We start from the raw sequence: 114795 nt of genomic DNA on the forward strand, positions 1-114795 counted from the left end.
TGCTGGCATGCATGGTGGTCGGACCGAACTTCGGTCCAGAGGCGGCCTTGTTATTGCTGTTTTGCAGCGTACCGCTGGTGTTCTCCGGGCTGGCCCTGATTCACGGGCTGGTGGCGCAGAAGCGCCTGGCCAGGTTCTGGCTGGTGGGGTTGTACGTCACGCTGATGCTGTTCATGCAGCTGATCTATCCGTTACTCGTGGTTTTGGCCATTGTCGACGGCCTGATTGATTTTCGCGGTCGTCTGGCGCCGAAAGACGCCGATAACGCGAACGGTGAAGGTTAAAAGTTAGAGGATTTTCACATGCAACTGATCCTTCTGGAAAAAGTCGCCAACCTGGGCAACCTGGGCGACAAAGTGAACGTTAAGGCCGGCTACGGTCGTAACTACCTGCTGCCATACGGCAAAGCCACCGCTGCAACCGCTGCCAACCTGGCTGCGTTTGAAGAGCGTCGTGCTGAGCTGGAAAAAGCAGCAGCAGACAAAAAAGCTTCGGCCGAAACTCGCGCTGCCCAACTGGCTGAGCTGGAAGTGACTATCACTGCCACCGCCGGTGACGAAGGCAAGCTGTTCGGTTCGATCGGCACCCACGACATCGCTGACGCACTGACCGCCTCTGGCGTTGAAGTTGCGAAAAGCGAAGTTCGTCTGCCGAACGGCACCATCCGCAACGTAGGTGAATTCGACGTAGCCGTGCACCTGCACGCTGAAGTTGAAGCCACTGTACGCGTTGTCGTGGTAGCAGCTTAAGTCGCACCTAACTGACTGGCACCTCGCGTGCCAGGCGGTTAACATCGGGCACGATCCTGTTTACAGGTCGTGCCTTTTGTTTTTTACACACCCCCTAATTCCAAGTGGCCATGAACGATATTTCAGCTCCTGAGCAATACGATCTGCAAACCGCTGCCCTGAAGGTGCCGCCGCATTCCATCGAGGCCGAACAGGCCGTGCTCGGTGGCTTGATGCTGGACAACAACGCCTGGGAACGCGTGCTGGATCAAGTCTCGGACGGTGATTTCTATCGTCATGACCATCGCCTGATCTTCCGCGCCATCGCCAAGCTGGCCGACCAGAACTCACCGATCGACGTGGTGACCCTGGCCGAGCAGCTGGACAAGGAAGGCCAGACCTCCCAGGTCGGCGGCCTGGGCTACCTCGGTGAGCTGGCCAAAAACACGCCGTCCGTCGCCAACATCAAGGCGTATGCCCAGATCGTTCGCGAGCGCGCCACCTTGCGCCAGTTGATCGGCATCAGCACCGAAATCGCCGACAGCGCCTTCAACCCCGAAGGTCGCAGCGCCGCCGAGATCCTTGACGAGGCCGAGCGCCAGATCTTCCAGATCGCCGAAGCCCGGCCGAAAACCGGCGGCCCGGTCAGCGTCAACGACCTGCTGACCAAGGCCATCGACCGCATCGATACGTTGTTCAACACCGACAACGCCATCACCGGCATCTCCACCGGCTACACTGACCTCGACGAGAAGACCAGCGGCCTGCAGCCGTCCGACCTGATCATCGTCGCCGGCCGTCCATCCATGGGTAAAACCACCTTTGCGATGAACCTGGTGGAAAACGCCGTGTTGCGCAGTGACAAGACCGTGCTGGTGTACTCCCTGGAGATGCCAGGCGAATCGCTGATCATGCGGATGCTCTCGTCCCTGGGCCGTATCGACCAGACCAAAGTGCGCGCCGGTCGCCTGGAAGACGACGATTGGCCGCGCCTGACCTCGGCGGTCAACCTGCTCAACGACCGCAAGCTGTTCATCGATGACACCGCCGGCATCAGCCCGTCGGAGATGCGCGCGCGTACCCGTCGCCTGGTGCGTGAACATGGCGATATCGCCCTGATCATGATCGACTACCTGCAACTGATGCAGATCCCGGGTTCCAGCGGCGACAACCGGACCAACGAGATTTCCGAGATCTCCCGGTCCTTGAAAGCCCTGGCCAAGGAATTCAACTGCCCGGTGGTGGCGCTGTCGCAGCTCAACCGTTCCCTGGAACAACGCCCCAACAAGCGCCCGGTGAACTCCGACTTGCGTGAATCCGGAGCGATCGAGCAGGATGCCGACGTGATCATGTTCGTCTACCGCGACGAGGTGTATCACCCGGAGACCGAGCACAAAGGCATTGCCGAAATCATCATCGGCAAGCAGCGGAACGGCCCGATCGGCTTTATCCGCCTGGCGTTCATCGGCAAATACACGCGTTTCGAGAACCTTGCGCCGGGCAGTTACAACTTCGACGACGACGAATAATCCTTCTGTTCAATTCCTACTGTTATCGTCGGAATTGGTCAAAATTTGTGCTATATTCCGCGCCCGCGATTTTTCATCTCAACACCGGTCACCGTCATGCAAACAGCCAAGCCGTTATTTGACTATCCCAAGTACTGGGCCGAATGTTTCGGTCCTGCGCCATTCCTGCCGATGAGCAGGGAGGAGATGGATCAGCTTGGCTGGGATTCCTGCGACATCATCATCGTCACCGGTGATGCCTACGTTGACCATCCGTCGTTCGGCATGGCGATCATCGGCCGGCTGCTGGAGTCCCAGGGCTTCCGCGTCGGGATCATTGCCCAGCCGAACTGGCAGTCCAAAGACGACTTCATGAAGCTCGGCGAGCCGAACCTGTTCTTCGGCGTCGCGGCCGGCAACATGGACTCGATGATCAACCGCTACACCGCTGACAAGAAAATCCGCTCCGACGACGCCTACACCCCTGGCGGCATGGCCGGCAAACGCCCGGACCGCGCGAGCCTGGTGTACAGCCAGCGGTGCAAGGAAGCCTACAAGAACGTGCCGATCGTGCTCGGTGGCATCGAAGCGTCCCTGCGCCGCATCGCCCACTACGACTACTGGCAGGACCGGGTGCGCAATTCGATCCTGATCGACGCCACCGCCGACATCCTGCTGTACGGCAACGCCGAGCGGGCCATCGTCGAAGTGGCCCAGCGCCTGTCGTGGGGCCACAAGATCGAAGACATCACCGATGTGCGCGGCACCGCGTTCATTCGCCGTGATACGCCCGAAGGCTGGTATGAGGTGGACTCCACCCGTATCGACCGTCCGGGCAAGGTCGACAAGATCATCAACCCATACGTGAATACCCAGGACACCCAGGCCTGCGCCATCGAGCAGGAAAAGGGGCCGGTTGAAGACCCGCAGGAAGCCAAGGTCGTGCAGATCCTGGCCAGCCCGCGCATGACCCGTGAGAAGACCGTGATCCGCCTGCCATCGGTGGAAAAAGTCCGTGGCGACGCGGTGCTTTATGCCCACGCCAACCGCGTGTTGCACCTGGAAACCAACCCAGGCAATGCCCGGGCCCTGGTGCAGAAACACGGCGAAGTGGACGTGTGGTTCAACCCGCCGCCCATTCCGATGACTACCGAAGAAATGGACTACGTGTTTGGCATGCCTTACGCACGTGTCCCGCACCCGGCGTATGGCAAGGAAAAAATCCCGGCCTACGACATGATCCGTTTCTCGGTGAACATCATGCGTGGCTGCTTCGGCGGCTGTACCTTCTGCTCGATCACCGAGCACGAAGGCCGCATCATCCAGAACCGTTCCGAAGAGTCGATCATTCGCGAGATCGAAGAAATCCGCGACAAGGTCCCGGGTTTCACCGGCGTGATTTCCGACCTCGGCGGCCCGACCGCGAACATGTACCGCATCGCCTGCAAGAGCCCGGAAATCGAATCCGCGTGCCGCAAGCCGTCGTGCGTGTTCCCCGGCATCTGCCCGAACCTGAACACCGACCACTCGTCGCTGATCCAGTTGTATCGCAGCGCCCGTGCGTTGCCGGGTGTGAAGAAGATCCTGATCGCCTCCGGCCTGCGCTACGACCTGGCCGTTGAGTCGCCGGAGTATGTGAAGGAACTGGTCACCCACCACGTCGGTGGTTACCTGAAGATCGCCCCGGAACACACCGAGGAAGGTCCGCTCAACCAGATGATGAAACCGGGCATCGGCAGCTATGACAAGTTCAAGCGCATGTTCGAGAAGTACACCAAGGAAGCGGGCAAGGAGCAGTACCTGATCCCGTACTTCATCGCCGCCCACCCCGGCACCACCGATGAAGACATGATGAACCTGGCCCTGTGGCTCAAGGGCAACGGTTTCCGCGCCGACCAGGTGCAGGCGTTCTACCCGTCGCCGATGGCCACCGCCACCGCGATGTACCACTCGGGCAAGAACCCGCTGCGCAAGGTCACCTACAAGAGCGACGCGGTGACCATCGTCAAGAGCGAAGAACAGCGCCGTCTGCACAAGGCGTTCCTGCGCTACCACGACCCGAAAGGCTGGCCGATGCTGCGCGAAGCACTGATCCGCATGGGCCGCGCCGACCTGATCGGGCCGGGCAAGGATCAACTGATCCCGTTGCACCAGCCGGCCACCGACAGCTACCAGAGCGCGCGTCGCAAGAACTCGACGCCGGCCGGCAGCCACAAGGTTGCCAAGGAAACCACCACCAGGATTCTCACCCAGCACACCGGCCTGCCGCCCCGTGGCAGCGACGGCAGCAACCCGTGGGACAAGCGCGAGCAAGCCAAGGCCGCGGCCATGGCGCGCAACAAGCAGGCCGCCAAGGAACGCGCTGATGCGGCCAAGGGCAAGGGCGGCAAGCCAGCCCGCAAGCCGGTGGTACCGCGTTGATCGTTGCCTGAATATGCCAAACGCCAGCCTCGTGCTGGCGTTTTGCTTTCTAGCCGGTGGGGAGTCTGTTTGTTAAGGTGGCGGCCATTAAATCGCTATCGGGAGCAAGCCGAATCGTCGCACCGGCCCTCCCACATTTTGAATGTATTCACACTTCAAATGTGGGAGGGGGCTTGCCCCCGATGGCGTCAGTCCAGTCCCCAACTTTTCAAGGAAGAACACCCCCATGAGCAACCCCCTGCTCAACATCGGCATGGACTCCAACCGCTCGCAGTTCATGGCGCGCCAGCGCATCGAGAGTGAAGTCGACCTGCCTCGGCTGTTTGCCATCATCGACGCCGACCCCGGCATCGTCGGCGCGGGCGTGGTGTATATCGACGCTGACTTCAACGTCGTGACTCTGCGCGAGTTCAAGCCGATCTGCAGCATTCGACCCAAGCGCATCATTGTGCGCGAGGCGCAGAAATACATCGCCCCGGCGCAGTTTGCCGACCAAGTGCTGAACAACCCGCGCGAGTCGCGACTGGTGAGTGAAGCCTTCAACACCACGTTGTCCTGCGGCGGCGCGGTCATTGGCTGGCTGGTGGTGTTGAGCGGCACTATCGCTATCCCGTTCACCGCCGGCGCCAGCACGGTCGTGACGGCCATCGGCTACACCGCCGCCTCGGCCAGCACCGTGTCGTGCCTGGTCGGTGGGTTCCGCACGCGCAACGAAATCGTCAACCCGTCGATGAATGATTACCTGGATAACGAAGAGTGGTACCAGACGGCGACCAAAGTCCTCGACGGTGCCGCCTTGGTCGGCGTGGGCGCCTCGGCGCTGACGACAGTCAAGCTGGTCAACGTCACTCGTGCTGCCACGGGTAAAAGCCTGCGTCAGGTGCTCAAAGGCCTGAACGGGCAGGAGCGGGAGAAACTCACCAAAGAGCTGCTGAAAGTGGCCGACCCGCAAATGTCGAACAAGATGCGCAAGCTGCTGCAACTGAGCGGCGAGTTGCCCAAACGCTTTACGCCGACCCAGCTCAAGCACGCCACCTATGTCCAATTGGGCGATGCCTTCAGTGCGGGGCTGAGCGTCTGGGGCTTGAAGCGTTCGGATAACTACAAACAGGCCAAGACCTTCGCGATTGGCTTGTACGAAGAGGCCGAGTGATGAGTGGTGTTCCTTCGCTTAAACCGTTTTTGCTGGAGCATTTTCCCGCATTCATCGGCGTGATTCTCGCTGGTTGCCTCGGCGGTTCGGCGGCGATTTCCCTGGCGGCCAGCACCTATTTTTCCGACGTGCCCATGGCAACCAATGCCACTGTGTCGTGGTTTGTGGTGATAGCCGCCGCGCTGTTCGTGGCCAACAGCAACTTCCTGGTGGTGCGCGGCCGAGCCTGGGCCGTGTGGGCGATGGTGGCGTTTTTTACGGTGTGCCTGTTGGTCGTGCTGCCGACACTGCTCTACCGGCCGCACTGGTTTATCTATGGTGAAAGCCTGTTCTGGCCATTGCTGGGGTTGTTGCTGATCAACAGCAAGGGCTATCGGTCGATGGTCAAGAAGTTGGTTGAAGTGCGGCGGTTGCGGGAGGCGGCCAAGGCGGGGCTGTAGCCTCGGCACGTGGTTTCAGATTTTGACGTTCTGGCGAATGTTCCAGCCGTATTTGACGGCGCCGCCGTCCTTGCCGCCGTCGGATTTCTGCGGCTGGTAGCTGACTTCGACCGTGGCGAAGTTCAGGGCTATCACCTCAGTCAGCACATCGCTGCTGGTCACCGCGTCGGTTTGGTAGGACGTGACCATCACTTCCTTCAGCGTGATCACCAGATACTCCACGGCATTGCTGCCACCGGCCTTGCGCACCACCAACCGTGCCTCCGGGTAATGCTTGCCGGTGGAGCAGGCCATCATCAGGTTGGGTGAAGACTTGTCCATGACCTTGGAGACAGACAGGTTTTCAATATTGACCTTGCCGGCACCGCCGCCGCTGCCGGTATGCATCGAACCGGTCTGGGACATGCCCCAGCCCCATCGGCTGATCTCGATTTCGTCGCGATGGGTCTGGTCTTTGGACTCGCCCTTGATGTCCCCCAGCTTCAAAAACATATCAGTTGCCATTGTCACTCCCTGTTTTGGTGTGCGCCGGTAGTGGCGCGGGGCGTACTTTTTCTTATTCGGGATATGGCTTACAAGGGGCGGCATCACGATCAGGAAGTGCCTGTCCGGATAAAGCGAAGCTTCTGACATTTTTCGGGGATAGGCAGTCTTTACCCTCTGCGCTCTTGTGAACCTCAGGAGTAAAGGGATGACTTCCAGCGTATTCAGAGACAGTTTCCTCAGTCCCAATTACATGACGCGGCAGCGGCTGGAAAGCAGTATTGATCTGCGCAAGTTATTTGCGGCGATTGATGCTGATCCGGCCATCGTCGGTGCCGGCGTGGTGTACATCGACGCGCAGCTACGGATGGTTGTACTGCGTGAATTTCAGCCGATTTGCAGTATCGCGCCGAAGAATGTGATTTTGCGCGAGGCGCCCAGCTATGTCGGGCGGGTGGAGTTCGCTCGGCAACTGGCGAATGAACCGCGAGACTCGCAGGTGGCGTTTGAGGCGGTGAATACAGCTTTGGCGTGTACTTCTGCGGTAATCAGTTGGATCGTGGTACTGAGTGGATCGGCGCTCAGTCCGTTCAGCTTTGGGGTTACTGGGGTGGTAGCTGCGATAAGCTTTACATCAGCAACAGCCAGTTCAATTCAGTGCTTAGTTGGCGGCCAGAGGACTCGCAACGAAATTATTGACCCGGCTCTTAACGATGCTCTGGATAGCGAACCATGGTATCAGGCTGTGACGATTGGTTTGGACGCTGTTTCGCTACTGGGCGCTAGTGTCTCGGCACTGGCAACTATACGACTGGTTAATGCGACAAGAAAATCTACCGGAAAAACTTTGCCGCAGGTGTTGAAAGGACTGAGTCGTCAAGAGCGAGCAAAGTTGACCCAGGAGTTGTTGAGTATTCGGCACCCGGAAATGACCCGGAAAATGATCAGGTTGAAGCAACTCGCTGGAAAAATGCCAAAGCGTTTTACGCCCGCAGAAGTAAAACAGGGCACTGTTTTGCAGATTCAAGACGCTCTAGGTGCTGCCTTAGGGGTTGCTAGCAGTTCGATGTCTGGGAATATTCGCACTGTCGCGGTCGGAATTTATGAGGAGATGACCGAGTGATATTGCTGCTGCCCCTTCGCCCTTTTCTCAAGCGTTATTTACCCGTGTTTCTCGGGGGGATTTTTTCAAGCATTTTTGCTGGATCTTCCGTAGTGGTGGTAGTGCAAAATTACTATCTCAAAGCCATTTCTTTAGCTATTTCGGCACAAGTAGCGTGGTGGGCATGTGTCGTTCTGGCATGCGCCTTGAGTCTTAGCAACATTATGATTGTCCGTGGGCGACGAGACTGGGTGTGGGTCATGGTTGTCTATTTTGGAGCCTGCCTGGTTACCGCTCTTCCGGCCATTCGTTATTCCCCTCATCTGTTCATCTATGCCGAAAGTTTGTTTTGGCCATTGCTTGGTCTGCTGATTCTCAACAGCAAGCGTCATCGTGAGATGCGTGGGAAGCTTGTTGAACTTCGTTTTAGGCGAAAACGGATACGGAAAATTGCTGACAGGCTACAAAAAAGGTGATTTTGCTTTGATTAATTGGGAGCGTAGCCTCATTCCCGACAACTTACTGTTCGGGAACATCCGGATCGTCGCGGTTGGGCTGTATGAGGATATATCAGAGTGAGACTTCTCGGACGGAAACCTCTCATACCGGTGCGCCCTTTTCTTTTTCGCTACTTTCCCGTGTTTATCGGCGTAATTTTAGCGGGCATCTTCGGCAGTTCTTCTGTTGTTGTGCTGGTGGAAAACTATTATTTACCATCGTTATCGAACGCTGCTGCTGAAAGTGCATGCGTGCTCTTGGCCTGGTTTATCACCCACTGCAATTTCATGATCGCCTACGGGCGACCTAAGTGGGTCTGGGGCATGTATGGCCTTTTCATCGCCTGCCTGTTGGTCGCTGTGCCAGGTTTTCATTTTTCACCGAACCCATTCATTTACGCGGAATGCTTCTTTTGGCCGGTACTCGGCCTGCTGCTGCTTCGCAGCAAACGCCACCGGGAACTGCGTGCCAAATGCGTAGAACTTCGCCATATGCGCGGGAAGGTAAGGGTGGCCATTGAAAAGCGGCGCAAACACGAGCGCGCAATAATCAGAATAAAGAAATCGAGGTAATTCCCCACCCCGCCCCCAAAACCGATACCGCTCCACCCACTCCCCGCCACATATATGTGCAGCTCGTGCACCATTGCACCAACGTTGGCGCCGTTTTGGTGCTGTACTGCACCGGGTCTTACGATAAAGCGCAATGACTGCCGCTCTGGCATAAGTCTTGCGCGCGTTGTGTCCATGCCCTGGCTTGCAGGAGGCCGCCGTGTCGATTCATGTCGCGTTGCACCACGTTACGCATTACCGCTACGACCGCGCTGTCGAACTCGGCCCACAGATCGTGCGTTTGCGCCCGGCGGCCCATAGCCGCACGCGGATTTTGTCCTACGCACTGAAAGTGCTGCCCGAGCAGCATTTCATCAATTGGCAGCAGGACCCTCAGGGTAATTACCTGGCGCGCCTGGTGTTCCCGGAAAAGACTGACGAACTGCGTATCGAAGTCGACCTAGTCGCCGAGATGGCGGTGTTCAACCCGTTCGACTTTTTCCTTGAACCCTACGCGGAAAAAATCCCGTTTTGCTACGCCGCCGACGAGCAGCGCGAGCTGGCGCCGTACCTGGAAACCTTGCCGCTGACGCCGAGGTTCGCCGCTTACCTGGCGGGTATCGACCGCACGCCGCTGCCGGCCGTGGATTTCCTGGTGGGCCTCAACCAACGCCTGGCCGCCGATATCGGTTACCTGATCCGCATGGAACCCGGCGTGCAGACCCCGGAGTTCACCCTGGAAAATGCCTCCGGCTCGTGCCGCGATTCGGCTTGGCTGCTGGTGCAATTGCTGCGCAACCTGGGGCTGGCGGCGCGGTTTGTGTCCGGCTATCTGATCCAGCTCACCGCCGACGTCAAAGCCCTCGATGGCCCCTCCGGCACCGAGGTGGACTTCACCGACCTGCACGCCTGGTGCGAAGTGTATTTGCCCGGCGCCGGCTGGATCGGCCTGGATGCCACCTCCGGGTTGTTCGCCGGTGAAGGCCATATTCCGTTGGCCTGTAGTCCCGATCCATCGTCTGCCGCGCCGATCAGTGGCCTGGTGGAGCCGTGCGAGTGCGAATTCACCCACGAGATGTCGGTAGAGCGCATCTGGGAAGCGCCACGGGTAACCAAGCCCTACACCGAAGAACAGTGGTTGGCGATCCAGGCCCTGGGGCGGCAGATCGATGGCGACCTGCTGGCGGACGACGTGCGCCTGACCATGGGCGGCGAACCGACCTTCGTCTCCATCGACGACCCCGACGGCGCCGAGTGGAACACCGCTGCCCTGGGGCCGGACAAGCGTCGCCTGTCGGCCGAGCTGTTCCAGCGCATGCGCAAGCACTACGCGCCCAAGGGCCTGGTGCATTTCGGCCAGGGCAAGTGGTACCCCGGCGAGCAACTGCCGCGCTGGTCGCTCAACTGTTACTGGCGCCGCGATGGCGAGCCGATTTGGCACAACAGCGCGCTGATCGCCGATGAGCAACAGGACTACGGCGCCGACGGCGTGCTGGCCGAGCGTTTCCTGGGCAGTGTTGCCGAGCGCCTGAAGTTGCCGGCGCGCTTTGTGTTTCCGGCCTTTGAAGACAACTTCTACTACCTGTGGCGCGAAGGCGCGCTGCCGCAAAACGTCACCGCCCTCGACCCGCGCCTGAGCGATGAACTGGAACGCGAGCGTCTGCGCAAAGTGTTCAGCCAGGGCCTGGACAAGGTCATCGGCCAAGTGCTGCCGCTGGCGCGCACCGCTGCCAATGACCGCTGGCAGAGTGGGCGCTGGTACCTGCGCGACAATCACTGCCGACTGGTGCCGGGGGATTCGCCGCTGGGTTATCGCCTGCCGCTGGCCTCGCAGCCCTGGGTGACGGCGGCAGAGTACCCGTTTGTCCACCCGACCGACCCCAACCAGGACTTGCCCGAGCTGCCGAGCACGGCGCAATTGCAACGCCATGGCGAAGCGGCGCCGAGCGCCGAGCGCCTGCCGAAGATCGACGAGTCCGCCGACTGGCTGACCCGCACCGCGCTGTGCGCCGAAGCGCGCGAAGGCCGCCTGTATCTGTTCATGCCGCCGCTGGAGCGCGTCGAGGACTACCTGGAGCTGGTGGCCGCCATCGAAGCCACCGCCGAAGAACTGCACTGCCCGGTGCTGCTGGAGGGCTACGAGCCGCCGGCGGATTACCGTCTGAGCAACTTCCGGGTCACGCCCGACCCGGGTGTGATCGAGGTCAACGTGCAGCCGTCCGCCACCTGGGACGAGCTGGTAGAACGCACCGAATTCCTCTACGAAGAGGCGCGACAAACCCGCCTGACCACCGAAAAGTTCATGATCGACGGGCGCCACACTGGCACCGGTGGCGGTAACCACTTCGTGCTGGGCGGCGCGACACCCAAGGACTCACCGTTCCTGCGGCGTCCCGATCTGCTGCGCAGTTTGATCAGCTACTGGCACAACCATCCGTCGTTGTCCTACCTGTTTTCCGGCTTGTTCATCGGCCCGACGTCCCAGGCGCCCCGGGTCGATGAAGCGCGTAACGATGCGCTGTATGAGCTGGAAATCGCCTTCGCGCAAATGCCCGCACCAGGCGAAGAGTGCCCGCCGTGGTTGGTCGACCGCCTGCTGCGCAATCTGCTGATTGACGTGACGGGCAACACCCACCGCGCCGAATTCTGTATCGATAAGCTCTACTCGCCCGATGGCGCCACCGGGCGCCTGGGCCTGCTGGAGTTGCGCGCCTTTGAAATGCCACCCCATGCGCGCATGAGCCTGACCCAGCAACTGCTGCTGCGCGCGCTGGTGGCGCGCTTCTGGCGCGAACCCTATGCGCCCCCGAAACTGGCGCGCTGGGGCACTGAGCTGCATGACCGTTTCCTGTTGCCGCACTTCATCGAGCAGGATTTTGCCGACGTGATCGTCGAACTCAACGCCGCCGGCTACCCGCTGCGCGCCGAATGGTTTGCCGCGCACCTGGAATTCCGCTTTCCCAAAGTCGGCGACTACGCCGTCAGCGGTATCGAGCTGGAACTGCGCCAGGCCCTGGAACCCTGGCATGTGCTGGGCGAGGAGGGCGCGGTGGGCGGCACGGTGCGTTATGTGGATTCGTCCCTGGAGCGCCTGCAGGTGAAATTGAGCGGGCTGCCACCGCAACGCTATTTGCTCACCTGCAACGGCATCCCGGTGCCGCTTCAAGCGACCGGGCGCATCGGCGAGTTCGTCGCCGGCGTGCGGTATCGCGCCTGGCAACCGGCCAACTGCTTGCAGCCGACCATCGCGGTCCATGCGCCGTTGGTGTTCGACCTGCTGGACACCTGGATGCAGCGCTCCCTGGGCGGTTGCCAGTATCATGTGGCGCATCCGGGCGGGCGTAACTACGACAGTCTGCCGGTGAATGCCAATGAAGCCGAGAGCCGGCGCATGGCGCGATTTTTCCGCCTGGGGCATACCCCGGGCAAGCTCCCTGTGCCGACCGTCGTGATCAATGACGAATTGCCGATGACTTTGGATTTGCGACGTTTCCCCAATAAAAATGACTGAATGCAAGCCAAAATGTGGGAGGGCGCTTGCTCCCGATTGCGGTAAATCAGCCGATACATGAGTTGACTGACCCACCGCAATCGGGAGCAAGCCCCCTCCCACAAAGGATTTGCAGTGTTTGTTAGGTTAATCTGAGCCCCCTTGCCCCTGCCGAGCGTTCCATGTCCGACTTGCTCGACCGTTACCCGCTGACCGCGGGCACTTATCACGAACTGCTGGACGACAGTGGCGCGGTACGTGCCCATTGGCGGCGCCTGCTCGACCATCTGCAACGCAGCACCCCCGCGCAACTGGCCCAGCGCCAGGCGTTGCTGACCCGGCAGATCCAGGAAAACGGCGTGACCTACAATGTCTACGCCGACCCCAAGGGCGCTGATCGCCCGTGGGAACTGGACCTGCTGCCCCATGTGCTGGCGGCCGATGAATGGCAGCACCTGTCGGCCGGCATCGCCCAGCGTGCGCGGCTGCTCAACGCGGTACTGGCGGACCTCTACGGCCCGCAACGCTTGATCAAGGAAGGCCTGCTGCCGGCCGAACTGGTGTTCGGGCATAACAATTTTCTGTGGCCGTGCCAGGGCATCCAGCCGCCCGACGGTACGTTCCTGCACCTGTACGCCGTCGATCTGGCGCGCACCCCGGATGGCCGCTGGTGGGTCACTGCCGACCGCACCCAGGCCCCTTCGGGCGCCGGTTATGCGCTGGAAAACCGCACCATCGTGTCCCGCGCCTTTCCGGATCTGTACCGCGACCTGCAGGTGCAGCACCTCACCGGTTTCTTCCGCACCCTGCAGGAAACCCTGGCGCGCCAGGCGCCCAGCGATAGTCAGCCGCCGTTGATCGTGCTGCTCACGCCTGGGCGTTTCAACGAAAGCTATTTCGAACACCTGTACCTCGCCCGTCAGCTCGGCTACCCGCTGGTGGAAGGCGGCGACCTCACGGCGCGCGACAGCACGGTGTTCCTGAAAACCCTCAGTGGCCTGCGTCGGGTACACGCGATCATGCGCCGTCTCGACGACGACTTCTGCGACCCCCTCGAACTGCGCACCGACTCGGCCCTCGGCGTGCCCGGCCTGCTCGACGCCGCGCGCCAAGGCAACGTGCTGGTGGCCAATGCCCTGGGCAGCGGTGTACTGGAATCCCCCGGCCTGCTGGGCTTTCTGCCGAAGATCAACGAATTTTTGTTTGGCGAAGAACTGCTCCTGCCGTCCATTGCGACGTGGTGGTGCGGCGAAGCGCCGGTGCTTGCCGAAGCCCTGGAGAAACTGCCCGAGCTGCTGATCAAGCCGGCATTTCCGTCACAGAGCTTCAACCCGGTCTTCGGCCGTGACTTGAACGACGCACAACGCGAGGCCCTGGCCGAGCGCATGCGCGCGCGGCCTTACGCGTATGTCGCCCAGGAGCTGGCGCAGCTGTCCCAGGCGCCGGTGTGGCACACCGTCGAAGACCACCTGCAACACCGCGCCATCGGCATGCGCGTCTACGCCGTGGCCAGCGCCGACGGTTACCGGGTATTGCCCGGCGGCCTGACCCGCGTGGCTGCCGAGGCCGATGCCGAGGTGGTGTCGATGCAACGCGGCGGCGCGAGCAAGGACACCTGGGTGCTCGGCGAACGCGCCGCCGGCGGCGAGCAGTGGCGCGCGCAGCGGCCGATAGGCGCCCATGACCTGGTGCGCCGCGACCCTTATCTGCCGTCGCGGGTGGTGGAAAACCTGTTTTGGTTTGGCCGTTATTGTGAACGCTGCGATAACAGCGCGCGCTGGCTGCGCATCGTGTTGGCGCGCTATGTCGACGGCGACGATCCGCTGGCGTTGCAAGCGGCGGTCGAACTGGGCGAAAACCTGCGCCTGTTGCCGGAGGAGGGCGAGTTGCCCGAACGCCTGCTCGCGGCCTTGCTTGGCGACGACTGGCCGTCGAGCCTGCGCGCCAACCTGCAGCGCTTGCAGTGGGCGGCGTCCCAGGTGCGCGGCAAGTTGTCCCGAGAGAATTGGCAGGCCCTGGTGGAGCTGCAACGCGAAGCCCTGGAGCTGGAAAGCGAAAGCCCCGACTTTGGCGAGTTGCTGGACTTCCTCAACCGCCTGGTGATGTCCCTGGCGGCGTTGTCCGGGTTTGCCCTGGACGACATGACCCGCGACGAAGGCTGGCGCTTTCTGATGATGGGCCGGCGCATCGAGCGCCTGCAGTTTCTCAGCAGCAGCCTCGCGGCGTTCCTGCGCGGCGTGGCGGTGTTCGATCAGGCCGGGCTGGAATGGTTGCTGGAACTGGGCAACAGCAGCATCACCTACCGCTCGCGCTACCTGGCGGTGCCGCAACTGATTCCGGTGCTCGACCTGTTGCTGCTGGATGAGCAGAACCCCCACGCCGTGTTGTTCCAGTTGAAGCTGGTGAGCCGCACCTTGCGTCGTCTCAACGATGATTTCGCGGTGCCCCGGGAAACCGGCCTGGCGCCGTTGGTCGAGCGCCTCGCGCGGTTCGACCTGGGTTGCCTGGAGAACCCGCTGTTTGGCGAGGCCAGCGTGCGTGCCGCGCTGGACGGCCTGGCCGACCTGCTGCAAGCGGTCGCCGATGAGAGTGGGCAAGTGTCGGATCGCCTGGCCTTGCGCCATTTTGCCCATGTGGATGATGTCAGCCAACAAACGGTGTCGGTGTGATGAGCGCGCGCTATCAGATTTTTCACGATACCCATTACCACTACGACAGCCCGGTGTCCCTGGCCCAGCAGTTGGCGCATCTGTGGCCACGGCCATGTGCCTGGCAGCGCTGTACCTCGCAGCAACTGGATATCAGCCCGTTGCCGTCCTCGCGCCGCGATGAGCTGGACGTGTTCGGCAACCCGATCACCCGCCTGGCGTTCGAGCGGCCCCATGATGAGTTGTTGGTGAATGCCGCGCTGACTGTGGAAGTGCTGGCGCGGCCGCTGCTGGATTTCCAACAGTCGCCGGCCTGGGACCAGACTCGCGACAGCCTGACCTACAGCAGCCAGCCGCTGTCATCGGCGTTGATCGAAGCCTGTCGCTTTCGCTTCGAATCGCCCTACGTGCATCTGAAGAAAACCTTCGTCGAGTTCTCCGAAAGCTGTTTCCCGCCCGGGCGTCCGCTGTTGCTGGGCGCTCAGGCCCTGATGGAAAAAATCTTCGGCGAATTCACCTTCGATGCCGAAGCCACCCAGGTCGCCACGCCGCTGGTGGAGGTGCTGGAGCGCCGTCGCGGGGTGTGCCAGGACTTCGCTCACCTGATGCTCGCCTGCCTGCGCTCACGGGGCCTGGCGGCGCGCTATATCAGCGGCTACCTGCTGACCCAGCCGCCGCCCGGCCAGCCACGGCTGATCGGCGCCGATGCGTCCCATGCGTGGATTTCGGTGTACTGCCCGATGTCGGGCTGGGTGGATTTTGATCCGACCAACAATGTGCAGCCGGCACTGGAACACATCACCCTGGCCTGGGGCCGGGATTTCTCCGATGTTTCGCCGTTGCGTGGGGTGATTCTGGGGGGAGGCAGCCATGACCCGGAAGTGCGGGTGACGGTGATGCCGCTCTTGTAGGAGCGAGCTTGCTCGCGAAAAAACCGAGGGCGCCGCGTTGAACCAGGCACCCCGCGTTATCGTTAACGCACTTCGCAAGCACGCTCGCTCCTACAGTGATGCTTACTCGGCCGGGTCTTTCGGTGTCTCGGTGTCATCGGTTGCCACTTCGCCTTCCGCATCCGGGTTCAGTGCGCCGGTCTCTTCGTCTGCAGCGGCTTTCTTGCGTTGCAGCTTTTCCTCTTTCTTCTGTTCCTTGGCCAAGTCTCTTTGACGTTTGGCGAAGGAGTAATTAGGTTTGGCCATGGGCGATCCTCTAGGGTCGAAGGTGAGGGTGGGCGGCGCGCAGCTGCCTTGGGTCGCTATGGTAGCAGCTTAGCGGCGCGCTTGGCCTTCACTTACCGCAGGCGTATGCGGCCAACAGACCGCTGAACAGATGATTGAGGTGCATGGTCCGGACTCCAGTGGGTGATGGACCGATCATAGGCGGGGCGTGACACTTTGGCTGGTTGATTGTATCGATAAGTCTGATAGCCTAAAGTTGTATACAATTTGTTGATTCAGGTCATAAGACTTTCTGCCTGTCTCGGGCACCCTTGTCGCACTATGCGTTGTTTAAACCCTGCCTTGGAGAATCACATGTTTGCCAAACTCGTTGCTGTTTCCCTGCTGACTCTGGCAAGTGGCCAGTTGCTTGCTGCAGAGTGCAAGGTCACCGTCGACTCTACCGACCAGATGTCCTACAACACCAAGGAAATCGTGATCGACAAGAGCTGCAAGACTTTCACCGTCGAGTTGACTCACTCCGGCAGCTTGCCGAAAAACGTCATGGGCCATAACTGGGTGCTGACCAGCGCAGCCGACATGCAACCGGTCGCGACCGATGGGATGGCTGCCGGCCTCGACAAGAACTACCTGAAAGACGGCGACGAGCGCATCATCGCCCACACCAAAGTCATTGGCGCTGGCGAGAAAGACGCGGTGACCTTCGATGTGTCCAAGCTGAAAGCGGGCACTGACTATGCGTTCTTCTGCTCGTTCCCAGGCCACATCTCGATGATGAAAGGCACTGTGGTCGTCAAGTAAGACCGCATTATCGTTCATCGGGGGCAAGCCCCCTCCCACATTCGACCGCATTCTCATATGGGAACTCGGTCAACTGTGGGAGGGGGCTTGCCCCCGATGGCTACCTCACAATCAATACAAAACTATCTGGTTCACCTCACGGCGCAAACGGCATGACCCGCTTGTGCTCGGTCTTGCGATACGTCTCGCAAATGATCCTGAACGCTTCTTCCCGCACCGGCTCGCCGTGCAGGAACGCATCGATCTCGGCATAGGTCACGCCATGTGACGCCTCGTCCGGCTTGCCCGGCGAGAGGTCTTCCAGGTCGGCGGTCGGGATTTTCTCCACCAGCGACTCCGGCGCACCGAAGTGCCGCGCAATCGATCGCACCTGGTTCTTCACCAGCCCGCTCAACGGTGCCAGATCGCAGGCGCCATCACCGAATTTGGTGAAAAAGCCCATCACCGCTTCCGCCGCATGGTCGGTGCCGATCACCAGGCCGCTGGCCGCGCCGGCGATGGTGTACTGCGCGACCATCCGCATGCGCGCCTTGGTGTTGCCCAGCACGAAATCGCGGGACACCGCCGCCTTGCCTTCAAATGCCGCCACTTCATTGGCCAGGGATTTCACCGCTGGGCCGATGTTTACGGTGTGGCGCTCATCCGGCTCGATAAAGTCCACCGCGGCCTGGGCGTCGATTTCATCGAACTGGGTTTCGTAGGGCAGGCGCACCGCGATAAAACGATAGGCCTCGTCGCCGGTGCTGGAGCGCAGCTCCTGCATGGCGCGTTGGGCGAGCAGGCCTGCGGTCAGGGAGTCGACGCCACCGCTGATGCCCAACACCAATGTCTTGAGCCCTGAATTGCGCAGGCAGTCCTGGATAAAGGTCACGCGCCGGGCGATTTCGGCCTCAAGGGCGGCCTGGTCTTTGAACGGCGCTTGAACCTTGAGCTGCTGCGCAATCTCACGCTGTACGGCTTGCATGATTCACTCCTTGCTGGAAAGGGCAGGTACTTTGAAAACATGTCGCAAATAGGCGACGAAATTCGGGTCCGTGCAGTGGGTCTTGCCCGCTTCATCGGAGATCTTCGCGACGGGCTGGCCATTGCAGGCCGTCATTTTAAGCACAATGCTCATCGGTTCCACACCTGGAATATCGCAGGTCAGGTTGGTGCCGATGCCAAAGCTCACATTGATCCGACCACGCAGCGCCCGGAATATCTCCAGGGCCTTGGGCAGCGACAGGCTGTCGGAGAACACCAGGGTCTTGCTCATCGGCTCGATGCCCAGCTTGTGATAGTGGGCGATGGCTTTTTCCGCCCACAGCACCGGGTCACCGGAATCGTGGCGCAGGCCGTCGAACAGCTTGGCGAAGTACAAGTCGAAGTCGCTGAGGAAGGCGTCGGTGGTGATGCAATCGGTCAGGGCGATACCCAGCAGGCCGCGGTATTCGCGGACCCAGCAGTCGAGGGCGGCGATCTGGCTGTCGATCAGGCGCGGGCCGAGTTGCTGGTGGGCCATGATCCATTCATGGGCCATGGTGCCCAGCGGTTTCATATCGAACTCGCGAGCCAGGTGGACGTTGCTGGTGCCGACAAACCGGCCGGGGAAGTCGTGCTTGAGCACGCTCACCACTTCTTCCTGCACGCGGTAGGAGAAGCGTCGGCGAGTGCCGAAGTCCGCCACCTGCAGCTCGGCGAGCTCGTCGCTGCTGGCGTTTGCGATCAGCCAGTCGAACTTGCGGTACAACTGCTCGCGGGCCTGTTCGAGGACCACGGTCTGATAGCGGTAGCGGTTGCGCACTTCGCTGATGATGGCGAGCATCGGCACTTCAAACAGGATCACATGCAGCCACGGCCCGCGCAGGCGGATAAACAGCTCGCCGTTTTCGATGCCGGTGTGGACATAGCGCAGGTTGAAGCGGAACAAGCCGAGAAAGCGCAAAAAATCCGGCTTCATGAAGCTGATGCGCTCCAGGAAACTCAGTTGGTCGGCGCTCAGGCTCAACTCGGCGAGGCGCTCGAACTGGTAACGGATCTCCGCCAGGTATGGGCGCAGGTCTTCACTGTTGCGGCAACGAAACTCCCATTCAACTTCCACATTGGGGTAGTTGTGCAGCACCGCCTGCATCATGGTCAGCTTGTAGAAGTCGGTGTCGAGCAGGTTCTGCACGATGCGATCGGCAAACACACTCTCGCTCATAACGGGAATCTCCAGACAGGACGGCGATGGGCGCCGGCCTTTACGCACAAGAAAGGAAGGGGGCTAGTGGCGCATAGACCTGTGGGGTTTTGCCAGTGATTTTTTCAGTGAGGCCACTGGCCCTATCGGGGGCAAGCCCCCTCCCACAGGTTGGAATGCGTTTCAAATGTGGGAGGGGGCTTGCCCCCGATAGCGGTATTCCAGGCACTAAATAACCTGCTCCATCATCCACTTCACAAACTCCCGCACCTTGGGCACCTCCGCCGAATGCTCGGGGTACGCCAGGTAATACGCATCCTGGCTCGGCATTGCATGCTGCCAAGGGATCACCAGCTTGCCATCGGCCAGTTCCTCCTCCACCAGGAAGCGCGGTAGCAACGCCACGCCACAGCCCACCTGCGCCGCCCGAATGCACATATAGAACGTGTCGAAACGCGGCCCGTGATAGCTGTGCTCGGTGTGAAACCCCTGGTCGGCGAACCAGTCATGCCAGCCCTGGGGGCGCGAGGCGTTTTGCAGCAGCACCAGGTTGCTCAGTTGCGTGGGGTCGGTGAAGGCTTGTGCGGGCAGGCTTTCCGGGGCGCACACCGGGATCAGTTCTTCACTGAACAGTTTCAGGCTCTCGGTGCCGGGGCGTGAGCCTTGGCCGAAGTAGAACGCCATGTCGGCCTTGCCTTGCAGCAACTCGTCCGGTTCCTGTTCGTTGCACAGGTCCAGGTGGATTTGCGGATGACGCAAGCGCCAGCCCTTGAGGCGCGGCACCAGCCAGCGTGCGCCGAAGGTGTAGGGCGTAGACACGCGTAATACTTCGGTCTCGCCACCGTAGGAGCGCAGGTAATGGGTGGACATCTCCACCTGGGTGAGGATTTTGCGCACTTCCACCAAATACAAATCGCCCGCCGGGGTCATCTGCAAGCGTCGGCGTACCCGGCGAAACAGCAGGTGCTGCAGCAGTTCTTCCAGTTGCGCCACCTGTTTGCTCACCGCGCTTTGCGTGAGGTTCAGCTCCTCGGCGGCGCGGGTGAAGCTCAGGTGGCGGGTGGCGGCTTCGAAACACTGCAGGGCAGTGATCGAGGGCAAATGTCTTTTGTTCAGCACGGCATGCCTCTTTTTATGCTTTGCATGAATAAACGGAATGATATCTCGCCTAATCGTCGTTTGTTGGCAAGTCTTGGGCCAGCTACAAATAAGCCCTGGATCGCCGTGCGGGCCGCGGCGCAATTTTTTCTGTATAGATTGAAGGAGTCACCCATGGTTGCCGCATTGCTTGATCGTCTCGGGGTAAACCCGGCGCTGTACCAAGCGGGGAAACAACCCGTGCATTCGCCGATCGATGGCAGCCGTATCGGCAGTGTGAACTGGGAAGGCGCCGCCGAGGTGGAGCAACAGGTCAGTCGCGCCGAGCATGCATTCGAGGCCTGGCGCAAGGTGCCGGCACCGCGTCGCGGCGAGTTGGTGCGCCAGTTCGGCGACGTGTTGCGCGAATACAAGGCCGACCTGGGCGAGCTGGTCTCCTGGGAAGCCGGCAAGATCACTCAGGAAGGCCTGGGTGAAGTGCAGGAAATGATCGACATCTGCGACTTCGCCGTCGGCCTGTCGCGCCAACTGTATGGCTTGACCATCGCCTCCGAGCGCCCCGGCCACCACATGCGTGAAACCTGGCACCCGCTGGGCGTGGTCGGTGTGATCAGCGCGTTCAACTTCCCGGTGGCCGTGTGGGCGTGGAACACCACCCTGGCCCTGGTGTGCGGCAACGCCGTGATCTGGAAGCCGTCGGAAAAGACCCCGCTCACCGCCCTGGCCTGCCAGGCGCTGTTCGAGCGCGTGCTGAAAAAATTCAACGATGCGCCGCAATACCTGAGCCAGGTGATCATCGGTGGCCGCGATGCCGGTGCCGCGTTGGTGGATGACCCGCGTGTCGCACTGATCAGCGCCACCGGCAGTACGCGCATGGGCCGTGAAGTGGCGCCGAAAGTCGCCGCGCGCTTTGCCCGCAGCATCCTCGAGCTGGGCGGCAACAACGCGATGATCCTCGGCCCAAGCGCCGACCTGGACATGGCGGTGCGCGCCATCCTGTTCAGCGCCGTCGGCACCGCCGGGCAGCGTTGCACCACGCTGCGCCGGCTGATCGCCCATGAGTCGGTCAAGGAAGAAATCGTCACGCGCCTCAAGGCCGCCTATTCCAAGGTACGCATCGGCCACCCGCTGGAAGGCAACCTGATCGGCCCGCTGATCGACAAGCACGGCTTCGACGCGATGCAGGATGCGCTGGAGCAGGCCCTGAGCGAAGGCGGCAAGGTGTTCGGCGGCAAGCGCCAACTGGAAGACAAATTCCCGAATGCCTATTACGTGTCGCCGGCGATTGTGGAAATGCCGGAGCAAAGCGACGTGGTCTGCACTGAGACCTTCGCACCGATCCTGTACGTGGTCGGCTACAGCGACTTCGCCGAAGCCCTGCGCCTGAACAACGCCGTGCCGCAAGGCCTGTCGTCATGCATCTTCACCACCGATGTGCGCGAAGCCGAGCAGTTCATGTCGGCGGTGGGCAGCGACTGCGGCATTGCCAACGTCAACATCGGCCCGAGCGGCGCGGAAATCGGCGGCGCGTTTGGCGGTGAGAAAGAGACGGGCGGCGGGCGTGAGTCGGGCTCGGATGCGTGGCGCGGGTACATGCGTCGCCAGACCAATACCGTGAACTACTCGCTGGAACTGCCGCTGGCCCAGGGCATTACCTTCGACTGATTACCTTAAGTCGAAGTGCGGTCAAAATGTGGGAGGGGGCTTGCCCCCGATGGCGGTGTGTCAGTCAACAGATGTCCAGCTGATCCACTGCCATCGGGAGCAAGCCCCTCCCACAGTTGAGCTATATGCAGTTCGGAATAGATGTTTGTTAGGTCTCATCGGAGTCTGGCAATGGCACTACGCGAAACATGTTTGTGGGAACAACTCACCCCTGGCCGGCCGGATCGCGCTGCGCTCAAGGGCGAAGTGAAGGTGGATGTGTGCGTGATCGGCGCCGGGATTACCGGTTTGTCGGCGGCCATTCACTTGCTGGAACAAGGCAAGACTGTCGCCGTGCTGGAAGCCCATCGCACCGGCCATGGCGGCTCGGGACGCAATGTCGGGCTGGTCAACGCCGGCTTGTGGATTCCGCCGGACGAGATCGAAGCCGGTTTCGGCGAGGCGGTGGGCAGCCAGCTCAACCGCATGCTGGGCGCGGCGCCGTCGCTGGTGTTCAGCCTGGTCGACAAATACAACATCGATTGCCAATTGCGCCGCGAGGGCACTTTGCACATGGCGCACAACGCCCGGGGCGAGGCGGATTTGCGCAGTCGTGAAGAACAATGGAAGCGCCGCGGCGCGCCGGTCGAACTGCTCACCGGTTCGGCCTGCGAGCAAGCCACCGGCACTCAAAAGATCTCCGCCGCACTGCTGGATAGACGTGCCGGCACCTTGAACCCGATGGCCTACACCAGCGGCCTGGCCAATGCGGCCGTGGGGTTGGGCGGGCAGCTTTTCGACCATTCCCCTGTTGCGCGCCTGGAACGCCAAGGTGCGGAGTGGTCGGTGCAGACCGCGAACGGTGCGGTGCAGGCTGCACAAGTGGTGATCGCCTCGAATGCCTACACCGAAGGCGAATGGACCGAACTGCGGCGCAATTTCTTCCCAGGCTATTACTACCAGGTCGCCTCCGCACCGCTGACCGACGACGCGGCCCAGCGAATCCTTCCCGGCGGCCAGGGTTCGTGGGACACGCGCCAGGTGCTCAGCAGCATCCGCCGCGACGCCGATGGCCGCCTGTTGCTCGGCAGCCTGGGCAACGGCAACCAGAAACCGGCGTGGTTTCTCAAGGCGTGGGCCGATCGAGTGCAGCAGCACTACTTCCCGTACCTCAAATCGGTGCAGTGGGAATGCACCTGGACCGGCTGCATCGCGTTCACCCCGGACCACTTGATGCGCTTGTTCGAACCCGCGCCCGGCCTGGTGGCCGTGACCGGCTACAACGGCCGCGGCGTGACCACCGGCAGCGTGGTCGGTAAGGCCTTTGCCGACTACTTGTGTCACCAGAATCCCCAGGCCCTGCCGATTCCGTTTGCGCCGATGCAACCGCTGGCCGGGGTGGGCCTGCGCAGTTGCCTGTATGAAGCCGGATTCTCGCTGTATCACGCCGGCCAATGCTTGCGGATCGTGATCTGATCAGCGAAATAGCCTTCAGAAGCCGGCACGTTCTTCGCCGACGACTAATCTGTATTGGTGCAAGTTGTAGCAATCACGCACTGTAAATGTGCAGTTCCGTTACGTGCATTGTTACAGCTGTAGGAAGTGTCGTTTGGCGGTCTGGTTGCAGGTGCGACCCATGGAGGTTGTACTTTTTTGATCCATGGGTTGCACCTATTGAAGTTGGCGGGTTGCACGTCCCGACGAGCGGAGCCGAAACACCTGCAATAACAATGACACCGTGTCTTTTTGAAGAATAAAAACGTAATGGCACGCGGCTTGCTCTGGGCTTTCAGTGAAAGTTTTAGTTGAAGGTTTGCAGTGAATACTTAGTGCCAATAAACAAAAACCTCGGAGCACCACTCATGTCCCAGACGTTTTACAAGAAAGGTTTTCTGGCCCTCGCCGTTGCAGCGGCGCTGGGTGTTTCTACGTTTGTTCAAGCTGATGTGAAGATTGGCGTAGCGGGGCCGATGACGGGCGCCAACGCCGCTTTCGGTGAGCAGTACATGAAGGGCGCCCAGGCGGCAGCCGATGTCATCAACAAGGCTGGCGGCATCAACGGTGAGCAGATCAAGCTGGTCGCCGGCGACGATGCCTGTGAACCCAAGCAGGCCGTGGCCGTGGCCAACCGCCTGGCCGACCAGGACAAAGTGATCGGCGTGGTCGGGCACTTCTGCTCGTCCAACACCATCCCGGCGTCCGAGGTCTACGACGAAGCCGGCATCATCGCCATCACCCCAGGCTCGACCAACCCGCAGGTCACCGAACGCGGCCTGGGCGCCATGTTCCGTATGTGCGGGCGTGACGACCAGCAAGGCATCGTGGCCGGCGACTACATCGTCGACGTGCTCAAGGGCAAGAAAGTCGCGGTCATCAACGACAAGGACACCTACGGCAAAGGCCTGGCCGACGCCACCGCTGCCCAGTTGACCAAGCGCGGCGTGAAACCGGTGCTGGAAGAAGGCCTGACCCGGGGCGAGAAAGATTTCAGCGCCCTGGTCACCAAAATCCGCTCCCTGGGCGCCGACGTCGTGTACTTCGGCGGCCTGCACCCGGAGGCCGGTCCGCTGGTTCGCCAGATTCGTGAAGCGGGCCTCAAGGACGTGAAATTCATGTCCGACGACGGCATCGTGACCGACGAACTGGTCGCGACCGCTGGCGGTGCGCAGTACGTGGACGGCGTGTACATGACCTTCGGCGCTGACCCGCGTCTGCTGCCGGACAGCAAGGCAGTGGTTGAAGAGTTCCGTAAAAACGGCACCGAGCCAGAAGGCTACACCCTGTATGCCTACGCGTCGGTCCAGGCCCTGGCTGCTGGCTTCAACGGTGCCAAGTCCAACAAGGGTGAAGACGCCGCCAAGTGGCTCAAGGCTCACCCGGTAAAAACCGTGATGGGTGAAAAAGCCTGGGATGCCAAGGGCGACCTGAAAGTCTCCGACTACGTGGTTTACCAGTGGGACAAAGACGGCAAATACCACCAGCTGGAAAAGCAGAAGTAAGGCTGAGTGCCACAGACCTAATGTGGGAGGGGGCTTGCCCCCGATGACGGTGTACAGCCACCCGATGTATAGCTGACCCTCCGCAATCGGGGGCAAGCCCCCTCCCACAGGGGGACTGGGTTGTTATTGAGATCTGTTTTTTCCTCCAGAAGCGCCGCACACCTACCGGTGTGCAGGTGCTCACCGCGTGAGATTGCGTTATGGATGGTATTTTCCTGCAGCAACTGGTCAACGGTCTGACCCTCGGGTCGGTCTATGGCCTGATCGCCATCGGCTACACAATGGTCTATGGCATCATTGGCATGATCAACTTCGCCCATGGCGAGGTTTATATGATTTCCGCTTACCTCGCGGCGATCAGTCTGGCACTGCTGGCTTATTTCGGCATCGAATCCTTCCCGCTGCTCATTCTCGGCACCCTGGTCTTCACCGTGGTCGTTACCGGCGTTTACGGTTGGGTCATCGAACGGGTCGCCTACAAACCGCTGCGCAACTCCACCCGACTGGCACCGCTGATCAGCGCCATCGGTATCTCCCTGATCCTGCAGAACTACGCACAGATCGCCCAGGGCGCCAAGCAACAAGGCATTCCGACCCTGCTGGCCGGCGCCTGGCGCGTCGATATCGGCAGCGGTTTCGTCCAGTTGACGTACACCAAGGTCTTCATCCTGGTCGCTGCCTTCGCCGGCATGGCCTTGCTGACCTACATCATCAAGTACACCAAGCTCGGCCGCATGTGCCGCGCTACCCAGCAAGACCGCAAGATGGCCTCGATCCTCGGCATCAACACCGACCGCGTGATTTCCTACGTGTTTGTCATCGGTGCCGCCATGGCGGCCCTGGCCGGCGTGTTGATCACCCTCAACTACGGCACGTTCGACTTCTACGCCGGCTTCATCATCGGCATCAAGGCCTTCACCGCGGCGGTACTCGGCGGCATCGGTTCCCTGCCTGGGGCGATGCTGGGCGGGATCATCCTCGGTATTTCGGAGTCGCTGTTCTCGGGGTTGATCAACTCTGACTACAAAGACGTGTTCAGTTTCTCCCTGCTGGTGGTGATTCTGATTTTCCGTCCCCAGGGCCTGCTTGGTCGCCCACTCGTGGCTAAGGTATAAACATGTCTGCTGCCAAATCGATTGATATCAAAAAAAGTGTGGTCGATACGATCCTCGCCGGGCTGATTGCGTTGATCGTGTTCGGTCCGATCGTCGGCGTGGTGCTCGACGGCTACAGCTTCAACCTGCAACCTGCGCGCGTGGCGATCCTGGTCGCCATCGTGATGGCCGGCCGCTTTGCCCTCAGCCTGTTCCTGCAAACGCCCAAGGGCGTGAAGATTCTGCAGGGCTTCGAGAGCAGCGGTTCGGGCGTCCACGTGCTGGCGCCGGACTACAAGTCGCGGCTGCGCTGGATCATCCCGGCGCTGATCGTGATCGCCATCGTGTTCCCGATCTTCGCCAACAAGTACCTGCTCACCGTGGTGATCCTCGGGCTGATCTACGTACTGCTCGGCCTGGGCCTGAACATCGTGGTCGGCCTGGCCGGCTTGCTCGACCTGGGTTACGTGGCGTTCTACGCCATCGGCGCCTACGGCCTCGCGCTGGGGTATCAATACCTCGGCCTGGGTTTCTGGACGGTGCTGCCGCTGGCGGCCATCGCGGCGGCGCTGGCGGGGTGCATACTCGGCTTCCCGGTGTTGCGCATGCACGGCGACTACCTGGCGATCGTGACCTTGGGGTTTGGTGAAATCATCCGCCTGGTGCTGAACAACTGGCTGTCGTTCACCGGCGGGCCAAACGGCATGCCGGTGCCTTCGCCGACGTTCCTCGGTCTGGAATTCGGGCGCAAAGCGAAGGACGGCGGGATTCCGTTCCATGAGTTCTTCGGCCTCGATTACAACCCCAACATCAAGTTCATGTTCATCTACATCGTGCTGTTCCTGGTGGTGCTGGCCGTGCTGTACATCAAGCATCGCCTGACCCGCATGCCGGTCGGCCGCGCCTGGGAAGCCTTGCGCGAAGATGAAATCGCCTGCCGCTCCATGGGCCTGAACCACGTGCTGGTCAAGCTCTCGGCGTTCACCATCGGCGCCTCCACGGCCGGTCTGGCCGGGGTGTTCTTCGCCAGTTACCAGGGCTTCGTCAACCCGTCGTCGTTCACCTTCTTCGAGTCGGCGCTGATCCTGGCCATCGTGGTGTTGGGCGGCATGGGCTCGACGGTGGGCGTGGTGATCGCGGCGTTCGTGTTGACCGTCGCGCCGGAACTGCTGCGCAGCTTCTCCGAGTACCGCGTGCTGCTGTTTGGCGTGTTGATGGTGGTGATGATGATCTGGCGGCCACGCGGCCTGATCCGGATCAGCCGTACCGGTGTGACCCCACGTAAAGGAGTGGCGCCATGAGCAAGGAAGTCATCCTGTCTGTGGAACATCTGATGATGCACTTCGGTGGCATCAAGGCCTTGAGCGACGTGAGCCTCAAGGTCGAACGCAACTCGATCTTCGCCCTGATCGGCCCCAACGGCGCCGGCAAGACCACGGTGTTCAACTGCCTCACCGGCTTCTACAAAGCCAGTGGCGGCAAGATCGAACTCAACGTGCGCGGCCAGCAGACCAACGTGATCCAACTGCTCGGCGAGCGTTTCGAGGCCATCGACTTCGTGTCGCCGAAAAGCTTCTTCAGCCGCGTGTACTACAAGATGTTCGGCGGCACCCACCTGGTGAACCGCGCCGGCCTGGCGCGGACCTTCCAGAACATTCGCCTGTTCAAGGAAATGTCGGTGCTGGAAAACCTGCTGGTCGCCCAGCACATGTGGGTCAACCGCAACCTGCTCGCGGGCATCCTCAACACCAAGGGCTACCGCAAGGCTGAAAGCGACGCCCTCGACCACGCCTTCTACTGGCTGGAAGTGGTCGACCTGGTGGACTGCGCCAACCGCCTGGCCGGCGAGCTTTCCTACGGCCAACAGCGCCGCCTGGAAATCGCCCGCGCCATGTGTACCCGGCCGCAGATCATCTGCCTCGACGAACCGGCTGCGGGCCTCAACCCCCAGGAAACCGAAGCCCTCAGCGCGATGATTCGCCTGCTGCGCGACGAACACGACCTCACAGTGGTGCTGATCGAACACGACATGGGCATGGTGATGAGTATTTCCGACCACATCGTGGTGCTCGACCACGGCAACGTGATCGCCGAAGGCGGGCCGGATGCGATCCGCAACGACCCGAAAGTGATCGCGGCCTACCTGGGCGCGGATGAAGAGGAGCTTGTATGAACGGGCCTATCCTCGAAATGAAGGACCTGGACGTGTTCTACGGCCCGATCCAGGCGCTGAAGAAAGTCTCGCTGCACATCAACGAAGGCGAAACGGTCAGCCTGATCGGCTCCAACGGCGCGGGGAAATCCACGCTGCTGATGTCGATCTTCGGCCAGCCACGGGCGGAGTCGGGGCAGATCCTCTACAACGGCGTCGACATCACCCACAAGTCGTCCCACTACATCGCGTCCAACGGCATTGCGCAGTCGCCGGAAGGGCGGCGGGTGTTCCCCGACATGACCGTCGAGGAAAACCTGCTGATGGGCACCATCCCCATCGGCGACAAGTTCGCCCAGGAAGATATGCAGCGCATGTTCGAGCTGTTCCCACGGCTCAAAGAGCGGCGTAACCAACGGGCGATGACCATGTCCGGTGGCGAGCAGCAAATGCTCGCCATCGCCCGCGCATTGATGAGCCGGCCCAAGTTGTTGCTGCTCGACGAACCGAGCCTGGGCCTGGCGCCGATTGTGGTGAAGCAGATCTTTTCCACCCTGCGCGAACTGGCGGCCACCGGGATGACCATCTTCCTGGTGGAGCAGAACGCCAACCATGCGCTGCGTCTGTCAGACCGGGCGTATGTGATGGTCAACGGCGAGATTCGCCTGACAGGCACCGGCAAGGAACTGCTGGTGAACGAGGAAGTGCGCAACGCCTACCTCGGTGGCCATTGATCTAGACAACGACGCATAAACCTTGTGGGAGGGGGCTTGCCCCCGATGGCGGTGTATCAGTCAGAACACCTGATACTGACCCACCGCCATCGGGGGCAAGCCCCCTCCCACATTTGTTTTTGTGGTGTTCACAAGTGCGATCCCAAATTGTGGAAAACAAATCCGGCCACCTCCCAAAGCGCGACATATAGCCGCCGCAAATCGCTGTTTTGTCACAGTTTTGACTTGTCCCCATCCGCTGTGGAACCGGCTGTGGGTAACGTGGGAGTAGCTGGCTGAAAGCCTTTGATTACGTGGCCTGCAGCGTGATGGTTGTTTTTTGATCAGTGGCTTTTTGGCGACCTGCCGAGGGGTTTGTCAACCTGTTTAAAGACACAGGTATATGACCGGATTATGTCTGTCCAGCCTGTGGATAAGTCTGTGGTTAAACTCTGGAAAGACGTCCGCAGAGGCCGGAATGACTGGCCTGGAGCCATCGTTCGGTTTTTCCTCTCGTGCATGGGCCTACATACCGCCTCGTCCAGGTCAAGCAAAAAACTTTGCAAAACCGCCTGAAAGCCTTGTACACAGCGGCTCTGGGCTTTTTGCACTTGCCCCCAAAGACTGTGGGCGCAATTGTGGATAACCTGCGCGCATATGGCTGCAGGCCACGGTGTGTAAGGCTTTGCGTGGTTTGGTTGAAAACTGATCAGGCGCGCATGGCGTGATGTGCGTAGCGGTTGCCGCGACGACGGCGTAAGGGCATTCTGCTGGCTTATTTTTTCCCGATGTCTGCAAGGAGAACACCATGTCCAACACGCTGTTTATTACTGGCGCAACTTCAGGTTTTGGCGAAGCCTGCGCCCGTCGGTTTGCCGAAGCTGGCTGGAAACTGGTGCTCACCGGTCGTCGTGCCGAGCGTCTGAACGCGCTGGTCGAAGAGCTTTCCAAGCAGACCGAAGTACACGGCCTGGTGGTGGACGTGCGTGACCGCCAAGGCATGGAAGCGGCGATTGCCGGCCTGCCGCCCGCGTTCGCCAAGCTGCGCGGGCTGATCAACAACGCCGGCCTGGCCGTGGGCACCGATCCCGCGCCCAAGTGCAACCTCGACGACTGGGAAACCATGGTCGACACCAACATCAAGGGCCTGCTGACCACCACCCACCTGCTGTTGCCGCGCCTGATCGCCTATGGCCGCGGTGCCGGGATCATCAACCTGGGCTCCATCGCCGGCAGCTACCCGTACCCGGGGAGCCACGTGTATGGCGGCTCCAAAGCGTTCGTGAAGCAATTCTCGCTGAACCTGCGCTGCGACCTGCAAGGCACCGGCGTGCGTGTGACCAACATCGAGCCAGGGCTGTGTGAAAGCGAGTTCTCCCTGGTGCGTTTCGGCGGCGACCAGGCGCGTTACGACGCCACCTACGCCGGCGCCGAGCCGATCCAGCCGCAGGACATCGCCGACACCATCTTCTGGGTGCTGAACACCCCGGCGCACGTCAACATCAACCGCCTTGAGCTGATGCCGGTGAGCCAGAGCTGGGCCGGGTTTGCGATTGAGCGTGGGGCCAAGTAAGGCGTTAGACCGAGTCGCCTGCATCGGGGGCAAGCCCCCTCCCACATTTGAATGGGTTCACACATCAAAATCTGTGAACCCAATTCAGTGTGGGAGGGGGCTTGCCCCCGATGAGTCCCTGAAGGTCAGCCGAGAACCTTGACCAACCCCTGATAACAGGTCGCCAGATGATACGGCGTGGTCGACGGCATATCCCGTCGGCTCACGCTGCCCTGGGCATCCAGGCATTCATTCCAGCCCTTGGCATGCAGGAAGTGCTGCTGCAACGCGAGCAACTGGCGCTGCAGCACGGCTTCGCTGCCCGGCCGCAAGGTCAGTGCGCGCAGATATTCCGCCTGGGCCCAGATGCGTTGGGTGCCGTCGCGCACGCTGCCGTCCAGGGCGAGCATGCCGCTGACCGCGCCGGTCCGGTTATCCACACCCGTTTGCTCGGCATAGGCGAAGGCCCGCGCCAGCGAAGCATGCAGCGGCGTGCCGCGCAGCACGTCGGAAGACTCAAGCAAGAAGAACCACTCGAACTGGTGCCCCGGCTCAAACCAGTTATCCACAGCGCCCAGCGGTTTTTCCATCATCACGCCGTGCTGGCGCTCGATGAAACGCTGCTGCATGGCCGTCGCCAGGGCCAGCAATGCGGTTTGCACCGCGGCGTCTTCACGCACCGCCAGGGTGGCGAGGAAGCCTTCCGCCAGGTGCATCAGCGGGTTTTGCAATGGGCCGGACTTGAGGGACGACCAATTACGCTCCAGCACCGCCTCGTACAGGCCATCGCCGCTGGCGAAACGTTGGGCGACCACTTCCAGCGCCGCATTCAACACCGACTCCACCAGCGGTTCGCGCACCTTGGCCCAGTAATGGGCGCAGGCGAAAATGATGAACGCGTGGGTGTACAGATCCTTGCGCTTGTCCAGCGGCTGGCCGGCGGGGTCGATGCTGTAGAACCAGCCGCCGTGCTCGGCGTCGTGGAAATGCCGTTGCAACGAGCGGAACAACACGGCGGCGCGTTCTTCGGCAAAGGCTGCGCCGGGTTCGCCGATCAGGCTGGCGAACAGGTACAACTGCCGGGCACAGGCCATGGCGCGGTAGCGTTGCGGCGGCAACGGCCGGTGGTCGGCGTCCAGCGCCTCGTAGGGCAGCGCCAGCTCGGCGTTCCAGCCCGGGCCCTGCCAGAGCGGCACGATCAGGTCATGGAAGTGCGTGAGCACGGCATTCAAGGAAGACTGAAGGGCGGAGCTTGGAGCGATGGGCATCGGCTGGCGTCGTCACGGCAGGGGTGTAGGCGCGCATGGTAGCAGGCTTGGGAACGGTGGTGTCTGCGCCACAGCTATCGGGGGCAAGCCCCCTCCCACATTCGACCGAGTTCCAACTTTGGAATGCAAGCGAATGTGGGAGGGGCGGTGCGACGATTCGACTTGCCCCCGATGAGGCGCTTAATCGCGCCGCAAATCAGCCAGCCAGCAACCAAACCCCGGTCGCCGCCGAAGCCGCCCCGGCAACCCGCACCAACGGCGCCGCCGCAGTCGGCAGCCAGCGCACCACGGCATAACCGGCAGCGTGCAATACAGCGGTGGCGCCGACAAATCCGGCGGCATACGCCCAAGGGCTGGACATGTCCGGCAGCTCCAAGCCATGGGCCACGCCGTGGAACAGCGCGAACAAGGCCGTCGCCCCCAGCGCCACGAACAACGGCGGGCGCACTGCCAGCGCCACCGCCAGGCCCAGGGCCAGCACCGACGCAGCAATCCCGCTTTCCAGCGCCGGCAACGCCAGGCCTTCAAAGCCCAACAGGCCGCCGAGCAACAGGGTGGCCACGAAGGTGCAGGGCAGCGCCCAACGCGCCGCGCCTTTTTGCTGGGCGGCCCACAAGCCGACCGCCAGCATGGCCAGCAAATGGTCGAGACCGCCCAATGGATGGCTGATACCCGCCATCAGGCCGTTGTCGCCGTGACCCGGGTGGGCGAAGGCCAAGGCGGGTGCGAGCAGCAGGGCGGCGGCAGCGAAGAGTTTTTTCAGGCGCATGGACAGGTTCCTTATGGGGTGATCAGGCCGCAGTCAGCAGGCCCTGGCGTTCGATGAAGGCGACGATCTCATCCAGGCCGACGCCGGTTTTCTGGTTGCTGAACACAAAGGGTTTACCGTTGCGCATGCGTTGGGTGTCGCTGTTCATCAGTTCCAGCGAGGCACCGACCAAGGGCGCCAGGTCGATCTTGTTGATCACCAGCAGGTCGGATTTGCAGATGCCGGGGCCGCCCTTGCGCGGCAGTTTATCGCCGGCGGACACATCGATCACATAGATGGTCAGGTCCGACAGTTCCGGGCTGAACGTCGCCGACAGGTTATCGCCGCCCGACTCCACCAGGATCAGGTCCAGGCCGGGAAAGCGCCGGTTGAGTTGGTCCACCGCTTCCAGGTTGATCGAGGCGTCTTCACGGATCGCCGTGTGCGGGCAGCCGCCGGTCTCCACACCGATAATGCGCTCGGGCGCCAGGGCCTGGTTGCGCACCAGGAAGTCGGCATCTTCGCGGGTATAGATGTCGTTGGTGACCACCGCCAGGTTGTAGCGATCGCGCAAGGCCAGGCACAGGGCCAGGGTCAGGGCGGTCTTGCCGGAGCCCACCGGGCCGCCGATGCCGACACGCAGAGGTTGTGTGTTCATGTGCTTCTCCTAGGAACGGAACAGGCGGCTGTACTGGCGCTCGTGGGCCATGCACGCCAGGGACAGGCCGAACGCGGCGCTGCCGAAATGGTTGGGGTCGATGTGGCTGGCGTCCTGCTGGGCGTGTTGCAGCAGGGGCAGCAGTTCACTGGTCAGGCGTTGGGCGGCCTGCTGGCCGAGCGGCAGGGTTTTCATCAGCACGGCCAGCTGGTTTTCCAGCCAGCTCCACAGCCAGGCGGCGAGGGCGTCGTCGGGGCTGATGCCCCAGGCGCGTGCGGCCAGGGCCCAGCCCAGCGCCAGATGCGGCTCGGTGTGTTGTGCGAGAAAATCACGGGCCGCGTCGTCCAGTTCCGGCAGGCCGTTGAGCAGTTGCTGCAGGGAGTACCCCATCTGCCGGCTCTCCTGATACAGCTCGCGGGTCTCGCGACTGGCGCGGTGTTCCTCACACAGTTGCGCCAGCTGCGACCAATCGCCGGCCACGGCGGCGCGGCAATGCGCGAGCAACAGCGGCGCTTCGAAGCGGGCGAGGTTGAGCAGCAACTGGTCGCTGATCCAGCGGCGGGCGCCGGCCGCGTCTTTGACGCGGCCATTCTCCACGGCCATTTCCAGGCCCTGGGAATAGCTGTAGCCGCCAATCGGCAATTGCGGACTGGCCAGACGCAGCAGCGCCCAGGCGGGGTTCATAAACGCACGCCGAACTGATGCAGCTTCGGCGGGTAGTTGAAATCTTCATCGCCATGGCGTGAATGGTGGTGGCCGCCGCCGTAGGCCCCGTGTTCCGGCTGGAATGGCGCTTCGAGGGTTTCGGTCCGCGCGCCCAGCTGTTCAAGCATGGCCTTGAGCACGTAATCATCCAGCAGGCGCAGCCAGCCGTCGCCTACTTGCAAGGCCACGTGGCGATTGCCCAGGTGATACGCGGCGCGGGTCAGTTCAAATGCATTGCGACAGGTGACGTGCAGCAGTTGTTCAGGGCGCGCGCAGACGCGTACTACACGTCCGTCTTCAGCCTGTAGGAACTCGCCATCGTGCAGCGGCGGCTGGCCACGCTCCAGGAACAGGCCGACGTCTTCGCCGTCGGCACTGAAACAGCGCAGGCGGCTTTTGCTGCGTGCTTCGAAGTTCAGCAGCAACTCGGCGGCCCAGAGGGCTTGCGGGGCGATTCGGCGGTGGATCACCAGCATCAGAAGGCTTCCAGCTATGAGCGATAAGAGAGCTAGAGCAAGGGGCTTGCCAATCCCGCGCAGGAGTAGGAATTCCCTGAAGGCGAGCGCAGCGATGCCACCGAATAGGGCGTCAGCCACCGCCTTTATGCTTCAAATTGGTGCGCGTCTGGAGGTGTAGCACTGGATGGGGGCGTTGTGTGTGGATGTGGTGTGCGGTTTTGCGTGAAATTTCTCTCATCTAATTCGCACTGGTGTTTTTTCAGATTTCTCCTACGCAGTATCCGGATTCCGCGTTCAAAAAGTTACGCGCTGTTTCTTTAGGATTTGCGCCGTCTTAACACCACGGCGATTCATCAATGTTCAAGTCACTTTTCTTTTTAATCCTTTTCAGTCTTTCCTGTGTCATCTCATCGGCCTCGGCCAACCTGAAACCCCAATCGACATTCGGCTCTTCGCTGCCTGGTGTTCCAACGTCTTCGGTGGCGAATGTGGTCGACCGCGCCCATGCCCTGCTGGGCACCCCGTACAAATGGGGGGGCACCTCGGCCGAGCAAGGGTTTGATTGCAGTAGTTTCCTGGTCTATCTGTTCAAGACCGAAGCCAACATTCACATCCCGCGCACGACGGCGGCGATGCACCGTTCAACGGCTGCGACCGTCAAGCGCAACGAGCTCAAACCGGGGGACGCGGTGTTTTTCAAAGGCAACGGGCGCGGTCAGGTCAGCCATGTGGGGCTGTATATCGGCGAAGGTAAATTCATTCATTCGCCGCGGGCCGGCAAGAATGTGCGGATCGATTCGCTGAGCAACAACTACTGGAACAAGAACTACACCGGCGCCAAGCGTTTCCACACGGCGGGTTGACGGCTTACTCGGTGCTGCCGAGGCCCTGCCAGTGCTTGAGGCCAATGAAGATGAAGCGCAACTGCTGGGTGATTTTCGCCTGGGGCGTGAGGTGGGCGGGCAGCGCGTGGGCGGGCGGGTCGATGATGTCGGGCAGGGTGGCGAACACACTTTTGACGATCAGGTCGGCCATCACGTGCAGGCCGTCGGCGTCCAGGTGCTGGAGCTTGGGCATCAGGGTCAGGTCGGCGGCCAGGTCACTGGTGATGTCTTCGCGCAGGGCGCCGATGGCTTGGCGCACAGCCAGGCAGCCACCGTACTGTTCGCGGGCCAGGAACAGGAATTGCGAGCGATTGGCCGCGACCACATCGAGGAAGATCCGCACGGACGCATCGATAATGCCGCCCATCATGAATTCGTTGTGGCGCACCAGGCGGATCGTGGCACGGAAGGTCTGGCCGACTTCGCTGACCAGCACCAGGCCCAGTTGGTCCATGTCGGCAAAGTGACGATAGAACCCGGTGGGCACGATCCCGGCTGTCCTGGCCACCTCCCGCAGGCTCAGGCTGCCGAACCCGCGGCCACACTCCATCAGATGGCGGGCAGCGTCCATCAGAGCGAGGCGGGTCTGTTGCTTCTGTTCGGCACGGGGCAGCATGGCGGGCGGGCTTTGTCGGCAAGTACAGCGACGCACTCTAGCAAAACCGCTTCATAGACGTCGAACTTGGCAGGGCATTGCGGCGTGGATACGTGACACGTTGTGCAGAAAGTCAAAAGCCCGATCCAGGGATCGGGCTTTTTTCCGGGCCACCACAGGCTTAGCTCTGAGCTTGATGCAGGTCTTGCAGACGGTCGGCACCGCCTTCAGCAACACCTTCTGTATAGGCACGTTTGTTGGCGTGTTCAGCACCACCTTCAACCAGGCCTTTTTCTTCCAGGCGGTTGTGGCCGTTTTCGGTCACGCCTTCGGTGTAAGCGCGTTTGTTGGCTTGTTCCGAACCATTTTCAGCAACGGCGCCTTTGGCGTAGTCACGGTTCTCTTGTTCTTGCGACCCGCTACGGGCGAGGGTTTGGCTGAATTGAACGGCATCGGCTTTGACTTGTGGGATCGCTTGTTCAGCGGCCGGCAGGGCAAAGGCACTGGATGCCAGGACGGACAGCAGCACGGTAGCGAGTAGTTGGCGTTTCATGATCGGTTGCTCCTTGGGAGGGCGATTAAGTGGGTACGTGGCTAATGCTACTCTCGATAAGTCGATATAAAAGTTCATAAACCCAATGGTAATAATCAACGGAATTGATTGTTCCCATGGGAGGCTCTAAGTCGAGCCTCTCAAGCCCGCGGTTTTGCACCGTGCTGGGTATTTTCGACACGTGCCGGGGTAACAATGGTGCGCTGGCGTGGGATAAATCTGTCGAGGTGGTCAGAAAAATGGGTTTTTTCCGGCAAAACGTTGATTGGGTTAAACCCCGGGAGGGTTTGCCAGTCCTAGCTGTATAAGCTGTCTCAAGGGCTGTGACTCAGCCAGTCGTATTCAGGAGCTCTGTGCAATGACGCGCACTCGTAAAATCGTCGCTTGGTGCTGCGCCAGCATCGTTCTATCAATCGCCGTGGTGGTGTTGTTTTTGCTGTTCTTCGACTGGAACCGCATCAAACCGCCGCTCAATGCCAAGGTTTCCGAAGAACTGCATCGTCCGTTCGCCATCAATGGCAACCTGGCGGTGGTGTGGCGCCGTGAACTGGACGAGGGCGGCTGGCGCGCCTGGGTGCCCTGGCCCCATGTCATTGCCGAAGACCTGAGCCTGGGCAACCCCGACTGGTCGAAAACCCCGCAGATGGTCACGCTCAAGCGTGTGGAGCTGCGTATCTCGCCATTGGCCTTGCTGGTGCAACGCGTGGTGATCCCGCGTATCGACCTCGTCGAACCGAGCGCCGAGTTGCAGCGCCTGGCTGATGGGCGCGCCAACTGGGTGTTCACATTCGATCCCAAGGACCCTAACGCCGAACCCTCCGCCTGGGTGGTGGACATCGGTGCCATCGGCTTCGACAAGGGCCACGTGACCCTCGACGACCAGACCCTCAAAACCCAACTGGACGTGATCATCGACCCGCTGGGCAAACCCATTCCGTTTAGCGAAATCGTCGGCGATGCGGATGCCAAAAAGCTCTTGGAAAAAGGCGCGGCCCCCCAGGACTATGCGTTCGGCCTCAAGGTCAAAGGTCGCTACCACGGGCAGACACTCGACGGCAGCGGCAAGATCGGCGGCCTGCTCGCCTTGCAGGACGCGGCCAAGCCGTTCCCGCTGCAAGCCCAGGTGACCGTCGCTGACACCCGCATCGCCGTGGCCGGCACCCTGACCGACCCGCTCAACCTCGGTGCCCTGGACCTGCGCCTGAAACTCGCCGGCGCCAGCCTGGGCAACCTGTACCCGCTGACCGGCGTCACCCTGCCGGACTCGCCGGCCTATTCCACCGATGGGCGCCTGATCGCGCAACTGCATCAAGCCAGCGGCGCGACGTTCCGCTACGACAACTTCAACGGCAAGATCGGCGACAGCGACATCCACGGCAACCTGGCCTACGTCGCCAGCCAGCCGCGGCCCAAACTCAGCGGCACGCTGGTGTCCAACCAACTGCTGATGGCTGACCTTGCGCCCTTGATCGGTGCCGACTCCAACGCCAAGCAAAAAGCCCGTGGCGGGATGAGCAAGCAACCGGCGACCAAAGTGCTGCCGGTGGAAGCGTTCCGCACCGAGCGCTGGCGTGACATGGATGCCGACGTGGAATTCACCGGCAAACGCATCGTCCACAGCACCGACTTACCCTTCACCGACCTCTATACGCACTTGGTGCTGACGGATGGCGAACTGAGCCTGCAACCCCTGCGGTTCGGCGTGGCCGGCGGCAAGCTCGATGCACAGATCCGCCTGAACGGGCGCATCACGCCGATGGAAGGCCGCGCCAAATTGACCGCGCGCAACTTCAAGCTCAAACAGTTGTTCCCGACCTTCGAGCCGATGAAAACCAGCTTTGGCGAACTCAACGGCGATGCCGATATTGCCGGGCGCGGCAACTCGGTGGCGGCGTTGCTGGGCTCGGCCAACGGTGACCTGAAGATGCTGATCAACGACGGCGCCATCAGCCGGGGCCTGATGGAAATCGTCGGGCTCAACGTAGGCAACTACGTCGTCGGGCGCCTGTTTGGCGACAAGGAAGTGAAGATCAACTGCGCGGCGGCCGACTTCGGCATCAAGACCGGGCTCGCGACCACGCGCTTGTTTGTGTTCGATACCGAGAACGCCATCGTCTATATCGATGGCACGGCGAATATGGCCTCGGAGCAGCTCGACCTGACCATCACCCCGGAGTCGAAAGGCTTCCGCCTGTTCTCGCTGCGCTCACCGCTGTATGTGAACGGTCCGTTCATCAAACCGAATGCCGGCGTGAAAGCCATCCCCCTGGCACTGCGTGGCGCCGGCATGGTCGCGCTGGGCGTGATCGCCGGCCCGGCTGCCGGGTTGCTGGCACTGGTCGCGCCGAGCGGCGACGTGCCCAATCAGTGCGCGCCGTTGTTGCAGCAGATGAAGGAAGGCAAGGCGCCGAAGACCGTGAAAGGTTGATTCGGCACAGTCGTAAGAAAGGGCGCCTCTAGAGGGGCGCCTTTTTGATGGCGGAGCTGTAAGTGTGCTCCTGGTCTTGCGTAGTTCATTTCTGAAACAGCAAATCCGCCCCTGATTCCCCTTATACCTCCTGCGGCGCCTTCTTATAGTCGGCGGTCATAGTCACTTGGAGGTGGACGCGATGCAGGGACCCTACGTTTTTATCAATGATCGACCGCAGCTTTATCCACTGCTCAAACTAAGCCTGTCACTCAGTCCTCATGCGCAAACGAAGTTCGACACCCTTAACCAACATATCCGCAACACCGTGGTATTACCTGGGCAACTGGTAATCATCGGGGACAGCCGAACAGTCTCTTGCACGGCTGAAGAAGCACGGCTGATGCTCTCCGCACGAAACGTGAAACATGACTTGATGGCGCACTCTGCCGCTGATCAGTCTTTGATTAAGAATTACGATCTGTTACAGACCATCATGGCCCATACCTCGATTGGCATCGGGGCTGCCAGCAGTGCCTGGAGTAAGCACCTTGCGGCAATCGAGAAGACCCTCATGGAAATCGACGATTTACATAAGCAGTACCTGAGGAAGGGCACCATGGGGGCAAGGGATGAGTTTCTGGTTAAGCGCAGAGCGCTGTTTGCAAAACTGGAGATTCAACTTTCTGGTATGGCACGTCTTGGCACGGGCTTGAAGAATGAAGGTTCGATCAAAAAAATGTTGGGCATTTCCACTAAAAGCTATTGGCATCACGGGGAAATTCGCAAATATGAAGAGACCGTCAAGCGTATCGCCAAGGCTTCGCAGATGTTGAAGAAAGGCACTTATATTGGTATCGCGCTGGATGTCGGAGTGACTGCGCTGGAGATAACGGAGGCGTGCTCCATCGGGCGGGAGCGGGAATGTACGCGGGCGAAGTTTGTGGAGGGAGGGAAGCTGGTGTTAGGCGTCGGTGGCGCCGCTTACGGAGGGTACGCAGGCATGGGGTTCGGAGTTGCTGTATGTGCAGCGGTCTTTGCCGTACCTACTGCGGGAGCGAGTGCGCTAGGCTGCGCCATAGTTGGCGGGGCCGTTGGCGGCTTAGCCGTGGGCACTTTAGGTAGCCACACCGGTGAGCAAATAGGCTCCCTCCTTTACAAAGTTTCAGGGAGTGGGCAATGACGCCAGAGTCCATCGGTATAGTGTCTGGTGTGTTGATGCTGCTGAGTTTTCCATTAAATTTTTATGTCATTTATACAAGACTTGAAGAGGCCGAAGATTATCTAAAGTTCAGCACATTCGTAGTAACGTTCAAATATAGGTTTGGCGTCGGTCCGCTGGGTGGGAAGTTGAAACGTCTCTTCGCGATTGCCCTCGTCATCCTTATGCCGAGGATTTTTCAATGGCGATACCTCGTGCTCGTTGAGGATGTGAAACGTATTCCAAGAAGTCTCAAACTATGGATAGTCGTTCCCTACCTGCTCACACTGTCGTCCGTGGCGGGGATGGCCCTGTCATGGTTTCTGACGAACTGACGATCAAAAGGGGAAGCTGGCTAACCCGCTTCCCCTTTTTCGGCGCAGTCATTTACAGACTTTCGAGAATATCCGCCATGTCATCCGCATGCTCTTCTTCCTGAGCCAGGATTTCTTCGAACAGGCGGCGGGTGGTCGGGTCTTTGTCACCGATGTACTGGATGATTTCACGGTAGCTGTCGACCGCAATCCGCTCGGCGACGAGGTCTTCGTAGACCATTTCCTTCAAGGTGTTGCCGGCCACGTATTGCGCATGGGCGTTCTTCGACAGCAGGTCTGGGTTGAATTCCGGCTCGCCGCCCAACTGCACGATACGTTCGGCGAGTTTGTCGGCGTGTTCGGCTTCCTGGGTCGCATGTTCGAGGAATTCTGCAGCGGCGATCTGCGCCTTCACGCCGCTGGCCATGAAGTAGTGACGCTTGTAGCGCAGCACGCAGACCAGTTCGGTGGCCAGCGAGGCATTGAGCAGGCGAATAATCTCTTCGCGGTCGGCGTCGTAGCCTTCGGTCACGGCGCCGTTTTCGACGTTCTGGCGGGCGCGTTGGCGCAGGGTCGCAACGTCAGTCAGGTTTGCTGCAGTCATCTCAACCTCCTGGGGCTAATCCGGTTTTACGCCACGCTCTGTCGGCGTGATCGCTCCAAGTTGTGAGTCGTGGGCGGGGTAAAAAGTTTTATTGGATTTGCCGGCAGATGTCATCAGCCCGTCGCCGGATTGGGTTAGCCTGCGCTCATCCTTTCTTGATCAAGGACGTTCGCTTCATGTCGCAGTCGTTAGCCACGCGTTACCCCTTGGTGCTGGTGCCGGGCATGCTGGGGTTTGTGCGCTTGGGATTGTTTCCCTACTGGTACGGCATCGTCCCGGCGTTGCGGGCCGGTGGGGCGCAGGTGTTTGCGGTGCAGGTGGCGCCGCTCGATTCCAGCGAGGTGCGGGGCGAGCAGTTGCTCGCGCAGGTCGAGCGGATTCGCCGCGAAACCGGTGCCGACAAGGTCAACCTGATCGGCCACAGCCAGGGCTCGCTCACTGCGCGCTATGCGGCCGCCAAATGTCCGCAGTGGATCGCCTCGGTGACGTCGGTGGCCGGCCCCAACCACGGTTCGGAACTGGCGGATTATTTCCACACCCATTACCCCCGGGGCAGCCTCAAAGGCCGGATGGTCAGCGCGCTGTTTCATCTGGTCGCCGCCGTCATGAGCCTGCTGGAGACCGGCTACCGAGGCCCGCGCTTCAAGGCCGACCTGCACGCCTCGCACCAGTCACTGACCAGCGCCGGCGTGGCGGTGTTCAATCGTGAGTATCCTCAGGGATTGCCGCCGACATGGGGCGGGCAGGGCGCCGCAGAGGTCAATGGTGTGCGCTATTACTCATGGTCCGGCACCTTGCAGCCGGGTAAGACCGATCGCGGGCGCAACCTGCTTGATGGCACGAATCGCAGTTGCCGCCTGTTCGCCCGCAGCTTCGTGCGCGAGAAAGGCCAGTGCGATGGCATGGTCGGGCGCTACAGCTCACACCTGGGCACGGTGATCGGCGATGACTACGCCCTCGACCATTTCGATATCGTCAACCAGTCGCTGGGGCTGGTGGGCAAAGGCGCGGAGCCGATCCGCTTGTTCGTCGAACATGCGCAGAGGCTCAAGGCGGCTGGGGTGTAGCAGATGCACCGCGTTATCGTTCATCGCGGGCAAGCCCCCTCCCACAGTTGACCGAGGCGCCAGGGCGAACGCGGTCCAATGTGGGAGGGGGCTTGCCCCCGATAGCGATAGCTCAGGCAACGCCCAGCTTACGCCCGACCGGCGTAGTCCAGCGCTCCGACAAAATCACCCCGCCCAACGTCAGCAGCCCGCCCACCAGGTGATACAGCGCCAACGCTTCCTTCAACACCAGCGCCGCGATCAGCGCGGTAATCAGCGGCAGCAGGTTGAAAAACAACGTGGTGCGGCTCGGCCCCAGGGTTTTCACCGAGTGCATCCAGGCCAATGGTGCGAGCATCGAGGCCAACAGGCAGGCGTACAGCACCAACGGAATATTCGCCCAGCCCAACCCGGCTTTTGCCGAGTACAGAAACAGCGGAAACAGCACCACCACGGCCACCAGCACCTGCAGATACAGCAACACCGACGGCGGCAGGCGCAGCTGCCATTTTTTCAGCAAGGTGCTGTAGACCGCGTAGGCCAGGGTGGCGACCAGCATCATCGCGTCGCCCAGGTTGACCCCGTGTTGCAGCAGCGTGCCCAGGCTGCCGGACGACACCACCACCGCCACGCCAGCGAACGACAGCACCGCGCCGCTCAGCGCGCCAAAGGTCAGGCGTTGGCCGAGGCTGATGATCGCCGCCGTCAACGCCATCAATGGCATCAGCGACAGGATGATGCCCATGTTGGTGGCGCTGGTCAGCGACGCGGCGTAATAGGCCAGGCTTTGATACACCGCCATGCCCAGCACGCCGAGGATAAAAATCTTGCCCAGGTTCGGGCGGATGATCGACCACTGGGCAATCACCGGCTTGAGCATGAACGGGGTAAACAGCAGCGCCGCGAGCAACCAGCGGTAGAAGCCGATTTCAGCGGGGAAGATCGAACCCACGGCCAGTTTGTTGACCACGGTATTGCCGGCCCAGATGAAAATGGCCAGCAGGGGATATGCGTATTGCATTGAAAACAACCCACGGTGTTGGTGAGACGGGAGTATGGCGCAGTACCGCCGGGCGAACATCCGTAGTCGGTGAAGATGTTACAAGGTTTGGCTACACTCCTCGGTAGGCCGCGCCCTCCGGCGCGGTAACAGGGAGAAAACTCCATGAAGATGCTGCGAATTCCGTTGTTGATGATGGGCCTGCTGCTGTGTTCCCAAGGCTTTGCCGCTACCGCCCAGCAAAATAAAATGACCACCTGCAATGCCGAGGCCACCACCAAGACGCTCAAAGGCGACGAGCGCAAAGCGTTCATGAAAACCTGCCTATCGGCGCCCGCCGCCAATGATGCGAAGACGCTGACCCCGCAGCAGCAGAAGATGAAAGATTGCAATGCGTCGGCGAAAACCAAGGCGCTGACCGGCGATGCGCGCAAGACGTTCATGAGCACCTGTCTCAAAGGCTGATCGCGCGTTCGCGCTCGCTGAAGATCAAATGTGGGCGGCTGGCTGGGCCCCCCGGTCCACCTGAAGGGCCAGCCCGCTCCCACGCTTGATCGCATTGACTACCGATCCACTCGCTTGATTCCCCCAAGGCTGGCAGACTGCCCATCCTTTAACGCCGTTCGTTTTGAGGCTGTATGCCAACGTTTTCTCAGCGTCACGTGTTATTGCTGGCCAGTTACATCATTATTTTCGGCGGGTTACTGCTGGTTCTGCCGTTGAAGTTGCTGCCCAGCCTGCTGGCCGGGCTGTTGGTATTTGAACTGGTCAACATGCTTACCCCTCAACTGCAACGGCTGATCGAAGGTCGGCGTGCGCGCTGGCTGGCCGTGGCCTTGCTCGGCACCCTGATCGTCAGCGTATTGACCCTGATCTTTGCCGGCGCCATCAGCTTCCTGCTCCACGAAGCGGAAAACCCCGGGGCCTCCCTCGACAAATTCATGGGCGTGGTCGACCGCGCGCGCGGCCAGCTGCCGCCGTTCCTCGACGCTTACCTGCCCGCCAGCGCCGCTGAATTCCGGGTGGCCATCGGCGACTGGACCAGCAAACACCTCAGCGATCTGCAATTGGTGGGCAAAGATGCCGCCCACATGTTCGTCACCCTGCTGATCGGCATGGTGCTCGGCGCGATCATGGCGCTGCAGCGCATCCCCGACCTGACCAAGCGCAAACCCCTGGCTGCCGTGCTGTTCGATCGTCTGCACCTGTTGGTCCAGGCGTTTCGCAACATCGTCTTCGCGCAAATCAAGATCGCCGCCCTCAACACCGTGTTTACCGCCGTGTTCCTCGCCGTGGTGCTGCCGCTGTGCGGGATTCACCTGCCGCTGACCAAGACCCTGATCGTGCTGACCTTCCTGCTCGGCCTGCTGCCGGTGATCGGCAACCTGATGTCCAACACCCTGATCACCATCGTCGCACTGTCGCTGTCGATCTGGGTCGCGGTGGCGGCGCTGGGGTATTTGATCGTGATCCACAAGGTCGAGTACTTCCTCAACGCGCGCATCGTCGGCGGGCAGATCAGTGCCAAGTCGTGGGAATTGTTGTTGGCGATGCTGGTATTCGAAGCCGCGTTCGGCCTGCCGGGCGTGGTGGCGGGGCCGATTTACTATGCGTACCTGAAGAGTGAGCTGAAGCTCGGCGGGATGGTCTGAGGAGGGAGCACACTGCTCTGCTGTAGGAGCGAGCTTGCTCGCGAAAAACCCAAGAGCACCGCGCGCCGTCAGACAGCCCGCGTTATCGTTGGCGTCCTTCGCGAGCGAGCTCGCTCCTACAGGGGGGCAGTGCGACGGTATCAGCTGCCGTAACGCTTGCTGGCCTCGATCGCCAACCCGCTGCCGATACTGCCGAAGATATTCCCTTCCACATGCCGCGCATTCGGCAGCATCGCCGAGATGCTGTGGCGCAGCGCCGGAATGCCGCTGGAACCGCCGGTAAAGAACACCGTGTCCACCTGCGCCACATCCACCGACGCGTCGCTGAGCAATTGGGTGACGCTGTTGCGCACGCGCTCCAGCAGCCCGTCGATGGCCGATTCGAACAACGTGCGGCTCAGGTCCACGCTCAAGCCCGGCTCAACCCGGTCGAGCAGCACATGGCGGCTGTCTTCGTGGGTCAGCTGGATCTTGGTTTCTTCGACTTCCATCGCCAACCAGTGCCCGGCCCGCTGTTCGATCAGCTTGAACAGGCGGTCGATGCCGCCGGTGTCTTCGATGTCGTAGCGCATGCTGCCCAGGGCCAACTGGGATTTTTGCGAGTACACCGAGTTGATGGTGTGCCAGGTGGCCAGGTTCATGTGATGGCTGGTGGGCATGTACGCGCCGCTTTTCATGCGGCTGCCGTAGCCGAACAGCGGCATCATGCCGGCCAGCGAGAGTTGTTTGTCGAAGTCGGTACCGCCGATGTGTACGCCGCCGGTGGCAAGGATGTCGTCGTGGCGGTTGTCGTTGTGGCGACGGTCCGGCGACAGGCGCACCAGCGAGAAGTCCGAGGTACCGCCGCCGATGTCGACAATCAGCACCAGCTCTTCTTTTTCGATGGTGGACTCGTAGTCGAAGGCCGCGGCAATCGGTTCGTACTGGAACGAGATGTCCTTGAAGCCGATCTTGCGCGCCACGTCGACCAAGGTGTTCTCGGCTTCCTGGTCGGCCATCGGGTCGTCATCGACGAAGAACACCGGGCGACCCAGCACCACTTCTTCGAACTCGCGGCCGGCGGTGGCTTCGGCGCGGCTCTTGAGTTGGCCGATAAACAGCGCGAGCAAGTCGGTGAACGGCATCGCGGTGCCCAGCACGCTGGTGTCGTGCTTGATCAGCTTGGAACCCAGCAGGCTCTTGAGCGAGCGCATCAGCCGGCCTTCGTAGTTCTCCAGGTATTCGTGCAGCGCCAGGCGACCGTAGACCGGGCGGCGCTCCTCGAAGTTGAAGAACACCACCGACGGCAAGGTGATTTTGTCGTCCTCCAGCGCGATAAGCGTTTCCATGCCGGGGCGAATCCAGCCGACGGTGGAGTTGGACGTGCCGAAGTCGATGCCGCAGGCACGGGCTGGGGATGGGTTTTTCATGTCTATCGGGTTCCGGTTGAAAAACGGCCGCGCAGTGTATGCCACCCGCGTGCAGATGCGTAGGCCGACGATCTGTTAAATAGCCGGCGGCGCGCCTTGAAAGAGCGGGGTTTGCCCCCAACTTGTCCAGCATACGGTCGGCGGCTGCAAGGTTATTCGTGCGGTGCCGATAAACTACTTAGACGCATCCATCGGCTTGGGATTGAGTTCAGTCAATCCAAACGCTGCAAACCGGCGCATGCTGTGCCCTTGGCTGTGCGATATCGATGACGGAGGGTGACCCCCCAGATGGACTTTAAAGACTATTACAAGATCCTTGGCGTGGAGCCGACAGCGGACGACAAGGCAATCAAGGCCGCCTATCGCAAGCTGGCGCGCAAATATCACCCGGACGTGAGCAAGGAAAAAGACGCCGAAGCCAAGTTCAAGGACGCGTCCGAAGCCTATGAAGCGCTGAAAAGTGCCGACAAGCGTGCCGAGTACGACGAGCTGCGCAAATACGGCCAGCACGGCCAGCCGTTCCAGGGCCCACCGGGCTGGCAGAGCCGTGGCGGCTATGGCGGCGGCCAGGACACGGGCGACTTCTCGGACTTCTTCAGTTCGATCTTCGGCGGGCGCGGCGATGCGTTCGGCGGCGGTCAGCGCCGCAGTACCGGGCGCAAGGGCCAGGATGTGGAGATGCAACTGTCGGTGTTTCTTGAGGAGACGCTGTCGACCGAGTCCAAGCAGATCAGCTTCCAGGTGCCGCAATACGACGCCTCGGGCCGGCATGTCAGCAACACCACCAAGAGCCTGAACGTGAAGATCCCTGCCGGGGTGACCGACGGCGAGCGCATCCGCCTCAAGGGCCAGGGCGCGCCGGGCGTTGGCGGCGGAGCCAATGGTGATCTGTACCTGATCGTCAAGTTTGCGCCGCACCCCAAGTTCGAGGTCGAAGGCGAAAACCTGGTGATCACCGTACCGGTGGCACCGTGGGAGCTGGCGTTGGGCACCGAAGTCGCGGTGCCGACCCTGACCGGCAAGATCAACCTCAAGGTCCCGGCCGGCAGCCAGAACGGCCAGCGCATGCGCGCCAAGGGCCATGGCCTGCTGAACAAGAGTGGCCAGCGCGGTTACCTGTTCATCCAGCTCAAAGTGGTGATGCCCAAAGAAGCCACCGAGGAGGTGCTCGGGTTGTGGAAGGCGCTGGCCGACAGCGCCGCCTTCGATCCGCGCAAAGGCTGGAACGCCTGACCCACCCGGGCGACTGTCTTGCAGAGTTCGGCCCAGGCCCGTGGGGGCCATGAATAAGCTGCTCATTTTCACAATGAGGCGCTATTCATGGCCCACGCTCAAGCCCCACTCCCTCCCGGCGATGGGGCGCAGCGCCAGCGTGGCGTAGGGCGCGTCAGAACAGAAAGTAGCGCTGCGCCATCGGCAGCACATCCGCCGGCTCACACCACAGCAACACGCCGTCGGCCTTGACCTGGTAGGTCTGCGGGTCCACCTCGATGTGCGGCAGGTAGTCGTTGTGGATCAGGTCGGTTTTCTGCACGTCGCGGCAGCCTTTGACCACCGCAATCTGCTTCTTCAGGCCCAAGGTTTGCGGCAAGCCGGCGTCCGCGGCGGCCTGGCTGATAAAGGTCAGGCTGGTGGCGTGCAGGGCGCTGCCGAAGCTGGCGAACATCGGCCGGTAGTGGACCGGCTGCGGCGTGGGAATCGAGGCGTTGGCATCGCCCATCAGGCTTGAGGCAATCGCGCCGCCCTTGAGGATCAGCGTCGGCTTGATGCCGAAGAACGCCGGCCGCCACAGCACCAGATCAGCCCATTTGCCGACTTCGATGGAACCGACGATATGGCTGATGCCATGGGTGATCGCCGGGTTGATGGTGTACTTGGCGATGTAGCGCTTGGCGCGGAAGTTGTCGTTGCCGGGGCCGTCGCCGGGCAGGGGGCCGCGTTGTTTTTTCATCTTGTCGGCGGTTTGCCAGGTGCGCGTGATCACTTCGCCGACGCGGCCCATGGCCTGGCTGTCGGAGCTGATCATCGAGAACGCGCCGAGGTCGTGCAGGATGTCTTCGGCGGCGATGGTTTCGCGGCGGATGCGGCTTTCGGCGAAGGCCACGTCTTCGGCGATGCTCGGGTCGAGGTGATGGCAGACCATCAACATGTCCAGGTGCTCGTCGATGGTGTTGCGCGTGAACGGCCGCGTCGGGTTGGTCGAGCTGGGCAGCACGTTGGGGAAGCCGCAGGCCTTGATGATGTCCGGTGCATGGCCGCCGCCGGCGCCTTCGGTGTGGTAGGTGTGGATGGTGCGGCCCTTGAGCGCGGCCAGCGTTGTTTCGACGAAGCCGGACTCGTTGAGGGTGTCGCTGTGGATCGCCACCTGCACGTCGTATTGGTCGGCGACGCTCAGGCAGTTGTCGATGCTCGCGGGCGTGGTGCCCCAGTCTTCATGCAGCTTCAAACCGATGGCGCCGGCCTTGACCTGTTCGATCAGCGGCTCCGGCAGGCTGGCGTTGCCCTTGCCGGTGAAACCGATGTTCATCGGGAACGAGTCGCTGGCCTGCAGCATGCGCGCCAGGTGCCACGGGCCGGAGGTGCAGGTGGTCGCGTTTGTGCCGGTGGCCGGGCCGGTGCCGCCGCCGATCAGGGTGGTGACGCCGCTGGTCAGCGCTTCTTCGATCTGCTGCGGGCAGATGAAATGCACGTGGCTGTCGATGCCGCCGGCGGTGAGGATCATGCCTTCACCGGCGATCACTTCGGTGCTGGCGCCGATGGCCATGGTCACGCCGGGCTGGATATCCGGGTTGCCGGCCTTGCCGATGGCGTGGATGCGACCGTTCTTGAGGCCGACGTCGGCCTTGACGATGCCCCAGTGGTCGATGATCAGCGCGTTGGTGATCAACGTGTCGACCACTTCATGGGCGAGCAATTGGCTCTGGCCCTGGCCATCGCGGATGACCTTGCCGCCGCCGAATTTGACCTCTTCGCCATAGACGGTGAAGTCCTGCTCCACTTCGACGAACAACTCGGTGTCGGCCAGGCGGACCTTGTCGCCGACGGTGGGGCCGTACATGTCGGCGTAGGCTTGGCGGCTGATTTTCATGTGTGTGAGCCCTGAGAAAAATGTGTTGAATGTGAAATCGCTATCGGGGGCAAGCCCCCTCCCACATGGGAATGCATTCCAACTGTGGGAGGGGGCTTGCCCCCGATGAGGCCCTAAAGGTCGCCCATAATCCGCCCGGCAAACCCAAACACCCGCCGCCCACCGCCGAAGTCGACCAACTCGACCTCGCGACTCTGCCCCGGCTCAAACCGCACCGCGGTGCCCGCCGGGATATTCAGGCGCATGCCGCGGCTCAATGCGCGGTCGAAGGTCAGCGCGTCATTGGTCTCGAAAAAGTGATAGTGCGAGCCCACCTGGATCGGCCGGTCGCCGCTGTTGGCCACGCTCAGGCTGACGGTGCGGCGGCCGACGTTGAGTTCGATGTCGCCAGGCTGGATCTGAAATTCACCAGGAATCATGCAGGTTGCCCCAGGGTCTTGTAGTAGATGGCGGTCGGGCTGTAGCGCCCGTCCGGGCTTTGGCAGTAATCGGGCAGTTCACCGACCTTGGTGTAGCGCAGCGCCTGGTAGAAGGCTTCGGCCTCGGAGCCGGCTTCGGTGTCCAGGTACAGCAGGCCGCGCTTGTGTTGGCGCGCGGCGAGTTCCAGGGCGTGCATCAACTGGTGGCCCAGGCCGTGGCGGCGGGCGCTGCTGTGGACCAGTAGTTTTTGCACTTCGGCGCGGTTCAGACCGTTGGCTTTCTGGCACAGCGCCAGTTGCACGCTGGCGATCACCCGCTCGTCGCGCACCACCACCCACAGCAACAGGCTGGCGTCTTCGATGCTCGCTTGCACACCGTGCAAATACGCGCGCGCCTGGGCCTCATCGAAGTCGGCCATGAAGCCGATCGACGCGCCGTGCCTGACCGCGTCCAGCAACAGCTCGATCAAGCCCTGGCGATAGTGGGCAAAACTTTCAGCATTGACTCGACGCAGTTGCGCGGCGTTCATCGATCTCACTCCTGGGGCGGTTCGGCGCCCGGATTCAAGGTCAGTTGCATAAAGGTCAGGTCGAGCCAGCGGCCGAATTTGATGCCCACTTGCGGCATCTGCCCGGTGGTGCTGAAACCCAGGCGCTCATGCAGGCGGAGCGAGGCCTGGTTGCCGCTTTCAATGGCGGCGACCATCACGTGTTTACCGCCGGCGCGCGCGCGTTCGATCAGGGCTTGCATCAGGCGCGGGCCTAGGCCTTTGCCGCGCTGGTCGTTGCGCACGTAGACCGAGTGCTCGACGCTGTAGCGATAGCCTTCGAAGGGGCGCCAGTCGCCGAACGAGGCGTAGCCCGTCACTTCGTCGTTGTCGACGGCGACCAGAATCGGGTAGCGCTGCGCCTGGCGCGCAGTGAACCAGGCCTGGCGGTTCGCCAGGTCCACCAGTTGCTCGTTCCAGATCGCCGTGGTGTTCAGCACCGCGTCGTTGTAGATGTCGCGGATCGCTGGCAGGTCTTGCTCGGTTGCATCACGAATCATGGCTGGGCCTCACGCGATGGGTTGGTGGACGGTCACCAGTTTGGTGCCATCGGGGAAGGTGGCTTCCACCTGGATATCCGGGATCATCTCCGGGATGCCTTCCATCACCTGTTCGCGGCTGAGCAGGGTGGTGCCAAAGTGCATCAGGTCGGCCACGGTACGGCCGTCGCGGGCGCCTTCCATCAGCGCGGCGGAGATGTAGGCGATGGTTTCCGGGTAGTTGAGCTTCACACCGCGCGCCAGGCGCCGTTCGGCGACGAGGCCTGCGGTGAAGATCAGCAGTTTGTCTTTTTCCCGTGGGGTCAGGTCCATGGTTCAGTCCGTCGTGAAATACATTCGTAAAATCACTGAAGATCAAGTGTGGGAGGGGGCTTGCCCCCGATGGCGGTGGGTCAGTGACAGATGCATTGCCTGACACTCCCCTATCGGGGGCAAGCCCCCTCCCACATGTTGATCTTCATGTGCTCCAGATTCGGGGTGCCACGGCCTCTCGGCCAAGTACTGCCGGGCGTAACAATTTCCATAAATCAATCAACCAGCCCCGCGCCAGCAGCGCCTCGCTGGCCAGGCAGCGAGCGACCAGCAAGCCGGGCAGTTGGGTCAGGTCGCCGCGCACCGCGTGGGGCAGGGCGCGGCAGTGTTCGAGTAATTCAGGCTCGATATCACCGGTCAGCAACAGGGTGGCGAATACCGGTTGTCCGTCCAGGCCGATCGGTGAGTCGAGCAAGCCATCGTCGCCCACAATGCGCTGGCGTTCGTGCCAGAGCAACTGGCCGTCGCGGCGGATATCCAGGTGCGATTGAAAGTGCCCGAGGTCGAAGCGCTCGCCGCTGGCCGGGCGGCCGAGGGCGACCACGTCCCAGTACAACAGCCGCGCATCGCCGTGCAGCGCGATGCGTGTGCTGAGTTCGGCCTGGGCGGCGCTGAACACGATGGTTTCCTGAGGCAGCCATTCCAGGGTGGCGCCGGCCTCGACGCTCAGCTCCAGTTGCTGAAACGCCGGGCCGCTGGCGCGGTACCACTTGGCCGCGCCAGGGCTGGTCAATTGCGCCCAGGCGCCCGCGGCGACGTGGGCGCGGATGTCCAGGCGGTCGCCGCCGGCTATGCCACCGGGCGGATGCACGATGATGTGCTGGCACACCTCGGGGCCTTCGGCGTACAGGTGTTTCTGCACGCGCAGCGGGCCGAGGTGGCGGCGCATCACCGGGCGCGTGGTGGCGCCGAAACGCGCGTAGCCGAGCTCCAGCTCGGCGTGCCAGCTGGGGGTGAACAGGGCAGTGGAAACGGGCAGGTTCATGGCGTGTGCTTATCGTTAGGACGCTACAGATTAGATGGTTACGAGACCGCGCACACCGTCGCGTTCCATATTTTCGCCACGGCCTTGCTGGACGATTTCCCCGCGTGACATCACCAGGTATTGGTCGGCCAGTTCGGCGGCAAAGTCGTAGAACTGCTCCACCAACAGGATCGCCATGTCGCCACGGGCCGCAAGCTTTTTGATCACCGCCGCGATCTCCTTGATCACCGACGGCTGGATACCTTCGGTCGGCTCATCGAGAATCAACAGGCGCGGCCGGCTGGCCAGGGCGCGGCCGATCGCCAGTTGCTGTTGCTGGCCGCCGGACAAATCGCCCCCGCGGCGGTGCTTCATTTGCAGCAGCACCGGGAACAGTTCGTAGATAAACCCCGGCACTTCCCTGGCCTCGGCGCCGGGAAATCGCGACAGGCCCATCAGCAGGTTTTCTTCCACCGTCAGCCGCCCGAAAATCTCGCGGCCCTGGGGCACGTAGGCGATCCCGGCGTGAACGCGCTGGTGTGGCTTGAAACCGGTGATGGCCTTGCCTTCCCAGTTCACCGCGCCCTCTTTGGCGGGCAGCAGGCCCATCAGGCACTTGAGCAGGGTGGTCTTGCCCACGCCGTTACGGCCGAGCAGGCAGGTGACTTCGCCGACCTGCACCTCGAATGAAAGCCCGCGCAGGATGTGGCTACCGCCGTAATACTGGTGCAACTTGTCGACTTGCAGCATTCTCAAAACCTCCTCTATTCCCTGTAGGAGCGAGCTTGCTCGCGAAAAACCTGAGGGCGCCGCGTGCATTCAGGCTGCCCGCGTTATCGTTAACGATTTTCGCGAGCAAGCTCGCTCCTACAAAAAAGCGAACTCAGCGCCCGAGGTATACCTCGATCACGCGCTCGTTTTCCTGCACCTGTTCCAGCGACCCTTCAGCCAGCACGCTGCCCTGGTGCAACACGGTCACATGGTCGGCAATCGAACCGACAAACCCCATGTCGTGCTCCACCACCATCAGCGAGTGCTTGCCCGCCAGGCGCTTGAACAGTTCGGCGGTGAATTCGGTTTCGGCGTCGGTCATGCCCGCCACCGGTTCGTCGAGCAGCAACAACTGCGGGTCTTGCATCAGCAGCATGCCGATTTCCAGGAACTGTTTCTGGCCGTGGGACAGCAGGCCAGCCGGGTGATGCACCGAGGCGGTGAGGCGGATGGTGTCGAGCACTTCATCGATGCGGTCCTTCTGTTCCCCGCTCAGGCGTGCGCGCAGGCTGGCCCACACCGACTTGTCGGTCTTCTGCGCCAGCTCCAGGTTTTCGAACACGCTCAAGGCTTCGAACACCGTGGGTTTCTGGAACTTGCGGCCAATGCCGGCCTGGGCGATCTGCACTTCGCTCATCGCAGTCAGGTCGAGGGTTTCGCCGAACCAGGCGTTGCCGTGGCTGGGCCGGGTCTTGCCGGTGATCACGTCCATCAGCGTGGTTTTGCCGGCGCCGTTGGGGCCGATGATGCAGCGCAGTTCGCCGACGCCGATGTAGAGGTTCAAGGCGTTGAGTGCCTTGAAACCGTCGAAGCTGACGCTGATGTCTTCCAGGGTCAGGATCGTGCCGTGGCGCGTATCGAGGCCCGTGCCGGCGGCTTGGCCGATGCCGATCGCATCGCGGCCGTTGCCAGCGTCGAGAATAGGTTCGAGCATAAATTCCGCCGTCGCAGTCACTCTCATTGTTCACCCCGTTTCTTCAACAGGCCGATCACACCCTTGGGCAAATACAGGGTGACGATGATGAACAACGCCCCCAGGAAGAACAGCCAGTACTCCGGGAACGCCACGGTGAACCAGCTCTTCATGCCGTTGACCACCCCGGCGCCGAGCAGCGGCCCGATCAAGGTGCCGCGCCCACCCAGGGCCACCCACACAGCGGCTTCGATGGAATTGGTTGGCGACATTTCGCTGGGGTTGATGATGCCCACCTGCGGCACGTACAACGCCCCCGCCAAGCCGCACAGCACCGCGCTCAATACCCACACGAACAGCTTGAAACCGCGCGGGTCGTAGCCGCAGAACATCAGGCGGTTCTCGGCATCGCGCAAGGCGGTCAACACCCGGCCGAACTTGCTGCGGGCCAGGCGCCAGCCGATGTACAGGCTGCTCACCAGCAACAGCACGGTGGCGGCAAACAACACCGCGCGCGTGCCCGGTTCGGTGATGCCGAAGCCGAGGATGCTGCGGAAGTTGGTGAAGCCGTTATTGCCGCCGAACCCGGTCTCGTTGCGAAAGAACAACAGCATCCCGGCGAAGGTCAGCGCCTGGGTCATGATCGAGAAATACACGCCCTTGATCCGCGAGCGGAAGGCGAAGAAGCCGAACACCAGCGCCAGCAACCCCGGCGCCAGTACCACCAGGCACAGCGCCCAGAGGAAGTGCTCGGTGCCGACCCAGTACCAGGGCAATTCGGTCCACGACAAAAAGGTCATGAACGCCGGCAACTCGTCGCCGGAGGCCTGGCGCATCAGGTACATGCCCATGGCATAACCGCCGAGGGCGAAGAACAGGCCGTGGCCGAGGGACAGCATCCCGGCGTAACCCCACACCAGGTCGAGCGCGAGGGCGACGATGGCGTAGCAGAGGATCTTGCCCACCAGCGTCAGGGTGTAGGCCGAGACATGCAGCGCGTTGTCCGCTGGCAGCAGCGACAGCAACGGCAGCGCCAGCAGCACGCCGAGGATCAGCGCGCCGACGGCAATCGTCAGCTTGGGACCGGCCTTTTGCGTGGCCGTGAGCATCAATGGCTGGTTCATCAGTCGATCACCCGTCCTTTCAGTGCGAAGAGGCCTTGCGGGCGTTTCTGGATAAACAGAATGATCAGCGCAAGGATCAGGATCTTGCCGAGCACGGCGCCGATCTGTGGTTCGAGGATCTTGTTGGCGATCCCCAGGCCGAACGCGGCCATTACGCTACCGGCCAATTGGCCGACACCGCCGAGCACCACGACCAGGAAGGAGTCGATGATGTAGCTCTGGCCCAGGTCGGGGCCGACGTTGCCGATCTGGCTCAGCGCCACACCGCCGAGCCCGGCGATGCCGGAGCCCAGGCCAAAGGCGAGCATGTCCACGCGCCCGGTGGGCACGCCGCAGCAGGCGGCCATGTTGCGGTTCTGGGGTGACGGCGCGCACGTTGAGGCCCAGGCGCGTCTTGTTGAGCAGCAGCCACGTCAGCACCACCACGCACAGGGCGAAGGCGATGATCACGATGCGGTTGTACGGCAACACCAGGTTGGGCAGCACTTGAATGCCGCCGGACAGCCAGGCGGGGTTGGCCACTTCGACGTTCTGCGCGCCGAACACCAGGCGCACCAGTTGGATCAGCATCAGGCTGATGCCCCAGGTGGCGAGCAGGGTTTCCAGGGGGCGGCCGTACAGGTGACGAATCACCGTGCGCTCCAGGGCCATGCCGATGGCGGCGGTGACGAAAAACGCCACCGGCAGTGCGATCAGCGGGTAGAACTCGATGGCGTGCGGCACGTAGCGCTGCATCAGCAACTGCACCACATAGGTGGAATAAGCGCCGAGCATCAGCATCTCGCCGTGGGCCATGTTGATCACGCCCAGCAGGCCGAACGTGATCGCCAGGCCCAGGGCCGCGAGCAGCAGGATCGAGCCCAGGGACATGCCGCTGAAGGCCTGGCCGAGCAGTTCGCCCAGCATCAGTTTGCGCTTGACCTGGGCCAGGCTGGTCTCGGCGGCGGTATGCACGGCGGCGTCGGTTTCCACGCCGGGGGCGAGCAGGGTTTCCAGGCGTGTGCGCGCCAGCGGGTCGCCGGTGCTGCCGAGCAGACGCACGGCGGCCAAACGCACCAGCGGGTCGCTGTCCACCAGTTGCAGGTTGGCCAGGGCCAGGCTGAGGGCGCTGTGTACCTCCTCGACGGTTTCGGCGGCGACACGCTGGTCGAGGAACTTGAGCTGCGCCGGTTGCGCGGTTTTTTGCAGGGTCTGCGCGGCTGCCAGGCGTACCTTGGGGTCGGCGGCGAGCAGTTGCAGGCTGGCCTGTACGTTGTCGATCAGACCGCGCAGGCGGTTGTTCAGGCGCACGGTCTTGGTTTCACCGTTGACCGTCAGTTGGCCTTGTTGCAGCGCGTCCACCAACTCGATGCGCGCCGGGTCGGGCTGGGCGGCCCAGTCCTGCAGCAGTTTGGCTTGTTGCGTCGGGTTGGCGGCGAGGAAGTCTTCGGCGTCGCCGGCGTGTGCGCCAACAGGCAGCAACAGCAAGGCCGTGAGGATCAAGCGGTAGAGGGCAGTGGGCATAACAAAATGTCCTGAGCATGCACGGGTCGGCTTTATGTGGGAGGGAGCTTGCTCCCGATAGCGCTGGGTCAGGCAATGCATGTACTGACTGATCCACCGCTATCGGGGGCAAGCCCCCTCCCACAGGGGGCCGTGGCGGGGCTTAGTTACTTTTCACGGCGTAATCAGGTTTTTTGTCATTGCCAGGAATGTACGGGCTCCATGGCTGTGCGCGGATCGGTTCCTGGGTCTGCCACACCACCGAGAACTGCCCGTCGGCCTGGATCTCACCGATCATCACCGGCTTGTGCAGGTGGTGGTTGGTCTTGTCCATGGTCAGGGTGAAACCCGACGGCGCGGCGAAGGTCTGGCCGGCGAGGGCTTCACGCACTTTGTCGACGTCGGTGGACTTGGCCTTCTCCGCCGCCTGCGCCCACATATGAATGCCCACATAGGTGGCTTCCATCGGGTCGTTGGTCACGGCTTTGTCCGCGCCCGGCAGGTTGTGTTTCTTGGCGTAGGCTTTCCAGTCGGCGACGAATTTGGTGTTCACCGGGTTCTCTACCGACTGGAAGTAGTTCCAGGCGGCGAGGTTGCCCACCAGCGGCTTGGTGTCGATGCCGCGCAGTTCTTCTTCGCCTACCGAGAACGCCACCACCGGCACGTCGGTGGCTTTGAGGCCCTGGTTGGCCAGCTCTTTGTAGAACGGCACGTTGGAGTCGCCGTTCACGGTGGAGATCACCGCGGTCTTGCCGCCCGCCGAGAATTTCTTGATGTTGGCGACGATGGTCTGGTAATCGGCGTGGCCGAACGGGGTGTAGACCTCTTCGATGTCTTTATCCGCGACGCCTTTGGAATGCAGGAACGAACGCAGGATCTTGTTGGTGGTGCGCGGGTACACGTAGTCGGTGCCCAGCAGGAAGAAGCGCTTGGCGCTGCCGCCTTCTTCGCTCATCAGGTATTCCACCGCCGGGATCGCCTGCTGGTTCGGCGCTGCACCGGTATAGAACACGTTCGGCGACATCTCTTCGCCTTCGTATTGCACTGGGTAGAACAGCAGGCCGTTGAGTTCTTCGAACACCGGCAATACCGATTTGCGCGACACCGAGGTCCAGCAGCCAAATACCACGGCGACCTTGTCCTGGGTCAGCAACTGCCGGCTCTTTTCCGCGAACAGCGGCCAGTTCGACGCCGGGTCTACCACCACCGGTTCCAGCATCTTGCCGTTCACACCGCCCTTGGCGTTGATCTCGTCGATGGTCATCAACGCCATGTCTTTGAGCGAGGTTTCGGAGATGGCCATGGTGCCGGACAACGAATGCAGGATGCCGACCTTGATGGTCTCGGCGGCCTGCACGGTCCAGGTCATGCCCATGGCGACAATCGATGCCGATAGGGTGAAAGCCTTGAGCAAACTACGACGCTTCATGGTGCGATCTCCGGGGATTTGATTTTTTAGTGGCAGAGTTGGAAGCTGAAGAGTGCATAGCAAGGCCTGTGCCTAAGGCCCGAAACCTCCACTTAAATCGTCACGCTGGGTGTCGCGGGCAAGCCTGGCGCACCGCTTTGGCTCGCGGTCGCAGGGTCGTGCAGGCGGGAGCCCCGAAAGAGGGCATGGATATGCGGTGCCACGCTGCTGTCCGGGTCTTCCGGGATTCGCGCTTTGCATTCAATACACGGGAGAGCCGCCACATCGATACGCGCTTTGACAAGCTCGCGAAATGCGATGCAGTAATGGCCTCACTGGCGTGTGCGATTGGGTGTTTGTGACAGTACTTTTCGTACAGGACCTAAATAAGTCATACCTATCTACCGTCTCTGAACGAGCGGTGTACTCCATCTTTGAAGGGGTGCGTCACGGCGATTATTTGCCAGGACGCACGCTTTCTTCGATGAGGTGAAACATGAATGACTTTACGGAACTGCCGCAACAAACCCCTGGACATATACCGGTCCTTCCGGCGCTCAGCCCTTTGTTTATGTCGGCCGACGATGCCGCCCGTTGGGCGTATGAGCGGATCGACTACTCGGTGGCCGACAAGGAATACGGGGGTGCCATTCTTAAACAAGGCAACCGCTACTTCGCCACGACGCCAATCGCTGACCAGCAGTTGACCTTCGATCATCGGATCTTGCTGGCCACGGATGCCGACGACAACTTCATCGCGCCCAACGGCTACAGTTGCGAGGCGCTTTACCATTCTCACCCGCCGAACCTGGAGCAGGTGAAAGCGAGAAACCCCGGGATTAGCGATGATCATGCTTCGATGATGATCAGTTTTTTTTCGCCTGCGGACCTGAGTTTTATCATTGAGCACCGCAGCTCGGTGCGCGCTCATTATTTGTGCGGCCCCGAGGGCTCGCTGCTTAAGTACACAACCTCGGGTTCGGCAGCGGAGGTCCTGCTGAGAAAGCGCCTTCTCGGCGAGGAGCCGTTCCCGGCTTCTGCGGATCGGGAGTCATTGATCTGGATGACCGCCGATGCCGGCGACCTGCGGGTAGTGGTGCCCAACCGCCAATGGGGAGGCGTGCGTGGGCAGATGAAGCGGGGTTGGAGAGTCAATGCCGCCGTGACGCAAGTGACCCAGGAGCAGCCATTTTTCACCCAGGTATTCGCACAGCCTGAATTGGCCGTGATGGCAGCCCTAGCCCTGTCGGCGTCGGCAGCTGGCGAGTACGCCTTCGGGTTTGTACTGAAACACACCCAAAGCGAAAGTTACATCGCGACCTACCCCGAGCTCGCGCCCAGGGCATTGTTCTCTGCCACCGGGCTCTTCCCCGAGCAAGCCTCCGGCAAACTGAAGCTGCCCTCCAACTTTCGGCTCGAAGCCCTCTACTACCGCTCTAAAGCCGCGCCAACGGACATCCCCGAAAACGAGTCCTGGTTGTATGCCACATTCCCGACCCCTGCGGAGCTGGTGGCGGCCATCGTGCAGTCAGAAGCGACCCGGGACATACAGAACAAAAGCCGAGGTTTGCGCCTTTACATCGAAACCTCGGATGACGCACTGCTTGAACTCAAGGTGCCAGCGCCCAGTGATGCCGGCGCGCTGGTCAACACCGGCGACGATGGCGTGCTCGGTGACAATGGCGCCCAGACCGCGCTGAAGGCCGGCAGCCTCAGCCCGCGTGACTATGTGCGCCGGGTGATTGCCGCGACGTCGGTGTCAGTGGTCCAGGCCGGCTTGCTCTGGCGTGTCGTCGGCCCGCTGGACAACCGTTCGACGGTGTTGAGCGGTTTCTATCCGGCGGTATTGAGCCCGCCCTTTATTTCTGCCCACGACGCAGCGGTGTATGCCCACGAGCAGATCGGCCCAAGGCGCGAGCGAACCTACGGCGGCTATGTACTCAAGGACAAAGAAGGCCGCTTCTTTATCACCCAGCCCCTGGCCAGCGACGCCAACCCGTTTGCCCTCAGGCTGTTTTTTCCGACGGAGCTACCCGGCCCGTTGATCCCACCCGAGGCTTACGCGATTCACGGCCGCTACGGCTCCCACCCGGCGCTGTCGATGGTCGACCCCGGCTGGGTCAAGCAGCGCAACTGGACGCGCGAAGACGCCCTCATCAACCTGCAGATTTTTGGCACCGCCCAAATCTACGATGTGATCCAGTCGGGGCGCCCGGCGTATATGTCGGCCGCCGAGGACTGCCTGCTGGCGTACACCCCGAGCGGCTCCACGCATGAGGCATTGGTGTCTGCCGGCGCTGCGCCGCAACCGGCCGGCAGCGTGCTGCAAAAACGTTTGGACAGCGGTCTGTTCAAACCCTCGCTGTGGGTCACCCGGTTGGCTGAGGCGGGTGACTTGCGGGTGATCCAAGGCAATGTGTTATGGGGCCCGCGTTCGCCGATCTACAAAGACTGGACGCCCTCTTTCGAGTACGCGCCCAGAACCGGCGCTCCCGACTATGTGACCTATGGCGCGTTGTTCGGCACGGCCGACGAAGCCGCCCGCGATCTGCATGCGCGGGTCCATGGGCGCAACCTGCCGGAGCAGGCGTACTTTGCGTTTATCCTCAAGCACCGGGACAAGGCGCTGTACCTGGCCACCGAGGTGGTGGGCGTCAATGAACGGGTCAAGCTGTTCAATCTCAACAGCGTGTTTGCGCCGACAGAAGACAATGACTATCGGTTTCCCGCTGGGTTTTCGCTCTGCGGGCTGTTTCGTTCGCAGCAATGGCAACCGACCGGGCTGTCGCCATCCAGTGCCTGGCTGACCCGCTATTTTGTGATGCCGATGGTGTTGTACGAGGCGCTGTACGAGAGCCAGCGCAGAGGGGTGAAGTACAACGGCGGTAGAAACCTGCCGGTGTACTTTTCAACGCAGGAGGGGGCCCTGTTGAGATTCGTCGCGCTGCCATTTCGCGTGGGCGGCGGCGGGCCGGTGGAAAGTGCCTTTGAACAGGCCGCCAGCGCATTGGCCTCCGGTGAAAAGACGACGCAGACCTTTGTCAGGGAGTGGGCCAACAGCGGCGAGCTCTACGTGGTGCGTACCAGCCAATGCTGGGACCAGCAAGGGCGGGTGTCGCGCACCTGGACCGGTTACGAACACCTGACCCGCCGTCGCGTGGGGCCCGCGTTTGCCAACCCGGACGATGCGGCACGGTATGCCGCGGGCATTGTCGGTGAGGGCCGGCGCCGCACCTATGGCGGCGTCCTGCTCAGGCTGCCCGATGGTGTGTTCGTCGCGACTGATCCGCTGGTGGTGCCGCCCCAGGGCTTTGCGCTGAACTGGATTTATCCCGACCCGGCGATCGCGCAAGGGCTGTACCCGCCGGGAAGTATCATCGTCGCGCGTTACCGCTCGGTGCTCAAGCAAGAGACACAGATACTGTTTTCGGCCACGCAAAAGGCGGTCTACCAGAGCATGTTGCCCACGAGCGTGCTGTCGAACCTGCTGTTCCGTGAAGTCCACATCAAGCGCGAATACGTGTTTGGCCCCGAGGGGGGCATCCTGCGTTATCAACTGACGGGGTCGGCGGAGGAGGAGGCGCTCAAGCTGACGTTGGCGCCGTTGAACCTGGTCAGGGGGGATGTGGCCGACAATGAAGTCGAACGGCAACTGCGCAGCGGAGCGCTGCTCCCGGTCGACTTCGTCACGCAGGTGGCGAAGGCCGGCGATCTGCGGGTGGTCAACGGCAACCGCCTGTGGGGCCACCCGCGACGGTTGAGCGGGCCGTTCGTGCCGGACTTGGCCGAGGTCGCGGCGCTGGCGATCAAGCAGGTGTTTGCCGATGCGCCGTGCGGTCCGCTCTTTACCCAGGCTTACGACGCCGTGCGTCATGTGCAGCGAGTGTCGTCGCCGCAGGCACAGGTGCAGTTCGGTTATGTACTCAAGGATGCGCGGAAAAACCTGTACATGACGACCTTGCCGCTGGTGCGCGCCGATTACACGCGTTTCGAACAGGTCTTCGTCGATGGCCTGTTGCCCCAGGGGTATACGCTGGATGGCTTGTATCTGTGCGCCTCCACCGTGGCGATTGCGCCGGCGAGCGATGACATGGCGCTGAGTTTCTTCTCGCCCCAGGTACTGGCCGGCGCGGTCAATTTTCTCAGCAACCTGGCCGGCAACGGTACCCTGCCGCTCTACCTGCTGTGCGCCGACGGCGCGCTGCTGAGGTATTCCTTGCGAAAGCACGAGGGGCAAGCGCTGAGCAGCGAGGCCCGAACGCTCGGACCGCAGTTGCTCGAAGGCGCCTCCAGCGTCGCCGACTACGTGCGCGGGCTCGCGACCAAGGGCGACTTGTATGTGCGTGTCAGGAGCACGGTGTGGGGCAAGGAACAAAGCGTCACCGCGCAGTGGCAACCCAAGGCCGCGCCCTGGCCCGCCCAGGACAACCCACACTTCCTGTCCTTTTGCGGGCCGCTGTTCGGTCATGCCGACGACGCCGCGCGCTGGGCCGAAAAACAACTGGGCGGCTTCAAGGGCCGCGAATACCTCGGCGCCGTGCTGGCGCCGCCAAAGGCGCGGGGGCTCGTGGCGCTTGAGCCGGTGGAGGATCACCGTGCGTGGTTGGTGGACACGATTTCACAGCTGTTCTGGTTCGGTCATCTCGGCTTTGATATCACCCCCGATCATCCGCTGTTCTTCTACACCATCAAAGCGCTCCAGGCGTTTTACAAAGTCATCCCTTTGGGCCTGAATCTATCGGCGCTGGATCAGCGGTTGCTGGACAATTTTGCCGACAAAAATGATCTGCGCCTGTACCTGGACATCATCCGCAGTAACCGTCCGGTCGCCGAGAGTGTCTACCTGGCGTGTCGCGGCGGTGCGCTCCTGAAGTATGTGCCGGGTTTCACGGCGGACGAGACGCGACTGCTGAGTGTCGACTCGTCGCCTTCGCCCAGCGTGCTGGTCAGCGGCTTGCGCGCGGCCGGCACGTTGAGTGTGTTGGAAACCGATACCTTCTGGACGCGACCGGGGGCGCTGGGGGCGGAATGGCAGGTCAAGGACGTACTCGCCGAGCCGGACCCGCAAGCCGTGCTGTACGGCCGGGACAAAGACGAACTCTGACAACGGCGCGGCGCTGACCAAGCCGGCCGCCGTGGATCGCCCGGTCCCCGGCGGCACTTGACCGGCACCCGGGCGTCAAACCCGCGAAGGCTGCGCAAACAGCCGCGACAGCAGCAGACGATCGAGCGCCCACACGACGATCAACGACGCGCCCACCAACGGGAAGGCGATCGCCAGCCCGAGCATGATCACCATCGCGGTTTTCCACTTCGGCAGGTCATGACGCAACGGCGGCACTCCGAGGCCGCCCACCGGCCGCCGTTTCCACCAGATCACCACGCCGCTGACGGCACTGAGCAGGATCATCAGGCAGATCAGCAGCACGATCAGTTGATTCACCCAGCCGAACATCTTGCCCTCGTGCAACATCACGCCGGTCTCGGTCGCCCGCGCCACGCCGTTGTAGTGTTCCCAGCGCACATCGGCGAGGACCTTGCCGGTGTACTGGTCCACATGCAGGGTGGCGTCATTGCGCGGGTCGTTGGCGAACACCGAGACAGTGAATACGCCCTCGGCGGTGGTGGGCGGGGTGATGCTGTAGCCGGGCTCGACCTTGCGCGAGGTGGCCAGGTCGACCACCTGTTGCAGGCTGATGGTGGGCGCGGCGGGGGCGGCATGCATCGCGCCGTGGTTCATGTGTTCGGCATGGTCGCCGGACACCGGCATCGGTGTGTTTTCCATGGCCCAGGGCACGGTCTGTTGCGTCGCGGTGTTGAGCACGCGCGCCTGTTGATCGGAGGTCGGCACGTTGTTCCACATCGCCGCCGGGAAGCGGTTCCACAGGTCGGCGTATTGCTTGCCCCAAAAGCCGGTCCAGGCCATGCCGCTGAGCAGCATCACCAGCAACAACGCCGCGCCCCAGAAACCGGTGACGACATGCAGGTCGCGCCAGAACACACGGCCACGGGTGTTGAAGCGCGGCCACAGCACCCCGGACGATGACTTGCCGCGCGGCCACCACAAGTACATGCCTGAGATCACCAGCATCACGCCCCAACCGGCAGCGAGCTCGACCAGGCGGTCACCCACGGTGCCGATCATCAACTCGCCGTGCAGGGCGCGGGCGATGGCTTGCAGGTTGTTTTTCGCGTCCTGCGTGCCGAGCACGGTGCCGCGATACGGGTCGACGAACACCGTCATTTCGCGGCCGCTGTTGTGCATGACGAACTGTGCGCTGCTGGTGGCGTCGGCCGGTGGCAGGTATTTGCTGAGCGTGCCCTGGGGGTAGGCGGCCTTGGCGCGTTGCAGTTGCTCGTCGGCGCTCAGCGCGCGTTCGGCGGCGGGGACGGTGAGCAGGTGGCCGTACATCAGCGGGTCGAGCTGGGGCTTGAACAGGTAGATGATGCCGGTCAGGGCCAGCAGCACCATGAAGGGGGCGACAAACAGCCCGGCGTAGAAGTGCCAACGCCAGGCCAGGTTGTAGAAGGAGATTTTTTGTGTGCTCATCAGGGGGCTCCGCAAGGTTTTGTTTTTTTGGGGCAGTTACACCGCCATCGGGGGCAAGCCCCCTCCCACATTTGAAGTGCATTTCAAGTGTGGGAGGGGGGTTGCCCCCGATGCTTTAGAAGCTCATGTCGACCTTGGTCCAGAGCGTGCGCCCCGGCTCCTTGATGGCCTGCGGATCGTTGGCCGGGTAGCCGAACCCGGCGTTGCCGGCCAGGTTCAAATGCTCGGCGTAGGCTTTGCCGAACAGGTTGTCGACGCCGGTACTGACCTTGAAGTTTTTATTGATGCGGTACGCCGCGTTCAGCGAGAACACGCCAAAGCCGCCGCTCTTGTCGTAGTCCTTGCCGACCACGTTGCCTTTGTTCTGATCGATGCGGTTTTGCGCGGCGACCACTCGCCACAGGGCGCCGGCGCTCCAGTCGTCCTCGCTGTAGGTCAGGCCCAGGCGCGCATCCAGCGGCGGCATTTGCGGCAGGGGCTTGCCGTCGCTGCTGTTCTTGCCCCAGGCGTAAGCGAGGGTGGCGTCGGCCTTCCAGTTTTGGGTCAGCTTGTACGCCGCGCCCAGTTCGCCGCCCATGATCCGTGCGTCGACGTTGCGCGCCTGGGACGTGGTGCCCATCATTCCGGTCCGGTAGTCGAACAGGATGAAGTCGCGTACCTGGCCGACGTAACCCGAGGCCCAGGCTTCGAGGTCGGCAGTCTTGTATTGCGCGCCGAAGTCGAGCTGGGTGGTTTTTTCCGGTTTCACGCCATCGAACGCGTTGACCGAACCGGCCGCGCCGGTGTTGGGGGAAAACAGTTCCCAGTAATCCGGGAAGCGTTCGGCGTGGCCCAGCCCGGCGTAGAGCGTGGTCGGGGTGTCTGCCAGGTCGTGCTCGTAGCGCATGAAGCCCGAGGGCAGGGTGTCGGCGCGGGTGTCATCGGCGGTCGGGTTGGCGCGTGCCGACATGCCTGAGCCGATGGTCTGGCGGAAGTCCCGGGCTGAGGCGCGGTCCAGGCGCGCGCCGGTGATCAGGCGGTCGCGGTCGGCGGCGTACCAGGTCAGTTCGCCGAATACGCCGTAGTTATGGAAGTTGGCGTCCTTGTTGCGCGGCAAATCCTTGTAGGTGTCGACGCCCATGCTGCTGCGCTGGCGGTGTTCGTTGGTCTGCGCATCCAGACCGCCGATCAGTTGCAGGTCGGCCCAGCGCCAGGTCGCCTTGATCCGCGCGCCGAGGGTGCGGCGGTCGACGTTGGAGGCCATGGGGCCTGCCATCATCCCGGTGCCCGACGGGACGCGCAGGCTGTAGTTGTCCATGACGTGGTCGGCGTAGTTGTAGTAGACCTGGGCCTCGACCTTGTCCAGCACCTCGCCGATATTGGATTTTTCGAAGCGCAGCCCCAGGCTTTCGCGCAGGAACTGCGAGCCGTCCATGCCGCGCCCGGCGTAGCGCGCCTCGCCATCGCCGCGGCCGGCGGTGAGTTCGAGCAGGGTGTCGGCGTCGGGGGTGAAACCGACCGCGACGTCACCGTTCCACTTGTCGTAGCGCGAGGCGACGGTGTCGTTGTTGCCGTCCTTGTAGTCGTCGGCGTGTGCCTGGTTGCCGATCACCCGCACGTAACCCAGGGGCCCGCCGGCAGCGGCGTCGATGACTTTGTCGAAGCGCCCGTTGGAGCCGGCCAGCACGCTGGCGTTGAGCCGCGTGCCCAGTTCGCCGAAATGCTCGGGCTCGCGCTCGAACAGGATGGTGCCGGCCGACGCGCCCGGGCCCCAGAGCACGGTTTGCGGGCCTTTGATCACGGTGAGTGTGTCGTAGGTTTCCGGGGAAATGTACGAAGTGGGCGCGTCCATCCGGCCCGGGCAGGCGCCGAGCATCATGCTGCCGTTGGTGAGGATGTTCAGGCGCGAGCCGAACATGCCGCGCAGCACCGGGTCGCCGTTGGTGCCGCCGTTGCGCACCAGGGCGAAGCCGGGGATGGTCTTGAGATAGTCGCCGCCGTCGCTGGCGGGCACTGGCTGGCGCGGGTCTTTCGGGTTGGTGACCACGGTCAGCGGCGAGCTGGGGGCGATCGCGGTGATCACGGTGGGGCTCAGTTCGTGCTCGGCGTGCTCATCGGTATCGGCATGGGCCTGTGGCATCAAGAGCGCGCCGCACAGAACGGCGAACACGGGAGTGCTTCCCAAACGGGTGTCAGCAGAAAACCTGGACATGAAAAATTCCATCTATAAATCGTAAACAACACGGCCAGCAGCCTGTGGCTGTCTGTCTAACGTCGGCCGGGGTGAAGTAACGGTGTCAAGTGCTTACGCGGCGATGGGTGGGGCACGGCTGCGCGCGCCGGGGAAAATGCTCTGCCGGGCATGGCCCAGGCGCGGTGAGGGGATGAGGGCGTTGGCCGGCGATGGGGCGCCGAGGGTGAGGTAGGACACGCTGCCGGGCAGTGCCGGGCAACTGAAGAGCAGGCTGCAATAGCCGCACTTTTCCCAGAGGACGTGGTGTTCGTCGGGGGCTTGTTTTTGAGGTGAACGGTGTTGCGGTTCGCCGTGGCACTCGGGCATGTCCATGGACATGCTCATGCTCATGCTCATGGACATACCGGCGTGCTGATTCATCGGCATCGCTTGGGAAATCAGCGGACCGATAAAGATCATCAGCATGGCGAACAGGCTGATCCAACTGCCGCGCTTAAGGCTCACGGGCCTGCGGCGCGGCGCGGACAACCTGGCGCGAGGGGCGCCCATCGAGTGTTGGCCTACTCGCCGTGTTTATGCTCGTGGGGCGCCATCGGCGGGACTTTCTGCACGGACACTTGCACCTCGACGTCCCCGGCTTTTTCGAAGGTCAGGGTCAGTGGGAAGTGCTTGCCGTCGGCCAGCACGCTGCGGTCTTTGAGGCCCAGCAACATCACGTGATAGGCCATGGGCGCGAAGGTCAAGTCACCCTTGGCCGGTACGGCAACGCTGGGCACTTGTTGCATCTTCATCAATGCGCCTTGCATCACATGCTCATGCAGTTCGGCCTTGTCCGCCACCGGCGTCTTGGCGCTGAGCAGGCGGTCCGGGGTTTCGCCGGTATTGTGAACCACAAAGTAGGCCGCGACGGTCGGCGCGTTGGGGGGCAATTCCTGGGACCAGGGGTCGCTGACCAGCAGGTCGCCGGCCTTGAAGTCGTCGGCATTGGCAGCACTGAACACCGGCAGCAGCAATGCGGCCAGAAGCAGGGAAGATTTGAGCATGGCAGTTCTCCAGAACGGTTCTAAACGCAGTTCACTTGCGAAGACCATCAGACCGTTGGAGAGGCGCGCGGGTTAAGGCTCGGCCATTGCTGGCGCGGCGTCGGGGACTGCAATGACGGCGGTGGCAGGCTCTGCGCCGCCTCGAACCGCGTGACATACAACTGCGGCACATGCCCCGGCAACGCCACCAACGGCGCCGAGCCCGGGCAACACCAGCAATGCTGCATGGCGGAATGATCGTCCTGCGCCGGTGCCGGAATATCCAACTTGCCCAGGGCAACGGTTTTCAGGCTGGCGCCATTGGACGAACAGAAACTGCCCCACAACAGTTGCTGCGCGGGGTCCTTGGACTGCTGCATCGCCCCGGCCAGCGGCATGGCAAAGGCGTTGAACAGCACTGCAAAGCAGGCGATCCAGACGATTGCAAAGCGTTGACGGGCCATGGCGGACAATCCGTAGGGTTAAACGATCAGGCGGGTATTTAGCCTGATCGGGGGGGATAAGTAAAAAGTGGCGGTGTGGTTTGGTGTCGCAGTGTGTCAGACCGCGGTGGCGTGAAGCTTGAGGCCCAGCGCTTTCATGACTTTCATGATAGTCGCGAACTCGGGATTGCCAGTGCTGGAGAGGGCTTTGTACAAACTTTCTCGTCCCAGGCCGGCGTCGCGAGCGACTTGGGTCATGCCTTGGGCGCGAGCGATATCGTTCAGCGCTGTGCGAATCAACAGACCGTCGCCAGCATCTTCTTCAAAGCAAGCATCCAGATAGGCGGCCATCTCAAAAGGAGTCTTGAGATATTTTGCGGCATCAAAACGGGTAAAGGATTCGCTCATAAGTCACTCCTTGCGGCCAAGATTTTTTGCCATATGTATTGCACGCTGGATGTCTCGGCTTTGTGTTGATTTGTCGCCGCCCATCAGCAGCAGATAAACCACCTTGTCTCGGCGAGTGAAGTAAACCCAATACCCGGGGCCTTGGTGGATTCGCATTTCGCAAACGCCCTCTCCTACAGCCTCACAGTCGCCGAAGTTTCCTGCTTGCGCCATGTGCAGCCTTGTCACAATGCGTACTTTTGCGAGCGGATCGCGCATTGCTTCGAGCCATTTGACAAACTCAATGGATTCTTCGAACTCAATCATCGCAAATCGTATTCCTTGGGATACAGGATGGCAAGTTGCGACGCGCTGCAACTGCAGTGCATCCCCATCGCGGAAGCGGGTGCAAAACCGCGAGAGGGGAGGTTAGGGCGGGAGCTTTTGGCTGAACTAGCCGGCTGGTTCGGAGTTGGTCGTAAGGTGAATCGTCTTTCTGCTGGGTAAACCAAACAGTGGGTGTTTTGGCTAGGTCTTCGTACAAACAGAAACGTGCGACACCTTGTTTGAGGTTGCTGGTCGCAAACGTGATCTCTAGTCTGCGGACATCGATGCAAACTCAGCGATCATGCGACTGCTACGCCGTTGAACGGGAGCAAGTTCCCATATTGGCGAGGTGTCGTTTAGCGAGACGATATTGCCTGTAGCACCGCAGCCACGGTTGTAAATTCTCGATCCGCCGCAGCCAACACCGGCCGCCTCAACACCAACACCGGCACCCCTCGCTCGCGTGCCACTTCCAGCTTCGGTTCGGTGGCGGTGCTGCCACTGTTCTTGCTGATCAGTACATCGATCTTTTGTCGTTCGAACAACGCACGCTCGTTTTCGATCAGAAACGGCCCACGCGCGCCGATGACTTCGCAGCGTTCATTGCCCGGATACACCTCCAACGCGCGCAGTGTCCAGAACTGCTCCTGCGGGATCTCATCAAGATGCTGCAACGGCTCGCGGCCCAAGGTGAACAGCGGGCGCTTGAAGGGTTTCAGGGCCTCGATCAGCTCGGCCCAGTCAGCGACTTCGCGCCAGTCATCCCCCGCTTGCGGTCGCCACGCCGGGCGGCGCAGGGCCCAACACGGTACACCGCACAACCGTGCTGCCTGGGCGGCGTTTTGGCTGATCTGTGCCGCATACGGGTGGGTGGCGTCGAGGATCAGGCCGATGTGTTCGTCGCGCACGAACTGCGCCAACCCTTCAACCCCGCCGTAGCCGCCGACACGCACCTGGCAGGTGAGGTCGGTCGGCACGCGGCCCACACCGGCCAGACTGTAGATATGTTCGGGGCCGAGGGTGCGGGCGATGGCGAGGGCTTCGGTGACGCCGCCCAGTAGCAGGATCGGTTTCATAGGGGCTTGATCACGTCCAGCAGGGTGATCGGCAGCGCCTGGCGCCAGGTGTCGAATTCACCGAGCGGCTGGGCCTGGGCCACGTGGAGGCGGGTCAGTTCGCCGCCGTGTTGGGCGCGCCAGGCCATCAGGGTCATTTCGCTTTGCAGGGTCACGGCGTTGGCGACCAGGCGGCCACCGGGGCGCAGGTGCTGCCAGCAGGTCTCGAGCACGCCGTCGCGGGTGACGCCGCCGCCGATGAAGATCGCGTCGGGCGTTTCCAGGCCGCCGAGGGCCGCGGGTGCGGTGCCGCGCACCAGTTGCAGGCCGGGCACGCCGAGGGCGTCGCGGTTATGTTCGATCAGGCCTTGGCGGCCGGCATCGGCTTCAATCGCCAAGGCGCGGCAGCTCGGGTGGGCGCGCATCCACTCGATGCCGATGGAGCCGCTGCCCGCACCCACGTCCCAGAGCAATTCGCCGGGCAGTGGCGCCAGGCGGGCCAGGGTCATGGCGCGCACGTCGCGCTTGGTCAGTTGGCCGTCGTGTTTGAATGCCACATCCGGCAGGCCGGCGAGGCGCGACAGGCGCGGGGCATCGGCGTCGGCCAGGCAGTCGATGGCGACCAGGTTCAGATCGGCGACCGCAGCGTGCGGCCAAGCGTGGGCCACGCCATCGACACGCCGCTCAGCCGCGCCGCCCAGGTGTTCAAAGACGCTGAGGCGGCTCGGCCCAAAGCCGGATTCAGCCAACAGCGCCGCAATCGCGGCAGGGCTCTGCCCGTCATTGCTCAACACCAGCAAGCGCACGCCGCTGGCCAGATGTGCATTCAACGCCGCCAAGGGCCGGGCCACCACCGATAACGTCATCACGTCCTGCAACGCCCAGCCCAGACGCGCCGCCGCCAGCGACACAGAGGAGGGCGCCGGCAAAATCAGCATCTCTTCAGCCGGCACCTGCCGCGCCAGGCTGGCGCCGACGCCGTAGAACATCGGATCGCCGCTGGCCAGCACGCACACCGGTTCACCGCGTCGCGCCAATAGCGGCGCCAGGGAAAACGGGCTCGGCCACAACTGGCGTTCGCCGCGCACGCACACTGGCAACAGGTCCAATTGGCGCTGGCCACCGATGATCCGCGCGGCACGCAACACGGCGTGCCGGGCGTTTCTGCCGAGCCCTTTGAAGCCGTCTTCACCGATGCCTATTACCGTCAGCCAGGGCGACATATGAATTCCTTGAACGACATCCGACGGGCAGGCTTTTCATGCCGTCGGACAAAGCAGGCATAATACCGCGCCTTGACCCGCGAACCGGTAGCCCCGTGAACCCAATCCCTGCTCTGAACACCTTGCGCCCCTCGGCTTGCCCGGGGTTGCTGCGTATCGTCCAGGCGTTGGACGGCGGCATTTGCCGGATCAAACTGGCCGGCGGCGCGATCAGCGCCGCACAAGCCCATGCCGTGGCGGACGCGGCCCAGGCCTATGCGGGCGGGGTGATCGAGGCGACCAACCGCGCCAACCTGCAGATCCGCGGGATCGGTGCCGAGCAGCAGGCTTTGATCGCGATGCTCCTTGCCGCGGGCCTCGGCCCCAGCACCGCCGCCGGTGACGACGTGCGCAACCTGATGCTCAGCCCCAGCGCCGGTATCGACCCGCAGATGCTGTTCGATACGCGCCCGCTGGCCGACCAGATCCTCGCCACCCTGCAAAACCACACGCGCTTCCACGAACTGTCGGCCAAGTTCGCGGTGCAACTGGATGGCGGTGAAGCCCTGGCGATGCTCGAACATCACCATGACCTGTGGCTGTCGGCCTTTGAGCAGGGCGGCGAAACACTGCTCGCGTTCGGCCTGGCCGGCTGCCCGGGGTTGGATGCGCCGTTGGCGGCCGTGCGCTTGGAGCAGGGGCATGCCTTGGTGGTGGCGGTGTTGGAACGGTTTCTGGACCTGGCCACGCCGGCGCAAACACGCATGCGTCATCTGCCTGTGGATAACTTCCTGGTCGGGCTGGACCTGCCGTTATTGCCGGTCGATGGCTTCAAGCGCCCGGCCAGCGGGGCGTGGCTGCACCTGGGAAGTTATCCACAGCGTCAGCACGGTCGGGTCTACGTGGCCGCCGTGACGCCGCTGGGTCGACTCGACGCCTCCATGCTCAAGGGCGCCGCGCAACTCGCCGATGAGTATGGCGACGGCACGCTGCGCTTTACCCCCTGGCAAGGTCTGCTGCTGCCCAACGCCAAATGCCAGGATGCCGCCGCGATCACCGCGCGCCTGGAACAACTGGGCTTCCTCTGCTCGGCCGACCAGCCGCTGGCGCAGTTGATCGCCTGCACCGGCTCCAGCGGCTGCGGCAAAGGCCTGGCCGATACCAAGGCCGACGCGATGCAACTGGCCGCGCTGCGCCCCGGCCACGCGGTACATCTGTCTGGCTGCGCGCGTTCCTGCGCCGCCGCGCACATCGCGCCGGTGACCTTGCTGGCGGTCAGCCCCGGCCATTACGACGTCTATTTTCGCGAAGCAGCCCAGCCCGGTTTCGGCCGGCTGCACGCGTGCACTCTTTCTATTGAAGCGGCGGGCGCCCTGCTGCGCGCTCACCCACGGAGCAACACCGATGATTGATTACATCCGCGACGGTCAGGAGATCTATCGCAACTCCTTCGCCATTATTCGCGCGGAAGCCAGGTTGGAGCGCATCCCGGCCGACCTGGAAAAACTCGCGGTGCGCGTGATTCATGCCTGCGGCATGGTCGAGGCGATCGACGGCCTGCAGTTCTCCGCAGGCGCAGGCAGGGCCGGGCGCGAGGCGCTGGCCGCCGGTGCGCCGATTCTGTGCGATGCGCGGATGGTGTCCGAAGGCGTGACCCGTGCGCGGCTGCCGGCCAACAACGAAGTGATCTGTACCCTGCGCGACGAACGCGTGCCGGCGTTGGCGCAGAAGCTGGGCAACACCCGCTCCGCCGCCGCCCTGGAACTGTGGCGCCCGCACCTGGCCGGCAGTGTGGTGGTGATCGGCAATGCGCCGACCGCCTTGTTCTACCTGCTGGAAATGCTCGACGCCGGCGCGCCGAAACCGGCGTTGATCCTTGGCTTCCCGGTGGGCTTCGTCGGCGCCGCCGAATCCAAGGCGATGCTGGCCGCCGACAGCCGTGGCGTGCCGTTCGTGATCATGCAGGGCCGCCTGGGCGGCAGTGCGATGGCGGCCGCGGCGGTCAATGCCCTGGCCACGGAGGTCGAATAATGCCGGCACGTGGACGTTTGATCGGCCTGGGCGTCGGCCCCGGCGACCCGGAACTGATCACCCTCAAGGCCCTGCGCCTGCTGCGCGAATCGCCGGTGGTGGCGTACTTCGTGGCCAAGGGCAAAAAGGGCAACGCCTTCGGCATCATCGAAGACCACCTGGTGGCGCAGCAAACCCTGATGCCACTGGTGTACCCGGTGACCACCGAAGCGTTGCCGGCGCCACTGTCCTATGAACAGGTGATCAGCGATTTCTATGACAGCGCCAGCCAGGACGTCGCCGCGCACCTGGACGCCGGCCGCGATGTGGCGGTGATCTGTGAAGGTGACCCGTTCTTCTACGGCTCCTACATGTACCTGCATGACCGTCTGGCCGAGCGCTACGAAGCGCAGGTCATCCCCGGCGTGTGTTCGATGCTCGGTGGCGCCTCGGTGCTCGGTGCGCCGCTGGTGTATCGCAACCAGAGCCTGTCGGTGCTGTCGGGGGTGCTGCCCCATGAAGACCTCAAGCGCCGCCTGGCGGATGCCGATGCGGCGGTGATCATGAAGCTGGGGCGCAACTTCCCCAAGGTGCGCCAGGTGCTCGAAGAACTCGGCCTGGCCGAGCGTGCGCTGTATGTGGAGCGCGCGACCATGGCCAACCAGAAAATCGTCCCGCTGGATCAAGTCGAGCCGATGTCCTCGCCGTATTTCTCGCTGATCATCGTGCCCGGTGAACGGTGGCAAGGTTGATGCGCCCGGCGATTGTCATCCTCGGGCAGGGCAGCCTGGCCACGGCGCGCAGGATTGCGCAGGTGTATCCGGGTGCGGTGATCCACGGCCTGCTGGGCCGGGTCGACGGCGCGGACCAGACCTACCGCGAATTCGGCACGACCCTGCGCCAGCTCTATCAGCAAGGCACGCCGCTGATCGCGCTGTGCGCCGCCGGTATCGTGATCCGCACCCTGGCGCCGCTGCTGCTGGAAAAAGGCGAAGAGCCCGCCGTACTGGCCGTGGCCGAAGACGGCAGCGCGGTGGTGCCGTTGCTCGGTGGCCTGGGCGGGGTGAATGACATGGCGCGGGAGATTGCCGCGGCGTTGGGCGTGGCCGCTGCGATCACCACCAGTGGCGAGCTGCGTTTCGGCACGTGCCTGCTCAACCCGCCGGCCGGTTATCAACTGGCGGACCTGGAACTGGGCAAGCGCTTCGTCAGCGACCTGCTCGCCGGCGAAAGCGTGCGTATCGAAGGCGCGGCGCCGTGGCTTGACCAGGCCAACCTGGCGCAGGACCGACAGGCGCGCCTGGCGATCCACGTAGGCAGCGCCGAGCGCGTACCGGCGGCCAACGAGTTGCTGATTTATCCACAGAGCGTGTGCGTCACCTGCAAGCCCGGCGCGCAATTGGCGCAGCGTGTGCGTGGCGCGTTGCATGCCTCGGGGATTGCCCTGCAGTCACTGGCCTGCCTGTTGGCCAGCGATACCCAGATGGCCGAACCGTCGTTGCACGAAGCGGCGTTGGAATTAGGCGTGCCGCTGCGTTTCGCCGAGGTGGAGCAAGCGGCGGACATCGTTGTTTCGGTCGCCGAGCAGCCCTTGGACGTGTCCCAGGTCGGTCGCCCGCGTGGCCGTCTTGCGGTGATCGGCCTTGGCCCTGGCGCCGCCGACCTGATGGTGCCGGCGGTGAAGGCCGAACTGGCGCGCTGTACCGATGTGCTGGGGTACGAAACCTACGTCCGCATGGCCGGGCCGTTCCGCGCCGATCAGGTGCAGCATTGCACCGACAACCGTGAAGAAATGCAGCGCGCCCGCCACGCTTTCGCGCTGGCCGCCCAAGGCCGTTCGGTGGTGGTGGTGTCGTCCGGCGACCCTGGTGTGTTCGCCATGGCGGCGGCGGTGATCGAGGCGCTGCACGAGTCCGACGACCCGGCCTGGCACCAGGTCGAGCTGGAAATCCTGCCGGGCGTTTCCGCGTCCCTGGCCACCGCGGCCCAGGCCGGCGCGCCGTTGGGGCACGACTTCTGCGTGATGTCGCTGTCGGACAACCTCAAGCCCTGGTCGATCATCGAGCAGCGCCTGGACCTCGCGTCCCAGGCCGACCTGGCCCTGGCGTTCTACAACCCGATCTCGCGTGCGCGGCCGTGGCAACTGGGGCGTGCCCTGGAGATTGTCGCGCAACACCGCAACGCCGCAACGCCGGTGGTGCTGGGCCGCGATATCGGGCGACCGGGCCAGACCCTGCGCGTGACCACGCTGGGTCAATTGACCCCGGAACAGGTGGACATGCGGACCATGGTGCTGATCGGCTCGTCCACCACCTGCGCGTTCCCGCGCGCCGGCGGCGGTGAGTGGGTGTACACGCCGCGCTGGTATGGCGAAAAACCGGCCTCCTGAAAACCGCCGCGCGAGCGCCGGAAAGCTCCGAATGACGCTGGGTGAACACCTGCCGTGATTCGGGGCTTTTTCTTTTTTTATCGATGAAATCCGGAACTGCCCGCGGGGCGCCCAACGAATGCTGGGCTGCGCTGCGCGAGCGCTGCCGGCAAGGGATGTTTGTCGTGTGGAAAGCCCGTCGGCGCCTGGACTAGTGTGGACACACGCCCCATGTGGGGTGCTTGTGGAGAACTGAAAATGGAGCGACATCACAGAAGGATCAACAGCACCAAGCGGCGCAAATTGATTGCCGCCTATAAGCTGCCCGGCGCGCCGGGGACGCACGCGGCTTTACCGCTGGATACCGAGGACGGCTGCAACGCAGCGGTGGTCAACAATGGCGTGATCTCGTTCGCCGACGGCCTGAGCGGCCTGAACCGCGAATACATCCGCAAAAGCTATCTGTTGGCCAGCAGCTACGTCAGCGATGTCTTGAAGATCAGTCGCGGCACGGAGGGCTGGTACGACGAATTTATCAAGGTGATGATCAGCCTGGGCTGGCTGCCGGTGCGCAGCCGGTTCGAGCGGGTCTCAAGCGCCGGCAAGGGGCTGACGGTGCAACTGGCGGCGCTGAATATCATCGCCACCCTGCTGGCCTCGACCTCACTGGCCGGGCCTCTGCTGACGGCGTTGCCGAAACTGGCCGCCGATGCGCTGGAAACATTGAAACAGATGCCGGCGTCATTCGAGCTGTTCAAGCGCAATAGCAGCGTGCATCAGGGCGGCGATTTTGGCTTGGCGTCCTGCGCCGAAACCGACGGCGAAGTCATGATGGTGCTGGTGACCTACAGCTCCCATGGCGTCAGCAAGCACGTGGGGCTGCCTTTTCTTGAGTGGGACAGTTCCTCGTTCGAGGCCTTCAGCGGGCAAACCTGCCTGGTGCTGAATACCTCGGTGGTCAACGAAAAAACCATCCAGTTGATGCGTGAGAGTGCGGGCGACAAGGTGCAACTGGCGATTGCCAAATACCGGATCTAAGGCACCAGGTAGCCGCGCACCCCGGTAAAGATGATTTGTGCGGCCAAGGCGCACACGAACAAGCCCATCAAGCGACTGACAATCTGCAAGCCCTGGTCACCGAGAATCCGTTCGATACGGTTGGACAAATACAGCACCACGCCCACCGTGAAGCTGGCCAGGGCGATGCTGAGGATGGCGGCGATTTTGTCGTCCCAATGGGGCTGGCTGACGCCCATCACCAGCAGCGCCCCGATGGTGCCGGGGCCGACGGTGAGCGGAATGGTCAGCGGCACGATGGTCACGTCCTGCTGCACGTTATCGGTCTGCACCGCCGACTTGCCCTGCGCCATGCCCAGGGCCGAGATGAACAGCACGCTGCCGGCGCCGATACGGAAAGCGTCCACGGTGATGCCGAACACGCTGAAAATCACCCGGCCGAACAGGTAGAGCAAGACGCTCGACACCAGCGTCGCCAACGCCACTTTCCAGGCCAGGCGTCGCCGTTCCTTGCTCGAATAGCCGCGGGTCAGGCTGATAAAACAGGACAACACGAAGAACGGGCTGTAGAGCACCAGCATCTTCAGGTAAACGCTGAATAACACGTGGAGCATGGGGGTGGCTCGCGACAGAAGGAGATTGGCGGAGTCTATCAGGCGACAGAGATCAAATGTGGGAGGGAGCTTGCTCCCGATAGCGGTGTGGCAGTCAGCGTATTTGTAACTGTTCCAGCGCTATCGGGGGCAAGCTTGTCATCGCTGTCTTTCAGTCGATGCATAGGTGACTGGTCCACCGCTATCGGGGGCAAGCCCCCTCCCACATAGGATCTGTGGTGTTCATCCATTGTGTGGCAGACGCAGGCTCAGTGTGGGAAGGGGCTTGCCCCCGATGGCGGTGTGACAGTCAGCTTATTTGTAACTGTTCCAGCGCTATCGGGAGCGAGCTTGCCATCGCCGGCTTTCAGTCGATGCATAGGTGACTGGTCCACCGCCATCGGGGGCAAGCCCCTCCCACATAGGATCTGTGGTGTTCATCCATTGTGTGGCAGACGCAGGCTCAGTGTGGGAGGGGGCTTGCCCCCGATGGCGGTGTGACAGTCAGCTTATTTGTAACCGTTCCAGCGCTATTGGGAGCGAGCTTGCCATCGCCGTCTTTCAGTCGATGCATAGGTGACTGGCCCGCCGCCATCGGGGGCAAGCCCCCTCCCACATAGGATCTGTGGTGTTCATCCATTGTGTGGCAGACGCAGGCTCAGTGTGGGAGGGGGCTTGCTCCCGATAGCGGTGTGACAGTCAGCTTATTTGTAACTGTTCCAGCGCTATCGGGAGCAAGCTTGCCATCGCCGGCTTTCAGCCGATGCATAGGTGACTGGTCCACCGCCATCGGGGGCAAGCCCCCTCCCACATAGGATCTGTGGTGTTCATCCATTGTGTGGCAGACGTAGGCTCAGTGTGGGAGGGGGCTTGCCCCCGATGGCGGTGTGACCGTCAGCTTATTTGTAACTGTTCCAGCGCTATCGGGAGCGAGCTTGCCGTCGCCGGCTTTCAGTCGATGCATAGGTGACTGGTCCACCGCCATCGGGGGCAAGCCCCCTCCCACACTCGATCGCATTTGACGTTAAGAGGGCGCATGCTCCGGCCGTGGCTGACGCTGCGCCACCCAGTACTCCACCAGCTCGCGCAATTGTGACAATTCCACCGGCTTGGCCATGTGCCCGTCCATCCCGGCCTGGCGTGCGCGCTCTTTGTGTTCCGAGAGGATATGTGCGGTGAGCGCCACCACCGGCGTGCGAATGCGCTGGTGGCTGACTTCCCAGGCCCGCAACTGTTGGGTCGCGGAGAAGCCATCGAGGATCGGCATTTCACAGTCCATCAACACCAGATCATAGCGCTGGGCCTTCATCGCCTGCAGGGCTTCTTCGCCGTTGCTCGCGGTGTCCGGGTTGAGGTTGAGCTTGCCGAGCATGCCGCGGATGACTTTGGTGGAGATGCTGTTGTCTTCGGCCACCAGGATGCGGAAGTCGCTGGGCACGATGATGGCCGCCGGCGCGTTGAGGGGCGCGCGTGGCTGCCCGCCGCCTTTGCTGCGCTGGGTCAGTTCGTCGGCCAGGGTGGTCTTGAGGGTGTAGCCGGCCACCGGCTTGGCGAGGATGCGCTTGATCCCGCAATTGCGCGCGATGATCTTGCTCGGCGCGTTACTGATGCCGGTGAGCATGATCAGCAGGATGTCGTGGTTGAGGCTCGGGTCTTCCTTGATCTTGGCCGCCAGTTGCATGCCGGTCATGCCGGGCATGTTCTGGTCCAGCAGCACCACGTCGAAGTAATCACGCAGGTGCGCCTTGGTGCGCAACAACGCCAGGGCTTCCTTGCCCGACGGCACCGCGCTGACATTCAGGCCCCAGGCGGTGCATTGCTGCACCAGCACTTTGCGGCAGGTGTCGTTGTCGTCCACCACCAGTACCCGCGCACCCTTGAGCGGGCCGTCGAGGTCGGAGGTCGGGTGTTCCAGGCGTTCCGGGTCCAGCGGCAGGGTCAGCCACAGGGTGCTGCCTTGTTGTGCGCCGCTCTTGATGCCGAATTCGCCGTTCATCAACAGGATCAACTGGCGCGCGATGACCAGGCCCAGGTGGCCGCTCAAACGGGTGGCCGAGAGGAAGTTCTTGCTGTGCAGTTCGCTGTGCAGCAACGCATCGCGTTCGGCGGCTTCCATTGGCAGGCCGCTGTCCTGCACGGCAATGCGCAGGCGCGGCTTGGGGCTGCGCTCGTCGAGGGCGACGACGATCAACACTTCGCCTTCATCGGTTTTCTGCAGGGCGTTTTCCAGCAGGCTCAACATCGCCTGGCGCAGGCGCGTCGGGTCGCCGCTGATCACCCGCGGCACCTGGGGCTGGATAAAGCTGATCAGCTCGACGTTCTGCTGCTCGGCCTTGGCGCGGAAGATGCTCAGGCAGTCGTCGATCAGCGCATTGAGGTCGAACTGCACATCGTCCAATTCGATCTGCCCGGATTCCAGCTTGGAGATATCGAGGATTTCGTTGATCAGTGTGAGCAGTTCGTTACCGGCGCTGTGGATCGTCTGCACATAGTCGCGCTGTTTGACCGACAACGGCGTGCCCAGCAGCAGCTCGGTCATGCCCAGCACGCCGTTCATGGGGGTACGGATTTCGTGGCTGATCTTCGCCAGGAACTCGGCCTTGGCGGCGATTTCGGCGTTGCTGGCCGCCAGCTCGCGGCTGAGGCTGAAGCGTGCTTCGACGATGGCGCGCTGGCGTTCGCCGAGGGCCAGGCTCATCAGCAGGCCACTGAGGCAGATAAAGCTGAGCAGGGTAATGATCAAGCCTTGCGGCGCCAGCAGCGTGAGGCCAAGCAAGGCAGGCAGGATGATCAGTGTGCCGATGTTGAACACCACCATCCCCGCCACGAACAACCGCGCCGGCCGGTAGCCTTTTTGCCAGTGATAGGCCGAGACAAACAACATGCTCAGGCCGGCCAGGGCCACCAGGACGTAAGTGATGATGTTCAGCGGCAACGTGTTGACGAACAACAGCAGCAGGCCGCACAGCACGATCAACAGAATGTCGGCCATCAACAGTTTGTTCAGCGGGTGCGGGCCCAGCGGCATGAAGAAGCGATAGGCAAACATCAGCCCGCACGGTGCAGTCAGCAGCAGGGCGAGGTAGGCGCCCGGCGTCTGGATCGCGTGCCAGTTCTGCAGCCATGGCCCCAGCAGGTTGAGCAGCAACGCCAAGCTGAGCAGTAGCAGCACTTCGCAGGCCGCCAGCCACAGGCTGCTGCGTGAGCGGTGGTAGGCGAAGCGGGAGAGGTTGTGCAGGATCAGCATCAGCAGGCAGCCGAACAGCAGGCCGTAGATCAGCGTCTGGCTTTGGTCGGCGGCGGCGAGTACGGCCGGCTCCAGGGTGATATAGGGGCGCAGTTCGTGTTCCGAGACCAGGCGCAGGTACACCTCAAGGGGTTTCGGGCTCTGGGGCATCGGCAGCATGAAGTCGCTGCTGGGCAGCGGGCGCTCGGCCTGGGGCTGGCGCGTGCCGGTGGTTTGCTGTTCCACCAGGGTGTCGCCATCCAGCACATACAGACTCAGGAGGGAAACGTCCGGGGCAAACACCCGCAGCACTTGCTCATGCTGGCCGGGTTGCAGCTTGAAGCGTACCCACAACGCACCGTCCGGCTCGGCGGCAGTGATCCGGTCCAGTTCGATGGGGCTGAATTGATTGGTGTAGCGGGGCGAACGGATATCGCTCAGTTGCAGGTCGGCCTGTTCATCAAGCAATACTGCCCAGCCACTGCCTTGCGCAGCGGCCTGGGCCGGGAGCAAACAGAGCAGTGTCAGCAGACTGACAGTGAAACCTATGGCGATCCTGAGCCAGCGCACGGCGAAATCCCTTCGTAGGTTGAAGCACGGGTTAACTATGCGCGGGGTCATACGAGTACGGCAAGGGCCAGAGGCCCTTACCTAACCGAACGGATAGCGACTTAATGAGTCTCGCCACGTTCACGGGCAATCGCGCGATAGCCGATATCTTTGCGGTAGAAGCAGCCGTTCCAGCTGATTTTTGCCGCCAGTTTGTAAGCCTGTTGCTGTGCAGCGTCGACACTGGCGCCCATCGCGGTGGCACATAGCACACGGCCACCTGCGGTCACCACCTTGCCGTCCTGCAGCGCAGTGCCCGCATGGAACACTTTGCCTTCCAGCGTCGCCGCCGCGTCCAGGCCTTCAATCACATCGCCCTTGGCGTAGTCGGCCGGGTAACCGCCGGCTGCCAGCACAATGCCGACGCTCGGGCGTGGGTCCCACTGGGCTTCAACCTTGTCCAGGGCCTGGGCGAGCGCGGCTTCCACCAGCAGCACCAGGCTCGATTGCAGGCGCAGCATCACCGGTTGGGTTTCCGGGTCGCCGAAGCGGCAGTTGAACTCGATGACCTTCGGGTTACCGGCCTTGTCGATCATCAGACCGGCGTAGAGGAAGCCGGTGTAGACGTTGCCTTCATCGGCCATGCCGCGCACGGTCGGCCAGATCACCAGGTCCATCACACGCTGATGCACTTCGCTGGTTACGACCGGGGCCGGGGAGTAAGCCCCCATGCCGCCGGTGTTCGGGCCGCTGTCGCCGTCGCCGACGCGCTTGTGGTCCTGGCTGGTGGCCATCGGCAGGACGTTCTTGCCGTCGACCATCACGATGAAGCTGGCTTCTTCGCCGTCGAGGAATTCTTCGATGACCACGCGCGAACCGGCTTCACCGAAGGCATTGCCGGCGAGCATGTCGCGCACGGCGTCTTCGGCTTCCTGCAGGGTCATGGCGACGATCACGCCTTTGCCCGCGGCCAGGCCGTCGGCTTTGATCACGATCGGCGCGCCTTTTTCACGCAGGTAAGCCAGGGCTGGCTCGATCTCGGTGAAGTTCTGGTAGTCGGCGGTCGGGATCTTGTGGCGCGCCAGGAAATCCTTGGTGAATGCCTTGGAACCTTCCAGTTGGGCCGCGCCGGCGGTCGGGCCGAAGCAGTCCAGGCCGCGGCTGCGGAACAGGTCGACGACACCGGCAACCAGCGGCACTTCCGGACCGACGATGGTCAGGGAAACGTTTTTCTCGGCGAAATCCGCCAGTTGTTCCAGGGCCAGCACGTCGATGGCGACGTTTTCGCACTTGGCTTCAATGGCGGTGCCGGCGTTGCCGGGGGCTACGAATACTTTCTGGACGCGTGGGTCCTGAGCAACTTTCCAGGCCAGGGCGTGTTCACGGCCACCGCTGCCAATAATCAAGACATTCATTTCAAAAACCTCTGAGAAACGCTGTGCTTCTCTGTAGGAGCGAGCTTGCTCGCGAAGGTCGTCAACGATAACGAGGGAAACCTGACACCTCGTGGCGTTTTTGAGTTTTTCGCGAGCAAGCTCGCTCCTACAGTCGGGAAGCGGTGCTGTTTAGTGACGGAAGTGGCGCATGCCGGTGAAGACCATGGCGATGCCGGCTTCGTCAGCCGCAGCAATCACTTCGGCATCACGCATCGAGCCGCCTGGCTGGATCACTGCGGTGACGCCGGCCTTGGCCGCGTTGTCCAGACCGTCGCGGAACGGGAAGAACGCGTCGGACGCCATCACCGAGCCCGCTACCTGCAAACCGGCATGTTCAGCCTTGATCGCGGCGATGCGCGCCGAGTTCACGCGGCTCATCTGGCCGGCGCCGACACCGATGGTCTGGCGGTTCTTGGCGTAGACGATGGCGTTGGACTTAACGTACTTGGCCACTTTCCAGGCGAAGATCAGGTCGTTGATTTCCTGCTCGGTCGGCGCGCGCTTGGTCACCACTTTCAGGTCGGCGCTGCTGATCATGCCGATGTCGCGGCTTTGCACCAGCAGGCCGCCGTTGACGCGCTTGTAGTCCCAGGCAGGGGCACGTTCGGGCGACCACTCGCCGCAGGCCAGCAGGCGCACGTTGGCTTTGGCGGCCACGATGGCGCGGGCTTCCTCGCTGACGGACGGGGCGATGATCACTTCGACGAACTGACGATCGACGATGGCCTTGGCGGTCGCGGCGTCGAGTTCGCGGTTGAAGGCGATGATGCCGCCGAAGGCCGATTCGGTGTCGGTGGCGTAGGCCAGTTCGTAAGCCTGGCGGATGCCGCCTTCAGCGTCCGGGCTCACGGCCACGCCGCACGGGTTGGCGTGCTTGACGATCACGCAGGCCGGCTTGACGAAGCTCTTCACGCATTCCAGCGCGGCGTCGGTGTCGGCCACGTTGTTGTAGGACAGTTCTTTGCCTTGCAGCTGGGTCGCGGTGGCGATGCCCACTTCGGCCGGCTTGGCTTCCACGTAGAACGCCGCGCTCTGGTGCGGGTTCTCGCCGTAGCGCATTTCCTGGGCCTTGATGAACTGGCTGTTGAAGGTCCGCGGGAACTGGCTGCGACCTTCTGTGCTGAGGGTCTCGGCGGCCTGGTTCACGGTGCCCATGTAGTTGGCGATCATGCCGTCGTAGGCGGCGGTGTGTTCGAACGCCTTGAGCATCAGGTCGAAACGCTGGGCGTAGGTCAGGCCACCGGCTTTGAGGTTTTCAAGCACCTGGGCGTAGTCGCTGGCGTTGACCACGATGGCCACGTCTTTGTGGTTCTTGGCGGCCGAGCGAACCATGGTCGGGCCGCCGATATCGATGTTTTCGATGGCGGTCGGCAGGTCGCAGCCCGGCTTGTTGATGGTGGCTTCGAACGGGTAGAGGTTGACCGCCACCAGATCGATCGGCTTGATGCCGTGCTCGTTCATGATGGCGTCGTCGATACCGCGACGGCCGAGGATGCCGCCATGGATTTTCGGGTGCAGGGTCTTGACCCGACCGTCCATCATCTCTGCGAAACCGGTGTAGTCCGCGACTTCTACTGCGGCCACGCCGTTGTCTCGCAGCAGTTTGAAGGTCCCGCCCGTGGAGAGGATTTCCACGCCCAGGGCTTCCAGCCCCCGGGCAAATTCGAGAACCCCGGTCTTGTCGGAGACACTGATCAAGGCGCGGCGGATCGGCAGGCGGGTAGTCTGGTCGGTCATTTCAATTTCCATCAAAAGCAAAGGAGTCAGCAAAAAAGGCGACCGGTTTTACGCGGGCGCCTTTCTGGTCGGATTGAATGCTTACAGCAAATCGTATTGTTTGAGCTTTTTGCGCAAGGTGCCACGGTTGAGGCCCAGCAGCTCACTGGCTTTGGTCTGGTTGCCCTTGACGTAGTTCATCACGCTTTCGAGCAAGGGCGCCTCGACTTCGGAGAGCACGAGGTTGTACACGTCCGTGACGGAAGCGCCCTCAAGGTGGGCGAAATAATTGTGCAGCGCCTTCTCGACACTCCCGCGAAGGGTCTGGCCTTCTTCGCTCGGCGTGTTGAGGTGCTGTTTCAAATTGACGTTGTCGCTCACGGGTGTTGTTCCACTCACTAAAGTCTCGGTCATCATCGTCATGCGGCCACCCCCTCTCCGTCCCCTGTCACCAGGCTCTTGTCACGTTCGCTGAAGAACTCACGAACGTTGGCGCACTGTGCTTCCGTATCATCCAAACGATTGAAGTGGGCGCGAAACTCCCTGGCGCCCGGCAGGGTTGCGAGATACCAGCCGACATGCTTGCGAGCAATGCGTACTCCCATCACGTCTCCGTAGAAGGCGTGCAGGGCGGCCAGATGCTCTAGCAGAATACGTTCCACTTCGATCAACCCCGGTGCCGGCAACAGCTCGCCGGTACGCAGAAAGTGTTCGACTTCACGAAAAATCCATGGCCGCCCCTGGGCGGCCCGGCCAATCAACAGGCCATCGGCACCGGTCGCATGCAGCACGCGCCGGGCTTTCTCGGCTGAGTCGATATCGCCATTGGCAAATACCGGCATCGACACGGCCTGCTTGATCGCGGCAATGGTGTCGTACTCGGCTTCGCCGGTGTAAAGATCGGCGCGGGTGCGACCATGCACCGCCAGCGCTGAAATACCCGCCTGTTCGGCGATCTTCGCCACCGTCAGGCCATTCTTGTTGTCCCGGTCCCAGCCGGTACGAATCTTCAGGGTGACCGGTACATCCACTGCGGCGACAACGGCCTGCAGGATCTCGGCGACCAACTGCTCATCCTTCAACAGCGCGGAACCGGCGGCCTTGTTGCAGACCTTCTTGGCCGGACAGCCCATGTTGATGTCAATGATCTGCGCGCCCAGCTCCACGTTGGCCCGGGCCGCCTCCGCCAGCATCTGTGCGTCGCCACCGGCGATCTGTACCGAGCGGGGCTCGGGATCACCTTCGTGGATCATGCGCAGCCGCGATTTGCGGGTGTTCCACAAGCTCATGTCGCTGGTGACCATTTCCGAGACTACTAGACCCGCGCCCAAACGCTTGCACAGCTGACGAAAGGGCTGGTCGGTGACCCCCGCCATTGGCGCGAGAATCAAACCATTGTGCAATGTGTATGGGCCGATGCGTACCGCCGACATAGGACTTCCCTGTTGTGGGGCCGGATCATTAGAGTTCGAAAAAGGGTTGGCATGATACCCGCTCTCGATGACTGGATAAAGGCTGAATTGGATAAAATCTGAACAGTTATTTCTTTATCGCCACCGGTTTGGTTGCCGGCGGTCCAGTCAATAATCCGTCGTCAAACCTCGATGACCGCGCCGATTCACTCGGGCGAATGAAAGCTCAGGCTGTAATTCACCGCTTTGTTGCCGGGGTCGAGGATGTCCAGGGAGATATGGATCGGCGTCTGCGACGGCATTTCACTGACCCCAGCCAGCTCACCGCTCAGGTATTCGGCGGGCTTGAAGCGCCGACTGGCGATCAGGTTGCCGTTCAGGTCGGCAAAGCGCAGTTCCAGCAACGGAAACGGCTGGGAGAACGTCGCGCGGTTATAGATGATTGCATCCACCACCAGCGCGCCGGCGAATTCAGGATGGCTGCGCACCACCAGGTTGCTGCTCTTGATGTGCGCGATATCGACCCGTGATGGCACCGTGCAGCCCAATGTCGGGCACAGTTGCTGGAACCACGGGCGATAGGCGTCCTGGCGCGCCAGGTCGTCGAACTGGTAGGCAATGTACTGGCCGGCGAGGCCGGCGGCGGCGATCAGCACCAGCAACAGCCAGAGCAGGCGACGGCCCCAGCTTGACGGGCGTTTGCCGGCGTACAAGTGCAGCGGGTCATCTTCGAGGTCCTGCAGCAGCTCGTCGTGGGCGCTGGCGGCGCTGCGCGAGCGCTTGCGGCCTTGGGGGCGCTCGTCGGGTTCCGGCGCGTCCACGTCGTCGCTGACCGCGCTCACGGGTGGGTCGAGTTCGTCGTCTTCATCGGCAGGTGTGGAACGCAGCGGCGGTTCATCGTCGATGTCGTCGGTGGCGAGGGACATCGACGGTTCGGTGCGCTGTTTAGTCGCAGGGGCATTTGCCGGTTCAGGTTCGTCTTCGGGCGCTTTGGCGCGTTCTTCAGGCGGTTCGCTGAACAGGCTGGCGGCCCATTTTTCTTCCTCGGCCTTGATCGTGTCGCGGCTGGCGCTGAGGGCATCTTCCTTTTTGCGTCGGTCGGCGCTGCCTTGCCGGCGTTCCGCGCCCAGCGGCTGGGTGTGTTGAATCTCGCGGCGTTCCAGCTTGGCCAGTTCTTTGTCCAGGTCCAGGTTGTCCAGGTCCAGCTCTTGCGCGGTCCACTGTTTCTGGCTGATCGCCCGCGGCGCCTCGGCGGCGTGCTCCGCTGCGGCCGGCTGTTCAGGCTTCGGAGCTTGCGCGTGGGCGCGCTGCTCCAGCAACTGGCGCGCGGCGTTGAACACTTGCAGGCACGAGCCGCAGCGCACCACGCCGCGCGCCACGTTCAACTGAGCGTGGCTGACGCGAAAGCGCGTTTGGCAATGGGGACACTGGGTGACGAAACTGTCGGTCATGCGGCCATCCGATTCAGGCAAGCGCTCATTCTAGCGCCGACGCCCGCTGATGCGTACCCAGCCATCACGATTGGCGATCGGGTCGAGCTCGAAATCCTGGGCGTAGGCTGCAGCCACGTCTTCACCCTGTTCGGCGAGGATGCCCGACAGCGCCAGGCGGCCACCCGGCTTGACCAGGCTCGACAGCTGCGGCGCCAGGGCCACCAGCGGGCCGGCGAGGATATTGGCGACCAGCACATCGGCCTGCACCTGGGGCAATTGCTCCGGCAGGTACAGTGGGAATTTGCCTTCAGCAATGTGGTTGCGCCCGGCGTTATCGCGGGAGGCTTCCAGGGCCTGTACGTCGATATCGGTGCCGACGGCTTCCTTGGCGCCCAACAACAGGGCGGCAATCGCCAGAATCCCCGAGCCGCAGCCGAAGTCCAGCACGTGGCAATCGTTCAGGTCCTGGCCGTCCAGCCATTCCAGGCACAGCGCGGTGGTCGGGTGCGTGCCGGTGCCGAACGCCAGGCCCGGGTCCAGCAGCAGGTTCACCGCGTCCGGCTCGGGGGCAGCGTGCCAGCTCGGCACGATCCACAGGCGCTGGCCGAAACGCATCGGCTGGAAGTTGTCCATCCAGCTGCGTTCCCAGTCCTGGTCTTCGATGATTTCGCTGTGGTGCTCGGGCAGCGGGCCGCCGGTGAGCAGTTCCATATGGGCCAGGACGCTGGCGGCATCGGTGCCGTCTTCGAACAGGGCCAGCAAGTGGGTGTGGGACCACAGCGGGGTGGTGTTGAGTTCCGGCTCGAAGATCGGCTGGTCTTCGGCGTCCATGAAGGTCACCGAGACGGCGCCCACTTCAAGGAACGCGTCTTCGTAGGTTTCGGCTTGTTCTGGGCTGATGGCGAGACGGACTTGCAGCCAAGGCATGGCGGGCACCTTTGAAAAAAATGAGTGTGCAGCGGGGAGGGGCTGCGAAAGCGCGCAAGTTTACGCGAGCGTGGAGAAGAAGACGACTGTACTGACAGTACGCCGACCAAATGTGGGAGGGGGCTTGCCCCCGATAGCGGTGGGTCAGTCACCTAATCTATGACTGAGCTGCCGCCATCGGGGGCAAGCCCCCTCCCACATTTGGATTGTGTACATCTTCAAAATGGAGGGGCCACAAACAACAAAGCCGCCCGAAGGCGGCTTTGTTGGGTGGAGCACTTACTGGTTGGCCAGCTTGTGTTCCAGGTAGTGAATGTTCACACCACCTTCGCAGAAGCCTTCATCGCGGACCAGATCCCGATGCAGCGGGATGTTGGTCTTGATGCCGTCGACCACGATTTCGTCCAGGGCGTTACGCATGCGGGCCATGGCCTCGTCGCGGGTGGCGCCCCAGGTGATCAGCTTGCCGATCAACGAGTCGTAGTTGGACGGAACCTTGTAGCCGCTGTACAGGTGCGAATCGACGCGAACGCCGTTGCCGCCCGGTGCATGGAAATGCTTGACCAGGCCTGGACTCGGGATAAAGGTTTTCGGGTCTTCGGCGTTGATCCGGCACTCCAGGGAGTGGCCGTGGATCTTCACGTCGTCCTGGGTGAAGGACAGCTCGTTACCGGCGGCGATGCTCAGCATCTCCTTGACGATATCGATACCGGTGACCATCTCCGAAACCGGGTGTTCTACCTGCACGCGAGTGTTCATCTCGATGAAGTAGAAACGGCCGTTCTCGTAGAGGAACTCGAAAGTGCCGGCGCCACGGTAGTTGATGTCGATGCACGCCTTGACGCAACGCGCCAGGACTTCCGCACGGGCTTTCTCGTCGAGGCCCGGTGCCGGTGCTTCTTCCAATACCTTCTGGTGACGACGTTGCAGCGAGCAATCGCGGTCGCCCAGGTGGATGGCGTGGCCCTGGCCGTCGGACAGCACCTGCACTTCCACGTGACGTGGGTTGGTCAGGTACTTCTCCAGGTAGACCATCGGGTTGCCGAACCAGGCAGCCGCTTCGGAGCGCGTCTGCTTGGCCGCTTCGATCAGGTCTTCTTCCTTGTGTACCACGCGCATGCCGCGACCACCGCCGCCGCCTGCGGCCTTGATGATCACCGGGTAACCGACTTCGCGACCGATGCGCAGCGCAGTGGTCTCGTCCTCGGGCAGCGGGCCGTCGGAGCCTGGAACGGTCGGCACGCCGGCCGCGATCATGGCGTCCTTGGCCGAAACCTTGTCACCCATCAGGCGAATGGTCTCGGCTTTCGGGCCGATGAAGGCAAACCCGGATTTTTCCACCTGTTCGGCGAAATCGGCGTTTTCCGCGAGGAAGCCGTAGCCCGGGTGGATGCCATCAGCGCCGGTCACTTCCGCAGCGGCGATGATGTTCGAGACTTTCAGGTACGAGTTCGCAGCCAGTGGCGGGCCGATGCAGATGCTTTCGTCCGCCAGTTTCACGTGCATCAGTTCGGTATCGGCCGTCGAGTAAACAGCGACGGTCTTGATGCCCTCTTCCTTACAGGCGCGCAGGATACGCAGCGCGATCTCGCCGCGGTTGGCGATCAGGACTTTTTGCAGTTTCTTCGCAGGTTTCAACATCGAAGGCGCTCCGCGGTTCAAACGATGGTGAACAGCGGCTGGTCGTACTCAACCGGCTGACCGTTTTCTACCAGAATGGATTCGATGACACCGGCTTTTTCGGCCGTGATGTGGTTCATCATTTTCATCGCTTCCACGATGCAGATGGTGTCGCCTTCTTTCACGGTTTTGCCGACTTCAACGAAGGCTGGCGAACCCGGTGCCGGGGTGCGGTAGAACGTACCGACCATTGGCGACTTGGCCACGAAGCCGTTCAGCTTGGGTGCAGCAGGCTCGGCGGCGGCGACAGGCGCAGCGGCGACCGGAGCGGCAGCGGCAGGTGCCGGTGCTTGCATCTGCGGCGCGTAGAATTGCTGGGCCGGGGTCTTGCTGTGACGGCTGATGCGTACAGACTCTTCGCCTTCCTTGATTTCCAGCTCGTCGATGCCGGATTCTTCCAGCAGTTCGATCAGTTTCTTAACTTTACGGATATCCATGAATCGTCAACTCCCAAGGGTCGGTCAGGGGCGCTTGGCCGGTTGTTCAAGTTGTTCCAGGGCGGCCTCCAGGGCCAGTCGATAACCGCTGGCGCCAAGGCCGCAGATCACACCTACCGCTACGTCGGAGAAGTAGGAGTGATGGCGGAAAGGTTCGCGTTTGTACACGTTCGACAAATGCACTTCGATGAATGGGATGCTCACCGCCAGCAGCGCGTCACGTAATGCAACACTTGTGTGCGTAAAAGCGGCGGGATTGATCAGAATAAAGTCCACGCCTTCGCCGCGCGCGGCATGGATGCGATCAATCAATTCGTACTCGGCATTGCTTTGCAGGTACAGCAAATGGTGGCCGGCTTCACGGGCCCGTCGCTCCAGATCGAGGTTGATCTGTTCCAGGGTCACTGCCCCGTAGACGCCCGGTTCGCGGGTGCCGAGCAGGTTCAGGTTGGGTCCGTGAAGAACCAGTAAGGTCGCCATCGGCTGTTCCTTGTTATTGATGTGGGTACGGCAGAACCCGGCGACTATGCCGCAAAGCGTTTATGACTGTCCAGTTCTATGCAGTAGGCAGCACGATTAGCGAGGATTGCGCGAAATTTGTGACTGCGGCCCAAGATCCGGTCATTGGTAATACCGTCTTGAAACCTGTGGCGATCAAATGTGGGAGGGGGCTTGCCCCCGATAGCGGTGTGCCAGTCTCAATATCTGTAACTGATCCACCGCTATCGGGGGCAAGCCCCCTCCCACATTGGTTCTTCGCATGGCGCTAGGTCGGGTCAGACGCGGAAGGCTTGCACGGCGGTGTTGAGTTGGCCGCCCAGCACCAACAGGTGTTCACCCTGGCTGCGGCCCTGGCCGATGCGCAGCAGGTTGTCCTCACCCAACTGATGAATCCGTTCGCTGTTATCGCGAATCTCACTCACCGCACCGCTCTGCTGCGCGGTCACATCGGCGATACGCACGGAGGTGTCGGAAATGGTCTGGATCGCCCCGACGATTTCATCCAGCGCGCCGTCGGCCGCTTGTGCTTGCTGGGCGGTGGCTTCGGCGTGTTCGACCTGCGCACGCATGCCTTCCACCGACTGGCGGGCGGCGGTTTGCAGGCCGGCGATGAGGCCCTGGATTTCGGCGGTGGCCCCAGCGGTGCGCTGGGCCAGGGAGCGCACTTCGTCGGCGACCACGGCAAACCCCCGCCCGGCGTCTCCGGCGCGGGCGGCTTCAATGGCGGCATTGAGCGCCAGCAGGTTGGTCTGGTCGGCGATCGAGCGAATCACCGTCAACACGCCGCCAATGGTCGCGGACTCTTCGGCGAGTTTCTCGATCATCTGCGCGTTTTGCTGCACTTCGCCCACCAGCGCATGCAGCCCGGTCAGGCTCAGGCCGATCACCCGCTGGCCGTGCTTCACCGCCTGGCCCGCGCTGCGGCTGGCGCCGGCGGCCTGGCTGGCGTCCCCGGCGACTTGTTGAATGGTCGCTTCCAATTCGCCCAACGAATCGCGGATCTGCGCGGTGTCCCCGGCCTGCCGTTCGGCGCCATCATGCAGGCCGCTGCTCAGCTCGGCCAGGGCGCGGCTGCTGCCGGCGACTTCCTCGGCATTGCCGCGAATGGTGCCCACCAGGTCCACCAGGTAGGCGCGCAAGCGGTTGAGGGAGGCTTCGATGTCGCGCAGTTCGCGGTTGGTCTTGCCCAAGGCAATCGGTTGGCTGAAGTCGCCTTCGCCCCAGGTCGACAGGGCCGGTGCCAGGTTGGTCAACACCCGTGCCAGGCGCCGTTGCAGAGTATCGATCAGCAGGGCGATCAGCAGGATCAGACCGATCATCACCCCTTGCATCAGGCGCACTTCGCCCTGGATCACGGCGTGCTGCGCACGCACGACCGGCTCCAGGCCGGCGATGGCCTGTTGCACGGCGGCGATTTTCAGTTGGGTGCCGGCGGCGAGGTCGGCGCGCCGCTGGATCTGCTCGCGGGTACGCTTGAGTTCGGCCGGGTAGCGGGTCAGCAGGCTGTTGAGTTCGCGCTTGAGGTCGACGCCGGTGTCTTGTGTTTCGGTTTTTTCGCTGTTTTCCAGGCCCATCAGCGCCGAAAAATCATCGGTGTTCGAACCGGCGTTGGCCTTGACCCCAAGTAAGGGCAGTTGCTCCAGCAGGTCGGCCTGGCCGCGGATATTGCTGACTTCGCGCTCCACATCATCCGCCAGTTCGGCGCGCCCGCTGCTCACCAGCTTGTCGCGGGCCAGGGACAGCTTGCCCAGGTGTTGGGACGCCGCCAGCAGCGGCGGCAGGTAGCGCGCTGCGGCGGGCGAATCGACCCCGATGGCGTACTGGCTCAGTTGCTCGAGGTTCGCGCCCAATTCGCGCTCGGCCTGCAACAGCAGCGCTTGCGGGTCGCCGGCCAGTTTGCCGGCGGCGAGCAGGTCGGTTTTGCTGAAGGTGTCCAGCTCCTTCAGGCTGGGACGCAGGCTTTGTGCGAGGTCGGCGGGCAATTCGTCCAGGTGCTGCAGCAGGCTTTCCAGGCTCTGGCTGGCGCTGCTCAAGCGCAGGGCGTCGCCGCTGGCGAGGTAGTCGTCGATGTTGCGTGCGGCCTGGTTCTGGAAGGTCTGCGACAACCCCAGGTAGCGTTCCATCAGCAAATAAGGCCGTTCCAGCGCGCGTTGCGACCACCAGAGCGTCGCCCCGAGTGCCAGGCACACGGCCACCAGAAGGAGGGTATTGAGATTGGTCAGCAGCTTCAGGCGCATGCGTGGTTTCAACCGACAGCAAAAGTTAAGTGCCTGAAGTTATTGCGTTTCTATTACAAAGTTATGACGGAGTCGCTGGATTCTGGTGAAAAGATGGCACTTTGACTTGATGTGTGCGCGGCTTGGACCCGATTGCGTCCGGCATCCTTGGCGCGGTACAGCGCCTCGTCGGCTTGGGCGGCCATCATCAGGCTGTCGGAATCGTCGCACAACTCCACCAGCCCGGCGCTGAAAGTACACCACAAGTCATGCGGCTGTGCCGGGTAGTGAATTTCGGCAAAGCGCCCACGGATTTCATCCAGCACCTTGCAGGCCGATTCCAGGTCGGTATCGGGCATCACAATCGCAAACTCTTCACCGCCGTAGCGGCCGATGTAGTCGGTCTTGCGCAAGCGCTGTTTGAGGAACAGCGCCAGGCTCTTGATCACGCGGTCGCCCATGGGGTGGCCGTGGCTGTCGTTGACGCGCTTGAAGTGGTCAATGTCGAGCATGGCAAAGCTCAACGGCTTGTTCTCGCGACGAGCGCGGAAGGTGCAGTCTTCGAGCAATTGCAGGATATGGGTGTGGTTGTACAGGCCGGTCAGGCTGTCGCGCACCATCCGCGCCTTGAGGTTGCGCGCACGGGCCGCGCGGTTGCGCACGGTGGTGATCAGGTGGCGCGGCTTGATCGGCTTGGTGAGGAAGTCGTCGCCGCCTTCGCTCATGGCGTCCAGCTGTTTATCCAGGTCGTCTTCGGCCGACAGGTAGATGATCGGCACGCTGACGTACCGGTCGTTATGACGGATCACCTTGGCCAGTTCGGTGCCGGTGCAGGCGGGCATGTACATGTCGAGGATGATCAGGTCGGGCTGGAAATCCGCCAGCTCGGCCATGGCCTGGATCGGCTCGATCAGCGTGCGGGTGATGATACCGGCGCTGTTGAGCAGGCGCTCGGTGTGCAGCGCCTGGGCCCGTGAGTCGTCGATGATCAGCACTTTATAGGGGTCGTATTGGGCGACGCAGGTCAGCACTTCGATCTTTTCCAGCAGGCTCGAGGCTTCCAGCGTGCCGGTCAGGAACTCCTCGCCGCCGGCGCGCACGGCGGCGAGGCGGGTCGGGGTGTCGGTTTCATGCAGGCTGAAAAACAGCAACGGCAGCTTTTGCTCCAGGCCTTGCTGGGCCTCGGCGGCCAGTTGGAGGCCGAGGCCCGGGCCGCAGAAATCCACGTCCATCACAATCGCCGACGGCAGGCGCTCGGCCATCGCCACGCGATACGCCGCCACGTCGTCCAGGGACTGGGCGCTCAGGCCAAAGAACTCCAGCTGCTTGGCCAGACGCTCGGCGCGATCATGATCGGCCAGCATCACGTAGATCGGCTTGCGCATCGGCGGCAGGAAGGTTTGCTCAAGCTGATCGCCCTGGCGCAGGCCGGTGCGGGACAGGCGTTGCATCAAGCGGTTGATTTCGGTGATCAGTTGACTGCTCAGGCGGCCGCGATTGGCGTCCACCGCTTTGAGCGACTCACCGATGTGCTGCGCCAGTTGGCCGTGTTCGGGCTGTTCGAAGCGTTCGGCGAAGCGCAGCAGGCGCAGGTTGGCTTCGCTGAGTTCGGAGAAGTCGGCGTCGGACCATTCGCTGCGTTGCAGGCGCTGCCAGATCTCAAGAATTTGACGTGCCTGATGAATTACCCGCTGGGCAAAGTGCTGCTTGAGACGCTCACGGCTGGGGTCTTCTGGCTCGGTCATATCCTGACTACTAGTGAAGGTGCGTGCTGAGGTCGACTGGTGGCTCTATGCTAGCACCTCTTTTCGGTTACATGAGTGTCATACGTCAATTAACTGCGAGTCCCTGGCATTCATTTAGTGACTAATTGGTCGTGCAGCGGAAAAAGCGCGCATCCTTTATAGTCGAATGCCCCCTGGGCGTCCGTTGGATCATAGTTGTAGGGCGAAAAGCCCGCATTGACGGGCACGATGGGGTAGGGTTGCTGTCGGAGTGTTTGAACGCACGCCGTCGATTGAAGTGCATGAACTCAAGTGATTGAAAGGATATCGCCATGCTGGACTGGAAAAACCGTGCAGGCAGTGCCAAAGGCCCCGCCCCTGAACCCAAGTCGGCCAACCGCAGCTATTTGCGTAGCGTGCTGATGAGCCGAGCGGTGCTTAGCGTACTCGGCTTGTATCTGTTGGTCACCGGTGCTTTGGGTTGGTACTGGAGCGAAGAGCCGGCGCTGTTCCCGGTCCAGCAGAACGCCCAGCTTGCCGCTGAAAAGGAAGGCAAGCAGATGGTGTTGGGTTACACCACCGTGGAAACCCTCAAGACCGTGGCCGGCACCTTGCTCAACAAGCCCGGGGGCTATATTTCCAACGACCGTTTCCCGCCGGGCCTGTGGATGGACAACATGCCAAGCTGGGAATACGGCGTACTGGTGCAGGTGCGTGACTTGACCCGCGCCTTGCGTAAGGATTTCGCCCGTTCCCAGTCGCAGTCGGCGGAAGACGCCGACCTGGCGAAGGCCGAGCCGCGTTTCAACTTCGACAACAAGAGCTGGGTGCTGCCTTCCAGCGAGTCGGAGTACCAGGAAGGCATCAACTCCCTGAATCGCTATGAAGTGCGCCTGTCCGACCCGAACCAGCGCGGCGCCTTGTTCTATGCGCGTGCCGACAACCTCAACAACTGGCTGGGCGATGTCGCCACACGCCTGGGTTCGTTGTCGCAACGTCTGTCGGCCAGTGTCGGCCGGGTCAAGCTGAACACCTCACTGAAAACCGAAGCGCTGGCGCCGGGTGAAGTGCCGCAGCTCGATGAAGAAGTGGTGGAAACCCCATGGCTGCAGATCGACAACGTGTTCTACGAAGCCCGCGGCCAGGCCTGGGCTTTGTCCCACCTGTTGCGCGCCATCGAAGTCGACTTTGCCGACGTGCTGGCCAAGAAGAATGCGACGGTCAGCGTGCGCCAGATCATTCGTGAGCTGGAGGCTTCGCAAGAGCCGGTCTGGAGCCCGATGATCCTCAACGGCAGCGGCTTTGGCATATTGGCCAACCACTCGCTGGTGATGGCCAACTACATTTCCCGGGCCAACGCGGCCGTGATCGACTTGCGTCAGTTGCTTAACCAAGGGTGATGATGGACGTGACTCAAAAGGAGGCCGCGCACCGCGCAGCCTCTGATGCGGAACTGATCTGCTGGGTCGACGAGCACGACAACCCGCTCGGCGCCCTGGTGCGATCCGACCTGCGCCAGCGCGGCCTGATCGGCCGTTGCACCTTTATTTTCCTGTTCAACTCGGCAGGTGAACTGTGCGTACATCGACGCACCCTGAGCAAAGCCCTGTACCCCGGTTTCTGGGACACGGCGGCAGGCGGGATGGTGGCGGACGGCGAGAGTTATGCCGAGTCGGCCGCCCGCGAGCTTGAAGAAGAGCTCGGCGTGGGCGGGGTGGAGTTGGTCGAGCATGACCATTTCTACTTCGAGGACGGTGACAGCCGACTTTGGTGCAGATCCTACTCCGCCGTGTGGGACGGTACGCTGTGCCTGCAGCCTGAAGAAGTCATGGAAGCGCGCTTTTTACCCCTTGAAATTGTCCTGCAGGAAGCGCAACAAAAGCCCTACTGCCCTGACGCGCAAGAGGGCTTGCGGCGCTATCTGGCCTCACGTCGCTAAAGTTGTATAAATTGGCGCGATTTGGCTCTTAGCAAGTGAGCTTTTTGTGGTTACACTGCGCGACTTTTCACCCGAACCACCCTTGTTCCACCCCCTGATTCCTGTAGGAGCGAGCTTGCTCGCGAAAACCTCAAGCGCGCTGTGGGCATCCTGAATGCCCGCGTCATCGTTGGCGATCTTCGCGAGCGAGCTCGCTCCTACAGGGAATCGGGGGCAATGACATGGGGGGTTCGGTAGCGCTGCCCCTGCCTGAGTGGGGCTTCGCGGTCGGCAACCGCCTGAGCGTTTGCCGATCAGTCTTTGTCCTCACAAGAGGATTGCCGGTGGCCAAAAAAGCCGCATCCTTCGCCGCCCTCGGTGGCCTGGTATTTTCCACCGACGCAGGTCGACACTGCCCGGACTGTCGTCAGCCCGTGGACGCCTGTACCTGCAAACAAACCCTGATCCCCGAAGGCGACGGCATTGCCCGCGTGCGACGCGAGAGCAAAGGCCGTGGCGGCAAGACGGTGACCACCATCACCGGCGTACCGCTGGCCGAAGATGCGCTGAAGGAACTCGCCACCACGCTGAAAAAGCGCTGTGGCACCGGTGGCGCGTTGAAAGACGGGGTCATCGAGATCCAGGGCGATCACGTCGAGTTGCTGTTGGCCGAGCTGATCAAGCTCGGGTACAAGGCCAAGAAGTCCGGCGGCTGAAAGCCTCTTCCCAACCAGTGTCTAAACTCTGTCCTGCGAGTGGGGTCTGACCTTACTCACAGGCAAATCGTCATTTTCATTCTTTAGACTGCGCCAGCCTCCAACGAGGGGCGGCGCCTTCGACTTCATTTATAGGGGACTTCAATGTCCGTACGACGCACACGCAAAGACGATGGCAGCCAATGGACAGTTGCGGACAGCCGCAGTGTTTACGGGATTCGTCATTGGGGGGCCGGGTATTTCGCGATCAATGATGCCGGTCGCGTTGAAGTTCGTCCGAACGGCCCGAAAAGCACGCCTGTCGACCTGTACGAGCAAGTCGACGAGCTGCGCAAAAGCGGCTTGTCCTTGCCGCTGCTGGTGCGTTTCCCCGACATCCTGCAAGACCGCGTGCGCCAGTTGACCGGTGCGTTCGATTCGAACATCGAGCGTCTGGAATACCAGAGCAAATACACCGCGCTGTACCCGATCAAGGTGAACCAGCAGGAGGCGGTGATCGAAAACATCATCGCCACCCAGGACGTGTCCATTGGCCTGGAAGCCGGCTCCAAGCCGGAACTGCTGGCCGTGCTGGCCCTGGCGCCGAAAGGCGGGACCATCGTCTGCAACGGTTACAAGGACCGCGAATTCATCCGCCTGGCGCTGATGGGCCAGAAGCTGGGTCACAACGTGTTCATCGTGATCGAGAAAGAGTCCGAAGTTGAGCTGGTGATCGAAGAAGCCGCCAACCTCAAGGTCAAGCCACAGGTCGGCCTGCGCGTGCGCCTGTCGTCCCTGGCGTCGAGCAAGTGGGCTGACACTGGCGGTGAGAAATCCAAGTTCGGGTTGTCGGCGGCGCAACTGCTGTCGGTGGTCGAGCGTTTCCGCGCCGCCAGCCTGGACCAGGGCATCCGCCTGTTGCACTTCCACATGGGCTCGCAGATCGCCAACCTGGCCGACTACCAGCACGGGTTCAAGGAAGCCATTCGTTACTACGGCGAATTGCGCAACCTCGGCCTGCCGGTGGACCACATCGACGTCGGCGGCGGCCTGGGCGTGGACTACGACGGTACTCACTCGCGCAACGCCAGCTCGATCAACTACGACATGGACGACTACGCCGGTGTCGTCGTGGGCATGCTCAAGGAGTTCTGCGACGCGCAGAGCCTGCCGCACCCGAACATCTTCTCCGAGAGCGGCCGTTCCCTGACCGCCCACCACGCCATGCTGGTGGTGCAAGTCACCGACGTCGAGAAGCACAACGACGAAATGCCGCAGATCGAGAACAAGGACAGCCTGCCGGAAACCGTGCAATGGCTGGTGGACCTGCTCGGTCCGACTGACATCGAGATGGTCACCGAAACCTACTGGCGCGCCACTCACTACATGAGCGACGTGGCCACCCAGTACGCCGACGGCAAACTGACCCTGGCGGAAAAAGCCCTGGCTGAACAGTGCTACTTCGCCGTGTGCCGCCGCCTGCATAACTCGCTGAAAGCGCGCCAGCGTTCGCACCGCCAGGTGCTCGACGAACTCAACGACAAGCTGGCGGATAAATACATCTGCAACTTCTCGGTGTTCCAGAGCCTGCCGGACACCTGGGCCATCGGCCAGGTATTGCCGATCCTGCCGCTGCACCGCCTCGACGAAGAGCCGATGCGCCGTGCGGTATTGCAGGACTTGACCTGCGACTCCGACGGCAAGATCAAGCAATACGTCGACGAGCAGAGCATCGAGACCAGCCTGCCGGTACACGCGCTGAAAGAGGGTGAAGACTACCTGCTGGGTATCTTCCTGGTCGGCGCCTACCAGGAAATCCTCGGTGACATGCACAACCTGTTCGGCGACACCGACTCGGTGAACATCTATCAGCGTGAAGACGGTTCGGTGTACAGCGCCGGGATCGAGACCCACGACACCATCGAAGACATGCTGCGTTATGTGCACTTGTCGCCGGAGGAGTTGATGACCCATTACCGTGACAAGTGCGCCAGCGCGAAGATCAGTGCCAGCGAGCGCACGCAGTTTCTGGATGCGTTGCGCTTGGGCCTGACGCGTTCGTCTTACCTGTCCTCCTAAGCACCCATCCTTGTAGGAGCGAGCTTGCTCGCGAAAAACGTTCAGGCAACACGGGCATCCAGACAGCCCATGTCATCGTTGACGATCTTCGCGAGCAAGCTCGCTCCTACAGTGACAGTGACAGTGACAGTGACAGTGACGGTGACGGTGACAGTGAGGGGTGCTTATCCCAGCCACTGATTCTGTCGGTTCAAACGCCAGGCAATCGTCCAAAGCGTAAGACTGCGCAGGGCCATGAACAGCAGGAAGCTGATCCACAGGCCGTGGTTGCCGTAGCTCTGCAACAGCCAGGCGAATGGCAGCAGGATCAGCACCGTCAGCAGCATGCCATTGCGCATTTCCCGCGCGCGCGTGGCGCCGATGAACAGCCCGTCCAGCAGATAACTCCACACCGCAATCAACGGCAGAACCGCCAGGTATGGCAGGTAGATGTCGGCGGTTTCGCGCACGCTGGGAATGTCGGTCTGCATGGCGATGAACAGGTGGCCGGCGAAGGTGAAGAGCAGGGCGAAACCGACGCTGGCGATCAGCGACCAACCGCAGGCGACCACCAATGAACGGCGCAACGCCTGACGGTCGTGCGCGCCAATGGCATGGCCGCACAGGGCTTCGACCGCATGGGCCAGGCCGTCCAGGGCGTGGGCCGTCAGCAGCAGGCCGTTGAGCAACAGCGCGTTGGCGGCCACGGTGGCGTCGCCCAGGCGTGCGCCTTGCACCGTGATCATGAAAAACACCGACTGCAACGCCAGGCTGCGGATAAAGATGTCGCGGTTCACCGCCAGCAGCGGGCGCCAGCTGTGCCAGCGTTGCAAGGTGGCCCAGGCGATATGCCCGGGGTAGGCGCGCAGGGCTTTTTGCGTGAGGGCCAGGCCGAGCAGGGCACCGGTCCATTCGGCGATCACCGAGGCGCGTGCGGAGCCGACGACGCCCCAGTCCAGTCCGAGGACGAACCACAGGTTGAGGGCGATGTTGACCAGGTTGGTGGTCAGCAGGATCGCCAGCGGTGCGCGGGCGTTTTGCGTGCCGAGGAACCAGCCGACCAGCGCATAGCTGGCAAGGGCGGCGGGCAGGCCGAACAGGCGGGTGTGGAAGAACTCGCGGGTCAGTTGATTGAGTTCGGCGGAGGGCTGCATCCATTCCAGGGCCAGGTGGCTCAGCGGGATGCCCACTGTACCGAGTAACATCGCCAGGCCCAGCGCCAGCAACAGACCTTGCAGCAGGATTTGCCGCAGCGCCGCGCCATCGTTGCGCCCGGCGGCCTGGGCGGCGAACCCGGTGGAGCCCATGCGCAGAAAACCCATGGCCCAGGCCAGGAAGGTATACAGGCTGGCCCCGACAGCCACGGCGCCCAGTTGGTGGGCGTGGGGCAGGTGGCCGATGACCATGCTGTCGACCAGGGCCACCAGCGGTACCGAGATGTTCGACAGGATCATTGGCGCGGCCAGGGCCCAGACGCGGCGGTGGGTGGGGCGGTGGCGCCAGTCGGTCAGTAAGGTAGGCATGCAAGCTCCTTGGGGGAGGCGCATTGTAACTGTCCCTTAGCACGTCGCAGAACCAATGTGGAATGGGGGGTTAAATGTGGGAGGAGGGCCAATGTGAGGAGGGCCAAATGTGAGGAGGGCCAAATGTGGGAGGGGGCTTGCCCCCGATTGCAGTGGATCAGCTACAAATAAGCTGACTGACTCACCGCCATCGGGGGCAAGCCCCCTCCCACATTTGGCCTCATTCCACATTTAGCTCTCATTCCACATTTAGTCCCCCATTCCATATTTTGATTTTTTGTGATTTTGATCTTTTGTGTTTGTGGGATTTGGCTTGGATCGCGTGATGCGAAGAACCAAACTGCCCTCCGTCGGTCAATGTGACCAGCGCCACATCGGCTTGGCCGGCGCTGATATATAGTTCACCCCTCGGTTCCCTCTGACGACGAGTGCCCCATGCTTAACAAAGGACTGTTCCTGGCTTGTGCGCTGGCCCTGCTTAGCGCCTGCGATTCTTCCGATAAACCGACTGCGCCGAGCGCGCCGGCGGCTGTGAGCAGTGTGGCGCCGAAGCCGGCCAAGGCGGCGGTGGATGTGGCGGCGCTGAAGCAGCGCTATGCCGGGCGTGAGCTGAGTGTGGTGGACGTGTCCGAGGTGCAGTTGGACGGCGCCAGCACCTTGTCGGTGAGTTTTTCCGTGCCGTTGGACCCGGAGCAGAAATTCGCCGACAAGCTGCATCTGGTGGACAGCAAGTCGGGCAAGGTCGACGGCGCCTGGGAGCTGTCGGATAACCTGATGGAGTTGCGCCTGCGCCACTTGGAGCCGCAGCGCAAGTTGGTGCTGACGGTCGACCCCGGCGTGCGCGCGGTGAACAACAACCTGTTGCCCGCCGAGTACGTCGCCCGCCTGGAAACCCGTGACCTGCAAGCCACCGTCGGTTTCGCCAGCCGTGGCACGCTGTTGCCCACGCGCCTGGCCGAGGGGTTGCCGGTGATTGCGCTGAATGTCGACAAGATCGACGTCGAATTCTTCCGGATCAAGCCCGAATCCCTGCCATCGTTCCTCGCCCAGTGGGGGCGCAACACCAGCCTGCAAAGCTATGAGTCCCGCGAGCTGCTGCCGCTGGCCGATCTGGTCTACGGCGGCCGCTTCGACCTGAACCCGGCGCGCAATACCCGCGAAACCCTGTTGCTGCCGATCGCCGGCCTCAAGCAATTGCAGCAGCCGGGCGTATACCTGGCGGTGATGCGGGCGTCGGGCACCTACAACTATTCGCAACCGGCCACGCTGTTCACCTTGAGTGATATCGGCCTGTCGGTTCACCGCTACGCCAATCGCCTGGATGTGTTTACCCAGGCGCTGGACGGTGGCAAGGCGCTGGATGGCGTCGACCTCGAAGTGCTCGATGCCGAGGGCCGGGTGGTGGGCCAGGGCAAGACCGAGCAGGGCGGTCACGCCGAATTGCCGTTGCCGAAAAAGGCCCAGGTGCTGTTGGCCAAGCAGGGCGAACAAACCAGCCTGTTGCGCCTGGACAGCGCCGCGCTCGATCTGGCGGAGTTCGATATCGGCGGCCAACCGTCGCACCCGCTGCAGTTCTTTGTGTTCGGCCCACGCGATCTGTATCGCCCTGGCGAAACCGTGCTGCTTAACGCCTTGCTGCGCGACAAGGACGGCAACGCGGTCAAGCCGCAGCCAGTGAGCGTCGAAGTGCGCCGCCCGGATGAGCAGGTCAGCCGCAAATTCGTCTGGGACGCCGACGCCTCCGGCCTCTATCAATATCAATTGCAATTGGCCGGCGAAGCGCCGACCGGGCGTTGGCAGCTGGTGTTCGACCTGGGCGATGGCAAGCCGCAGTTGTACGAGTTCCTCGTCGAAGACTTCCTGCCCGAGCGCCTGGCGCTCGAACTCAAGGGCAGCGACACGGCATTGAGCCCGGCGGATAACCCGGTCATTCAGGTCAACGGCCGCTACCTCTACGGCGCGCCGGCGTCGGGCAACCGGGTCAGCGGGCAGGTGTATGTGCGTCCGCTGCGCGAGGCGGTGAAATCGCTGCCGGGTTACCAGTTCGGCTCCGTCACCGAAGAAGAGCTGAGCCAGGATTTCGAACTGGATGAAAGCGTGCTCGACGCCAAGGGCCAGGAAGCCCTGACCCTGGAAAGCAAATGGGCCGACGCCAAGTCGCCGCTGCAACTGATCGTGCAAGCCAGCCTGCATGAATCGGGCGGGCGGCCGATCACCCGGCGCCTGGTGCAGCCGATCTGGCCGGCCGAGCAGTTGCCGGGCCTGCGCGGGCTGTTTGACGGCAAGGAAACCAACGGCGACGGCCCGGCGGAATTCGAAGTGCTGCTGGCCAACCAGGACGGGCAGAAACTCGCCGCGAAAAACCTCAAGGTCCGCCTGGTGCGCGAGCGCCGTGACTACTACTGGAATTACTCGGACAGCGACGGCTGGAGCTACCACTACAACGAGAAATTCCTCAACCTCGACGAACAGAGCCTGGACATCAAGGCGGGCGACACCGCCAAGGTCAGCTTCCAGGTGGAGTGGGGCCCGTACCGCGTCGAGGTCGAAGACCCGCAGACCGGGCTGGTCAGCAGCCTGCGCTTCTGGGCCGGCTACCAGGCCCAGGACAACACCGAAGGCGGCGCCGTGCGCCCCGATCAGGTCAAGCTGGCGCTGGACAAACCCGCCTATGGCGACGGCGATACCGCCAATGTCACGGTGACGCCGCCGGCGGCCGGTAAAGGCTATCTGCTGGTCGAGTCCGCCGAGGGGCCGCTGTGGTGGCAGGCGATCGACGTGCCGGCCGAGGGCAAAAGCTTCGCCGTGAAACTCGACCCGAAATGGGCGCGCCATGACCTCTACGTCAGTGCCCTGGTGATCCGCCCCGGCGAGCGCAAAGCCAACATCACCCCCAAACGGGCGGTGGGCCTGCTGCACCTGCCGCTGGATCGCACCCAGCGCAAACTGGGGCTGACCCTCACCGCGCCGGAAAAAATGCGCCCCAAACAAGCGCTGACGGTGAAAGTTACCGCGAAAAATGCCGACGGCAGCGTGCCCAAGCAGGTGCATGTGCTGGTGGCGGCAGTCGACGTAGGCATCCTCAATATCACCGAATACCCGACGCCCGATCCGTACTCCAGCCTGTTCGGCCGCAAGTCGTATGGCGTGGACCAGTTCGACATCTATGGCCAACTGATCGAAGCCGGCCAGGGCCGCCTGGCGAGCCTGGCCTTCGGCGGTGACGCCGCATTGGCCAAGGGCGGCAAACGCCCGGACACCAGCGTGACCATCGTCGCCCTGCAAAGCGCACCGGTGACGTTGAACGCGCAGGGCGAGGGTGAAGTCAGCGTCAATATCCCCGACTTCAACGGCGAATTGCGCCTGATGGCCCAGGCCTGGAGCGATGACCGCTACGGCATGGCTGAAGCCAAAACCGTGATCGCCGCACCGCTGATTGCCGAACTGTCGGCGCCGCGCTTCCTCGCGGGCGGCGACCAGACCAGCTTGGCGCTGGACCTGTCCAACCTGTCGGGCAAGGCGCAAAAGCTCGACGTGCAACTGAGCGCCGAAGGGCAACTGGAACTGGTCGACAGCGCCGCGCAATCGCTTGAACTGAAACAGGGCCAGCGCACCACGCTGCGCATCCCGGTGAAAGCCTGGGGCGGCCTGGGGCAGGGCAAGCTCAAAGTCACGGTGAATGGCCTGGACCTGCCCGGTGAAAACCTGCCGCCGTTCAGTCGCGAATGGACCTTGGGCGTGCGCCCGGCCTATCCGGCCTTGCTCAAGCACTATCGTGCGGTGCTCAAGGAGCAGCCGTGGAGCTTGCCGGCGGGGGCGCTCGATCAATTCGACAGCGCGGGGCGCGAGGCGTTGTTGAGCCTGTCGAGCCGGCCGCCGTTGAACCTCGGCGCGCAAATCAGTGCGCTCAAGGCTTACCCCTACGGTTGCCTGGAGCAGACCGCCAGCGGCCTGTACCCGTCGCTGTATGCCGACGATGCCTTGCTCAAGCGCCTGGGCATCAAGGGTGAGCCGGACGCCGAGCGCAAACGCAAGATCGAGCTGGGCATCGAACGACTGCTGGGCATGCAGCGCTACAACGGCAGCTTTGGCTTGTGGGGCGCCGATGGCGAAGAGGAATACTGGCTGACCGCCTATGTCACCGACTTCCTGCTGCGCGCCCGCGACCAGGGCTTCGCCGTGCCGCCGCAAGCCTTGAAGAAAGCCAGTGAGCGTCTGCTGCGTTATGTGCAGGAGCGCAACCTGATCGAAGTCGATTACAGCGATAACGCCGAGCACACCCGCTTCGCTGTGCAGGCCTACGCCGGCCTGGTACTGGCGCGCAGTCAGCAGGCGCCTTTGGGCGCGTTGCGCAGTCTGTTCGAGCGGCGCAGCGATGCGCGCTCCGGGTTGCCGCTGGTGCAACTGGCCATCGCCTTGCAGAAGATGGGCGACCAGCCGCGTGCCGATCAAGCCTTGCTCGCAGGGCTGGCGGCGCAGCGCAATGCCAAGGAATGGCTGGCCGACTACGGCAGCCCGCTGCGCGACCAGGCGATGATCCTGGCGTTGCTCGAAGAAAACGACCTGGCCAAGGGCAAGCGTGAAGAGCGCTTGTTCACTTTGTCGGATCAATTGGCGGCCAGCCCGTACCTGTCGACCCAGGAACGCAACTCACTGTTCCTGGCCGGGCGCCTCGGGTTCGCCGAGCCCGAGTCGAATTGGCAGGTGTCGCTCACCGGCAGCGGCGGCGTGCGCGAATTGAATAATCAACAGTCGACACTGGCGTTGACGGGCGCGCTGCTGTCCAGCGACTTGAGCCTGCGCAATCAGGGCGAGACGCCGGTGTACCAGCAGTTGACGATCTCGGGGTATCCACAAGTGCCACCGGCCGCCGGCGGCGACAACCTGAGCATCCGCCGCGAATACCTGGGCATGAACGGCCAGCCGCTGAACCTGCGTAGCCTCAACAGCGGCGACCTGGTGCTGGTGCATCTGGCGGTCAGCGCCAAGCAGCGTGTACCGGATGCCCTGGTGGTGGACCTGCTGCCGGCAGGCCTGGAGCTGGAAAACCAGAACCTCGCGCAAAGCGCCGCAAGCCTGGAAAACGCCAGCAGCCAGGTGAAGGAATGGCGTGAGTCGATGCAGAACGCCTCGCTCAAGCATCAGGAGTTTCGTGATGACCGCTACGTGGCGGCGATGAACCTGGATGGCTATGGCACCACGCACTTGTTGTATCTGGCGCGGGCGGTGACGCCGGGGACGTATCGGGTGCCGCCGCCGCAGGTGGAGTCGATGTATCGGCCGAACTGGCAGGCGGTGGGTGAGACGCCGGTGGATCTGGTGATCAAGGGGCGTTGAAAGCTCGATGTGGAATGGGGACTAAATGTGCAGTGGAGGCTAAATCTGGGAATGGGGCTAAATGTGGAATGAGGGCTAAATGTGGGAGGGGGCTTGCCCCCGATAGCTGTATTTCAGTCAATGCATCAGGTGACTGACCCACCGCCATCGAGGGCAAGCCCCCTCCCACAGGGATTGGTGGGGTTTTTTTGGGGTTAGTGGACTACCCAGCTGAGTAGCCACAGGCCGAGCATCAGCCAGATGATGCCCATGATGATCGATGTGCGCATGAAGGCACGTACCGCCGAGTACAGCAGCATCAGGCCGAGGATCAGGGTAATGATGCTGATGATGGAAGTGTCCATGCCCAAGGTGCGCGACAGGCCATCGATAAAGTTGCCACCGGCGTGGGTCAAGGCACCGAAGATGCCGCTGAGGCCGTCGACGATAAAACGGATGACGGAACCGAGCGCCTGGCCCAACCATTCGAAGAAGCTTTCTACCTGCATGTGTGTGTCCTGATGAGAAGGTGGGCGTGTCTGTGCCTTTGGTTGTTATTGCGACAGGCTAGTTCCCTACAAGCATAGAGGTTTGCCCGTTTGAGTTTGCGTTTAGTTGCTCGCTGGACCCTCGCGAGCCTGCTCCTGATGATTGCCCTGCTGTGGTTGGCCGACCGCATCTGGCCCCTGCCGCTGCCCAGGGACGACCTGGCGCGGGTGGTGCTGGCCGAGGATGGCACGCCGTTGTGGCGGTTTGCCGATGCCAATGGCGTGTGGCGTTACCCAGTGCAAACCGCTGAGGTGTCGCCGTATTACCTCGATGCGTTGCTCACCTACGAGGACCGTTGGTTCTACCAGCACCCCGGCGTAAACCCGTTCGCGCTGGCGCGGGCGACGTGGCAGAACCTGACCGGTGCGCGGGTGGTGTCGGGCGGTAGCACCTTGTCGATGCAGGTCGCCCGTTTGCTCGATCCCCACTCGCGCACGTTCCACGGCAAGCTGCGCCAGCTGTGGCGCACCGCGCAGTTGGAATGGCACTTGTCCAAGGCCGAGATTCTCAACCTGTACCTGAACCGCGCGCCGTTTGGCGGCACCTTGCAAGGCGTGGCGGCGGCCAGTTGGGCGTATCTGGGCAAGTCGCCGGCGCAACTGACCCACGCCGAAGCCGCCTTGCTCGCGGTGTTGCCCCAGGCGCCGAGCCGCCTGCGCCCCGACCGCCACCCCCAGCGCGCTCAGGAAGCGCGGGACAAGGTGCTGCGCCGCCTCGGCGAGTTCCAGGTATGGCCGTCATCGGCAGTCGCCGAAGCCCTGGAGGAACCGTTGCTGCTCGCGCCGCGCCTGGAGCCCAGCCTGGCGCCGTTGCTCGCCCGTCGCCTGAACCGCCCCGACAGCCCGCCGCTGATCCGCACCACCCTGGACGCCACCCTGCAACGCCGTCTCGAAGACCTGCTGCTGGGCTGGCGCGCGCGTTTGCCGGAATACACCTCGGCGGCGATCCTGGTGGTGGAGGAAGACAGCATGGCCGTGCGCGCCTACCTCGGCTCGGTGGACATCAATGATGCCAAGCGCTTCGGCCATGTGGACATGATCAGCGCCCTGCGTTCGCCGGGCTCGACCCTCAAGCCCTTCCTGTATGGCATGGCCCTGGACGACGGGCTGATTCACTCCGAATCGCTGTTGCAGGATGTGCCCAGGCGCTATGGCGATTACCGGCCGGGCAACTTCTCCATGGGCTTTACCGGCGCGGTGCCGGCGAGCACGGCGTTGTCCAGTTCGCTCAACCTGCCGGCGGTGCAGTTGCTGGAAGCCTACGGGCCGAAGCGCTTCGCCGCGCAGATGCGTATCGGCGGGGTGCCGCTGGCGCTGCCGGCGTTGGCCGAGCCGAACCTGGCGCTGATCCTGGGCGGCGCGGGCAGTCGCCTGGAAGATCTGGTGAGCGGCTACAGCGCTTTCGCTCGCGACGGCAGGAGCGCCACGATTCGATTACGGCCGGACGATACGCTTAAAGAACGGCCTTTACTGTCGCCAGGGTCCGCCTGGATTGTGCGGCGTATCCTCAGCGGCCAGGCGCGGCCCGACCGCGACCCGCGCGCCGAACTGGTGCAGCGCCCGGTGCTGGCCTGGAAAACCGGCACCAGCTACGGGTTCCGCGATGCCTGGGCGATCGGCGTGGGGCCGCGCTATTTGATCGGCGTGTGGATCGGCCGCCCCGACGGCACGCCAGTGCCGGGGCAGTTCGGCTTGGCCTCGGCTGCGCCCTTGATGTTGCAGGTACACGATGTGTTGACCAACCGCGACAGCCAACGCGGCATCAGCGCGCCGGTCAAACCGGTGCCGGCGAACGTCGGCGTGGCGGCGATCTGCTGGCCGCTGGGCCAGCCCATGAGCCGCAGCGATCCGAATTGCCGGCGCCAGCGTTTCGCCTGGACGCTGGACAACACCACACCGCCGACCTTGCTGGCACTGGATCAACCGTTGGGTGTGGGCTTGATGGAAAGCGTCTGGGTCAACCCCAAGGGTTTGAGGGTGGACGCCCATTGCCCGGGCGCGCAGTTGAAGAACATTGCCCTGTGGCCCGCGCCGTTGGAACCCTGGCTACCACGGGCCGAACGCCGCGACGCACGCTTGCCGGCCGCGGACCCCGATTGCCCACCGCCGGCCCTGGCGGCGTCCTCGCCATTGTCGATTGTCGGCGTGCGCGAAGGCGATCAACTGCGCCTGCCCGCTGCCAGCCAACAGGCGCTGCGCCTGAAGATCTCGGCGCTGGGCGGCAGTGGTCGGCGCTGGTGGTTCCTCAACGGTGCGCCGTTGGGCGACAGCGCCAACCAGGACAGCATCAACGCCAGTTTCGAGCAATTGGGCCGCTACCAGCTCAGCGTTCTCGACGAGGCCGGCCAAACCGCCCGAATCGAATTCAGCGTCGTCGACTAGACCCCATCACCGCCAAACCAGCCCCCACATTCTGATTTGCGAATCCATTCAAATGTGGGAGCAGGCTTGCCTGCGATAGCGCCCTAAAGTCCATCCCCCGGATTCACTTGCCTTCATCCCTGATCCCCCCGAAGCTATACCCCTTCAGGAGCCCCTCATGAACCTCGAACACCTCACCGAACGCCTGCATCGCATCCGCGATACCAACGACTGGAAACAATTCCACAGCCCGAAAAACCTGGCCATGGCCGCCAGCGTGGAAATGGCCGAGTTGGTGGAAATCTTCCAATGGCTCACCGAAGACCAGTCGCGCCAGTTGCCCGCCGACACACTCGCCCATGCCGGCCAGGAAGTCGGCGATATCGTGCTGTACCTGCTGTTGCTGTGCAGCGAGTTGGGCCTGGACATGAACGAGGTGGTGCGCGCCAAGCTGGCCGACAGCGAACGGCGGTTTATCCATGAGTGATCGTCACTTCGACCAACTGGCCACGCGTTTTGCCGAGAAGATCTACGGCGGCGCCAAGGGCGCGATTCGCCTGGCGGTGTTGCAGGCCGACCTCACCGAAGCCCTGCCGCAACGGCCGTTGCGTGTGCTGGATATCGGCGCGGGCCTGGGGCACATGTCTCTCTGGCTGGCCGAGCGTGGGCATCAGGTGACCCTGGCCGAACCCGCCGAGCCGATGCTGAGCGGTGCGCGCCAACGCTTCGCCGAGGCCGGGCAGAGCGCGACCTTCATCCATGCGCCCTGGCAAGACCTGCTCGGCCAACTCACCGAACCCTACGATGTGGTGCTGTGCCACGCCGTCCTCGAATGGCTGGCCGAACCCCACGCGATCCTGCCCGTGCTGCACCAGTTGACGGTGCCTGGCGGCTGGCTGTCCCTGGCGTTCTACAATCGCGATGCGCTGATTTACCGCAACCTGCTCAAAGGCCACTTCCGCAAAATGCGCAAGAACGACATGGCCGGCGAAAAACAGAGCCTGACCCCGCAGCAGCCGCTCGACCCGCGAGAGCTGGCGGCGCAACTCGAGGGGCTTTGGCAGGTCGAAAGCCAGAGCGGCGTGCGGGTGTTCCACGACTATATGCCGGTGGAATTCCAGGCCCGCGTGGCGTTGCAGGATGTGCTGGAGATGGAGCTCGCCCATCGTCGTCACCCAAGCTTTGCCGGACTTGGGCGTTATTTGCACTGGATCTGCCGTCCGGTTTAAGCGGCCCAGTCAGTGGAGGTCGAAATGCGTCGTTTCGGGTTAATCCTGTTGTCCCTTGGGCTGGGCGCCTGCTCCAGCCCCAATCCCTACGTGGCCACCTCGGCGCCGATGCCGCCGGCTCCGGCCCAGGCGGCCAGGACCTTTGATGCCAGCGCCTACCCCGCGCCAGTGCGTGACTACGGCGCCTACCGCATTTGGGCCTGGCGCAACGGCCAGTTGCCGGCGGGCACGGCCTGGGCGGACTCGGCGCAGATTGCCGAAGCGGTCAGCGGCGCCCTCGACCAGCGAGGCTTGCGCCCCCTGCACGACAACCGCGCGCCCGACCTGCTGGTGAGCGCCGACGTGCATCTGGAGAAGCGCCTCAAGCAGGTCCAGGATGACTACGGCTATGGGTACGGTGGCTACAATCGTTATGGCAATGGCTACGGCATGTACAACGCGGCGCCGATCGTGCGTACCTATGAAGTTCAGGTCGTGGTGGTGCGGGTCAATCTGTTCGATGCACGCAGCGGTCAGCCGGTGTGGAGCGCCAGCGCCGAAACCGGCAGTCAGGGCAGCCTCAGTGAGCGAGCCGATGCGTTGCGCAAGGCTGTGCAAAAGGCAATGACGGCGTATCCTCCCAGTTAACAGCTATTCTCATTTAATGCCCGGGTCGCTCGTTGGAGAACCACCATGTTTGGACGTATCGCAACGCTCGCTTTGGTCGTGCTGCTGGGCGGTTGCCAGACCAGCCAGGTCAACCACGATTTTGATGCCAGCCGGGACTTCGGCGCCTACCGCAGCTGGGCCTGGAAAGACCCGGCGCTGCAATACCGTCCCGATGATCCGCGGATCAAGAGCGACCTCACCGAACAACGTATCCGCCAGGCCGTCGGCGAACAACTCGACCAACGCGGCCTGCGCCCTGCGGCGGCGGGCACCCGGGCGGACCTGAATGCGCAGGCCTACCTGATCGTCGAAGACCGCCAGCAACAAGTCAGTACCAACTACGGCGGCGCCTGGGGCGGGCCGTGGAATGGCTACTGGGGCGCGCCGATGTACAACGAAACGCGCAACATCACCTACAAGGTGGCGACCATCCAAATCGACCTGCTCGACGGCAAGGACGGCAAACTCGTCTGGCGCGGCAGCGACGAGCAGATCATGGCCAGCTCGCCCGAGCCGCAGGATCGCAGCAACGCCATCCGCAAGACGATCGCGCGAATCCTTTCCAGCTACCCGCCGCGCTGACACGCTGTTGCCCCGAGAGAGATGAGCGGCCGGTTTCAGCCAATCGGCCGCCACCGGCCGACCATGTGCTCAATCTCCCCCGAGCCTTTCAACCACAACTGGCCACTGGGGCCGGCGACGCTGGCGTGCAGGGTGACCTCGCTGGGCAGACGCACCGGTTTCTTGAATTCGACTTCTATTTCGATATTCGCCGCGGGCAGGTGCTCGCCGAGGGCGGCGAGGGTGCGCGCCTTGTTCCACAGGCCGTGGGCGATGGCTTGGGGGAAACCGAATAGTCTGGCGGTCAGGGCGCTCAAGTGGATCGGGTTGTAGTCGCCGGACACCCGGGCGTAACGACGGCCGATATCGGCCGGGGCTTTCCAGCGGGTCAGTTCGCTGACCTGGGTGGGCGTGGGCAAGGCGTCGTCTGCCGCTGCACCGTCGAGCTTCACGCCACGGCAGAGCATGCGGCTCTGCGCTTCCCACAGCAGGCCGAGGGCATCTTCGGCGGTGGTCACCAGCTCAAACGTCGCGCCCTTGGCGTGGGGTTTGAGATGGTGTGCGTGAACGGCGATGGTCAGCTCACTCACCGCCCCCAAGGGCCGATACACACGGATGCGATTGCGCAGGTGGACCAGCCCCAACAACGGGAACGGAAACGATGGCGCCGTCAGCAGTTTTAACTGCAGGCCGAACGCCAGCACCTGCGGATACGTCGCCGGCAGCATCGGGCTGTCGGCAAAGCCACACACCTGCCGATACGCCGCCACCTGCTCGGGGTTGACGCTCACGCGGCAGCGAAACCCCTGCTCGGGCAAATGGCTGCCGGTGATCCTGCGCTTGAGCGCCGCGCGCCAGTACAACGGCGCAAACTGCGGCGGGTGGTCCAGGGTGGTCCAGTCCATGCTTACGCTCCCAGTATACTTTGCCCACACACCCGCAGCGCCTGGCCGCTGACCGCGCCGGAACCCGGCTGACCGAGCCAGGCGACCGCTTCGGCGACGTCCTGCGGCAAGCCGCCCTGGCCCAGGGAGCTCATGCGGCGCCCGGCCTCACGCAGGGCGAAGGGGATATGCGCGGTCATCTGGGTTTCGATAAAACCGGGAGCCACGGCGTTGATGCTGATCCCCCGCGCTTTCAACAGCGGCGCCCAGGCCTGGGCCAAACCGATCAACCCGGCCTTGCTCGCGGCATAGTTGGTTTGCCCGCGGTTGCCGGCAATCCCGCTGATGGAGGCCAGCAGCACCACGCGTGCGTTGTCGTGCAGGGTGCCGCTGTCGAGCAGGGCCTTGGTCAGCACTTGCGGCGCATTGAGGTTGACCGCCAGCACGGCGTCCCAGTATTCCGGGGTCATGTTGGCGAGGGTTTTGTCGCGGGTGATGCCGGCGTTATGGACGAGGATGTCGAGGCCGTCCGGCAGTTGTTCGATCAACTGGCGGGCGGCGTCTTCGGCACAGATGTCCAGCACGATGCTGCGCCCTCCCAGGCGCGCCGCCAGGGCTTCGAGGTCAGCCTTGGCCTGGGGCACGTCCAGCAGAATTACCTCGGCGCCGTCGCGGGCGAGGGTTTCGGCGATGGCGGCGCCAATGCCGCGCGCCGCGCCGGTGACCAGCGCCTTGCGCGCGGCAAGCGGGCGGGTCCAGTCTTCGACGGGGGTGGCGCAGGCTTCCAGGCGAATCACCTGGCCCGAGATATAGGCACTTTTGGGCGACAGGAAAAACCGCAACGCCCCTTCCAGCTGGTCCTCGGCACCTTGGCCGACCGACAGCAATTGCAATACGCCGCCGTTGCGCAGTTCTTTGGCCAGGGAGCGGCTGAACCCTTCGAGGGCGCGCTGGGCGCTGGCGGCGAACGGGTCGCTGAGACTTTCCGGCGCGCGGCCGAGGATCACCAGGTGCGCGCTGTGATCGAGGTTTTTCAGCAGGGGCTGAAAGAACTCGCGCAATTGCTTGAGCTGGTCGGTGTGCTGCAAGTCGCTGGCGTCGAACACCAGCGCCTTGAGCTTGGGGCCATGCCCGGGAATCCAGGCCGGTGCTTCCAGCGGCCCGGCGCCGTAGCTATAAATGGCCTCGGTGAGTTTGTGCGCAAACGCCAGCACCTTGGCCGCCAGCGCCCCGCCGCCGAGCAGCAGCGCACCGTCGACCGGGCGCAGACGCCCGGCTTGCCAGCGCTCCAGGCGTACCGGTGACGGCAGGCCAATGGCGGCGACCAGGCGATGGCCGAGGCTTGAGTTGGCGAAGTCGATATAACGGTCAGACATGGAACGCTCTCCAAAGGCTGGGGTTCAAAGGGTTGACCACCTCGCGGCGGCAGTCGTTCGATTGAGCCTAGGCTAGTCTGAACGACTTACCCCACAACCGACAGGGAGCTTTCCATGACTCAATTGCGCCGTGTAGCGATCATTGGCGGTAATCGCATTCCTTTCGCCCGCTCCAATGGCCCGTATGCCACGGCGAGCAACCAGGCGATGCTGACGGCGACCCTCGAAGGCCTGATCGAGCGCTACAACCTGCACGGCCTGCGCCTGGGCGAGGTGGTCGCCGGCGCGGTGCTCAAGCATTCGCGCGACTTCAACCTGACCCGCGAATGCGTGCTGGGTTCGCGCCTGTCGCCGCAAACCCCGGCCTATGACATTCAGCAGGCCTGCGGCACCGGGCTGGAGGCGGCGTTGCTGGTGGCCAACAAGATTGCCCTGGGCCAGATCGAATGCGGGATTGCCGGTGGGGTGGACACCACGTCCGACGCACCGATCGGGGTGAACGAAGGGCTGCGCAAGATTCTGCTGCAGGCCAACCGCAGCCAATCCTTGGCGGACAAACTAAAACTTTTGTTACAACTCCGTCCCCATCACCTCAAACCCGAGCTGCCGCGCAATGGCGAACCCCGCACCGGTTTATCCATGGGCCAGCACTGTGAGCTGATGGCGCAGACCTGGCAGATTCCGCGCGCCGAGCAAGACCAGCTCGCCCTGGAGAGCCACCAGAAAATGGCCGCGGCTTACGCCGAAGGCTGGCACAACGATTTGCTCACCCCGTTTCTGGGCCTGACCCGCGACCACAACCTGCGCCCCGACCTGACCCTGGAAAAACTCGCCGGCCTCAAGCCCGCCTTCGAGCGCAGCGCCAAAGGCACGCTCACCGCTGGCAACTCCACGCCGCTGACGGACGGCGCCTCCCTGGTGTTGCTCGGCAGCGAAGCCTGGGCCAGGGAGCGCGGCTTGCCGAGCCTGGCTTACCTGCGCGACGGCGAGGCGGCGGCGGTGGATTTCGTCAACGGCGCCGAAGGCCTGTTGATGGCGCCGGTGTACGCCGTGCCGCGTTTGCTGGCGAGGAATGGCCTGACACTGCAGGACTTCGATTACTACGAGATCCACGAAGCATTCGCTGCCCAAGTGTTGTGTACGCTCAAGGCCTGGGAAGATGCGGACTACTGCAAGACCCACCTGAGGCTGGACGCGCCGCTGGGTTCGATCGACCGCAGCCGCCTCAACGTCAAGGGCAGTTCCCTGGCCGCCGGGCATCCGTTTGCTGCGACGGGCGGGCGTATCGTCGCCAACCTGGCCAAGCTGTTGGACGTCGCGGGCAAGAGGCGCGGGCTGATTTCAATCTGTGCCGCCGGAGGGCAGGGCGTGACAGCGATCATTGAACGCTGAATTGCGTGGAAAACTGGCATATTGGATGCATTCTTCGGTGGTCAAAGCTCGGTAGCCCCTCCCCGAGGCGAGCCGATTGCCGTATAACGAGTGCCATACGCGTGTTTGGTAATAAAGGACCCACAATAAAAGCTGATGAAGACTCCTAAACGCATTGAACCCCTGATCGAAGACGGTCTGGTCGACGAAGTGCTGCGCCCACTCATGAGTGGTAAAGAAGCAGCTGTTTATGTGGTGCGCTGCGGCAACGAATTGCGTTGCGCCAAGGTTTACAAGGAGGCGAACAAACGAAGTTTTCGTCAAGCGTCCGAATACCAGGAAGGCCGAAAGGTCCGTAACAGCCGGCAGGCCCGGGCCATGGCCAAGGGTTCCAAATTCGGTAAGAAAGAAACCGAAGATGCCTGGCAGAACGCCGAAGTCGCGGCGTTGTTCCGCCTGGC

General features: G+C 62.5%; 98 protein-coding genes and 3 pseudogenes (2 of these 101 cut by a window edge). 48 read left to right on the forward strand and 53 right to left on the reverse strand.

The window, feature by feature from the left end; genetic code table 11:
• The 6 genes from MOQ67_RS03785 to MOQ67_RS03810 all read left to right on the forward strand — a co-directional run.
• A protein-coding gene (locus MOQ67_RS03785) for a hypothetical protein (protein ID WP_026140381.1) crosses the window boundary here: on the forward strand, positions 1–284 show its final stretch. The gene continues 610 nt to the left of window position 1, outside the view; 284 of the gene's 894 nt are visible here — the last part of the coding sequence; its start codon lies beyond the left edge, outside the window; it ends in the stop codon at positions 282–284.
• 18 nt (positions 285–302) lie between these two features.
• Entirely contained in the window at positions 303–749 is a 447-nt protein-coding gene (rplI, locus tag MOQ67_RS03790; protein ID WP_010563337.1) for a 50S ribosomal protein L9, read from the forward strand.
• Positions 750–859: 110 nt separating this feature from the next.
• Positions 860–2257, forward strand: a complete 1398-nt coding sequence (gene dnaB, locus MOQ67_RS03795; RefSeq protein ID WP_017849744.1) for a replicative DNA helicase — start codon at positions 860–862, stop codon at positions 2255–2257.
• Between the two features lie 96 nt (positions 2258–2353).
• Entirely contained in the window at positions 2354–4657 is a 2304-nt protein-coding gene (locus MOQ67_RS03800; RefSeq protein WP_198717385.1) for a YgiQ family radical SAM protein, read from the forward strand.
• Between the two features lie 226 nt (positions 4658–4883).
• The gene (locus MOQ67_RS03805) at positions 4884–5810 is read left to right on the forward strand and encodes a hypothetical protein (protein WP_046384895.1); all 927 of its coding nucleotides are present in this window, start codon (positions 4884–4886) and stop codon (positions 5808–5810) included.
• Positions 5810–6250 carry a hypothetical protein gene (locus tag MOQ67_RS03810; protein WP_193040384.1) on the forward strand — a complete coding sequence of 147 codons (441 nt, stop codon included), beginning with the start codon at positions 5810–5812 and terminating at the stop codon, positions 6248–6250. Before MOQ67_RS03805 ends, MOQ67_RS03810 begins: the two co-directional genes overlap by 1 nt.
• Before the next feature lie 15 nt (positions 6251–6265).
• On the opposite strand, the gene MOQ67_RS03815 is transcribed toward MOQ67_RS03810, so the two are convergent.
• Positions 6266–6754 (reverse strand): Hcp family type VI secretion system effector, encoded by a 489-nt coding sequence (locus MOQ67_RS03815; protein ID WP_198717384.1) that lies wholly within the window; start codon positions 6752–6754, stop codon positions 6266–6268.
• Between the two features lie 187 nt (positions 6755–6941).
• On the opposite strand from MOQ67_RS03815, the gene MOQ67_RS03820 reads away from it, so the two are divergent.
• From MOQ67_RS03820 to MOQ67_RS03845, 6 genes are all read left to right on the forward strand, one after another.
• Complete coding sequence (locus MOQ67_RS03820) at positions 6942–7856, forward strand: NAD synthetase (RefSeq protein WP_198717383.1); 915 nt, start codon at positions 6942–6944, stop codon at positions 7854–7856.
• Entirely contained in the window at positions 7853–8311 is a 459-nt protein-coding gene (locus tag MOQ67_RS03825; protein WP_081610224.1) for a hypothetical protein, read from the forward strand. The genes MOQ67_RS03820 and MOQ67_RS03825 overlap by 4 nt, the downstream gene beginning before the upstream one ends.
• Positions 8312–8410: 99 nt before the next feature.
• A complete protein-coding gene (locus tag MOQ67_RS03830; RefSeq protein WP_198731789.1) occupies positions 8411–8905 on the forward strand; it encodes a hypothetical protein in 495 nt (164 codons plus the stop codon).
• Positions 8906–9104: 199 nt separating this feature from the next.
• Entirely contained in the window at positions 9105–12395 is a 3291-nt protein-coding gene (locus MOQ67_RS03835; protein WP_198717307.1) for a transglutaminase family protein, read from the forward strand.
• Positions 12396–12556: 161 nt separating this feature from the next.
• Positions 12557–15043: a circularly permuted type 2 ATP-grasp protein gene (locus tag MOQ67_RS03840; protein ID WP_198717308.1), complete on the forward strand. Its 2487-nt coding sequence runs from the start codon at positions 12557–12559 to the stop codon at positions 15041–15043.
• Entirely contained in the window at positions 15043–15933 is an 891-nt protein-coding gene (locus MOQ67_RS03845; RefSeq protein WP_017849734.1) for a transglutaminase family protein, read from the forward strand. The genes MOQ67_RS03840 and MOQ67_RS03845 overlap by 1 nt, the downstream gene beginning before the upstream one ends.
• Positions 15934–16035: 102 nt before the next feature.
• Here MOQ67_RS03845 and MOQ67_RS03850 read toward each other — a convergent pair whose 3' ends face one another.
• Positions 16036–16218, reverse strand: a complete 183-nt coding sequence (locus MOQ67_RS03850) for a hypothetical protein (RefSeq protein WP_017849733.1) — start codon at positions 16216–16218, stop codon at positions 16036–16038.
• Positions 16219–16551: 333 nt separating this feature from the next.
• On the opposite strand from MOQ67_RS03850, the gene azu reads away from it, so the two are divergent.
• Entirely contained in the window at positions 16552–16998 is a 447-nt protein-coding gene (gene azu, locus MOQ67_RS03855) for an azurin (RefSeq protein ID WP_046384887.1), read from the forward strand.
• Positions 16999–17134: 136 nt separating this feature from the next.
• Here the strand turns inward: azu and nadE are convergent, their stop codons facing one another.
• The 3 genes from nadE to MOQ67_RS03870 all read right to left on the reverse strand — a co-directional run bounded on the left by nadE (position 17135) and on the right by MOQ67_RS03870 (position 20278).
• Entirely contained in the window at positions 17135–17962 is an 828-nt protein-coding gene (gene nadE, locus MOQ67_RS03860) for an ammonia-dependent NAD(+) synthetase (protein WP_017849731.1), read from the reverse strand.
• Between the two features lie 3 nt (positions 17963–17965).
• Entirely contained in the window at positions 17966–19180 is a 1215-nt protein-coding gene (gene pncB / locus MOQ67_RS03865) for a nicotinate phosphoribosyltransferase (RefSeq protein WP_017849730.1), read from the reverse strand.
• A gap of 207 nt (positions 19181–19387) precedes the next feature.
• Entirely contained in the window at positions 19388–20278 is an 891-nt protein-coding gene (locus MOQ67_RS03870) for a LysR family transcriptional regulator (protein ID WP_193040522.1), read from the reverse strand.
• A 153-nt stretch (positions 20279–20431) separates the two neighbouring features.
• Here MOQ67_RS03870 and amaB point away from each other — a divergent pair, with 153 nt between their 5' ends.
• The 8 genes from amaB to MOQ67_RS03910 all read left to right on the forward strand — a co-directional run bounded on the left by amaB (position 20432) and on the right by MOQ67_RS03910 (position 30432).
• Positions 20432–21922 (forward strand): L-piperidine-6-carboxylate dehydrogenase, encoded by a 1491-nt coding sequence (gene amaB, locus MOQ67_RS03875; RefSeq protein WP_017849728.1) that lies wholly within the window; start codon positions 20432–20434, stop codon positions 21920–21922.
• A 171-nt stretch (positions 21923–22093) separates the two neighbouring features.
• Complete coding sequence (gene amaA, locus MOQ67_RS03880; protein ID WP_102618783.1) at positions 22094–23377, forward strand: L-pipecolate oxidase; 1284 nt, start codon at positions 22094–22096, stop codon at positions 23375–23377.
• 386 nt (positions 23378–23763) lie between these two features.
• Positions 23764–24900, forward strand: a complete 1137-nt coding sequence (locus MOQ67_RS03885) for a branched-chain amino acid ABC transporter substrate-binding protein (protein ID WP_046490657.1) — start codon at positions 23764–23766, stop codon at positions 24898–24900.
• 200 nt (positions 24901–25100) lie between these two features.
• A complete protein-coding gene (locus MOQ67_RS03890) occupies positions 25101–26015 on the forward strand; it encodes an ABC transporter permease subunit (protein WP_012721939.1) in 915 nt (304 codons plus the stop codon).
• A 2-nt stretch (positions 26016–26017) separates the two neighbouring features.
• Positions 26018–27295: a high-affinity branched-chain amino acid ABC transporter permease LivM gene (gene livM / locus MOQ67_RS03895; RefSeq protein ID WP_017849725.1), complete on the forward strand. Its 1278-nt coding sequence runs from the start codon at positions 26018–26020 to the stop codon at positions 27293–27295.
• A complete protein-coding gene (locus MOQ67_RS03900) occupies positions 27292–28167 on the forward strand; it encodes an ABC transporter ATP-binding protein (protein ID WP_017849724.1) in 876 nt (291 codons plus the stop codon). Before livM ends, MOQ67_RS03900 begins: the two co-directional genes overlap by 4 nt.
• The gene (locus MOQ67_RS03905) at positions 28164–28880 is read left to right on the forward strand and encodes an ABC transporter ATP-binding protein (protein WP_017849723.1); all 717 of its coding nucleotides are present in this window, start codon (positions 28164–28166) and stop codon (positions 28878–28880) included. Before MOQ67_RS03900 ends, MOQ67_RS03905 begins: the two co-directional genes overlap by 4 nt.
• Positions 28881–29667: 787 nt before the next feature.
• Entirely contained in the window at positions 29668–30432 is a 765-nt protein-coding gene (locus tag MOQ67_RS03910; protein WP_017849722.1) for an SDR family oxidoreductase, read from the forward strand.
• A gap of 125 nt (positions 30433–30557) precedes the next feature.
• Here MOQ67_RS03910 and MOQ67_RS03915 read toward each other — a convergent pair whose 3' ends face one another.
• The 5 genes from MOQ67_RS03915 to ureE form a co-directional block, all read right to left on the reverse strand.
• The gene (locus MOQ67_RS03915; RefSeq protein WP_198718433.1) at positions 30558–31679 is read right to left on the reverse strand and encodes an AGE family epimerase/isomerase; all 1122 of its coding nucleotides are present in this window, start codon (positions 31677–31679) and stop codon (positions 30558–30560) included.
• Positions 31680–31875: 196 nt separating this feature from the next.
• On the reverse strand, positions 31876–32448 hold the full coding sequence (locus MOQ67_RS03920) for a HupE/UreJ family protein (protein WP_046490644.1): 573 nt from the start codon (positions 32446–32448) through the stop codon (positions 31876–31878).
• A 22-nt stretch (positions 32449–32470) separates the two neighbouring features.
• Positions 32471–33085 (reverse strand): urease accessory protein UreG, encoded by a 615-nt coding sequence (gene ureG / locus MOQ67_RS03925; RefSeq protein WP_017849719.1) that lies wholly within the window; start codon positions 33083–33085, stop codon positions 32471–32473.
• Positions 33086–33094: 9 nt separating this feature from the next.
• Positions 33095–33769, reverse strand: a complete 675-nt coding sequence (locus MOQ67_RS03930; protein ID WP_198718434.1) for an urease accessory protein UreF — start codon at positions 33767–33769, stop codon at positions 33095–33097.
• The gene (ureE, locus tag MOQ67_RS03935) at positions 33766–34266 is read right to left on the reverse strand and encodes an urease accessory protein UreE (RefSeq protein ID WP_017849717.1); all 501 of its coding nucleotides are present in this window, start codon (positions 34264–34266) and stop codon (positions 33766–33768) included. Before ureE ends, MOQ67_RS03930 begins: the two co-directional genes overlap by 4 nt.
• 338 nt (positions 34267–34604) lie before the next feature.
• Here ureE and MOQ67_RS03940 point away from each other — a divergent pair, with 338 nt between their 5' ends.
• Positions 34605–35111 carry a C40 family peptidase gene (locus MOQ67_RS03940; RefSeq protein WP_026140377.1) on the forward strand — a complete coding sequence of 169 codons (507 nt, stop codon included), beginning with the start codon at positions 34605–34607 and terminating at the stop codon, positions 35109–35111.
• A gap of 4 nt (positions 35112–35115) precedes the next feature.
• Here MOQ67_RS03940 and MOQ67_RS03945 read toward each other — a convergent pair whose 3' ends face one another.
• Together MOQ67_RS03945 and MOQ67_RS03950 are read right to left on the reverse strand one after the other, a co-directional pair.
• Positions 35116–35748 carry a TetR family transcriptional regulator gene (locus MOQ67_RS03945; RefSeq protein WP_017849715.1) on the reverse strand — a complete coding sequence of 211 codons (633 nt, stop codon included), beginning with the start codon at positions 35746–35748 and terminating at the stop codon, positions 35116–35118.
• A gap of 160 nt (positions 35749–35908) precedes the next feature.
• Entirely contained in the window at positions 35909–36280 is a 372-nt protein-coding gene (locus tag MOQ67_RS03950; RefSeq protein WP_198718501.1) for a hypothetical protein, read from the reverse strand.
• A gap of 358 nt (positions 36281–36638) precedes the next feature.
• Here MOQ67_RS03950 and MOQ67_RS03955 point away from each other — a divergent pair, with 358 nt between their 5' ends.
• The 3 genes from MOQ67_RS03955 to MOQ67_RS03965 all read left to right on the forward strand — a co-directional run bounded on the left by MOQ67_RS03955 (position 36639) and on the right by MOQ67_RS03965 (position 40223).
• Complete coding sequence (locus tag MOQ67_RS03955) at positions 36639–38708, forward strand: AsmA family protein (protein ID WP_198718502.1); 2070 nt, start codon at positions 36639–36641, stop codon at positions 38706–38708.
• 181 nt (positions 38709–38889) lie between these two features.
• Positions 38890–39870, forward strand: coding sequence for a hypothetical protein (locus tag MOQ67_RS03960; protein WP_102618688.1), 981 nt, complete (start codon positions 38890–38892; stop codon positions 39868–39870).
• Positions 39867–40223, forward strand: a complete 357-nt coding sequence (locus tag MOQ67_RS03965) for a hypothetical protein (protein WP_102618689.1) — start codon at positions 39867–39869, stop codon at positions 40221–40223. Before MOQ67_RS03960 ends, MOQ67_RS03965 begins: the two co-directional genes overlap by 4 nt.
• A 52-nt stretch (positions 40224–40275) precedes the next feature.
• On the opposite strand, the gene MOQ67_RS03970 is transcribed toward MOQ67_RS03965, so the two are convergent.
• Positions 40276–40806: a ferritin-like domain-containing protein gene (locus MOQ67_RS03970; protein ID WP_017849710.1), complete on the reverse strand. Its 531-nt coding sequence runs from the start codon at positions 40804–40806 to the stop codon at positions 40276–40278.
• 176 nt (positions 40807–40982) lie between these two features.
• On the opposite strand from MOQ67_RS03970, the gene MOQ67_RS03975 reads away from it, so the two are divergent.
• Complete coding sequence (locus MOQ67_RS03975) at positions 40983–41873, forward strand: esterase/lipase family protein (protein WP_046384873.1); 891 nt, start codon at positions 40983–40985, stop codon at positions 41871–41873.
• A 112-nt stretch (positions 41874–41985) separates the two neighbouring features.
• Here the strand turns inward: MOQ67_RS03975 and MOQ67_RS03980 are convergent, their stop codons facing one another.
• A complete protein-coding gene (locus MOQ67_RS03980) occupies positions 41986–42873 on the reverse strand; it encodes a DMT family transporter (protein WP_193059093.1) in 888 nt (295 codons plus the stop codon).
• 144 nt (positions 42874–43017) lie between these two features.
• On the opposite strand from MOQ67_RS03980, the gene MOQ67_RS03985 reads away from it, so the two are divergent.
• Positions 43018–43317, forward strand: coding sequence for a PsiF family protein (locus tag MOQ67_RS03985; RefSeq protein ID WP_017849707.1), 300 nt, complete (start codon positions 43018–43020; stop codon positions 43315–43317).
• 173 nt (positions 43318–43490) lie between these two features.
• Positions 43491–44504, forward strand: a complete 1014-nt coding sequence (locus MOQ67_RS03990) for an AI-2E family transporter (RefSeq protein ID WP_017849706.1) — start codon at positions 43491–43493, stop codon at positions 44502–44504.
• Between the two features lie 140 nt (positions 44505–44644).
• Here the strand turns inward: MOQ67_RS03990 and MOQ67_RS03995 are convergent, their stop codons facing one another.
• The gene (locus MOQ67_RS03995) at positions 44645–45913 is read right to left on the reverse strand and encodes an Hsp70 family protein (protein WP_017849705.1); all 1269 of its coding nucleotides are present in this window, start codon (positions 45911–45913) and stop codon (positions 44645–44647) included.
• A gap of 288 nt (positions 45914–46201) precedes the next feature.
• On the opposite strand from MOQ67_RS03995, the gene MOQ67_RS04000 reads away from it, so the two are divergent.
• A complete protein-coding gene (locus MOQ67_RS04000) occupies positions 46202–47146 on the forward strand; it encodes a DnaJ C-terminal domain-containing protein (protein ID WP_017849704.1) in 945 nt (314 codons plus the stop codon).
• A gap of 154 nt (positions 47147–47300) precedes the next feature.
• Here the strand turns inward: MOQ67_RS04000 and ureC are convergent, their stop codons facing one another.
• From ureC to urtA, 12 genes and pseudogenes are all read right to left on the reverse strand, one after another.
• Complete coding sequence (gene ureC / locus MOQ67_RS04005; protein ID WP_169884275.1) at positions 47301–49001, reverse strand: urease subunit alpha; 1701 nt, start codon at positions 48999–49001, stop codon at positions 47301–47303.
• A 113-nt stretch (positions 49002–49114) separates the two neighbouring features.
• Complete coding sequence (locus MOQ67_RS04010; protein ID WP_017849702.1) at positions 49115–49420, reverse strand: urease subunit beta; 306 nt, start codon at positions 49418–49420, stop codon at positions 49115–49117.
• Positions 49417–49950 carry a GNAT family N-acetyltransferase gene (locus tag MOQ67_RS04015; RefSeq protein ID WP_017849701.1) on the reverse strand — a complete coding sequence of 178 codons (534 nt, stop codon included), beginning with the start codon at positions 49948–49950 and terminating at the stop codon, positions 49417–49419. Before MOQ67_RS04015 ends, MOQ67_RS04010 begins: the two co-directional genes overlap by 4 nt.
• 5 nt (positions 49951–49955) lie before the next feature.
• Positions 49956–50468, reverse strand: coding sequence for a GNAT family N-acetyltransferase (locus MOQ67_RS04020; protein WP_104904036.1), 513 nt, complete (start codon positions 50466–50468; stop codon positions 49956–49958).
• A gap of 9 nt (positions 50469–50477) precedes the next feature.
• Positions 50478–50780, reverse strand: coding sequence for an urease subunit gamma (locus MOQ67_RS04025; RefSeq protein ID WP_010213535.1), 303 nt, complete (start codon positions 50778–50780; stop codon positions 50478–50480).
• Between the two features lie 145 nt (positions 50781–50925).
• On the reverse strand, positions 50926–51765 hold the full coding sequence (locus MOQ67_RS04030) for an urease accessory protein UreD (RefSeq protein ID WP_198718350.1): 840 nt from the start codon (positions 51763–51765) through the stop codon (positions 50926–50928).
• Positions 51766–51795: 30 nt separating this feature from the next.
• Positions 51796–52494, reverse strand: coding sequence for an urea ABC transporter ATP-binding subunit UrtE (gene urtE, locus MOQ67_RS04035; RefSeq protein WP_017849698.1), 699 nt, complete (start codon positions 52492–52494; stop codon positions 51796–51798).
• A gap of 22 nt (positions 52495–52516) precedes the next feature.
• A pseudogene (locus MOQ67_RS04040) lies at positions 52517–52603 on the reverse strand (outer membrane lipoprotein carrier protein LolA); the annotation flags it as partial.
• A gap of 24 nt (positions 52604–52627) precedes the next feature.
• Positions 52628–53476, reverse strand: coding sequence for an urea ABC transporter ATP-binding protein UrtD (urtD, locus tag MOQ67_RS04045; RefSeq protein ID WP_198718351.1), 849 nt, complete (start codon positions 53474–53476; stop codon positions 52628–52630).
• Complete coding sequence (gene urtC / locus MOQ67_RS04050) at positions 53473–54552, reverse strand: urea ABC transporter permease subunit UrtC (RefSeq protein WP_017849696.1); 1080 nt, start codon at positions 54550–54552, stop codon at positions 53473–53475. The genes urtD and urtC overlap by 4 nt, the downstream gene beginning before the upstream one ends.
• Positions 54552–56055: pseudogene (urtB, locus tag MOQ67_RS04055) on the reverse strand (urea ABC transporter permease subunit UrtB). Before urtB ends, urtC begins: the two are co-directional and overlap by 1 nt.
• Positions 56056–56197: 142 nt before the next feature.
• On the reverse strand, positions 56198–57463 hold the full coding sequence (gene urtA / locus MOQ67_RS04060) for an urea ABC transporter substrate-binding protein (RefSeq protein WP_017849694.1): 1266 nt from the start codon (positions 57461–57463) through the stop codon (positions 56198–56200).
• 475 nt (positions 57464–57938) lie between these two features.
• Here urtA and MOQ67_RS04065 point away from each other — a divergent pair, with 475 nt between their 5' ends.
• Positions 57939–62546: a DUF4329 domain-containing protein gene (locus tag MOQ67_RS04065; protein WP_198718352.1), complete on the forward strand. Its 4608-nt coding sequence runs from the start codon at positions 57939–57941 to the stop codon at positions 62544–62546.
• A gap of 75 nt (positions 62547–62621) precedes the next feature.
• Here MOQ67_RS04065 and MOQ67_RS04070 read toward each other — a convergent pair whose 3' ends face one another.
• The 9 genes from MOQ67_RS04070 to cbiE all read right to left on the reverse strand — a co-directional run bounded on the left by MOQ67_RS04070 (position 62622) and on the right by cbiE (position 70622).
• Positions 62622–63992, reverse strand: a complete 1371-nt coding sequence (locus MOQ67_RS04070) for a PepSY-associated TM helix domain-containing protein (protein ID WP_198718353.1) — start codon at positions 63990–63992, stop codon at positions 62622–62624.
• 115 nt (positions 63993–64107) lie between these two features.
• Positions 64108–66183 carry a TonB-dependent copper receptor gene (locus tag MOQ67_RS04075; protein ID WP_026140374.1) on the reverse strand — a complete coding sequence of 692 codons (2076 nt, stop codon included), beginning with the start codon at positions 66181–66183 and terminating at the stop codon, positions 64108–64110.
• A gap of 93 nt (positions 66184–66276) precedes the next feature.
• Positions 66277–66714, reverse strand: coding sequence for a DUF2946 domain-containing protein (locus MOQ67_RS04080; RefSeq protein ID WP_198718354.1), 438 nt, complete (start codon positions 66712–66714; stop codon positions 66277–66279).
• A gap of 11 nt (positions 66715–66725) precedes the next feature.
• On the reverse strand, positions 66726–67208 hold the full coding sequence (locus MOQ67_RS04085) for a copper chaperone PCu(A)C (RefSeq protein ID WP_046384861.1): 483 nt from the start codon (positions 67206–67208) through the stop codon (positions 66726–66728).
• Positions 67209–67255: 47 nt separating this feature from the next.
• On the reverse strand, positions 67256–67651 hold the full coding sequence (locus MOQ67_RS04090; protein ID WP_198718355.1) for a DUF2946 domain-containing protein: 396 nt from the start codon (positions 67649–67651) through the stop codon (positions 67256–67258).
• Positions 67652–67747: 96 nt separating this feature from the next.
• Positions 67748–68038 (reverse strand): addiction module antidote protein, encoded by a 291-nt coding sequence (locus MOQ67_RS04095; RefSeq protein ID WP_198718356.1) that lies wholly within the window; start codon positions 68036–68038, stop codon positions 67748–67750.
• Between the two features lie 3 nt (positions 68039–68041).
• Positions 68042–68344, reverse strand: coding sequence for a type II toxin-antitoxin system RelE/ParE family toxin (locus MOQ67_RS04100; protein WP_198718357.1), 303 nt, complete (start codon positions 68342–68344; stop codon positions 68042–68044).
• Between the two features lie 356 nt (positions 68345–68700).
• Positions 68701–69420 (reverse strand): cobalt-precorrin-6A reductase, encoded by a 720-nt coding sequence (locus MOQ67_RS04105; protein WP_198718358.1) that lies wholly within the window; start codon positions 69418–69420, stop codon positions 68701–68703.
• A complete protein-coding gene (gene cbiE / locus MOQ67_RS04110; protein WP_198718359.1) occupies positions 69417–70622 on the reverse strand; it encodes a precorrin-6y C5,15-methyltransferase (decarboxylating) subunit CbiE in 1206 nt (401 codons plus the stop codon). Before cbiE ends, MOQ67_RS04105 begins: the two co-directional genes overlap by 4 nt.
• Positions 70623–70660: 38 nt before the next feature.
• Between cbiE and cobG the strand changes: the two genes are divergently transcribed.
• The 5 genes from cobG to MOQ67_RS04135 all read left to right on the forward strand — a co-directional run bounded on the left by cobG (position 70661) and on the right by MOQ67_RS04135 (position 76017).
• A complete protein-coding gene (gene cobG, locus MOQ67_RS04115; protein ID WP_198718360.1) occupies positions 70661–72013 on the forward strand; it encodes a precorrin-3B synthase in 1353 nt (450 codons plus the stop codon).
• On the forward strand, positions 72006–72632 hold the full coding sequence (locus tag MOQ67_RS04120; protein WP_017849678.1) for a precorrin-8X methylmutase: 627 nt from the start codon (positions 72006–72008) through the stop codon (positions 72630–72632). Before cobG ends, MOQ67_RS04120 begins: the two co-directional genes overlap by 8 nt.
• The gene (locus MOQ67_RS04125) at positions 72632–73363 is read left to right on the forward strand and encodes a precorrin-2 C(20)-methyltransferase (RefSeq protein WP_017849677.1); all 732 of its coding nucleotides are present in this window, start codon (positions 72632–72634) and stop codon (positions 73361–73363) included. Before MOQ67_RS04120 ends, MOQ67_RS04125 begins: the two co-directional genes overlap by 1 nt.
• Positions 73363–75000, forward strand: coding sequence for a precorrin-3B C(17)-methyltransferase (gene cobJ / locus MOQ67_RS04130; protein ID WP_198718361.1), 1638 nt, complete (start codon positions 73363–73365; stop codon positions 74998–75000). Before MOQ67_RS04125 ends, cobJ begins: the two co-directional genes overlap by 1 nt.
• A gap of 237 nt (positions 75001–75237) precedes the next feature.
• Positions 75238–76017, forward strand: a complete 780-nt coding sequence (locus MOQ67_RS04135; RefSeq protein ID WP_046384853.1) for a hypothetical protein — start codon at positions 75238–75240, stop codon at positions 76015–76017.
• Here MOQ67_RS04135 and MOQ67_RS04140 read toward each other — a convergent pair.
• From MOQ67_RS04140 to purD, 3 genes are all read right to left on the reverse strand, one after another.
• On the reverse strand, positions 76014–76610 hold the full coding sequence (locus MOQ67_RS04140) for a MarC family protein (RefSeq protein WP_017849674.1): 597 nt from the start codon (positions 76608–76610) through the stop codon (positions 76014–76016). The genes MOQ67_RS04135 and MOQ67_RS04140 overlap by 4 nt on opposite strands.
• A 1003-nt stretch (positions 76611–77613) precedes the next feature.
• A complete protein-coding gene (locus MOQ67_RS04145; protein ID WP_017849673.1) occupies positions 77614–80385 on the reverse strand; it encodes a hybrid sensor histidine kinase/response regulator in 2772 nt (923 codons plus the stop codon).
• Between the two features lie 101 nt (positions 80386–80486).
• Positions 80487–81779, reverse strand: coding sequence for a phosphoribosylamine--glycine ligase (gene purD, locus MOQ67_RS04150; protein ID WP_017849672.1), 1293 nt, complete (start codon positions 81777–81779; stop codon positions 80487–80489).
• Between the two features lie 21 nt (positions 81780–81800).
• Here purD and MOQ67_RS04155 point away from each other — a divergent pair.
• Positions 81801–81914: pseudogene (locus tag MOQ67_RS04155) on the forward strand (outer membrane lipoprotein carrier protein LolA); the annotation flags it as partial.
• A gap of 15 nt (positions 81915–81929) precedes the next feature.
• Here MOQ67_RS04155 and purH read toward each other — a convergent pair.
• The 10 genes from purH to MOQ67_RS04205 all read right to left on the reverse strand — a co-directional run bounded on the left by purH (position 81930) and on the right by MOQ67_RS04205 (position 93867).
• On the reverse strand, positions 81930–83537 hold the full coding sequence (gene purH / locus MOQ67_RS04160; protein ID WP_169885519.1) for a bifunctional phosphoribosylaminoimidazolecarboxamide formyltransferase/IMP cyclohydrolase: 1608 nt from the start codon (positions 83535–83537) through the stop codon (positions 81930–81932).
• Positions 83538–83618: 81 nt separating this feature from the next.
• Positions 83619–83939 (reverse strand): DNA-binding transcriptional regulator Fis, encoded by a 321-nt coding sequence (fis, locus tag MOQ67_RS04165; RefSeq protein ID WP_002555375.1) that lies wholly within the window; start codon positions 83937–83939, stop codon positions 83619–83621.
• On the reverse strand, positions 83936–84949 hold the full coding sequence (gene dusB, locus MOQ67_RS04170; protein ID WP_017849670.1) for a tRNA dihydrouridine synthase DusB: 1014 nt from the start codon (positions 84947–84949) through the stop codon (positions 83936–83938). The genes fis and dusB overlap by 4 nt, the downstream gene beginning before the upstream one ends.
• 185 nt (positions 84950–85134) lie before the next feature.
• On the reverse strand, positions 85135–86379 hold the full coding sequence (locus MOQ67_RS04175) for a DUF3426 domain-containing protein (RefSeq protein ID WP_046384851.1): 1245 nt from the start codon (positions 86377–86379) through the stop codon (positions 85135–85137).
• Positions 86380–86409: 30 nt separating this feature from the next.
• Positions 86410–87288, reverse strand: coding sequence for a 50S ribosomal protein L11 methyltransferase (gene prmA, locus MOQ67_RS04180; RefSeq protein WP_046384850.1), 879 nt, complete (start codon positions 87286–87288; stop codon positions 86410–86412).
• A gap of 279 nt (positions 87289–87567) precedes the next feature.
• Complete coding sequence (gene accC, locus MOQ67_RS04185) at positions 87568–88929, reverse strand: acetyl-CoA carboxylase biotin carboxylase subunit (RefSeq protein WP_017849667.1); 1362 nt, start codon at positions 88927–88929, stop codon at positions 87568–87570.
• Positions 88930–88946: 17 nt separating this feature from the next.
• Positions 88947–89405, reverse strand: coding sequence for an acetyl-CoA carboxylase biotin carboxyl carrier protein (gene accB / locus MOQ67_RS04190; protein ID WP_017849666.1), 459 nt, complete (start codon positions 89403–89405; stop codon positions 88947–88949).
• 24 nt (positions 89406–89429) lie between these two features.
• The gene (aroQ, locus tag MOQ67_RS04195) at positions 89430–89885 is read right to left on the reverse strand and encodes a type II 3-dehydroquinate dehydratase (protein WP_017849665.1); all 456 of its coding nucleotides are present in this window, start codon (positions 89883–89885) and stop codon (positions 89430–89432) included.
• 296 nt (positions 89886–90181) lie between these two features.
• Positions 90182–92143, reverse strand: coding sequence for a methyl-accepting chemotaxis protein (locus MOQ67_RS04200; protein ID WP_017849664.1), 1962 nt, complete (start codon positions 92141–92143; stop codon positions 90182–90184).
• Between the two features lie 53 nt (positions 92144–92196).
• A complete protein-coding gene (locus MOQ67_RS04205; RefSeq protein WP_017849663.1) occupies positions 92197–93867 on the reverse strand; it encodes a response regulator in 1671 nt (556 codons plus the stop codon).
• A 401-nt stretch (positions 93868–94268) separates the two neighbouring features.
• Between MOQ67_RS04205 and MOQ67_RS04210 the strand changes: the two genes are divergently transcribed.
• The 4 genes from MOQ67_RS04210 to speA all read left to right on the forward strand — a co-directional run bounded on the left by MOQ67_RS04210 (position 94269) and on the right by speA (position 98538).
• Positions 94269–95246, forward strand: coding sequence for a DUF2333 family protein (locus MOQ67_RS04210; RefSeq protein ID WP_370737517.1), 978 nt, complete (start codon positions 94269–94271; stop codon positions 95244–95246).
• A 2-nt stretch (positions 95247–95248) separates the two neighbouring features.
• Positions 95249–95785 (forward strand): NUDIX hydrolase, encoded by a 537-nt coding sequence (locus MOQ67_RS04215; RefSeq protein ID WP_177032561.1) that lies wholly within the window; start codon positions 95249–95251, stop codon positions 95783–95785.
• 323 nt (positions 95786–96108) lie between these two features.
• Positions 96109–96480, forward strand: a complete 372-nt coding sequence (locus MOQ67_RS04220) for a translation initiation factor Sui1 (protein WP_017849660.1) — start codon at positions 96109–96111, stop codon at positions 96478–96480.
• 144 nt (positions 96481–96624) lie between these two features.
• Positions 96625–98538 (forward strand): arginine decarboxylase, encoded by a 1914-nt coding sequence (gene speA / locus MOQ67_RS04225; protein ID WP_017849659.1) that lies wholly within the window; start codon positions 96625–96627, stop codon positions 98536–98538.
• A gap of 164 nt (positions 98539–98702) precedes the next feature.
• Here speA and MOQ67_RS04230 read toward each other — a convergent pair whose 3' ends face one another.
• Positions 98703–100040 (reverse strand): MATE family efflux transporter, encoded by a 1338-nt coding sequence (locus tag MOQ67_RS04230; protein WP_198718241.1) that lies wholly within the window; start codon positions 100038–100040, stop codon positions 98703–98705.
• Positions 100041–100475: 435 nt separating this feature from the next.
• On the opposite strand from MOQ67_RS04230, the gene MOQ67_RS04235 reads away from it, so the two are divergent.
• Positions 100476–105377: an alpha-2-macroglobulin family protein gene (locus MOQ67_RS04235; RefSeq protein ID WP_198718240.1), complete on the forward strand. Its 4902-nt coding sequence runs from the start codon at positions 100476–100478 to the stop codon at positions 105375–105377.
• Positions 105378–105571: 194 nt separating this feature from the next.
• Here the strand turns inward: MOQ67_RS04235 and MOQ67_RS04240 are convergent, their stop codons facing one another.
• Positions 105572–105865 (reverse strand): hypothetical protein, encoded by a 294-nt coding sequence (locus MOQ67_RS04240; RefSeq protein ID WP_198718239.1) that lies wholly within the window; start codon positions 105863–105865, stop codon positions 105572–105574.
• A gap of 90 nt (positions 105866–105955) precedes the next feature.
• Here MOQ67_RS04240 and pbpC point away from each other — a divergent pair, with 90 nt between their 5' ends.
• The 5 genes from pbpC to MOQ67_RS04265 all read left to right on the forward strand — a co-directional run bounded on the left by pbpC (position 105956) and on the right by MOQ67_RS04265 (position 110724).
• Positions 105956–108286: a peptidoglycan glycosyltransferase PbpC gene (pbpC, locus tag MOQ67_RS04245; RefSeq protein ID WP_198718238.1), complete on the forward strand. Its 2331-nt coding sequence runs from the start codon at positions 105956–105958 to the stop codon at positions 108284–108286.
• Positions 108287–108443: 157 nt separating this feature from the next.
• Positions 108444–108752, forward strand: coding sequence for a MazG-like family protein (locus MOQ67_RS04250; RefSeq protein WP_017849654.1), 309 nt, complete (start codon positions 108444–108446; stop codon positions 108750–108752).
• Positions 108745–109494: a methyltransferase gene (locus tag MOQ67_RS04255; protein ID WP_017849653.1), complete on the forward strand. Its 750-nt coding sequence runs from the start codon at positions 108745–108747 to the stop codon at positions 109492–109494. Before MOQ67_RS04250 ends, MOQ67_RS04255 begins: the two co-directional genes overlap by 8 nt.
• Before the next feature lie 24 nt (positions 109495–109518).
• A complete protein-coding gene (locus MOQ67_RS04260; RefSeq protein ID WP_017849652.1) occupies positions 109519–110121 on the forward strand; it encodes a DUF4136 domain-containing protein in 603 nt (200 codons plus the stop codon).
• A 45-nt stretch (positions 110122–110166) separates the two neighbouring features.
• Positions 110167–110724, forward strand: coding sequence for a DUF4136 domain-containing protein (locus MOQ67_RS04265; RefSeq protein ID WP_046485731.1), 558 nt, complete (start codon positions 110167–110169; stop codon positions 110722–110724).
• A 35-nt stretch (positions 110725–110759) separates the two neighbouring features.
• Here MOQ67_RS04265 and MOQ67_RS04270 read toward each other — a convergent pair whose 3' ends face one another.
• Together MOQ67_RS04270 and MOQ67_RS04275 are read right to left on the reverse strand one after the other, a co-directional pair.
• The gene (locus tag MOQ67_RS04270) at positions 110760–111608 is read right to left on the reverse strand and encodes a MaoC family dehydratase (protein ID WP_198718237.1); all 849 of its coding nucleotides are present in this window, start codon (positions 111606–111608) and stop codon (positions 110760–110762) included.
• Positions 111609–111610: 2 nt separating this feature from the next.
• Positions 111611–112963 carry a 3-oxoacyl-ACP reductase gene (locus MOQ67_RS04275; RefSeq protein ID WP_104904019.1) on the reverse strand — a complete coding sequence of 451 codons (1353 nt, stop codon included), beginning with the start codon at positions 112961–112963 and terminating at the stop codon, positions 111611–111613.
• A gap of 114 nt (positions 112964–113077) precedes the next feature.
• On the opposite strand from MOQ67_RS04275, the gene MOQ67_RS04280 reads away from it, so the two are divergent.
• Positions 113078–114355: an acetyl-CoA C-acetyltransferase gene (locus tag MOQ67_RS04280; RefSeq protein WP_448675817.1), complete on the forward strand. Its 1278-nt coding sequence runs from the start codon at positions 113078–113080 to the stop codon at positions 114353–114355.
• 135 nt (positions 114356–114490) lie between these two features.
• Positions 114491–114795 carry the beginning of a PA4780 family RIO1-like protein kinase gene (locus MOQ67_RS04285; protein WP_017849647.1) on the forward strand. The gene runs 595 nt beyond the window's last position, so 305 of the gene's 900 nt are visible here — the first part of the coding sequence; its start codon is at positions 114491–114493; the stop codon falls past the right edge of the window.

Source organism: Pseudomonas sp. LY-1 (assembly GCF_053502595.1).

What these genes read in the sequence shown, in the direction of transcription:
- rplI (WP_010563337.1), top strand. Translation starts at nt 303, where the DNA reads ATGCAACTGATCCTTCTGGAAAAAGTCGCCAACCTGGGCAACCTGGGC.
- dnaB (WP_017849744.1), top strand. Translation starts at nt 860, where the DNA reads ATGAACGATATTTCAGCTCCTGAGCAATACGATCTGCAAACCGCTGCC.
- MOQ67_RS03800 (WP_198717385.1), top strand. Translation starts at nt 2,354, where the DNA reads ATGCAAACAGCCAAGCCGTTATTTGACTATCCCAAGTACTGGGCCGAA.
- MOQ67_RS03805 (WP_046384895.1), top strand. Translation starts at nt 4,884, where the DNA reads ATGAGCAACCCCCTGCTCAACATCGGCATGGACTCCAACCGCTCGCAG.
- MOQ67_RS03810 (WP_193040384.1), top strand. Translation starts at nt 5,810, where the DNA reads ATGAGTGGTGTTCCTTCGCTTAAACCGTTTTTGCTGGAGCATTTTCCC.
- MOQ67_RS03815 (WP_198717384.1), bottom strand. Translation starts at nt 6,754, where the DNA reads ATGGCAACTGATATGTTTTTGAAGCTGGGGGACATCAAGGGCGAGTCC.
- MOQ67_RS03820 (WP_198717383.1), top strand. Translation starts at nt 6,942, where the DNA reads ATGACTTCCAGCGTATTCAGAGACAGTTTCCTCAGTCCCAATTACATG.
- MOQ67_RS03840 (WP_198717308.1), top strand. Translation starts at nt 12,557, where the DNA reads ATGTCCGACTTGCTCGACCGTTACCCGCTGACCGCGGGCACTTATCAC.
- MOQ67_RS03845 (WP_017849734.1), top strand. Translation starts at nt 15,043, where the DNA reads ATGAGCGCGCGCTATCAGATTTTTCACGATACCCATTACCACTACGAC.
- MOQ67_RS03850 (WP_017849733.1), bottom strand. Translation starts at nt 16,218, where the DNA reads ATGGCCAAACCTAATTACTCCTTCGCCAAACGTCAAAGAGACTTGGCC.
- azu (WP_046384887.1), top strand. Translation starts at nt 16,552, where the DNA reads ATGTTTGCCAAACTCGTTGCTGTTTCCCTGCTGACTCTGGCAAGTGGC.
- nadE (WP_017849731.1), bottom strand. Translation starts at nt 17,962, where the DNA reads ATGCAAGCCGTACAGCGTGAGATTGCGCAGCAGCTCAAGGTTCAAGCG.
- pncB (WP_017849730.1), bottom strand. Translation starts at nt 19,180, where the DNA reads ATGAGCGAGAGTGTGTTTGCCGATCGCATCGTGCAGAACCTGCTCGAC.
- amaB (WP_017849728.1), top strand. Translation starts at nt 20,432, where the DNA reads ATGGTTGCCGCATTGCTTGATCGTCTCGGGGTAAACCCGGCGCTGTAC.
- amaA (WP_102618783.1), top strand. Translation starts at nt 22,094, where the DNA reads ATGGCACTACGCGAAACATGTTTGTGGGAACAACTCACCCCTGGCCGG.
- MOQ67_RS03885 (WP_046490657.1), top strand. Translation starts at nt 23,764, where the DNA reads ATGTCCCAGACGTTTTACAAGAAAGGTTTTCTGGCCCTCGCCGTTGCA.
- MOQ67_RS03890 (WP_012721939.1), top strand. Translation starts at nt 25,101, where the DNA reads ATGGATGGTATTTTCCTGCAGCAACTGGTCAACGGTCTGACCCTCGGG.
- livM (WP_017849725.1), top strand. Translation starts at nt 26,018, where the DNA reads ATGTCTGCTGCCAAATCGATTGATATCAAAAAAAGTGTGGTCGATACG.
- MOQ67_RS03900 (WP_017849724.1), top strand. Translation starts at nt 27,292, where the DNA reads ATGAGCAAGGAAGTCATCCTGTCTGTGGAACATCTGATGATGCACTTC.
- MOQ67_RS03905 (WP_017849723.1), top strand. Translation starts at nt 28,164, where the DNA reads ATGAACGGGCCTATCCTCGAAATGAAGGACCTGGACGTGTTCTACGGC.
- MOQ67_RS03910 (WP_017849722.1), top strand. Translation starts at nt 29,668, where the DNA reads ATGTCCAACACGCTGTTTATTACTGGCGCAACTTCAGGTTTTGGCGAA.
- MOQ67_RS03915 (WP_198718433.1), bottom strand. Translation starts at nt 31,679, where the DNA reads ATGCCCATCGCTCCAAGCTCCGCCCTTCAGTCTTCCTTGAATGCCGTG.
- MOQ67_RS03920 (WP_046490644.1), bottom strand. Translation starts at nt 32,448, where the DNA reads ATGCGCCTGAAAAAACTCTTCGCTGCCGCCGCCCTGCTGCTCGCACCC.
- ureG (WP_017849719.1), bottom strand. Translation starts at nt 33,085, where the DNA reads ATGAACACACAACCTCTGCGTGTCGGCATCGGCGGCCCGGTGGGCTCC.
- MOQ67_RS03930 (WP_198718434.1), bottom strand. Translation starts at nt 33,769, where the DNA reads ATGAACCCCGCCTGGGCGCTGCTGCGTCTGGCCAGTCCGCAATTGCCG.
- ureE (WP_017849717.1), bottom strand. Translation starts at nt 34,266, where the DNA reads ATGCTGGTGATCCACCGCCGAATCGCCCCGCAAGCCCTCTGGGCCGCC.
- MOQ67_RS03940 (WP_026140377.1), top strand. Translation starts at nt 34,605, where the DNA reads ATGTTCAAGTCACTTTTCTTTTTAATCCTTTTCAGTCTTTCCTGTGTC.
- MOQ67_RS03945 (WP_017849715.1), bottom strand. Translation starts at nt 35,748, where the DNA reads ATGCTGCCCCGTGCCGAACAGAAGCAACAGACCCGCCTCGCTCTGATG.
- MOQ67_RS03950 (WP_198718501.1), bottom strand. Translation starts at nt 36,280, where the DNA reads ATGAAACGCCAACTACTCGCTACCGTGCTGCTGTCCGTCCTGGCATCC.
- MOQ67_RS03955 (WP_198718502.1), top strand. Translation starts at nt 36,639, where the DNA reads ATGACGCGCACTCGTAAAATCGTCGCTTGGTGCTGCGCCAGCATCGTT.
- MOQ67_RS03960 (WP_102618688.1), top strand. Translation starts at nt 38,890, where the DNA reads ATGCAGGGACCCTACGTTTTTATCAATGATCGACCGCAGCTTTATCCA.
- MOQ67_RS03965 (WP_102618689.1), top strand. Translation starts at nt 39,867, where the DNA reads ATGACGCCAGAGTCCATCGGTATAGTGTCTGGTGTGTTGATGCTGCTG.
- MOQ67_RS03970 (WP_017849710.1), bottom strand. Translation starts at nt 40,806, where the DNA reads ATGACTGCAGCAAACCTGACTGACGTTGCGACCCTGCGCCAACGCGCC.
- MOQ67_RS03975 (WP_046384873.1), top strand. Translation starts at nt 40,983, where the DNA reads ATGTCGCAGTCGTTAGCCACGCGTTACCCCTTGGTGCTGGTGCCGGGC.
- MOQ67_RS03980 (WP_193059093.1), bottom strand. Translation starts at nt 42,873, where the DNA reads ATGCAATACGCATATCCCCTGCTGGCCATTTTCATCTGGGCCGGCAAT.
- MOQ67_RS03985 (WP_017849707.1), top strand. Translation starts at nt 43,018, where the DNA reads ATGAAGATGCTGCGAATTCCGTTGTTGATGATGGGCCTGCTGCTGTGT.
- MOQ67_RS03990 (WP_017849706.1), top strand. Translation starts at nt 43,491, where the DNA reads ATGCCAACGTTTTCTCAGCGTCACGTGTTATTGCTGGCCAGTTACATC.
- MOQ67_RS03995 (WP_017849705.1), bottom strand. Translation starts at nt 45,913, where the DNA reads ATGAAAAACCCATCCCCAGCCCGTGCCTGCGGCATCGACTTCGGCACG.
- MOQ67_RS04000 (WP_017849704.1), top strand. Translation starts at nt 46,202, where the DNA reads ATGGACTTTAAAGACTATTACAAGATCCTTGGCGTGGAGCCGACAGCG.
- ureC (WP_169884275.1), bottom strand. Translation starts at nt 49,001, where the DNA reads ATGAAAATCAGCCGCCAAGCCTACGCCGACATGTACGGCCCCACCGTC.
- MOQ67_RS04010 (WP_017849702.1), bottom strand. Translation starts at nt 49,420, where the DNA reads ATGATTCCTGGTGAATTTCAGATCCAGCCTGGCGACATCGAACTCAAC.
- MOQ67_RS04015 (WP_017849701.1), bottom strand. Translation starts at nt 49,950, where the DNA reads ATGAACGCCGCGCAACTGCGTCGAGTCAATGCTGAAAGTTTTGCCCAC.
- MOQ67_RS04020 (WP_104904036.1), bottom strand. Translation starts at nt 50,468, where the DNA reads ATGATTCGTGATGCAACCGAGCAAGACCTGCCAGCGATCCGCGACATC.
- MOQ67_RS04025 (WP_010213535.1), bottom strand. Translation starts at nt 50,780, where the DNA reads ATGGACCTGACCCCACGGGAAAAAGACAAACTGCTGATCTTCACCGCA.
- MOQ67_RS04030 (WP_198718350.1), bottom strand. Translation starts at nt 51,765, where the DNA reads ATGAACCTGCCCGTTTCCACTGCCCTGTTCACCCCCAGCTGGCACGCC.
- urtE (WP_017849698.1), bottom strand. Translation starts at nt 52,494, where the DNA reads ATGCTGCAAGTCGACAAGTTGCACCAGTATTACGGCGGTAGCCACATC.
- urtD (WP_198718351.1), bottom strand. Translation starts at nt 53,476, where the DNA reads ATGAGAGTGACTGCGACGGCGGAATTTATGCTCGAACCTATTCTCGAC.
- urtC (WP_017849696.1), bottom strand. Translation starts at nt 54,552, where the DNA reads ATGAACCAGCCATTGATGCTCACGGCCACGCAAAAGGCCGGTCCCAAG.
- urtA (WP_017849694.1), bottom strand. Translation starts at nt 57,463, where the DNA reads ATGAAGCGTCGTAGTTTGCTCAAGGCTTTCACCCTATCGGCATCGATT.
- MOQ67_RS04065 (WP_198718352.1), top strand. Translation starts at nt 57,939, where the DNA reads ATGAATGACTTTACGGAACTGCCGCAACAAACCCCTGGACATATACCG.
- MOQ67_RS04070 (WP_198718353.1), bottom strand. Translation starts at nt 63,992, where the DNA reads ATGAGCACACAAAAAATCTCCTTCTACAACCTGGCCTGGCGTTGGCAC.
- MOQ67_RS04075 (WP_026140374.1), bottom strand. Translation starts at nt 66,183, where the DNA reads ATGTCCAGGTTTTCTGCTGACACCCGTTTGGGAAGCACTCCCGTGTTC.
- MOQ67_RS04080 (WP_198718354.1), bottom strand. Translation starts at nt 66,714, where the DNA reads ATGGGCGCCCCTCGCGCCAGGTTGTCCGCGCCGCGCCGCAGGCCCGTG.
- MOQ67_RS04085 (WP_046384861.1), bottom strand. Translation starts at nt 67,208, where the DNA reads ATGCTCAAATCTTCCCTGCTTCTGGCCGCATTGCTGCTGCCGGTGTTC.
- MOQ67_RS04090 (WP_198718355.1), bottom strand. Translation starts at nt 67,651, where the DNA reads ATGGCCCGTCAACGCTTTGCAATCGTCTGGATCGCCTGCTTTGCAGTG.
- MOQ67_RS04095 (WP_198718356.1), bottom strand. Translation starts at nt 68,038, where the DNA reads ATGAGCGAATCCTTTACCCGTTTTGATGCCGCAAAATATCTCAAGACT.
- MOQ67_RS04100 (WP_198718357.1), bottom strand. Translation starts at nt 68,344, where the DNA reads ATGATTGAGTTCGAAGAATCCATTGAGTTTGTCAAATGGCTCGAAGCA.
- MOQ67_RS04105 (WP_198718358.1), bottom strand. Translation starts at nt 69,420, where the DNA reads ATGAAACCGATCCTGCTACTGGGCGGCGTCACCGAAGCCCTCGCCATC.
- cbiE (WP_198718359.1), bottom strand. Translation starts at nt 70,622, where the DNA reads ATGTCGCCCTGGCTGACGGTAATAGGCATCGGTGAAGACGGCTTCAAA.
- cobG (WP_198718360.1), top strand. Translation starts at nt 70,661, where the DNA reads ATGCCGTCGGACAAAGCAGGCATAATACCGCGCCTTGACCCGCGAACC.
- MOQ67_RS04120 (WP_017849678.1), top strand. Translation starts at nt 72,006, where the DNA reads ATGATTGATTACATCCGCGACGGTCAGGAGATCTATCGCAACTCCTTC.
- MOQ67_RS04125 (WP_017849677.1), top strand. Translation starts at nt 72,632, where the DNA reads ATGCCGGCACGTGGACGTTTGATCGGCCTGGGCGTCGGCCCCGGCGAC.
- cobJ (WP_198718361.1), top strand. Translation starts at nt 73,363, where the DNA reads ATGCGCCCGGCGATTGTCATCCTCGGGCAGGGCAGCCTGGCCACGGCG.
- MOQ67_RS04135 (WP_046384853.1), top strand. Translation starts at nt 75,238, where the DNA reads ATGGAGCGACATCACAGAAGGATCAACAGCACCAAGCGGCGCAAATTG.
- MOQ67_RS04140 (WP_017849674.1), bottom strand. Translation starts at nt 76,610, where the DNA reads ATGCTCCACGTGTTATTCAGCGTTTACCTGAAGATGCTGGTGCTCTAC.
- purD (WP_017849672.1), bottom strand. Translation starts at nt 81,779, where the DNA reads ATGAATGTCTTGATTATTGGCAGCGGTGGCCGTGAACACGCCCTGGCC.
- purH (WP_169885519.1), bottom strand. Translation starts at nt 83,537, where the DNA reads ATGACCGACCAGACTACCCGCCTGCCGATCCGCCGCGCCTTGATCAGT.
- fis (WP_002555375.1), bottom strand. Translation starts at nt 83,939, where the DNA reads ATGACGATGATGACCGAGACTTTAGTGAGTGGAACAACACCCGTGAGC.
- dusB (WP_017849670.1), bottom strand. Translation starts at nt 84,949, where the DNA reads ATGTCGGCGGTACGCATCGGCCCATACACATTGCACAATGGTTTGATT.
- MOQ67_RS04175 (WP_046384851.1), bottom strand. Translation starts at nt 86,379, where the DNA reads ATGACCGACAGTTTCGTCACCCAGTGTCCCCATTGCCAAACGCGCTTT.
- prmA (WP_046384850.1), bottom strand. Translation starts at nt 87,288, where the DNA reads ATGCCTTGGCTGCAAGTCCGTCTCGCCATCAGCCCAGAACAAGCCGAA.
- accC (WP_017849667.1), bottom strand. Translation starts at nt 88,929, where the DNA reads ATGTTGAAACCTGCGAAGAAACTGCAAAAAGTCCTGATCGCCAACCGC.
- accB (WP_017849666.1), bottom strand. Translation starts at nt 89,405, where the DNA reads ATGGATATCCGTAAAGTTAAGAAACTGATCGAACTGCTGGAAGAATCC.
- aroQ (WP_017849665.1), bottom strand. Translation starts at nt 89,885, where the DNA reads ATGGCGACCTTACTGGTTCTTCACGGACCCAACCTGAACCTGCTCGGC.
- MOQ67_RS04200 (WP_017849664.1), bottom strand. Translation starts at nt 92,143, where the DNA reads ATGCGCCTGAAGCTGCTGACCAATCTCAATACCCTCCTTCTGGTGGCC.
- MOQ67_RS04205 (WP_017849663.1), bottom strand. Translation starts at nt 93,867, where the DNA reads ATGACCGAGCCAGAAGACCCCAGCCGTGAGCGTCTCAAGCAGCACTTT.
- MOQ67_RS04210 (WP_370737517.1), top strand. Translation starts at nt 94,269, where the DNA reads ATGAGCCGAGCGGTGCTTAGCGTACTCGGCTTGTATCTGTTGGTCACC.
- MOQ67_RS04215 (WP_177032561.1), top strand. Translation starts at nt 95,249, where the DNA reads ATGGACGTGACTCAAAAGGAGGCCGCGCACCGCGCAGCCTCTGATGCG.
- speA (WP_017849659.1), top strand. Translation starts at nt 96,625, where the DNA reads ATGTCCGTACGACGCACACGCAAAGACGATGGCAGCCAATGGACAGTT.
- MOQ67_RS04230 (WP_198718241.1), bottom strand. Translation starts at nt 100,040, where the DNA reads ATGCCTACCTTACTGACCGACTGGCGCCACCGCCCCACCCACCGCCGC.
- MOQ67_RS04235 (WP_198718240.1), top strand. Translation starts at nt 100,476, where the DNA reads ATGCTTAACAAAGGACTGTTCCTGGCTTGTGCGCTGGCCCTGCTTAGC.
- MOQ67_RS04240 (WP_198718239.1), bottom strand. Translation starts at nt 105,865, where the DNA reads ATGCAGGTAGAAAGCTTCTTCGAATGGTTGGGCCAGGCGCTCGGTTCC.
- MOQ67_RS04250 (WP_017849654.1), top strand. Translation starts at nt 108,444, where the DNA reads ATGAACCTCGAACACCTCACCGAACGCCTGCATCGCATCCGCGATACC.
- MOQ67_RS04255 (WP_017849653.1), top strand. Translation starts at nt 108,745, where the DNA reads ATGAGTGATCGTCACTTCGACCAACTGGCCACGCGTTTTGCCGAGAAG.
- MOQ67_RS04260 (WP_017849652.1), top strand. Translation starts at nt 109,519, where the DNA reads ATGCGTCGTTTCGGGTTAATCCTGTTGTCCCTTGGGCTGGGCGCCTGC.
- MOQ67_RS04265 (WP_046485731.1), top strand. Translation starts at nt 110,167, where the DNA reads ATGTTTGGACGTATCGCAACGCTCGCTTTGGTCGTGCTGCTGGGCGGT.
- MOQ67_RS04270 (WP_198718237.1), bottom strand. Translation starts at nt 111,608, where the DNA reads ATGGACTGGACCACCCTGGACCACCCGCCGCAGTTTGCGCCGTTGTAC.
- MOQ67_RS04275 (WP_104904019.1), bottom strand. Translation starts at nt 112,963, where the DNA reads ATGTCTGACCGTTATATCGACTTCGCCAACTCAAGCCTCGGCCATCGC.
- MOQ67_RS04280 (WP_448675817.1), top strand. Translation starts at nt 113,078, where the DNA reads ATGACTCAATTGCGCCGTGTAGCGATCATTGGCGGTAATCGCATTCCT.